The following is a 98,331-nucleotide window of genomic DNA, read 5'->3' as shown; positions in this document are numbered from 1 at the left end:
CACATCCCCCGAACGGCTCCCCCGCCGTCCGCAACCCCGGACAGCCATCCGCGCAGCTCCCACAGCCACGCGCACAGCCCCGCGACCGCTCGGACGGCTCCCCCACAAGCCACCCACGCAGTCCCCATCACCGGACGAACGCCCCCATCGTCGTTCGCACCGCGCTCCGCCCAGACGTTCCGCAGCCTCACGGAGTCGCTGTGCATCGCCCTACTCACCGTCTCGTCCCTTCTCCCTGCTCCGGATCGTCCTCTGCCACCCTCACTCAGAAGAAGGCAGCACCGTAGGGCCATTCGTCCCTCGACCTCCCGCCGGGAGGGCTTTGGTCCGCGCACGCCACCGCGCCGGCACTCGAAGGCCGGGGCAGGGCCATCAGCTCGTCAGCCTTCGTCGTGCATCCGCGAGAGTTCGAAGACCGCCGCCTGCGTCCGGTGCGTGAAGCCCAGCTTCCCGAGCATCGAGGTGACGTAGTTCTTGATCGTCTTTTCGGCGAGGCCGAGGCGGTCCGCGATCTGCCGGTTCGTCAGGGCGTCGGCGATGAGAGCGAGGATCTGCCGTTCGCGCATGCTCAAGGACGCGAACCGCGGATCAGCGGAATCCGTGGATCCCGAGGCGACCTGACCCGTCGCCCGACGCACCGTGGCGGGATCGAGCAGCCGACGGCCCGCAGCGACGGCGCGCACGGCTTCCGGAAGGTCCGCAGCGCGCACCGTCTTGAGCAGGTGCCCGTCCGCCCCCGCCATCACGGCCGCGATCACCGCGTCGTCGTCGTCGTAGGCCGTGAGGATCAGGCACCGAATGCCCGGGTGCCGCTGCCGGATGGCCCGGCACAGGTCGATCCCGCTGCCGTCCGGCAGGTGTACATCGAGGACCACGACATCGGGAAGCGTGGCCGCGATCCGCCTCGTCGCCTCCCGACAGCCCCCCGCCTCGCCGACGACCTCGAGATCCGGAGTGGCCTGGATCACACCCGCAACGCCCCGGCGCACCATCTCATGATCGTCGACCAGGAACACTGCGATCATGCCCGACACTCTCCTGTACCCGCTCGCGCATCCGGTCTGCCGGTGCACGTCTCTGGCACCGTAACGGGCGTTTCGCGGCCACGACTAGGACCATGGTCCCGGCTCGATCGGGTGTGCGGGCCTCCGGTATCGGGATCCCCGCCGGCGACGCGCCTGCCATATACCGGCTGAGCGTTGCAGACCGGTCGGTCTCCGGGGAAGGTGGAGGGATGCAGGACAGATGCCGACAGACGCATATTACGCCCGGCCCCCAGCAGGATGGCGGGGACGACGCTCCCGCGACACGCGCACCTCGACTTCTCGCCACCCGCCGTCAGCTCCGCGGTCTGGTCGACTTCTCGCCGGACACGGCGGGCCAGCTCGACGCCGACCGGGTTCTCACCCGCATCGTCCGGGCCGCCGCCGACCTCATCGAAGCCCGCTACGGCGCCCTGATCGTGATCGATGCGGCCGGCACCGTCGAGCGTTTCATCCACGTGGGCATCGATCAGCGGACTGCGGTCGCGATCGCCGATCCGCCGGAACCTGGGACGCTGTTCCGCGCGGTGGTCGACAGCGGCCGCACGATCCGTCTGAACCAGATGAGCGATGACCCTCGATCCGCAGGGTTCCCTCCGCATCACCCTGTCATGGAGGGGTTCCTCGGGGTTCCGGTCCGAAGCCACGGCGAGGTGTGTGGCGTCCTCGTGCTGTCGAACCGCCGCACCGGTGTCTTCACGATCGAGGATGAGGAGCTCATCGAGTCGATGGCCGTGACCGCGGGAATCACCGTCCACAACGCGCGCGAGGCCGAGGAGGCTCGTCGCCAGCAGCGCCTGAATCGAGCGCTCTCGGATGTGAGCGCCGTGCTCCTGACCCCTCAGCGCGAGGACATCCTCGACGTCATGGCGGAACGCGTCACCCACGTGGTCGCCTGCGACCTCGTGACGATCGTCGTCCACGTGGACGCCGACCACCTTCGCATCGACGCTGCTCGAGGTCCGCTGTCCGCCGCGTACGAACACGGCGTCCTCCCGGCGGCGAGCTCGGTCGCCGCGCACGCCATCGCCAGTGGAGGCGTGGTGAGCGGGAGCCTCACCGACGAGGCCACCCACACCAGCCTGGCAGGAGACCAGGATGCCGCGGGACCCACGGTGGCCGTCCCCCTGGTGGCCGCCGGGCATGCGATCGGAGCCCTGTGCGTCACGCGAGCGGCATCCGGCAGCGACTTCTCTCCGAACGAGATCGACGCGATCTCCGATTTCGTCGCCCAGGCGGGTCTCGCGACCTCGCTCGCCTGGGCTCGAGAGGATCGGCAGCACCTCGACATCATCGAAGAGCGCAACCGCATCGCCCGCGACCTGCATGACAACGTCATCCAGCGGCTGTTCGCGACGGGGATGAGCCTGCAGGCGTTCGCCGCCACCGACCCCGCTCACGCCGAAGAACTCGAGCAGCACGTCGCGGAGATCGATGCAGCCATCACCGACATCCGTTCGGGGATATTCTCGCTCCGGACGCGCCGGGTGAAGAGCAAGGATCGTCCCGTCCGCCGGCGGGCGCTCGATGTGATCACCGAGCTCACTCCGGCGCTGCCGTCCGCGCCGACGGTCACCTTCGTGGGTCCGGTCGATCCGGTCGTCACCGGGAAGCTCGCCGATGATGTGGTCGCCGTCATCCGCGAGGCGCTCGCCAACGTCGCCCACCATGCGCAGGCCAGCAACTGCGCCGTCAGCGTCGCCGTCTCGGAGAAGGAGGTGGTCGTCTCGGTGCAGGACGACGGTGACGGGATCGCCGAGTCCCTCGGTAATCCCGGCGGGACCGAGAACCTCGCGGAGCGTGCCGCGCTGCATGGCGGCACGTTCACGCTGGATCAGCGGACGGACCGCGGGACCACGGCACGCTGGAGCGTCCCCCGACCCGTATGCCCCGACAAGGCGGCGCCGCCACCGGGGCGTCGCCGCAGCGAGGACGGCGCCCGACACGAACTGCCCCGCGGTCGCTCGACGGAGTGAGCGTCCGCTGCGGTCGGAGCCGACTGGTCACACGGTGCACGAGGGCCGGCAGTGCGACATCACATAGGCCATGAAGTCCGTCATGAATCCGGAGATGCCCTGGTCTCTCACGGCCGGGTCGGTGCTCCTGATCGCGGGCGCCCTGGTCGCAGAGAATGCGGGGGACGCGGCGAGGAACTGCGCGGCGATGGCGGCCATCCCGTCTGCCTCGGTCTGCGTGGACACGGTGATGCCGAGCTCGGCGATCAGTTCGGGGTGCGCATCGGCGAGGACTCCGCGCCCCGTCATGATGAGCAGCAGCAGCTCCAGGTCGGTCGACGACGCGAGGCGAGGATCGAGAGCGGCCTCGTCCCCCGCAGCCTGCACGCCGACGCTCGCCGCGGCCGCGACATCGGATGTGGCGTAGCCGGTGGCGCCGTACGCCGAGGACACCCCTGTCAGCGACAGGGTGAGGGCCACGACAGTGGATGTGAGGAGAGCGGTCTTCTTGCGGGCGAGCATGGATGTTCCTCCGGATCGTCGGTGATGCGGAGAAAGTACCACAGCAGTGAAATGTAAAACAGTACTCGATCTGCGGCGACCGTCGCTCTCAGGCAACCCCAGCCGGTCCACGACCGGCCAGGAGCCGTCGACAGCGGCGGACATCGTCCGCGCTCTGCGAGACCAGCGCATCGACCCCCTCGAAGTGCAGCGTGGGCCGCAGGCGGGCGACGAGCGTCACCGCCAGCGTCCGGCCGTACAGATCGAGGTTCACATCATGCAGATACACCTCGACCCGCCTCTCCCGGTCGCCGGCGAAGGTCGGATTCGTCCCGACGCTGACGCTCGCGGGCCAGGCCTCCGGTTCGTCGTCGATACGCGTCCACGCCGCGTAGATCCCATCGGCGGGCAGGTCACTGCCGTCCAGCGCCAGGTTCGCCGTCGGGAAGCCGAGCTCGCGCCCCCGCCCGTCACCGGGCACGACCACGCCGACGACGATCGTGGACGGCGAAGTGCTCACGCGCTCTCGGACCCGGCGATCGACCGATAGCGGCTCTGATGGAAGACCAGCGGCTCCACATCGTCGAACAGCGTGACGTCGGCAATCTCATACAGGGCGATCTCGTGGTCCCCGCCGTCGAAGGTGCTGTGCAGGCGGCAGGTGAGCCAGAGCGCGGCATCCGAGATCAGCACGGCGCCACCCTCGGTGCGCTGCCAGTCATGCCCGCCGAAGCGATCGCCCTCACGCGCCGAGAGCGAGCGACTGAGCGGCTCGTGATGCGCGGCCAGCACGCTCATGCCGAGCTCGGGCACCTCGCGGAGCAGCGGCCAGGTCTTCGAGGTCCGCGCTGCGCTGATGGCGACGAGGGCGGGCTCGAGCGAGATCGACGTGAAGGAGTTGACCGCCATCCCGACGGCACGGTCGTCGAGGTGCGCGGCGAGGGCGACGACACCGGTCGGGTACACCGAGAACGCCCGGCGGAGGGCCAGGTCGCGGGGCAGGGCGTCGGTCACGGCAGACGTCATTTCGGCTTCCTTTCGTTAGTCAACTTTGACTAGTTTTGATTGTAGGCAACTTTGATCATGCAAACAACCGAAATCTGAGATCGCAGCCGTTAGCATGAGGGGCATGTCGACCACCCGCCTCGTCGTCCTCGGCGCCGTGAAGCAGTTCCAGCCCGTGCACGGGTACTTCCTCCGCCGCGAGCTCATGACATGGCACGTCGATGAATGGGCGCACATCCAGCCCGGATCCATCTACAACGCGCTGCGCGCCCTGGAGGTCGACGGCTACATCGCCGAGAGCGGCACCGAGGCGGAAGGCAAGCGCCCGGCACGCACGACCTACCGGATCACGCCGTCCGGCGAGGTCGAGTTGCAGCGGATGCTGCGCGAGAACCTCTGGAACGTGGCGGCCTTCGACACCCAGGCGATCATGACGGTGGCCTCGTTCATGTTCGTGCTGAGTCGGCAGGAGGTCATCGCCGGTCTCGAGCACCGCCTCATCAAGAGCGACGCCATCATCACGCAGAACGGCTTCGACGTGCAGGACACGCTGCGCTCCGAGACCACCCCGAAGTACGTGCGGGAGATCTTCGACCTGTCCACGGCGCGGCTCACGGCCGAGAAGCAGTGGCTGCTCGACCTTCTGGAGCGTCTGCGCGGCGGGGAGTACACGTTCGCCGGCGAGACGGAAGAGGCCGCACCCGCCGCGGCCCCCACGCAGTAGCGACTCAGCGCGACGCGACGAGTGTCGCGATCGATCCGGGCGTCAGCGCCGGCGTGGTCGCTCCGCGGTGCTGAGCCACGACGGCTCCGGCGGCGCAGGCGCGGACCAGAGCATCCTCGATCCCCTCTCCCTGGGAGAGCGCAGCGGCGAGCGCACCGCAGAAGGCATCGCCTGCCCCCGTCGTGTCCACCGGGTCGATCCGGAAGGCGGCGACGTGCACGTGACCTGTTCCCGAGCGGTGAAGCGTCACTCCCCCGGCACCCTGTGTGAGGACGACCGTCTGCGCGCCGGCCTCGTGAAGTCGGTCGATGCCGCCGAGCTCGACGCACTCGGTCTCGTTCACGACCAGGACATCGACATCGCCGAGCATCCTGATCGTCGCGGCATGCGCGGGGGCGGCGTTGAGGATCGTCAGTGCGCCGGCAGCTCGAGCCGCGCGCAGTGCGGCAGCGACGCTCCCTACGGGCACCTCGAGCTGCGCCAGCACGACCGCAGCTCCCGCGATCCCGGTGACCGCGTCTTCCGGTGTGAGGTCGCCGTTGGCGCCGGCCGCGACGATGATGCTGTTGTCCCCGCCATCGAGGGCGAGCACGTGGGCCACCCCGGTCGGAGCGGTATCGCTGCGGCGGAGAGCGGCCACCACTCCGGCCTCCGTCAGCGTCTGCTGCAGCAGGTCGGCTGCCTCATCCGCTCCCACCACGGCGCAGAACCGCGTGGGCGCCCCGCTACGGGCGGATGCCACGGCCTGATTCAGGCCCTTGCCGCCGGAGAAGCGTCCGCCGGCTCGCCCGAGGAGGGTCTCGCCGACGCGTGGGGGGCGCGGAACCTCGACGACGAGGTCGAGGTTCGCGCTCCCCACGACGGCGACACCGGTGAGGGTGTCAGACACGCGACATCGTCCGCCGGTACTGCGATCCGGTGTGCGAACCGGCGAGTGCCGGGGTCGGCGTGCCGATCAGACGCTCGCGCAGCGACTGCGGCTCCGACGAGGGTTCGACGATCGCGCCGCGCTCCTTGAGGATCGGCAGCACATGCTCGATGAAGTCGACGGTCGATGCCGGCGGGATGACGGGGGCGAAGAGGAACCCGTCGAGGTCGGCCCCGTCGGCGAGCTCGATCATCCGGTCAGCCACCTGCTCGGGGGTGCCCACGATAGGGCGGGCGCCGACACCGTGCGCGTGCCAGTCGCCGAGCACGTCGCCGACGGTCTTGTCGGCGAAGCGGGCGACCTGCGTCTGCGAGAGCTCGGTGCTCAGCTCGGACATCGGCGTGTTCGGCGCGTACGCCGACAGGTCGAGGCCGGTGAACCAGGCGTACGAGGCGACCGTGACATCCGGGTTCTGCGCGTCGGCGACCTCGGCGTACTTGCGCTGCGCCTCTTCCTCCGTGCTGCCGACGATCGCGGCGAACGCCGACATGATCTTGACCTCGTCGGCTCCGCGTCCGTTCTTCACGGCCTCCTCGCGGATCGCCGAGGAGTGTGCGCGGAGCTGCTCGACGGAGCCGCTGCCGACGAAGATCGCCTCGCCGTGCTTGCCGCCGAACTCACGGCCGGCGGGCGACGCCCCTGCCTGGAACAGCACCGGGGTGCCCTGCGGCGAGCGCGACGTGTTGCCGTAACCGTGCGAACGGAAGTAGGGGCCGTCGTGCGCGATCCGGTGCACCTTGGACGGGTCGGCGAAGCGGCCGGACTTGTCGCGCTCCAGCGCTCCCTCCTCCCACGCCTGCTCCCACAGCTTGTAGACGACCTGCATGAAGTCGTCGGCCATCAGGTAGCGCTCGTCATGACCGACCATCGGCACGCCGAAGCCCTGCACCGCGGTGTCGGCCGTGCCGGTGGTGACGACGTTCCAGCCGATGCGGCCGCCGGAGAGGATGTCGAGCGTCGCCATCCGGCGCGCGAACGAGTAGGGCGGCTCGAGGAGGGTCGAGCCGGTGGCCACGAGGCCCAGACGCGTGGTCTCGGGAATGAGGGCGGCGAGGATGATCGCCGGGTCGAGCCGCGGCAGGTCGAGCCCTTCGGTCGAGCAGATGTCGGGACGCTCGCCCGCGACGTCGGCCCAGCCCCAGGCATCCGCGAGGAACAGGAAGTCGAACCCGGCGTCTTCGACCATGCGTGCGGTGTCGCGCCAGTACTCGAGCTTGTCGAACAGGTAGCGCCCGTTGTCGGGGTGACGCCAGGTGGCGGTGCCGGAGTCGTTCGCCTGGGCGTTCTCGAAGAGGCCGAGGCGCAGCTGCTTGACGGTGTTCTGATCGGTCATGTGCGGGTGCCTTCCTTGTGGGTGGTTCTGGTCGTTCTCGAGTGGTTCCGGGCACGCCGGAGGAACCCCGGGGCGGGTGGAGCGCCCGCCCCGGGATCCGGATGCCGCGTCAGCCCTTGGCCGTGACCTCGCCGTCGCTCCACCAGAGCACGCGCTTGCGCACCAGGGCGAGGACGATGATCAGGAGCACACCGAGCAGACAGAGCAGGGCGATGCTCGCCCAGGTGACGGGCAGGTTCGCCTGTGCAGCGGAGGTGGTGACGAGCGAACCGAGACCGGCCTGCTGTCCCGCCGCGACGAACTCGGCGACTGCGGCGCCGACCACCGCGAGCGGCAGGGCGATGCGGAGCCCTGCGAACACATAGGGCATGCTGCCGGGGAATCGCAGTTCCCGGAAGATCTCCCACCGCGAGGCGTGCAGCGTCTTGAAGACATCCATCGCCTTCTGATCGACATCGCGGAGACCGGCCAGCGAGTTCACGAGCATCGGGAAGAAGACCACGAGCCCCGTCACGATGAACTTCGGCACCATGCCGAACCCGAAGGCCACGACCAGCGCCGGGGCGATCGCCACGATCGGGGTCACCATCACGATGATCACGAGCGGCATCACGGCCCGCTCGATGATCTGGAACTCGGCCATGACCACGGCCAGCAGGAAACCGGCGAGGATGCCGGCGGAGGCGCCGACCACCACTTCGAGCAGCGTGACGAGGAAGTTCGACCAGTACATGCCGGCGTCGTCGACGAGGCTGCCCCCGATCGCCTCCAGCGTCGGGAGCACATACGGGTTGGTCCAGGCCACGACCTGCCAGAGCAGCGCGGCGATCACGAACGTGATCAGAGTCGGACCCCACGATCCCCAGCGCAGCCAGGCGGGGATGCCCCGATGCGGCTGGGCTTTCAAGCGGGCGGTCGCGAGGGTCGCGGTCGTGTCTCTCATCGTCAGCTCAGACATGGGCCTTCTCCGTCTGCGCGCGCAGCGCATCGCGCACGACTGCTTCCATCTCGCGGAATTCCTCCGTGGCATACGACTGCTCGTCGCGTGGTCGCGGCAGGTTCACGTCGATCACCTGGGCGATGCGCCCCGGGTGTGCAGCCATCACCACGATGCGGTCGGAGAGCATGATCGCCTCCGGCACCGAGTGCGTGACGAACATGACGGCCTTGCGGTTGGACTGCCAGAACTCCAGCAGGGCGATGCGCTGCAGGTCGCGGTTCATCTCGTCGAGCGCCGAGAACGGCTCGTCCATCAGCATGATGGCCGGGTCGAACACGAACGCCCTGGCGATCGCGGCGCGCTGCTGCATGCCGCCCGAGAGCTGACCGGGATACTTCTTCATCGCCTGTCCGAGCCCGAACGTCGACAGCAGCTCCTCGGGGTCGCGCAGCGCTCGCCCGGAGTTCGCCTTGGCGTTGATGCGCACCGGCAGCTCGACGTTCTCGCGCACCGTCTTCCACGGCAACAGCGCGGGCGACTGCGGCACGAGGCCGATCTTCTTGTCGCGCGAGGCCGCCGTGACGCTCTCGCCGTCGATCGTGACGGTGCCGGAGTCGGCGTCGAGGAGTCCGGCGACCACCTTGAGCAGCGTGGATTTGCCGCAGCCGCTCGGACCGATCACCGACACGAACTCGCCCATGCCGATCGTCAGGCTCACATCGTCGAGCACCGTGACCTGAGCGCCGTCGACTCCGAAGGACTTGGTGACGTTTCTGACCTCGACGCCTGCTCCCTGCGTGACCGACATCACTTCGCCGGCCAAGTCAGGGTGTCGCCGTCGTAGAGGTCGGCGACCAGGTCGGCGTCCATCATGTCGGCGATCGCGGGCAGGTCCTTGACGTCGCCGTACTTCTCGACGAGCGCGTACTCCGGCTCCCACATCGACTCGTTCTGCACGCCCGGGTTTCCGCCGGCGCTCTCACGCACCCACGCGGACTCGACCTCCCACGTGCGGGCCAGCTGGTCGCGCGGGAACGCGGCGCCCTGGTTGTTGTCCTCGGCAAGCTTCGCGAGCTTGTCGATGCAGGCGTCCGACTCGTCGAGGCAGTACTGGAGCGCCTTGAGGCTCGCCCGCATGAAGTCGGCGGCGACCTCACGGTGCTCGTCGAGGAAGCGGGAGTTGACCTCCATCACGTTGTACGTGCCCTCGACGCCGAGGTCGGAGGGGAGGAACTCGCTGAACGGCAGGTCCTGCGCCTTGAGGGACTGCGGCTGGTTGGAGGCGTAGCCGACGATCGCGTCGACCTGCTCGCGCACCACGACGGTCGGGTCGTAGTTGGTCATCTTGACCATCTCGACCTTCGAGACGTCGACACCGGCCTCGTCGAGCATGGCCGAGGCGATCGGGGTCAGGTTGATGAAGTACCCGAGCGATCCGCCCTCGAGATCCTTGAGACTGTCGAGCTTCTCGTTGCCGAAGATGGAGAACGGCGGGGTGGTGCCGTAGGTGGCGACGGCCGTGAGGTTCTTGCTGTTCGCCGCGGCCAGCATCACATCGGATGCGGAGCCGAGAGCGGTGAACTGCGCCTGACCGGATGCGACGAGCTGCTGCCCGTTCGCGCCGGAGGCGTTGATCTCGACATCGAGGCAGAGGTCGTCGAAGTAGCCCAGCTCCTCGGCGAGGAACACGTCGAGCTGACCGGCGCTGGCGGAGTAGCCGTAGCCGGAGATGTAGGTGATGGTGCCGGCATCCTGATTGCGCTTGCAGGCGTCGGTGTCGCTCGCACTCGTGGGGGCGGAATCGCCGCCTGGCGTCTGCGCGGAGCATGCTCCGAGCGTCAGCGTGGCGGCGAGAACGCACGTCAGGGTGGCAGTGATGCGGAATCGGGTTTCCGCAGAGGAAGTAGCCATGAGGGTCCCTTCTCGGCCGTTCGTCATTGATGGCTCGTTGAAAGTAACATAGTCAAGATTGACTAAGCAAGATCAAACTAGTTTTTGACGAACGCCGGAGCACGCACCCGGCAGCAGGAAGGTCGCCCGCGGTCAGCGCGGGGCGTGCGCCTCGAGGAACTCGTAGACGTCGGTGGTGTCGACCCCGGGGAACGCCCCGGTCGGCAGCGTCGCGAGCAGGGTGCGCGGCGTCTTCACGTTCGGCCAGGAGTTCTCCCGCCAGCGGTCCTCCAGTTCGGCGGGAGCCCGACGGCAGCACACTTCCACCGAGTGCTTCGAGACGCCCCGGTGCGAGGTGTCCCTCCCCACGAACCACTTGGTGTCGTCGAAGCGCACGCCCACGCTCACCGAGTGCAGCCCCTCGCTCGACGACTCGACCCTGGCAGTGCACCAGTAGGTGCCGTTGCCGGTGTCGGTGTACTGGTAATAGGGATTGAAGCGGTCGTCCTCATCGAACACGACGCGCGAGGTCCACCGGCGGCAACACATCTGTCCCTCGATAGCCCCGAGGCGGTCGGTCGGGAAGTTCACGTCGTCGTTCTCGTACGCCTTGGTGATCGTGCCCGACTCGTGCACCTTCAGGAAGTGCACCGGAATGTCGAGGTGCCGCGTGGCGAGGTTCGTGAAGCGGTGCGCCGCGGTCTCGTACGACACCGAGTACGCGTCGCGCAGGTCTTCGATCGAGATCGCCCGTCGCTGCTTCGCATCCTTCAGCGCAGGGACGACATGCGACTCGGGGATGAGAAGCGCGCCCGTCAGGTAGTTGGTCTCGACGCGCTGCCGCAGGAACTCGGCATAGCTGCGTGGCTCGGAGTGCCCGAGGATGCGGCTCGACAGCGCCTGCAGCACCGCGGTGCGGGCATCGCCCTTCGCGGGCACGCTGCTCGACAGGTAGAGCCGCCCGTTCGCGAGGTCGGCGACGCTGCGGGTGGTCTGCGGAAGGTCGGGCGCGTAGTGCAGGGTGAAGCCGAGGTAGGCAGCGATCTCGGATGCGGTGCGCTGCGTCAGAGGGCCACCAGGGTGGCCGACCGCGGCGAGGATCTCTGCGGCCTTGGCCTCGAGGTCGGCGAAGTGATTGTCCTGCCGGCGCATCAGGTGCCGCAGCTCGACGTTCGCCCGCCTGGCCTCCTCCGGCGTCGCGGCCCGCTCGTCCCTGAGCCGGTCGATCTCCCCGTGCAGCGCGAGCAGGGCCTTCAGCGCATCGGTCGGCAGACTCTTCGCGATGCGGAACGGCTCGATGCCCAGGGCCTGGAACGTCTGCCCCTTCATCGCGCGCTCCAGGGCGATCTCGACGGCACTGCGCTCGTCGAGCGGCTCGCCCTCCAGCAGGGCGTCGATCGTCACACCCAGGGCGCGGGCGATCGCCTGCAGTTGCGTGAGCTTGGGTTCGCGCTTGCCGGTCTCGATCATCGACATCTGACTCGGCGCCCGATCGACGGCGGAGGCGAGGTCGTCGAGCGTCATGCCCTTCGCCGTGCGGAGCCGGCGGATGCGGCGACCGATCGTGAGGGCGTCGGTCTCTTCTGCAGCGTCGATGGTGCTCATGCGGCAGATTCTGTCACAGAAACAGAATTTCGATCGATCTTCTCTTCGAAACAGGCGGTTCGATGTCCCGATCTTCACGCACAGTGGAACCACGCCACACCGGCACAGCCGCCGGATCCACCGAGGAGACACCATGACGAACACCGCCCACACCCCGACGCCCCGCCCCGCCGGTCTGCGAGCCGGCGACCAGGTTCAGACGGCCGCCGAGCTCCAGGAGATCTGGGATACCGATCCCCGCTGGGACGGCGTCGAGCGCACCTACTCGGCAGAAGACGTCATCCGCATCCGTGGCTCGGTCCGCGAAGAGTCGACCCTCGCCCACCGCGGCGCCGAGAACCTCTGGAACCTCCTGCACACCGAGGACTACGTCCGGGCGCTCGGCGCCTACACCGGAGGTCAGGCCGTGCAGCAGGTGCGGGCAGGACTGAAAGCCATCTACCTCTCGGGGTGGCAGGTCGCTGCCGACGGCAACCTCGCCGGCCAGACCTACCCCGACCAGTCGCTGTACCCCGCGAACTCGGTGCCGGCGGTGGTTCGCCGCATCAACAACGCCCTCATCCGCCAGGACCAGCTCGAGCATGCCGAAGGCGAGATCACGCAGGACTGGCTCGCACCGATCGTCGCCGACGCCGAGGCCGGCTTCGGCGGACCGCTGAACGCGTACGAGCTCGCACAGTCGCTCATCCAGTCCGGCGCCGCCGGCATCCACTGGGAGGACCAGCTGGCCAGCGAGAAGAAGTGCGGCCACCTCGGAGGCAAGGTGCTCGTGCCGACCCAGCAGCACATCCGCACCCTGAACGCGGCCAGGCTCGCGGCGGACGTCGCGGGCGTGCCGACCGTCATCATCGCCCGCACGGATGCCCTCGCCGCCGACCTGCTCACCAGCGACGTCGACGAACGCGACCAGCAGTTCACCACCGGCGAGCGCACGACGGAGGGTTTCTACCGGATCGAGCCGGGACTCGAATCGGTCATCAGCCGTGGTCTGGCGTTCGCCCCCTACGCCGACCTGCTGTGGGTGGAGACGGGCGAGCCGGACATCGAGCTCGCGCGCAACTTCGGAGCCGCGATCCACGCGCAGTTCCCCGGTAAGCTCCTGGCCTACAACTGCTCTCCGAGTTTCAACTGGAAGAAGCACCTGTCCGACGCCGAGATCGCGACGTTCCAGCAGGAGTTGGCTGACCTGGGCTACAAGTTCCAGTTCATCACGCTCGCCGGCTTCCACGCCCTGAACCACTCGATGTTCGACCTCGCCCGCGGCTACGCCGATCGCGCCATGAGCGCCTATGTCGAGCTGCAGGAAGCCGAGTTCGCCGCCGAAGCCGACGGTTACACCGCCACCAAGCACCAGCGCGAGGCGGGCACCGGATACTTCGACGTCATCTCCACCGCGCTCAACCCCGACAGCGCGACGCTCGCCCTCGCCGGCTCCACCGAAGCCGCGCAGTTCCACTGATCCCCGCCGCCTTCTTCGCATCGCGACGCAACGCAACGCAAAGGACACACGATCATGACCACTCCCACCGCTCCCCCGATCACGGCTCCGATCCAGACGACCCAGCAGGGTCCGGCGATCGAGGTCACCGGCCCCATCCGCGACCGCTACGAGGAGATCCTCACCCCCGAGGCGATCGCCTTCCTCACCGAGCTGCACCACCGGTTCGCCTCCCGCCGTCACGACCGGCTCGCCGACCGGATGCGCCGCCGTTTCGAGATCGGCAACGGGCACGACCCCCGCTTCCGCGACGACACCGCGCACATCCGTGAGGACCGCGACTGGCGGGTCGCCGGCGCCGGTCCCGGGCTCGAGGACCGTCGCGTCGAGATCACCGGCCCGACCGACCCGAAGATGACGATCAACGCTCTGAACTCCGGCGCGCGAGTGTGGCTCGCCGACCAGGAGGATGCCACGAGCCCAACCTGGAAGAACGTCATCGAAGGGCAGCTGTCCCTTCGGGACGCGATCCGCGGCGAGCTGTCGTTCACCTCGCCGGAAGGCAAGGAGTACCGCGTCACGGCGGAGCGCACGCCCACGATCGTGATGCGTCCGCGCGGGTGGCACCTGCCGGAGAAGCACATCGCGTTCATCGATCGCGCCGGTCGTCGCACCTCGGCATCCGGCTCCCTCGTCGACTTCGGCCTCTACTTCCTGCACAACGCACAGGCGCTGATCGACGGCGGTCGCGGACCGTACTTCTACATCGCCAAGATCGAGTCGAGCGAGGAGGCGAAGCTCTGGGATGACGTGTTCTCGTTCAGCGAGGAGTACATCGGCATCCCGCACGGCACGATCCGCGCGACGGTGCTGATCGAGACCCTCCCGGCCGCGTTCGAGATGGACGAGATCCTCTACGAGCTGCGCGACCACTGCGCCGGACTGAACGCCGGGCGGTGGGACTACATCTTCTCGATCATCAAGAACTACCGCGGCCGCGGTGCACGCTTCGTGCTCCCCGACCGCAGCGAGGTCACGATGACCGTGCCGTTCATGCGGGCGTACACCGACCTGCTCGTGCAGACCTGCCACAAGCGGGGAGCCTTCGCGATCGGCGGCATGAGCGCGTTCATCCCGAACCGCCGCGACCCCGAGGTGACGGCACGGGCGATCGAGAAGGTCACCGCCGACAAGAAGCGCGAGGCCGGTGACGGCTTCGACGGCACCTGGGTCGCCCATCCCGACCTGATCCCCACTGCGCAGGCGGAGTTCGACGCCGTGCTGGGCGACCGCCCGAACCAGGTCGACCGCCAGCGCGACGACGTGCACGTCGAGGCCCGCGACCTGCTCGACCTGCACATCGGTCGGCCGATCACGGCGCAGGGCGTGAGGGACAACGTCTCGGTCGCCATCCGCTACCTGGAGGCCTGGCTGCGCGGACTCGGCGCCGTGGCGATCGACAACCTGATGGAGGATGCCGCGACCGCGGAGATCAGCCGCTCGCAGGTGTGGCAGTGGATCCACCAGGACCGCACCACGCAGGACGGCACCCCGATCACCGCGGAGTACATCGAGGGTCTGATCACCCAGGTGCTCGCACAGGCGACCCGCAGCCACGGCGACCGCTACGACGACGCGGCGGAGATCTTCCGCGAGGTCGCCCTGCAGGAGGAGTTCCCGACCTTCCTCACCCTCGGCGCCTACAGCCGGTTCCTGATCGACGAGGACTGAACGCGCGGAAGAGCCCCGGGCTGCGGCTGATACCGCGGCCCGGGGGCTCTTCTGTTTCCGGGGCCGGCGCAACGAGCGAGGCGTAGCCTGGAGGCATGACCGACATCTGGGCGGACATCGCCACCGAGTTCCTGCACTTCTACCCTCGCGGCCGTCGGCTGCTCGCGGTCGCCGGGGCGGATGCCGAGCGCTCGCGACGGGCGGCCGACGACCTCGCAGCGGCGCTGACGAAGGCAGGGCAGCAGGTCGTCCGCGAGCACTCGGCCGAGGGCGATGAATCCGGTGTGCGTGCGGTGGTCACCACGTTCCGCGAAGACCCCACCAACGACGGAATCCTGCTCGTCTCGGGGCCGGCCGGTCTGCTCGGCGAGCGCACGAGGGGCATGTGGAACTACGCGGTGTGGCAGTTGGCCGGCGACGAGCCGCCGCACACGGTCGCCGGGTCGATCGTCGACGTGAGCGACCCCGCGCAGCCGGTGCGACGGTTCGCCGACTACTGCTCGCTCCCCGCCTCGTACGGAGCCTGAAGCCCGAGCGGACTCAGCGGAAAGACGCCGCCACCGAGTTGCGGTGATAATCGAACACGATGCTCGTGCGAGTGGAGGCGACGCTGCTCTGTGCCGAGAGATGCTCGAGCACGAACTCGCGCATCTCGGACGAGTCGGCGACCGCGATGTGCAGCAGGAAGTCATCGTCGCCGCCGAGGAAGAAGACCTGGATCACCTGCGGCAGCACCCGCACACGGTCCGCGAACTCCACGATGCTCTCGCGCCGTCCGCTCGGGCGCAGCGTGACGCCGATCACGGCCTGGAGCCCCGCACCCAGCATCCGCTCGTCCACACTCGCGTGGAACCCCGTGATCACGCCGCGGTCGACGAGTGCCCGCAGCCGGGTGTGCGCGGTCGAGGGGGCGACGCCGAGTCGACCGGCGAGCTCGGCGTTCGTCATGCGCCCGTCGGCGGTCATCAACTGCACGATCCGCGCGTCGATCGCATCGAGGGCGGGTGCCCGAACGCTGTTCGGCTCCGAGGCTCCTGAAGTCGTCTCCATACGAAGCATTATTCACGATGGCGCGTCTTCACGAATCATCTTCAGTGATTCTGTTGTTCCATCGATGTTTCTGCGATCCTGGTGCCGCACCGCATCAACCCAGGAGGATCAATGAAGATCGGCGTCCCCACCGAGGTCAAGAATAACGAGAACCGAGTGTCCCTCACGCCCGCCGGCGCCGACCGGCTGGTGCACGAGGGCCATCGGGTGCTCGTGCAGTCCGGCGCGGGCCTCGGCTCGCGCATCACGGACGATGACTACCGCGCAGCCGGCGCCGAGATCGTGGCGACCGCCGCCGACGCCTGGGGCGACGCCGACCTCGTCATCAAGGTCAAGGAACCGATCGCGCAGGAGTACGGGTTCCTGCGAGAGGACCTCACCCTCTTCACCTACCTGCACCTCGCCGCCGACCGCGCGCTGACCACGGCGCTCGTGGATGCCGGAACCACCGCCGTCGCCTACGAGACCGTGCAGCTGCCCGACCGCAGCCTGCCGCTGCTCGTGCCGATGAGCGAGATCGCCGGGCGGCTCTCGGTCGTCATGGGCTCGTACTCGCTGCTGCGCTCCCAGGGCGGACGCGGCATGCTGCTCGGCGGCATCGCCGGCACTCCGCGCGCCAAGACCGTCGTGATCGGAGGCGGCGTCGCCGGAGAGCACGCCGCCGCGAACGCGCTCGGCCTCGGATCGAAGGTGACGGTGGTCGACGTCTCGCTGCCGCGTCTGCGCGAACTCGAGCACCGCTACGGCGGAGCGCTGGAGACCCGCGCCTCGAGTCGCTACGACATCGCCGAAGAGCTCAAGACAGCCGACCTCGTGATCGGCTCCGTGTTGATCCCGGGAGCCGCGGCCCCCAAGCTGGTGACCGACGACATGGTCGCCGCCATGAAGCCCGGCTCCGTGCTCGTCGACATCGCGATCGACCAGGGCGGATGCTTCGAGGGCTCGCGGCCGACCACGCACGACGACCCCACGTTCGCGGTGCACGACTCGATCTACTACTGCGTCGCGAACATGCCGGGGGCTGTTCCCGAGACCGCGACCCGCGCACTGACGAACGCGACCCTCCCTTACGTCTCGGCGATCGCCGGCAAAGGCGGGGAGCGCGCGGCCTCCGAAGACGCGGCGCTGGCTGCGGGCCTGAACGTGCAGGGCGGACGCATCACGCTCCCGGCCGTCGCGCAGGCGCACGGACTCGTCGCCGGCTGACCTGCCGAACCCGAAAGAACCTCGGATCTTGGCGATATCCCACACCTCTCCGGCCGCATGGAGCCGAGTACGCTCGTAATCGTGACCGAACGCGCTCCTCTCTCCCGCAAGCTGTCCGCCATCGCCGAGTCCGCGACTCTCAAGGTCGACGCCAAGGCCAAGGCCCTCAAGGCCGAAGGCAAGGACGTCATCTCGTACGCCGCCGGCGAGCCCGACTTCGCGACGCCGCAGTTCATCGTGGATGCCGCAGCCGTTGCTCTGGCCGACCCGGCGAGCTACCGGTACACGCCGGCTCCGGGCCTTCCGGCGCTGCGCGAGGCGATCGCCGCGAAGACGCTGCGCGACTCGGGCCTCGAGGTCTCCCCCAGCCAGGTCATCGTCACCAACGGCGGCAAGCAGTCCGTCTACCAGGCCTTCCAGGCCGTGGTGAACCCGGGCGATGAGGTCCTGCTGCCCGCGCCGTACTGGACCACCTACCCCGAGGCCATCCGCCTCGCCGACGGCACGCCCGTCGAGGTGTTCGCCGGCGCCGACCAGGAGTACAAGGTCACGGTCGAGCAGCTCGAGGCCGCTCGCACCGCACGCACCACCGCGCTCGTGTTCGTGTCGCCGTCAAACCCCACCGGCTCGGTCTACACCGCCGACGAGACCCGCGCCATCGGCGAGTGGGCACTCGAGCACGGCATCTGGATCATCAGCGACGAGATCTACCAGAACCTCACCTACGAGGGCGTCAAGGCCACCTCGATCGTCGAGGCCGTCCCCGAGGTCGCCGGGCAGACGATCCTCGTCAACGGCGTCGCCAAGACCTACGCCATGACCGGCTGGCGCGTGGGCTGGATGGTCGGCCCGGCCGACGCCATCAAGGTCGCCGGCAACCTGCAGTCGCACCTGTCGAGCAACGTGAACAACGTCGCACAGAAGGCCGCCATCGCCGCCCTCAACGGACCGCAGGACGAGGCCGAGCAGTTCCGTCAGGCCTTCGATCGCCGCCGCCAGCTCATCGTCTCGGAGCTGTCGAAGATCGACGGCCTCGTCGTGCCGAACCCGCTCGGCGCGTTCTACGTGTACCCCGACGTGCAGGGTCTGCTCGGTCGCACGTGGGGCGGCGTGACGCCGACCACCTCCCTCGAGCTCGCCGACCTCATCCTCGACCAGGCCGAGGTCGCGGTCGTCCCCGGCGAGGCCTTCGGCCCTTCGGGCTACATCCGCATGTCGTACGCCCTGGGCGACGACCAGCTGCTCGAGGGCGTGCAGCGCCTGCAGCGACTGTTCGCCTGACCCGCTGAACCGACGAAGATCCCTCCCCTCTGCAGACGGGAGGGATCTTCGTCATCTACACGAGGGAGCTCTGGCTCACGCCGATTGGCTGTCGCTGCCCTGAGGCGAGCGGCAGCGATACTGGAGGTATGACGAACGGCGAGCAGCGTGATGGCCGGATGCCGGTGACTCTGCGGGTGGCTTTCGCCATCCTGATCACGGTGACCGTGCTGGTCTTCTTCCTCTCCCTCGTGGTCGCTCCCTTCCTCTGGTACTGGGGAGGAGAGTGGCGACAGTTACTCAGTGTGCTCCCCTTCGTCCCGGTGGTCGTCTACGCGACCATCACGGTGCTCGTCACAAGACGAAAGTCGTGGGCCCGATACGCGACCCTGCTGTTCCCGCTCCCGCTCGCGCTCTACGTTCCGGCGGCAACGGCCACGACCTGGGAGTTCCCGGTCGGCCTCGCGGCCCTCGCCCTCACCACCGCGGCGGTCGTGTTGATCTTCCTGCCGTCGTCTCGTCCCTACTTCGGCAGCGGGACACCTCAGTCCTCGGGGTGGAAGCCGATCAGCCAGCGGATGCCGTAGCGGTCGACGAGCGTGCCGTCGAAGTCTCCCCACGGGCGCTTCTGCAGCGGATCGATCACGCGGCCGTCGGCGGCGAGCTTGTCGTACCACGCGGTGAGGGTCAGCGCATCCGCCGTGCCGAGGAGCGAGAGGAACATGCCGCTCATCTGCACGGCGTCGTCGTCGGCTCCGGCATCGGCCCCGGCGAGCTCGACCGGTCCGCTCAGCTGGCCGTGCGCGACGGCATCGCCGGGTCCGTCGCGCCGGCCCGCCGTGGCGTAGTCGAGCAGCTGCAGTTCACCGCCGAACACGGACCGGTAGTGACGCAGCGCCTCTGCGGCATTGCCGGGGAACAGCAGGTACGGGATGAGTCCGGTCATGCCGCGAGTGTAGCCGCGACCGCCGACCCCTAGAGGTCGATCGCCCTACAGGTCGACGCCGACCAGCACCGGCTCCGGCTGCAGCACGAGACCGAACTCGGCATGCACCCGGCTCTGGATGAACCGGGCGAGCTCGGCGACCTCGCCCGCGGTCGCGCCGCCGCGGTTGGTGAGCGCCAGCGCATGCTTGGTCGAGACGGCGGCGCGCGAGCGCGGCAGCTTGAACCCCTTGCGGATGCCGGCCTGCTCGATCAGCCAGGCCGCACTGACCTTGACGTCGGAGACGGTCGTCGGCTTCGACAGCGGCACCTGCCCGTCGTAGGACGCGAGCGGGATCACGGTCACGGCATCCAGGTCGGGGGCCACCGGCCAACGCGGGCACTCCGGCGGCAGCGCACCGGCCACCGCGGCCGTCACGATCGCGTTCTGGAAGAACGAGCCGACGCCGTGGGTGTCGGGGTCGGCATCGTCGAGCAGCATGCCCTTCGACGCGCGGGTCGAGAGGATGCGCTCGCGCACCCAGCTCAGCGGAACCGGCGTGTCGTCGGTCAGCCCGAGTGCGCGACGCAACTGCTCGCCGCGAACCACACGCTCTCCGGCGATCGCCAGGTCGACGGTGACCGAGAGGATCACGGCGCGCCGCAGCGGCACACTGCCATGGTGGTGCTTGAGGACCGAGGTGCGGAAACCCAGTCCGAGCTCGGCCGCGGGAACGGTCGAGATCTCGCCGGTCGACTCGTCGATCAGCTCGACCTCGACCAGTGTCTCCTGGATCTCCTGGCCGTACGCGCCGATGTTCTGCACGGGGGACGCGCCGACCGTGCCGGGGATCCCACTCATGGCCTCGAGACCCGCGTAGCCATGGGCGACGGCGTAGGCGACCAGGTCGTCCCAGGAGTGCCCAGCCTGCGCGCGCAGCCGGATGCGACCGGGGTGCGGCGAAGGAATCTCTTCGATCCCCTCGGTGCGCACGCGGATGACGGTGCCTTCGAAGGGCTCGTCGCCGACGAAGAGGTTGGAACCGCCACCGAGGACGAACCACTCGTCACCGCGGGCCCAGGTGTCGCGCAATGCCTCGATCAGACCGGCGGTCGTCGTCGCCTCCTGCATCCGCTCGGGCGCGGCGCCCGTGCGCAGCGTGGTCAGCTCGGCCAGGCGGACCGGCTCGATCTCCCGCATCAGAGCGCCCGCATCAGACGGCGACGCGCAACTGCGCCTTGACGAGCACCGTGGTCTCGCCGAACGTGACCTTGAGGTCGATGCGCGCCACCTCTTCATCGACCGCGCCGACCGTGGCGACGACGGTGATGTCGGCACCGTCGACCGGGTCGACGACGACCGGCTTGGTGAAGCGCACCCCGTAGTCGAGGATCTTCGTGGCCGGGTCGAGGGCGGCGACGACCACCGACGAGGCGATGCCCATCGTCAGCATGCCGTGCGCGAGCACGCCGGGAAGCCCGACGGATGCGGCGACATCGTCACGGTAGTGGATGGGGTTGAAGTCTCCGGATGCTCCCGCATAGCGCACGAGCGACTCGCGGGTGAGATGCACGGTGCGCTCGGCGACCACGTCTCCGACGGTGTAGCCCATCAGGCGGCCTTCCCTTCGTCCGTGCTCTCGGCGCCCACCAGCAGCACACTCGTCGCCGTGACGACATGGTCGCCCGCGGCGTCGGTGATCGCGGCCTCGCTGGTGATCATGGCGTTGCCGCCCATCATCCGGATGCCGGTGACGCGCAGCTGCGCGGTGAGCTCGTCGCCCGCCACGATCGGGCGCGTGTAGGTGAAGCGCTGCTCGGCGTGGATCGTGCGGGCGAGCACGATGCCGGAGTCCTCCTGCGCCAGCAGCTGCTGGAGCGTGAGGTCCTGGATGACCATCGCGAAAGTCGGCGGCGCCACGACGTCGGAGAAGCCGGCCGCGCGGGCCGCCTCGACGTCGGTGTGCTGCGGAGCATCGGCGAAGACGGCGCGCGCGAACTCGCGCACCTTCTCGCGGCCGACGAGATAGGGGGCCGTCGGCGGGAACTCCCGGCCGACCAGTTCTTGGTTCACTGCCACCCCTCGATCCTACCGAGGCCCGGCCGTCGTTCAGCCGCGCTTGCGCCCTCGGACCGCCTTGATCGCCATCTGCACCGCGATCACGACGAGGTATGCCGCGAACAGCATGTTGCCCAGCGTCGGGTCGACGATCGTCGCCAACCACGCACCGAGCGCGGTCGTCGTACAGGCGGCGACTCCGATGAGAGCCGCCGCGAGCAGATCGACGTTGCGGTTGCGGAGGTTGCCGATCGTGCCGGAGATCGCCGTCGGGATCATCATCAGCAGCGAGGTGCCCTTGGCGACCAGGTCGCTCGTGCCGAAGGCCAGCATCAGCACCGGGACGACGATCACGCCGCCGCCGACACCGATCAGCCCGGCGAGGATGCCCGTGCCGACGCCCACCCCGACGAGCGCGATGCCCGTCAGCCAGGAGAGTTCGAAGGCGGCGTCCCGCGAGGGGATCACGAGGAACAGGCTGACGATCACCACGACGAGGAAGCCGACGAAGCCCCACCGCAGCGCGGTCTGCGAGATGCGCGGCAGCAGGCGGGTGCCGATCTGCGCACCCACCACGGCGCCCGCCGCCAGGATGATGGCGGGGATCCAGGCCACCGAACCGGTCGCGGCGTAAGAGATGACGCCGACGCTCGCGGTCGGCACGATCGCCGCGAGCGATGTGCCCGCCGCGAGGCGCTGGTCGAAGTGCAGCAGGAGCACCAGCAGCGGGACGATCACCGTGCCGCCGCCGACGCCGAAGAGTCCGGAGAGGAGACCGGCGAGAAGGCCGATCCCGATGAATGCTGCGTAGGCGCGAGGCCCTCGCGCGGGGGCCTGTACGTCACTCACCGGATCAGCCTACTCGCGGCCTCCTCCCCTCTCGAACCCACCGCCTCGGACTCAGACCTCCGAGTCGGCCTTGATGGGCACCGCGATCGACTCCGTCAGCGCCTGCTCGTACCGACGCTGCCGTCGACGCAGCCACAGCCCGCCGACGATCAGGAGCGCGAGCACCCCGTAGGCGATCGCCGCGAACGGCTGCATGACCAGCGTGCTCAGATCGCCCTGGCTCAGCTGCAGCGCCTTGCGCAGCTGCTCCTCGGCCATCGGCCCCAGGATCATCCCGACCACCAGCGGCGCCACGGGGTAGCCGTATCGCCGCATGAAGTAGCCGAGGATGCCGACGATCAACAGGATCACGATGTCGGTCGGCGAGCTGTGCAGCGCATACGCCCCGAAGACCGCGAACAGCAGGATGCCCGCGTACAGGTACGGCCGCGGGATCTGCAGCAGCTTCACCCACATGCCCACGAGCGGCAGGTTGAGCACGATCAGGATGACGTTGCCGATGTACAGGCTCGCGATGAGCGCCCACACCAGATTCGACTGGCTCTCGAACAGCAGCGGCCCCGGCTGGATGCCGTACGACTGGAACGCCGTGAGGATGATCGCCGCGGTGGCCGTCGTCGGCAGGCCCAGCGTGAGCAGCGGCACCAGCACACCGGCGGCGGCCGCGTTGTTCGCCGACTCGGGACCTGCGACGCCCTCGATCGCACCGCGTCCGAACTCGTCGCGGTGCTTCGACAGCTTGCGCTCGGTCGCGTACGACAGGAACGTGGCGACATCCGCGCCGCCGGCCGGGATGGTGCCGATCGGGAAGCCGATCGCGGTCCCCCGAAGCCACGGCTTCCACGAACGGCGCCAGTCGGCCTTCGTCATCCACGACCGCCATCCGCGGGTCACGGGGATCACATCGACGCCACCGTGCCGCAACCGCGCGGCGATGTAGAACGTCTCCCCGACCGCGAACAGGCCGACCGCGACCAGGACGATGTCCACGCCGTCGGACAGCGCCGGGAGCCCGAGCGTGTACCGCTGCTGCCCGGAGAGCCAGTCGGTTCCCACGAGTCCGAGGAACAGGCCGACGCCGAGCGAGAGCATGCCGCGCGAGATCGAGCTGCCGATCAGCGCGCCGACCGTGATGAACGCGATCACGATGAGCGCGACGTAGTCGGCGGGCCCGAGGTTCACCGCGAACTGCGCGAGCAGCGGCGCCAGCAACGTCAGCCCGAGCGTCGCCAGTGTTCCCGCGATGAACGATCCGATGGCCGCGGTGGCGAGCGCCGCTGCGCCGCGCCCCATCCTGGCCATCTTGTTGCCCTCGATCGCCGTGACGATCGACGCCGACTCCCCTGGGGTGTTGAGGAGGATGCTCGTCGTCGAGCCGCCGTACATGCCGCCGTAGTAGATGCCGGCGAAGGTGATGAGCGCCGCGGCGGGATCGAGCGTGTAGGTGAGGGGAAGCAGCAGCGCCACCGTCATCGCGGGGCCGATGCCCGGGAGCACTCCGACCGCGGTGCCGACGAAGACGCCGAGGAAGGCGAACGCGAGGTACTGCGGCTGCAGCGCGGTCGCGAATCCCTCCAGGAGCAGGGTCCAGCTGTCCATCAGAACATCCTTCCGAGCCAGCCGAGAGCAGGACCCCACGGCAGCGACAGACCGAGCAGACCGCCGAAGACGATCTGGATCACGAGTGCTACGACGATGCCGATGAGGAACGCCATCCACCACCGTTTGGCGGCGAGCGACCATGCGACTCCGCCGAACAGCAGGGCGGCCGCGGGCGCCCATCCCAGCGGCTCGATCAGGAGCAGGTGCGCGACGACGAGTCCCGCCAGTTTGGCGAGGGTGACCCAGTCGGTCGGGAGGCTCTGATCGACGTCTTCCGCGTCCTCCGCCCCGCCGCGTTCCCCCCGCAGCACGCCGATCAGGACGGCGACCGCGGAGGCGAGCAGGATCACCGAGACGAAGATCGGGAAGACCGTCGGCCCGGCCTTCATGCCGACCGGGACATGGATCAGGAAGATGCCGACCACAGCGAAGACGCCGAGGGCGACCATTATGCCGGCGAACACGAGCTCGCCGATGGGGACGGAGGGAGCACGGCGTGCGAGCCGGCCGTCATAGCCGTCTCGCACGCCCCGCTCCTCGGTCCCCGACGATGCGGGGACCGTCATGTCACTGCACCAGACCGATGTTCTTCAGCGTCGCGGTGACCTCTTCGATGTCCCCGGTGAGGAACTCATCGAACTCCGCGCCGACCAGGAATGCATCCGTCCAGCCCTTGGTCTCCAGCTGCTCGGTCCAGGCCTCCGAGTCGTGCAGCTCGGTGATCACGCGCACCAGCTCGTCTTTCTCGCCGTCGGAGATGCCCCCGGGCGCGATCACCCCGCGCCAGTTGGTGAGCACCACGTCGTAGCCCTCTTCGGTGATGGTCGGCACGTCCGGGAGCTGGGAAACCGGCTCCTCGCTCGAGACCGCCAGCGCACGAAGGTCGCCGCTCTCGATGTGCTGCGCGAACTCGCCGACGCCGGAGATGCCCGCCGCGACCTTGCCGCCGATGAGCAGCGGGACCGCCTCGCCGCCGCCGGAGTTCGGGGTGTAGTTCAGCTTCTCCGCGATCTCCGCGCCGTCGAGGCCCGCCTCCTCGAGCATCAGCCCGGCGAGGATGTGATCGGCCCCTCCCGCCGAGCCTCCCGTGATCGTGACCGACTGCCCGTTGTCGACCACGTCTTCCACCAGATCCTCGAGGGTGTCGTACTTCGAATCCGCCGGGACGACCACGACGAGCGGCTCGTCCGTGAGGCGGGCGATCGGCGTGGTGTCTTCGATCCGCACCGCCGAGGCGTTCGTCTCGACGGCGCCGACCATCACGAGCCCCATCACCATGAGGGTGTTCGGGTCCTTCTCGTTGGCGAGCTGGGCCAGGCCGACCGTTCCGCCGGCGCCGCCGACGTTGGTCACGGGAGCCGAGCTGACGATGTCTTCCTCGGTGAGCACCTGCGACACGGCACGGCCGGTCTGGTCCCAGCCTCCGCCGGGGTCTGCGGGGACGACGATCGAGACGTCGGTGACGGCGGCGGCCTCGGCCTCACCGCCGCCGTCGTTCGCTGCGCTGCCTCCGGCGCACGAGGTCAGTGTGAATGCCGCCACCGCCGCGAGTGCGGTCAGGGTGGCGATGCGTGCGTTCTTCATATGCGCTCCTCCTTGAGCGTTCGTGCTGCTGTGGGGTCAACAGTGGAAGCTCGCGTGCCGCCGCTCAAGCTTCGGAAACCATTGGTCGGAGTTTCGGAACTATTGGTCGGAGACGGTGTCCTCCCCCGCTCGCGGGGTCCTCGCGCAGGCGCGACAATGATCAGGTGGCCTCGAAGATGACGCTCCGCGTGCAGCTGCTCCTGCTCCAGGCGCTGATCGTGTTCCTGGTGACCCTCGCGACCGGGATCGTGGCCGGAGCGTTCCAGGAGCAGGCTCTTCGCGAGGCCTACAAGGACCGGATGCAGGCAGTGGCCCAGTCTGTGGCGGCGCTGCCGACCGTCCTCGATGCATTCGACGATCCAGAACCGTCGACCACCATCCAGCCGATCGCCGAGGTCATCCGCGAGGCGTCCGATCTCGCGTATGTCGTCGTGGCCGACGAAGACGGCATCCGCTACTCGCACCCGAATCCGGACCGCATCGGGGAGAAGGTCTCCACCGACCCCTCGATCCCTCTTTCGGGTGAGGTCTACGTGGGCACGCAGACCGGCACGCTCGGCACGTCCTGGCGGGTCAAGGTCCCGATCCGCGACGACGATGGCACCGTCATCGGCACCGCGTCGGTCGGGATCCTCGAGTCGGAGCTCAATGAGGAGTTCACCGCGAACCTCGCCTGGCTGATCTCGGCGATGCTCGCCGCCGCCGTGTTCGGGGTGTTCGGCTCGGCGTGGGTGACCTCGATCATCCGTCGTCGGATCTACGGGCTCGAGCCCCATCAGATCGCCGCGCTCGTGAAGAACCAGGAGACCACGCTGCACGGCCTCAGCGAAGGCGTGGTCACGGTCGACGGAACAGGACGGATCACGCTGGTCAACGACGCCGCTGCCCGCTTCCTCGGCCGGGATGCCGCAGACCTCGACGGGGCGCCGGCCGCGGAGGTGCTGGGCGAGGAGTTGACGACCGTGCTCCGCGAGGGCGAGGCGGCCGGGCGGCCCGTGATCGTCGGCTCGCATGTGCTCGTCGCCCGGAGCACCGGCAGCGACGCCGACGGCGGCGGCGGCATCGGGGCGACTCTGCTGCTGCGGGATCACACCGAGCTGCACGACGTCGTCCGCCGCGTCGAGGCCGCCGACGCGATCATCGCCTTCCGTCAGCGGTTCGGCGTTCCGAAGGGGCTCAGTGCGGAGACGCTCGATCGCGTGGTCGCGGCACTCGCGGCACGCCCGGATGCCTCGGCGACCGAGATCGGCGAGGACCTCGACATCTCCCGGGTCAGCGCGCGACGCTACCTCGAGCACCTCGCGAGCGCCGGTCGAGCGATCCGCACGCTCGACTACACGACGAAGGGTCGACCGAGCACGCGGTACCGGCTGAACGGCGCCGTCTGACCTCTCCCGAACCCTGGGACCCGGTGCCGTTGTGTGCGACACTGGATCGCATTCGACGACGACGTCGACACCCCCGGATCGAAGGAGATCTCATGGTTCGCAGCGCCTATCCCGATGTGGAGATCCCCGAGGTCTCCATCCACGAGTTCCTCTTCGGCGGGCTCGACGAGACCGAGCTCGACTCGATCGCACTGATCGACGGGGGGAGCGGAGCGACCACCAGCTACCGGCAGCTCGTCGGGCAGATCGACCTCTTCGCGGGAGCCCTCGCCGCCCGCGGGGTGGGTGTGGGGACCACCGTCGGCGTGCTGTGCCCGAACATCCCCGCGTTCGCGACGGTGTTCCACGGCATCCTCCGCGCGGGGGCGACCGCGACGACCATCAACTCCCTCTACACCGCAGATGAGATCGCGAATCAGCTCACCGATGCGGGGGCGACGTGGCTCGTGACCGTCTCACCGCTGCTCCCCGGGGCTCTGGCGGCTGCGGAGAAGCTCGGCTTCGCGGCCGATCACGTGATCGTCCTCGACGGAGTGGAGGGCCATCCGTCGCTGCCGGCGCTGCTGGGTGAGGGGCATCCCGCACCCGAGGTGTCGTTCGATCCCACGACGCACCTGGCCGTCCTGCCCTACTCCTCCGGCACGACCGGACGACCGAAGGGCGTGATGCTCACGCATCGGAACCTCGTGGCCAACGTGTCGCAGTGCCGACCCGTTCTCGGCGTCGGCGCGAGCGACCGCCTCCTCGCGGTGCTTCCCTTCTTCCACATCTACGGGATGACCGTGCTGCTGAACTTCGCGCTCCGCCAGCGCGCGGGACTCGTCACGATGCCGAAGTTCGATCTGCCCGAGTTCCTCCGCATCATCGCCGAGCATCGGACGACCTGGGTGTTCGTCGCGCCCCCGATCGCGGTCGCACTGGCGAAGCATCCGATCGTCGACCAGTACGACCTCTCGGCGGTGAAGGTCATCTTCTCCGGAGCCGCTCCCCTCGACGGTGCGCTGGCGTCTGCGGTGGCGAGCCGGCTCGACTGCATCGTCACCCAGGGGTACGGCATGACCGAGACCAGCCCGGCCGTGAACCTCACCTCCGAGACCCGCGACGACATCGACCGCTCGGCCATCGGCCCGCTCGTGCCGAACACCGAGGCACGACTGGTCGACCCGGAATCGGGCGAAGACGTGGCCGTGCCCGCCGAGGGTGCCAGCGAGCCGGGCGAGCTGTGGGTGCGCGGGCCGCAGGTCATGGTCGGGTATCTCAACCGTCCGGATGCCACAGCCGAGATGCTCGACGCCGACGGCTGGCTGCACACCGGCGATGTCGCAACCGTCACCCACGACGGCATCTATCGCATCGTCGACCGGCTCAAGGAGCTCATCAAGTACAAGGGGTACCAGGTCGCCCCCGCCGTACTGGAGGCGGTGCTGCTCGAACACCCTGCCATCGCCGACGCCGCCGTTATCGGCGCCCTCGACGACGACGGCCAGGAGGTGCCGAAGGCGTTCGTGGTGCGGCAGCCGGACGCCGACCTCGACGCGGATGCCGTCATGGCGCACGTCGCCGCCCATGTCGCCCCGCACGAGAAGGTGCGACAGGTCGAGTTCATCGACGTGATCCCGAAGTCGAGCTCCGGGAAGATCCTCCGCAAGGATCTGCGGATCCGCTGACGCCGGTCGGCGCCCACCCGGGCGCCGACCTCGGTCAGTCCGCGTCGAAGAGGTCGGCGTACGCCTGCAGGGACACCGGCTTGACGGGCAGCTGGGCGGCGAAGCGACCGGCGTCGGAGACCGCCCCGCCGCGCGCGGCGGCGACCGCACCGGCCACAGTCGTCTCGCAGTAGCGCCCCTGGCAGGGGCCCATACCCGTGCGGCAGCTCAGCTTGACCGCATCCACGGTGTCGGCATGCCGGTTCGCCTCGAGGAACCCGTCGACGTCGGACCGCGGAATCGCCTCGCATCGGCAGACCGTCGTCGCCGGCGTCGCGAGTGCCGTGAGGCCGGGGCGCTCGGGCGCGAACATCCGCTGCACGACCGCGGCGAACCGTCGGGAGCGGCGCAGGTCCCGTTCGATCGCCCGAGCGCGCACGGCGTCCACGGGCCTGCCGAGACCGGCGGCGATCGCTGCCGCCGCCGCGGCCCCCTCCGCCCGTGACTGCTCGGCCCCGGAGACACCGGTGGGCTCACCCGCGACGAAGACCCCGGGAACGCCCGTCTCGAAGGTGCCGTCGACATCCACGAGCCACCCGCCGGCGGCCGAGTCCCAACGCACCGGGCATCCGAGCTGACGCGCGAGCTCGGTGGAGGCCTGGAACCCGTATCCGAGGACGACGGTCCGCGCCGGAACCTCGCGCTCGGGGCCGCGCACGCGCCACGCCCGGTCGGCCTTCGCCAGTCGGATGCCGGTCACCCCGCCGTCGCCGATGATCGCGATGGGGACCGCCGACGTCGTGATCCGGACGCCGTGTCGCACGAGGGTGAGCACGCAGCCGGCGAGCTCGGCCAGCAGACGCATATGCCCTGGCACGGCCGGAGCGGCGAGGAACAGCTCGCGCAGGGAGGGCAGTCCGCGGGCGAAGACCACCTCGGCCACGTCGGCCCCCGAACGGACCAGCTGGGCGGCCACGATCAGCATCAGCGGATGCGAGCCTGCCAGCACGACCGGACCCGCTGCCCGCACATGCTGCGCCTTCAGGAGTCCCTGTGCCGCGCCGGCCATCAGCACGCCCGGCATCGTCCATCCGGGGATCGCCACCGGCATGTCGTAGGCGCCGGTGGCGACGAGCAGCCTTCGGGCGTGCGCGCGCCGCGAACCCTGAGGGCCCGTGACGAGCACCTCGAAGTCGTCGCGGCCGGTCGAGCGCGCGTCGAGCACACCGAACACCGTCGACTCGAACCACCAGTCGACGCCGGTGGCCCCGGCCGCATCCGCGAGCAGATCCGCCGCCCAGGGGTATCCGACCGGAGACCGCACCGGCTCGTCGAACTCGGTCGGCGGCTGACGGAAGATCTGTCCCCCCGCCGCGCGCTGCTCGTCGATCACGAGCGTCCGAAGGCCCTGTGCGTGCGCCTCGAGCGCTGCGGCCAGACCGGCCGGTCCTGCCCCGACGATCGCGAGGTCGTAGAGGTCGGCGCTCATGCGTCGGTCCGCACGTTCATGCCGTCGCGGACGGTGGTCAGGCAGGTGCGGGTCATCGGCACGCCGTCGACTGTGATCGCGCACTCGAAGCAGGTGCCCATGTTGCACAGCGGCGCGCGCTGCTCGCCGCCCCGCCGGGCGAAGCACCGCTCGCCCTCGGCCAGCATCGCCGCCGCCACGGTCTCCCCCGCCGCAGCGCGCACGGAGCGTCCGTCCACGACGAAGGACACGTCCAGCCGCCGCGGCACCGCGCGATCGGCGAGGGGCTGGTCTTTCATGCCATGACTCCGAATCTGTCCGGGGCGTAGGGCCGCAGGTCGATGTGAGGTGTGCGACCGGCAGCCAGGTCGCAGAGGGAACGGGCGAAGCTCGGCCCGAGCGTGAAGGCCGATCCCCCGGTGGCCACGAACATCCCCGGGCATCCGGGCACCTCTCCCACGAGGGGCAGCTGATCCGGGGTGATCGTCGTGGTCCCCGCCCAGGAACGCACGATGGGCAGTCGAGCTGTGCCCGGCACCACTCCGATCGCCGCGCGGGCATTGCCCACGATGGATTCCGGGAGCAGGCGAGGACGCGTCTCCAGATCCGGCGAGCCCGCGCTGCGGCTGAGTGCCGCGGGCCAGCCCCCGCCGATCAGCACCGTGCCGTTCTGCGTCTGCTTGAGCGAGAGCTTGGCGCCGGCGTGCTGGATCAGGTGTCCGATGAACGGTTCGACCGGCGCGCTCACGCTCATCATGAGGGCGAGCGGGATGGTCGGCAGGTCGGCCCCGGCGAGCGCGCCCAACTCGGTGGTCCACACCCCCGCTGCGATCATCACCGTGTCGGCGTGGATGCTCAGCGTCGAGTCCGGACCGGCGGCGGTCACCTTCCAGCCGTGCGCGTCGCGCTCGAGCCCGGTCACGCGGGTGTGTGTGCGGACTTCTGCGCCGAGCTTCACGGCACCCCGCACGAGCGCGGGCCCCGCGGTGCGAGTCTCGGCCTTGCCCTCGATCGGGCAGAAGGCGGCGGCGAGCACGGAATCCGACAGGTACGGCGCGATGCGCCGCGCCTCATCGCCGTCGAGGAGGGTGACATCCAGCCCCCACTCCTGTTCGAGACCGACCTTGCGCTCGAGCACCGCGACCTGCTCGGCCGTCTCGGCGAGCATGAAGCCGCCGCGCTGCACGACGCCGACCGATTCGCCCAGCTCATCTCCCAGCCGCGTCCAGGCCTCGGCGGCATCCAGATGCAGGGGCATGGCTGCGGCGGCGGTGCGCGCCGACTCCCACCCGTTCTCGACCATCCGATACTCGAGCTGGAAGTGCAGGCTGCCGGCGTTCTGGCCGGAGGCGTGCTGGTTCAACTGGTCTTTCTCCAGCAGCAGTACGGAGGCGCCCTCGCGTGCCAGCATCCAGGTCAGTGCCCCGCCGAGCAGGCCACCGCCGATGACGACCGCGTCGTACCGCATGGTCACGACAACGGCACGGTCGCGATGCCGAGCCCCTCCAGCGTGGTGCGGACACGCTCGACCTGCTCGGTCGAGAGTTCGAGCAGGGGGCGGCGGACGAAACCGGCCGGAACGCCCTGCAGGCGCAGAGCAGTCTTCATGATCGCCTGCTGGTTTCCGAACTGCGCACCGTAGTCCGGCCCGAACCAGCTGGTCATGACCACGCGATCGCGAGCGCCGAGTTCGATCGCCCGCGCCCGATCCCCCGCGGCGAGCGCATCCCAGAAGCCGGGGTGGTCGTTGCCGAGCGGGGCTCCGGAGCCCATGAGACCGTCACCGTGGCCGAGGGTTGCGAGGTCGGCTCCCAGCGCGTTGGTCGGAACACCGAAGTAGCGCACGCGATCCTCCACGAGATACATGGCGTCGAGGAATGCCCGGAAGTCGCCGGTCGAGTTCTTGATCGCCACGACGTTCTCGATGTCCGCCAGTTCGCTCAGGAGGTCCGGGCTCAGGTCGACGATGCAGCCGCGCGGCCAGTTGTACACGGTGACGGGGAGCGACGTGCCGTCGGAGACCTCCTGGTAGAACGCCAGGATCTCCTCGCGGGTCGGCACCATGTAGGGCGGGGGCGTCACGAGGATGCCGTCGAGCCCGGCCTCCTCCGCCGCGTGCGCATGCCGGATCGCCTCAGCCGCCGTGAACGCGTTGCATCCGCCGATCACGCGCATGTCCGCGCGGAATCGACCGCCGAGGGTGAAGAGCTCAGCGCGTTCGGCCTCGGTCATGCTGAACCACTCGCCGGAGGTGCCGGCGAGGATGACGCCGTGCATCCCCTGCGCGGCCAGCCACTGCATCTGTCCCTCGAACGCGACGGGATCCAGCTCCCCCTCGCGCGTGAACGGGGTGGTGATCGCGGGAATGTACCCGTGCCAGTCGACGGTGTTGCGGTCCATCTGTCTCTCCTTGCTCCGACTCGTCCGACTCACTCGACCGGCATGTCCTGGGCGTGGTGGTGCACGATGCGCCATCCGTCCGCGTCTCGGCGCACCACATCCGTGACGCGCACCACTTCGACCAGCGGCTCGCCCACCGCAGGGCGCACCTCGAGCACGTACCGGATCACCCCGGTGCCACCGAAGTCGCTCGTGACGATGCCGGTCGGCACGACGCTCGGCAGCGTCCGCCGGCGCTCGTCGGGGTCGGCAGCAGGACCCCGCAGCTCGTCGAGTTCGGCGATGCCGTGCATGAGCGTCGGCCAGGGGGTCTCCCACACCGTCACGTCATCGGCGAGGCGCGCGTCGAACGCGGCGCGGTCAGCGAGATCCTCGTACAGCGCGACGATGAAGCTCTCGAGCTCAGCGGTGGTGGTCATGCGTGTTCCTTCGTCAGATCCTGCAGCAGACGCTCGCGCAGCGGCGCGAGCCCCATCGGTCCGAGCGCGAGGGCCCGGGTGTGGAAGTCGAGTGTGGATGCGGTGCTCACCGTGCGCGCCTCGGCCCAGAGCTTCGCGCCGACCTTGAACGCCAGTGCCTGCCCCGGCCAGCCGAGGTAGCGGTCCACCTCGAACCGTGCGGTCACGGGATCGACGAGGCCGTAGTGCACCAGGAAGTCGCGGGCGATCGCCGGCGTCCATTCCGTCTGGTCGGTGACCTCGTTGCGCCGCAACGGCCGACCGGTGTGCAACCCGATGTCGGCGACGATGCGCACCGTGCGCCACAGCTGTCCGAGCAGCATCCCCAGCCGTTCCGGGGCATCGCGCAGCAGACCCAGCTCGTCCGACAGCGCCTCCGAGTAATGCGCCCAGCCCTCGGCATACCCGTGGATCTCGCACAGGTAGCGCTGCCAGGGGTGCAGGGACGCATTGGCCCGGTTCACCGCATGCTCGAGGTGGTGCCCGGGGACGCCCTCATGGTGGAGACTCGTGAGCTCCTGCCAGGTCGGCACCGACGTCGCGCCGGCGGGGATCGTCCAGACGATCTTGCTGCGCACCGAGCCGTCGGGCGCTCCGGGCGTGTAGTAGACGACGCCCTTCGCGGCCCGCGGAACGACGATGTCGACATCGCGCACGTCCGCGGGCAGCGCGAAGGCCGTGCCGTCGACCCGATCCAGGGTCCAGTCCAGGCGATCGCGCAGCCAGCCGACGACGTCGTCCGCATCGACGCGGTGCCCCGGGTCCTGCGCGAGCGTGCGTGCAGCGACCGAGACGTCTGCCGGCGCGCCGGTGCCGAGGATCTCTCCCGCGACACCGCGCGCCTGCCGCCACAGTCGATCGAGTTCGTGCCAGCCGTAGTCGTACACCTCGTCGAGGTCGAGTTCGGTGCCGAGGAAGCTCTGGGCGGTGGCGCGGTAGACGCCCTCGCCGACGGCATCCTGCTGCGGCGCGTGCGGAAGCAGTTCGTCGCGCAGCATCCGCTCGAAGCCCGCCATCGCGTCGGTCGCCGCGAGTGCCGCACGATCCAGGGCGATGCGGCGGGAGGCGGACAGATCTGTCGCGCGGAGGGAGCGGAAGTAGTCGACTCCGTCGGGGTCGATCCAGCCCGCGATCTGATTCGCGACTTCACGCACCTGCCGTTCCGCGGCGATGCCGGTGCCGATGAATTCGCCGCGCTCCCCCGCCGCGCGCGCCCACTTCAGGCGGTCGTCGAGCTGGGTCAGCGCCCGGGGCACCCCCGACAGGCGGGTGATGATCTCGTCTCCGGCGGCGTCATCCGTGACGGTGACGTCGTCGAATGCCTCGCGCACCAGATGAACCGGTGTCGCCAGCGGTGCGAGCAGCCGTGCGGTGAAGCCGGTGTCGAACAGGGCGATGTCGCTGTCCATGCGTTCCCGAAGAGCGGCGTGCAGCGCTGCATCCTCCGGCGTCGGCTCGACGGTTGCCAGGGCGTCGCGCGTGCGCACGGCGAGCGCGCGACGTTCGACCGCCCACTCGGCGCTGAGATCGGGCAGTCGATCCTGCGCGGTGACGCCCAGCGCCTGCGCAGCGGCCGGCTCGTGGTCGGCGAGTGTCGCGACGTACTCGTCGGCGATGCGCACGGTCGGGGTGCCCGAGGTCGGGGTGCCTGCGGTCGAGCTGCCCGAGGTCGGGGTGCCCGCGGTCGAGGTGCCCGAGGTCGGGGTGTTCACCGCCCGGCCCGGTCGTCCCGCAGCACGGCGCCGCCCTGCATGACCCAGTCGATTCCGCGCAGCGCGGCCACATCCGCTGTCGGGTCCGCGTCCGTGGCGATGAAGTCCGCGCGGGCACCGACTTCGACGACACCGAGATCGTCGACGCCGAGCAGTTCCGCCGCGGACGAGGTGGCCGAGCGCATGACGTCCAGCGAGGTCATGCCCGCGTCGACCATGAACTCCATCTCGCGCACCGTCGCCGTCGTGCCGTCGAAGTCCGCGGCGGGAGGCATGTCGGTGCCCATGGCGATGCGCACCCCGCTCGCGATCGCGTTCTCGAGGCTCTCCCAGTGACGCGGGCCCGCACCGAGCGCGCGCTCCTTCATCCAGGAGGGCACACCCTGCGCATCGAAGAACTCCTCGCAGCGGCTGACCGTGATGGTCGGCACGTACCAGACGCCGCGCTCGCTCATCAGGTCGGTGACCTCACGGGTCAGCTCGTAGCCGTGCTCGACGCAGTCCAGGCCGAGCTCGATGGCACGCCGCAGCGTCTCGGACGGTCCGACGTGCGCCGTGACCTTGCGGCCCCAGTCATGCGCGGTCTGGATGACGGCGGCCATCTCGTCGTCGGTCAGCTGCGGGGTGTCGATCTGCTCGTGCTCTCCCGCGATCCCGCCGGAGATGCAGACCTTGATCAGGTCGGCGCCGTGACGGATCTGCAGGCGCGTCAGTCGGCGCAGGTCGTCGGCGCCGTCGCCCTCCAGTGCGTCGGACTCCCACCCGTGCCCACCGGTGCAGCACAGCGCGTGTCCGGCGGTGTACAGCCGTGGGCCCGCGACGATCCCGGCGTCGATCCCGCGGCGCAGGGCGAAGTCGAGGTACCGGCTCTCGCCGACCAGCCGCGCGGTCGTGACACCCGCATGCAGGGTTCGTCGGGCGCTGTCGGCCATCACCAGCAGCAGGTCGGGGTCGCCCTTGGAGGCGATCTCCGCCCCGGCCGTCCCGGGAAGCGCGAGCCCCAGGTGCACGTGCATGTTGATCAGCCCGGGGCTGAGGACCCGCCCTGCCAGGTCGATCACGCGTGCGTCGCCGGCATCGAGGGTGCCGGTCGCGCCGAGCCCCGCGATCACTCCGTCGGCGTCGACGAGGATGTCGAGCCCGTCCCGCAGGTGCTCGGAGCGCCCGTCGAAGATGCAGGCTCCGGTGAGGAGGACGCGGCGGTCCTCGGCGATGGTGATCATGCTTCTCCTCCCGTGGCGGGGGCCGCGACGGCCTCCGCGAGGTCTTCTTCTCTGCCCGGCAGCCGCTTCGTCGGGCCGATCTCCGGGATGGCATCGATGAGGCGCTGCGTGTAGGGGTGCTGCGCGTGCTGCCACAGCTGTTCGCTGGGCCCGCGCTCGATGATCTCACCCGCGTACATCACCGCGGTCTCGTCGGCGATGGCCCGCACCAACGACAGGTCGTGCGAGATGAACAGCATCGCCATGCCGAGCTCGCGGACGAGGCCCTGCAGCAACTCGACGATCTGCGCCGACGAGAAGGCATCGAGGGCGGTGACCGGCTCATCGGCGACGACCACGCTGGGCTGGGCGGCGAGCGCACGGGCGATCGCGAGCCGTTGCCGTTGCCCACCGGAGAACTGGGTGGGGTAGCGAGAGGCGGCCGACTCGTCGAGCCCGACCAGTCGCAGCAGTCGCGAGACCTCGGCGGCACGGGCGGATCGCTCCAGCGCATCGGGGGCACCGTCCAGCAGCTGCGCTCCGATCGAGCGACGGGGACTCAGCGAGGCGTACGGGTTCTGGAACACCATCTGCAGCCCGCGGTCGCGACTCGGGCGGCGGCGCATCGTGAGCGGATGCAGCGGCTCTCCGTCGAAGCGCACCGTGCCCGAGGTCGGACGGTCGATGCCGACGGCGACCCGGGCCAGCGACGACTTGCCGCATCCCGACTCCCCCACGAGTCCGACGATCTGGCCGCGCTCGACGGTCAGCGAGACGCCCTTCACCGCGTGCACGGGCGGGGCTCCGCGCCGGCGGTGCGTGACGACGACGTCGTCGATCTCCAACGCGCTCATCGTGCGCCTCCTCGGTGGGTGCGCTGCGCGGCCAGTGACTGCGCCCTGGATGCGATCAGCGCGCGGGTGTAGTCGTGCGACGGCGTGTTGAGGATCTCGGTGGTCGGACCGTGCTCGACGACGGTGCCGTCCTTGAAGATGTAGGTCCGGTCGGCGATCGCGCTCATCACCCCGAGGTCGTGCGTGATGAACAGCATCGACACCCCCGTCTCGCGCGCCAGACGGTCGAACAGGCGGAGGATGCCGGCCTGCACCGTGACGTCGAGCGCGGTGGTGGGCTCGTCGGCGATCAGCAGGCGTGGCTCGCACGCGAGCGCGATCGCGATGGCCGCACGCTGGCGCATGCCTCCGGAGAACTGGTGCGGATACGCCGTGATCGCCTGGTGCGGGTCGCGGATGCGCACGAGATCGAGCAGCTCGATCGCTCGCGCCTGCGCCTGCTTCTGGCTCACCCCGGTGTGGTGGATGAGGTGCTCGGTGATCTGCGTGCCGATCCGCAGCAGCGGGTGCAGTGCCGCGGTCGGATCCTGGAACACGATGGAGATGCGATTGCCGCGCACCTCGTTGAGCTCCCGGGTGCTGAGGGTCAGCAGGTCCCGCCCCTCGAACAGGACCCGGCCGGAGGCGGTCGCGCCCTCGGGAAGGATGCCCATGACCGCTGAGGCCGTCATGCTCTTTCCCGAGCCGCTCTCGCCGGCGAGGCCGACGACCTCACCCTGTCCGATCCGGATGCTCGTGTCGTGCACGAGTTCGATCTCGCCCTCCGGCGTCGGCATGACGACGGAGAGGTCCTCGATCGAGAGCAGCGTCGCGTCGCTCATCGCTTCCTCGCATTCCGTGAGCGGGGATCCAGGTAGTCCTGGACGGCGTCTCCCAGCAGGTTGAAGGCCATCACGATCGTGAGGATCGCGAGGCCGGGGAACAGGCTGATCCACCAGTTCCCGAGGTTCTGCGACCCGAGGGCGATCATCGCGCCCCATTCCGCAGCCGGGGGCCGGGGGCCGAGGCCCAGGAACGACAGCGCGGCGAGCATGAGGATGGCGTTGCCGAGCTCGATCGTCGCCATCACGAGCGCCGGGCCGGCGCTGTTGGGGATCACGTCCTTGACGATGGACTTCAGGGTCGTCGACCCGAGCAGCCGTCCCGAGAAGACGTACTCCTGCTCGCGCACACTGAGCACCGAGCTGCGGATGATGCGCGCGTACAGCGGCCAGGAGACGATCACGAGGGCGAGCACGGCGTTTCCGACGCTCGGTCCGAAGGCCGCGGCCACCGCCATGGCGAGGATGATCTGCGGGAACGCCAGCACGAGGTCGGCCACGCGCATCAGCACGTTGTCCGCCGCCTTGCCGAAGTACCCGGCCGCGAGGCCGACGGTCCCGCCGACCAGGAGCGAGAACACGACGATCGCGAGGGCGAGCGGCAGCGAGAGCTGGGCGCCGTAGATGACACGGCTCAGCACGTCGCGACCGAGGTCGTCCGTCCCCATCCAGTGCGCGGCCGACGGCGCGTCCAGGAACGGTCCGCTCGTCTCGAGCGGGTCATACGGCGCGATGACCGGGGCGAGGAGCGCCGCGAGGATCCATGCCGCGATCACGCCGAAGGAGATCACCGTCACGGGCGTCCAGAACGAGGTGCGCGGGGTGAACCGGCGGCTGCGACGGAATCCGCGACGACGCGGCTCCTTCGCGACGGCGAGCCGGTCGGAGGACAGGATGGTCATTTCGCTCCGATCCGGGGGTCCACGATCGTGTAGAGCACGTCGACCAGGAGGTTGATCAGGGTGTAGACGACGGCGATGAACAGCGTCACGCCGAGGATCGCCTGCAGATCGAGCGACAGCGCGCTCTTGTAGGCGTACTGCCCGAGCCCCGGCCACGAGAGCACCTGCTCGACCAGCACGGCGCCACCGAGCAGGGACGCGAACATCAGCCCGGTCACGGTGAGCACGGGAAGCAGACCTGCTTTGAAGACGTGCCGCCAGGTGATAGTCCGCGCCGGCAGGCCCTTCGCGGTGGCGGCGCGGATGTACTCGGCATCCAGCACCTCGATCATGGCGGAGCGCACGAAGCGCAGCAGGCCCGAGACGGTGAGCGCGGTGAGGATGCCGACGGGGAGGATGAGGTGCCAGACGGCGTCGGCGAACACGTCCCACTGCCCGGCGAACACGGCGTCCAGCGAGTACATGCCGGTGACGGTGGGCGGCGGGTCGTACTCGTTGCTCAGTCGCCCGCCGTTGGGGACGAGTCCGAGCGCGTAGAAGAAGACGTACAGAGCGACCAGGGCGAGCCAGAACGGCGGGGTCGAGAGCCCGACGAGGGACACGCCGCGGATGCCGCCGTCGATGGCCGAGCCCTTGCGGGTGGCGGCGATCATGCCGAGTGCCACGGCGATGATGATCGCGAGGATCATGGCGGGGAGCGCCACCTCGAGCGTCGCGGGGATGTACTGCGCGAGGTCCTGGGTGATCGGGCGGTGGGTCTGCTGCGAGATACCGAGATCACCCTGGAAGAGGTTCGCGATGTAGCGGCCGTACTGCACCCAGATGGGCTGGTCCAACCCCCACTTCTGCTCGAACGCGGCGCGCAGCTCGGGGTCGTCGTAGGCCTGCTGCGACAGGTTCGCGGCGGCCGGGTCCCCGGGGACGATGGTCATGAGCGCGAACGTCACGAGGGTGACCCCCCAGAGGAGGATGATCGCGCTGATCAGCCGGCGGCCGATCATCTGCAGGAGGGCTGGCATTGCTCGTTCGCCTTCGGTGAGGTGGTGAGAACCGGAGGTCGGCCGCCCGACAGGAGGGACAGGCGGCCGACCGCGGCGGACTACTTCGCGGAGATGGCCGCGAGGTCGACCGTCCAGCCTGCCGGCGTGTATGACGCACCGACCAGGTTCGAGGTGGCGACGACGATGCCGGCGTTGTTCGCGAGAACCACGAAGGGCGAAGTCTCGTTCATGACCTTCTGCCAGGCGATCATGGCCTCGGCACGCCCTTCCGGCGTCACCTCGGCGTTCACGGCGTCGCTGGCTTCGACGGCTCGCGGGTCGGCGCGCTCCACGGTCCATCCCGCACGCGTCGAGGTCGACGCACCGGGCGCCATGTTGTTCACGAGCGAGTCCGCAGCCGGGTAGTTCAGGCTGTTCGGCGAGAAGTTGATCTCGTTCTTGCCCTCGGACTGCGACTGCAGGAAGACGTTGATCGGCTCGGGCTGCAGCTCGATCTCGATGCCGGCCTTCTTCGCGTCCTGCTGCACCTTCGTGACGATGGTGCCGAGGTCGACGCCGCGGTACGTGATCGCCGGGTAGACGAGGTTCACCTTCGGCGAGGAGATGCCCGCCTCCTCGAGAAGCGCCTTCGCCTTCTCGATGTCCTGCGGCTGTACCTCGGACTCGTCGAGCGCGCCACCGAATGCGGGCGGGACGAGACCAGCCGCGGCCGTCGCACCCTCACCGAAGATCTCGGCGATGCCCGCGCCGTCGACGCTGGCACGCAGCGCCGCGAGGAACGCCGGGTTGGAGGTGATCTCCGAGACGGCGGGGTCCTGGTTCACGCTGAGGAAGTACGATGTGTCGGCAACCCCGGAGACCTGGAGGTCGTCGGAGAGCTCGGCGGCCTGCGGGCCCGAGAGGTCGAGGGCGATCTCATCGGCCTTGGCGCGGGAGATCGTGAGCTTCTGGTTCTGCACGTCGACGTTCTGCACGACCACGCGCGAGTACGCCGGGGCGTCGCCCCAGTAGTCCTCGTTCACCTCGAGCACGACCTTCGAGCTCGAGTCGTAGCTCTTGATCTTGTACGGACCCGAACCGAGGCTGGCCTCGTCGAGCTGCGTGCCGACCGTGTCCGCGGAGGCTGCATCGGCCGCGTCGGTCGCTCCGAGCTTCTCCGCCTCCTCGGCGTTCAGGATGCTCGCTGCCGGCATCGCGAGGACGACCGGGACGTTCGGGTTCGGGGTCGGGCTGGTCACGACGACGGTGTCGTCGCCGTCCGCCGCGAAGGTCAGTCCCTCGACGGTCTGGGAAGAGGATCCCTTGAGGTTCTGCAGGCGGGTGAGGCTGAACACGACATCGTCCGCGGTCACCGCGGAGCCGTCGGCGAACGTCGCGTCCGGGTTCAACGTGAAGGTCCAGGTCGTGCCGTCGTCGGACTGCACCCACTCACTGGCGAGTTCGGGCACGACGGTGGTGACGTCGGAGCCTTCGTACGTCACGAGGGTGTCGTACAGCGCGTGCACGATGATGTTGCCGGTCTGCTCGTAGACGAGTCCCGGGTCGAGGGTCTTCAGCACGAACGAGGTGTCGACCGTGAGGGTCTCACCGCCGCCCGAGGCTGCGTTGTTCGATGAAGCTGAACAACCGGCGAGCAGGAGTGCGGCCACGGCGAGAGATGAGGCCAGGGCGAAGGGTTTCGCGAAGGATGAAGTCATCGTCGATCTTCCTGTGATCATGAGGCAGGACGCAGTAGAGTTCTGGGAAGTTGATCCGGTTGCTCGCGCGTTCGGGGAACGGATTTCAATCTGATCGAGATTTTCAATCCGATTAAAAGATACAATCACATTGAAATCGAACATGCAACAGTCATCCGTTCGATCGAAAGGATCGATGAATCTCGTGCTCGGCGAACGCCTCAAGTCCCTCAGGGCCGCGAAGGGTCTCACCCTGCGGCAGCTCTCCGACCTGTCCGGTCTCTCGGTCAGCATGCTCAGCCAGATCGAGAGCGGCTCAGCCGATCCGAGTCTCGGCTCGCTGCGGAAGCTCGCCCAGGTGTTCGAAGCCTCGATCGCCACGCTGTTCAGTGATCCCGATGCGCCGAACGTCTCCGTCAGTCGCCCGGGAGCCCGGCATCGGCTCAGCGGGTCCGACGCCGGCTTCGTCTACGAGCGCCTCACCCCGGGGCGCGGCGACCTCGAGGTCCTCACCGCCGACATCCCTCCGGGAGCCGCGAGCTCCACGCACCCCTGGGGGCACCCGTCGACCGAGTGCGTCTTCGTGATCAGCGGCGAACTCACCGTCGAGATCGCCGGGCAGACGTATGTGATCGTGGGCAGCGAGTCGATCACCTTCGATTCCCGCCAGCCGCACCGCTACTTCAACGACAGCGACGCGATGACCTCGATCGTCGTCTCGGTCACTCCCCCGTCCCCCTGACATGCCCCGGTGCGACCACGGCATCCGGGAAACGAAGAAGCCCGCCACCCCGAAACGGGGCGGCGGGCTTCTTCGTGAGCGAAGTGCTTACTCGGACTTCTTCTCGACAGCGTCCTCGGCGGCAGCCTCGGCTGCTTCGCCCTCGGCCTGCGACTCGGCGCCGGCGTCGGCAGCGTCCTCGGCGGGAGCCTCCTCAGCAGGAGCCTCCTCGACGACCTCGGCGGGCTTCTCCGCCTTCTCGGCCTTGGGCGCAGCAGCAGCCTTCTTGGTCGACTTCGCCTTCGGGGTGACGGGCTCGAGAACGAGCTCGATCACGGCCATCGGAGCGTTGTCGCCCTTGCGGTTGCCGACCTTCGTGATGCGGGTGTAGCCACCCTCGCGCTCGGCGACGAGCGGTGCGATCTCGGAGAACAGGATGTGCACGACTTCCTTGTCACCGATGACCGACAGCACGCGACGACGCGCGTGCAGGTCGCCACGCTTGGCGAAGGTGATCAGACGCTCGGCGAGCGGACGAAGGCGCTTGGCCTTGGTCTCGGTCGTCTTGATCGACTTGTGGGTGTAGAGCGCCGCCGCGAGGTTGGCAAGCATGAGACGCTCGTGTGCGGGGCCGCCTCCGAGGCGGGGACCCTTAGTGGGCTTGGGCATAATCGTCTAACTCCTGGTCAGAAAGGTCGGGTTTCAGAAGGACTCGTCTTCGCTGCCGCCGTAGAAGTGGGCGCCGTCGAAACCGGGCACCGAATCCTTGAGCGACAGACCGAGCGAGATGAGCTTGTCGCGCACCTCGTCGACCGACTTCTGGCCGAAATTGCGGATGTTCATGAGCTGCGTCTCCGACAGGGCGACGAGCTCCGAAACAGTGTTGATGCCCTCACGCTTCAGGCAGTTGTACGAGCGGACCGACAGGTCGAGGTCTTCGATCGGCATCGACAGCTCGCTGGAGTTCACAGCCTCCACCGGCGCCGGGCCGATCTCGATGCCCTCGGCCTCGACGTTCAGCTCGCGGGCGAGACCGAACAGCTCGGTGAGCGTCTTGGCAGCCGAAGCGACGGCGTCGCGGGGGCTGATCGCCGACTTGGTCTCGACGTCGAGGACGAGCTTGTCGAAGTCGGTGCGCTCTCCGGCACGAGTCGCCTCGACGCGGTAGCTGACCTTGAGGACCGGCGAGTAGATCGAGTCGATCGGGATCTGACCGGCCTCGGCGTACTCGTTACGGTTCTGCGTCGCCGAGACGTAGCCACGGCCACGCTCGATGGTGAGCTCGAGCTCGAACTTCGCGGTCTCGTTCAGCGTCGCGATGACGAGCTCGGGGTTCTGCACCTCGACACCGGCCGGAGCCGAGATGTCGGCGGCGGTGACCTCGCCCGAACCGGTCTTGCGCAGGTACGCCGTGATGGGCTCGTCGCGCTCCGAGGAGACGACCAGCTGCTTGATGTTGAGGATGATCTCGGTGACATCCTCCTTCACGCCGGGGATGGTGCTGAACTCGTGCAGCACGCCGTCGATGCGAACGCTGGTGACAGCAGCACCGGGGATCGACGACAGCAGGCTGCGGCGCAGCGCGTTGCCGATCGTGTAACCGAAGCCGGGCTCCAGAGGCTCGATGATGAACCGGCTACGGTTCTCGACGATCTTTTCCTCGGTCAGTGTGGGACGCTGTGCAATAAGCACTCTGTGTTCCTTTCGATCACATGCCCGCTATATGACATGTGGTGGGGTGAGGTTTTGAGTTGTGGAAGTCGATGCCCGTACGCGGGCGTCGAGCCGCTCGGACCACGAATGGGCCGAGCGGCTCGAGGCGCGTATCAGACGCGGCGGCGCTTCGGCGGACGGCAGCCGTTGTGCGCCTGGGGCGTGACGTCCTGAATCGAACCCACCTCGAGGCCTGCGGCCTGCAGCGAGCGGATCGCGGTCTCGCGGCCGGAGCCCGGACCCTTCACGAGGACGTCGACCTTCTTGACGCCGTGCTCCGCGGCCTGGCGGGCAGCGGACTCGGCAGCAAGACCTGCGGCGTACGGGGTCGACTTGCGGGAGCCCTTGAAGCCCACGCCACCCGACGATGCCCACGCGATGACAGCGCCGGACGGGTCGGTGATCGAGACGATCGTGTTGTTGAACGTCGACTTGATGTGGGCCTGGCCCAGCGCGATGTTCTTCTTTTCCTTGCGGCGCGGCTTGCGCGCGGCGGCCTTGGGTGCAGCCATGAAAGTGTTCTCCTAGTCCCTGGGGCCGCGCTTAGCGGGCCTTCTTCTTGCCTGCGACGGTGCGCTTCGGGCCCTTGCGGGTACGGGCGTTGGTCTTGGTGCGCTGACCACGGACCGGGAGACCACGACGGTGGCGGATGCCCTCGTAGGAGCCGATCTCGACCTTGCGGCGGATGTCTGCTGCAACCTCGCGGCGCAGGTCACCCTCCACCTTGTAGTTGCCTTCGATGTGGTCGCGGAGGAGGATCAGCTGGTCGTCGCTGAGGTCCTTCACGCGGATGCTCTCGTCGATATCCGTCGCCTTGAGGATCTCGACCGAGCGGGTACGGCCGACGCCGTAGATGTAGGTAAGGGCGATCACCACGCGCTTGTCGCGCGGGATGTCAACGCCGGCAAGACGTGCCATGCGGTTCTCCTGGGTGTTGTGGAGGTGTGGAACAGGATCGGTGCCCGGGCCTCCGCCCCGAGGTGTCCCCCGCTCGCGCGGGTTCTGATCCTGCCGTTGTGTGTTCAGTTATGAGATGTGCGTGAGCGATGCCGCGCAGCTCGGGCCCGTCGATCGGATCGGCGGTCCCGCCGGGGACTCAGCCCTGGCGCTGCTTGTGACGCGGGTTGCTCTTGCAGATCACCATGACGCGGCCGTGACGGCGGATCACCTTGCAGTGATCGCAGATGGGCTTGACGCTGGGGTTGACCTTCATGATTTTTCCTGTTCGCTGTCTTCGTACCGCCCCGAACCGGGGCAGGCCGTTACTTCTCGACCGATCAGCGGTAGCGGTAGACGATACGGCCGCGGGTCAGGTCGTAGGGGCTGAGCTCCACGACCACACGGTCCTCGGGGATGATACGGATGTAGTTCTGCCGCATCTTGCCGGAGATCGTTGCAAGGACCTTGTGTCCGTTGCTGAGCTCAACGCGGAACATCGCGTTGGGCAGAGCCTCGGAGATCACGCCCTCGATCTCGATGACACCGTCTTTCTTAGCCATAGCCTCGCTGACGCTTCTGCAGATCGGTCGATCTGCGGTGGGTGATTGGATTGTGGTGCTGCGCCGACGGACACGCCGAATCAAGGCACAAAGCACCAAAGATCTATGTTAGACGCTCCGGCGGCATCCGGCAACTTGACCGCCCATGGGCGGGGAGCTGTCGGATCAACCGAGCAGCTTCTCCATCTCGGTGATCTCGCCGGCCTGCAGGTCGAGGCGCTTGCCGTTGACCTCGATGGTCGGCGTTCCTGCGATCTCGTGCGCCTGGGTCTGGTCCCCGACGAAGTCCATGTACGTGCCATCTGCGATGCAGTCGGCCGCGGCTCCCCCGCCGGCCTGCTCAGCGAGTGCCGCGAGCTCGTCGTCGGTGAGGCCGGCGCTGTTCTCCTCCGGCTGGTTCGCGAAGAGCAGGTTGAAGTAGTCCAGGGCCGCTTCCGGCGCCTTTTCGGCCACGCAGTAGACCGCTGCGGCCGCACGCGTCGAGAACTTGGTGTTCTGCGAGTAGCGGTCGAGGATCGAGATCGGGTGCAGGTTCAGCGTGATCTTGCCATCGGCGGCCGCGGCCTGCAGCTGCTCGCCGTACTGCTTCTCGAAGTCGCCGCAGATCGGGCACATGAAGTCGACGAACGTGTCGACCTCGTCCTTGCCATCTCCGAAGGAGATCGCGCCGGTCTCCTCGTTGATGATGTCGCTCTTGGGCGCCGCACCGGGAGCGGTGGCCTGGTTGTTGAGGAACACCACGAGTCCACCGATCGCCACCAGCACCACGACCACGGCGATGGAGACGCCGATCGCGAACCAGTTGGTGTTGCTCTTCGCCGCTGCCATTACTTTCCGATCTCTCGAGGCTCGACTCCGAATGGAGCGAGTCCGGCTCTTCCGCCATCGGGCGCAGTCAGCACCCAGATACCCCCATCATGCAGGGCGACGCTATGTTCCCAATGGGAGCCGTCTGTGCCGTCGACCGTCGTGACGGTCCAGTCATCGTCCTCGATGAACGTCGAATCCCCGCCCGCCGTGACCATCGGCTCGATCGCGAGAACGAGGCCGGGCTTGACCTCTTCGCCGCGGTCGGGCGTGCGGTAGTTGAAGACGCTGGGAGCCTCGTGCATCTTGCGGCCGATGCCGTGCCCGACGTACTCGCGGAGGATGCCGTACGACTCCCCCGACACCGCTGAGGGCCCCTGCGCCTCGATGTAGTCCTGGATGGCCGCGCCGATCTCATCGATCGATGAGACGGATGCCATCGCGGCGATCCCCGCCCACAGGGATCCCTCGGTCACGCGGGAGAGCTCTTCGCGCTGCGCGACCAGTTCGGGCCGCTCCGGGTCGGGGACGACGACCGTGATCGCGCTATCGCCGTTCCAGCCCTTGAACTGCGCGCCGCAGTCGACCGAGACGATGTCGCCCGGCTGCAACACCCGCTCGCCGGGGATCCCGTGCACGACCTGCTCGTTCACCGAGATGCAGGTCGTGTGGTGGTAGCCGCGCACCAGCTGGAAGTTCGACTCCGCGCCGCGGGCGAGGATCGTACTGTTCGCCACCGCGTCCAGCTCGAGCGTCGTGACGCCGGCCTTGATCAACGGGCGGACGGCCTCCAGCGCTGCGGCCGTGATGAGACCCGGCTCGACCATGGCTCGCAGCTGAGCCGGGGTCTTGTAGATCGACCGGCGGAACATCTCAGGAAGCGGAGGCCGCGAGGCGAAGACCGCGGGCGGCCAGGGCCGCCGTGATCCGCTCGGTGACGTCGTCGAGAGCGCCGGTGCCGTCGATGCGGTCCACGATGCCCTTGGGGCCGTAGACCTCGATGATCGGAGCGGTCTCGCGCTCGTAGATGTCGAGGCGGTGGCCGATGGCCTCCGGGGTGTCGTCGGAGCGGCCCTGCTCGGTGGCGCGGAGCGTCAGACGCTCCAGGCTCTCCTCGCGCGGCACGTCGAGGAGGATAACCGCGTCGAGCGACTCCCCCCGCTCCGCGAGGAACGACTCCAGGTGGGCGACCTGCGCGGTGTTGCGCGGAAACCCGTCGAGCAGGAATCCGTGCGCCGCGTCTTCCTGGGACAGCCGATCGCGCACGATCTCGCTCGTCAACTCATCCGGAACGAGGTCACCCTTGTCGAGGATCGCCGTGACCTGCTGGCCCAGCGGCGTCCCCTCCTTGATGTTCGCGCGGAAGATGTCACCGGTCGACACGACCGGGATGCCGTAGGACTCGGCGATGCGCACGCCCTGCGTGCCTTTGCCGGAACCCTGCGGGCCGACGATGAGAAGACGGGCGGATGCTGTCATCGGAGGAGCCCTTCATAGTGTCGCTGCTGCAGCTGCGCGTCGATCTGCTTGACCGTCTCGAGACCCACACCGACGATGATGAGGATCGAGGCGCCGCCGAACGGGAAGTTCTGGTTCGCGCCGACCGTGGCCAGTGCGATCAGCGGGATGAGCGCGATCAGGCCGAGGTACAGCGAGCCCGGGAGCGTGATGCGGGTGAGCACGTAGTCGAGGTACTCGGCCGTCGGGCGGCCCGCACGGATGCCGGGGATGAACCCGCCGTACTTCTTCATGTTGTCCGCGACCTCGACCGGATTGAACGTGATCGCCACGTAGAAGTAGGTGAAACCGATGATCAGCAGGAAGTACGCGGCCATGTACACCGGGCTGTTGCCCGTGGTGAAGTTCGCGGTGATCCAGCTGACCCACTCGGGCGGCGTCGATCCGTCCTGCGGAGTGTTGAACTGCGCGATGAGTGCCGGGATGTAGAGCAGCGACGACGCGAAGATCACGGGGATCACACCCGCCATGTTCACCTTGATCGGGATGTACGTGTTGGTGCCGCCGTACGTGCGGCGACCGACCATGCGCTTCGCGTACTGGACGGGGATCCGTCGTTGCGATTGCTCGACGAAGACGACGAGCCCCATGACGATGATTCCGACCAGCAGCACCAGCAGGAAGACCTCGAAGCCCTTGGTCTGCCAGATGAGGCCCATGGCGCCGGGGAACGTCGCGGCGATCGAGGTGAAGATGAGGAGCGACATGCCGTTGCCGATGCCACGCTCGGTGACGAGCTCGGCGAACCACATGATGAGACCGGTACCGGCCGTCATAGTCATAATGATGAGCAGCTGCGCCCACCACACGTCGTTCGTCAGGAGCTGCTGGCAGGCCGCGAGATCGGTCGAGCCGAAGAGCTGGCCGCTGCGCGCCACCGTGACGAGAGTCGTCGACTGCAGCAGCGCGAGAGCGATGGTGAGGTACCGCGTGTACTGGGTCAGACGGGCCTGACCGGCCTGTCCTTCCTTGTGCAGTGCCTCGAAGTGCGGGATGACCACGCGGAGCAGCTGCGTGATGATCGTCGCCGTGATGTACGGCATGACGCCGAGGGCGAAGATCGACAGCTGCAGCAGTGCACCGCCGGAGAAGAGGTTGACCAGTCCGAGCAGGCCGTCGGTGCCCGCGTTCGCCGCAAGGCACTCCTCGACGTTCGGGAAGTTCACGAACGGCGCAGGGACGTTGGAGCCGAGCCGGTAGATCGCGATGATGGCGAGGGTGAAACCGATCTTCCGACGCAGGTCCGGGGTGCGGAAGATCCGCGCGATGGCGCTAAACAAGGACGTTCCTCCTGAAAAGTTGCCGATTCCCGAAGGACGGCTGAAAGACCAGGGTAACGCAATCCGGGGTTCCCGGAATTCGTCACCGATACCAGGCCCGCCGGATGCGGCCCCAGAGCGAGGTCTCGGAGTGTGAAACGACGAGAGGGGCCGGAGAATCTCCGGCCCCTCTCATCTTGCGGTTACTTGACGGATCCGCCCGCCGCGACGATCTTCTGCTCGGCAGAACCCGAGACCTTGTCGACCGAAACGGTGAGCTTCACGGCGATGTCGCCGTTTCCGAGAACCTTGACCTTCTCGTTCTTGCGAACGGCACCCTTGGCGACCAGGTCGCCGATGGTGACATCGCCACCCTTGGGGTACAGCTCCGCGAGCTTCTCCAGGTTCACGACCTGGTACTCGACGCGGAACGGGTTCTTGAACCCGCGCAGCTTCGGGGTGCGCATGTGCAGCGGCATCTGCCCACCCTCGAAGCCGACGCGAACGGTGTTGCGCGCCTTGGTGCCCTTGGTACCACGACCAGCGGTCTTACCCTTGGAACCCTCACCACGGCCGACGCGAGTCTTGGCGGTGTTGGATCCGGGGACCGGACGCAGGTGGTGCACCTTCAGCACGCCGGGGCGGGATGCCGGAGCATCCTTCGCCGGCGCAGCCTTCTTGGCGGCCGGCTTCTTGGCCGGAGCGTCAGCCTTGGCGGCGGACGCAGCGGTCTTGGCCGGAGCCTTCTTCGCAGCGGGCTTCTTTGCAGCAGCAGCCTTGGGAGCTGCAGCCTTCTTCGGGGCCTTCTCGGCCTCGACGGCCTCGTTCTTCTCAGCCATTAGTCGATCTCCTCAACCTTGACGAGGTGTGCGACGGTCTTGACGTAACCGCGCGTCTGCGCGTCGTCGGGGCGGACGGTGGTGTCACCGATCCGCTTGAGACCGAGGCTGCGCAGCGTGTCACGCTGGTTCTGCTTCTCGCTCACCTTGGACTTGATCTGCGTGACCTTCAGTCGCGCGGCCATCAGGCACCTACCTTCTGTGCGGCGATGGCCTCGGCCTCTGCACGCACGAGGCGGGCAGGGGCGACCTGGTCGAACTCGAGACCGCGACGCGCGGCGACCGCACGAGGCTCCTCGAGCTGCTTCAGGGCGGTGACCGTCGCGTGCACGATGTTGATCGTGTTCGACGAACCGAGCGACTTCGACAGCACGTCGTGGATACCGGCGCACTCGAGCACGGCGCGGACCGGACCACCGGCGATGACACCGGTACCGGCAGCGGCCGGACGGAGCAGGACCACACCAGCGGCGGCCTCACCCTGCACCGGGTGCGGGATGGTGCTGCCGACGCGCGGAACGCGGAAGAAGTTGCGCTTGGCCTCTTCGACACCCTTCGAGATCGCCAGGGGGACCTCTCGGGCCTTGCCATAGCCGACGCCGACCAGACCGTTGCCGTCACCGACGACCACGAGGGCGGTGAAGCTGAAGCGACGACCACCCTTCACGACCTTCGAGACGCGGTTGATGGTGACGACGCGCTCCAGGAACTGGTTGTCGCCACGGTCGCGCGAGTTGCGGTCGCGGCCGCCACCCTGGTTGCGATCGCGACCGCCGCCACGGCGGCCTTCGCGAGCAGGCTCAGCCTGGGTCGTGCCGGCGGCCGTCTCAGAGACGACAGCGGCCGCCTCGGGAGCGGCAGCAGCCGTTTCGGTCACTTCGTTCTCCTTGTTGTCACTCACAGTGCCAGACCCCCTTCGCGGGCGCCGTCGGCGATGGCGGCGACACGACCGGCGTAGCGGTTACCGCCACGGTCGAACACTGCCTCGGAAACGCCGGCAGCCTTCGCACGCTCGGCGAGGAGCTCGCCGACCTTGCGGGCCTTGGCGGTCTTGTCACCCTCGAGCGAGCGCAGGTCGGTCTCGAGCGTCGATGCCGACGCCACGGTGTGACCCTTGCTGTCGTCGACCAGCTGCACGAAGACGTGGCGGGCCGAGCGGTTGACGACGAGGCGCGGACGCACCTCGGTGCCGACGACCTTCTTGCGAAGGCGGGCGTGACGACGCGCGCGGGCGTCAGACTTTGACTTGAGAGCCATGGTTACTTACCACTCTTTCCGGCCTTGCGACGCACGTTCTCGCCGGCGTAGCGCACACCCTTGCCCTTGTACGGCTCGGGCTTGCGGATCTTGCGGATGTTGGCAGCTGCCTCGCCGACAGCCTGCTTGTCGATCCCGCTGACGGTGAGCTTGGTGGTGCCCTCGACCGTGAGCGTGATGCCGGCGGGCGGGTCGATCAGGACCGGGTGCGAGAAGCCGAGGGCGAACTCGACCGAGCTCCCCTTCTGCTGCACGCGGTAACCGGTGCCGACGACCTCGAGACCCTTGGTGTAGCCCTGGGTCACGCCGATGATGTTGTTGTTGATGAGCGTGCGGGTCAGGCCGTGAAGCGACCGCGACTCGCGCTCGTCGTCGGGACGGGAGACCAGAACCTGGTTCTCCTCGACCGCGACCTCGATGGGGTTGGCCACCGTCAGGGTGAGCTCACCCTTGGGGCCCTTCACCGAGACCACACGGCCTGCGACCGAAACGGTCACGTCCGCGGGAACGTCGATGGGAAGTCGTCCAATACGGGACATTTCGAATTACCACACGTAGGCGAGAACTTCTCCGCCCACGCCCTTCTGCTCAGCCTGACGGTCGGTGAGAAGACCGGAGGAGGTGGACAGGATGGCCACGCCGAGACCGCCGAGGACCGTGGGGAGCTCGGTGGACTTCGCGTAGACGCGGAGGCCGGGCTTCGAGACGCGCTTGATACCAGCGATCGAGCGCTCACGGTTGGGGCCGTACTTCAGCGTCAGCGTGAGGTTCTGTCCGACGCGAGCGTCAGAGGTCTCCCAGCCGGCGATGTAGCCCTCCTGCTGGAGGATCTGAGCGATGTTCGTCTTGAGCTTGCTCGACGGCAGGGTCACGGAATCGTGGTGCGCCGAGTTCGCGTTACGCAGACGGGTCAGCAGATCTGCGACCGGGTCTGTCATTGTCATTGTTGTTTTCCTTTGTTCATGAGGTTCCGGCTGCCGTTACACGACAGACGGCCTGCGATGACACGCAATCTTCAATTGTAGGTGCATGTCGGCGAGTGCTTCGACAGGCTCAGCAACCCGAGGGTCCCTGAGCCTGTCGAAGGGTCACGCCTGTGCGTCTTCCGAGCGGAACGGGAAGCCGAGGTGACGGAGCAGTGCCCGACCCTCGTCATCCGTCTTCGCGGTGGTGACGACGGTGATGTCGAAACCGCGAACCCGGTCGATCTTGTCCTGATCGATCTCGTGGAACACGCTCTGCTCCTGGAGACCGAAGGTGTAGTTGCCGTTGCCGTCGAACTGCTTGCCCGAGAGACCGCGGAAGTCGCGGATACGGGGCAGTGCCAGCGACACGAGACGGTCAACGAACTCCCACGCGCGGTCACCGCGGAGGGTGACGTGCGCGCCGATGGCCTGGCCCTCACGCAGCTTGAACTGCGCGATGGACTTGCGGGCCTTCGTGACGATCGGCTTCTGGCCGGTGATCTTGGTGAGGTCGTCGACCGCACCATCGATCACCTTGCTGTCGCGAGCTGCCTCGCCGACACCGGTGTTCACGACGACCTTGACCAGTCCGGGGATCTGCATGACGTTCGCGTAGCCGAACTCTTCCTGCAGAGCCTTCTTGATCTCGCTGTTGTACTTCTGCTTCAGGCGCGGCTGGATCTTGCCAGCCGGCGCGGCAGTGTCGGTGCTCATCAGAGGTCCTTACCGCTCTTCTTCGCGTACCGCACGCGGACGGTGCGCTTGACGCCGTCCTTGGTCTGCTCCTCGACCCGGTGGCCGACCTTGGTCGGCTTCTTGGTCGAGGGGTCGACGAGTGCGACGTTCGAGATGTGGATGGAGGCTTCGACGGTCTCGATGCCTCCGGTCTTGGTGCCACGCTGCGTCTGTCCGACGCGGGTGTGCTTGGTGACGTAGTTCACGCCTTCGACGATCACGCGGTTCTTGTCGCCGAGCACGTCGAGGACCTTGCCCTGCTTGCCACGGTCGCCGCCACGCTCCTGCGTGGCACCGGTGATGACCTGAACCAGGTCACCCTTCTTGATCTTCGCCATGATTAGATGACCTCCGGCGCCAGCGAGACGATCTTCATGAACTTCTTGTCGCGAAGCTCACGACCGACCGGCCCGAAGATACGGGTGCCGCGGGGCTCCCCGTCGTTCTTCAGGATCACTGCGGCGTTCTCGTCGAACTTGATGTAGGAGCCGTCCGGACGACGGACCTCCTTCTTGGTGCGGACGATGACCGCCTTGACGACGTCGCCCTTCTTCACGTTGCCACCGGGGATCGCGTCCTTGACGGTCGCGACGATGGTGTCGCCGAGACCGGCGTAACGACGCTTCGAGCCACCGAGGACGCGAATCGTGAGGAGCTCCTTGGCGCCGGTGTTGTCGGCGACCTTGAGTCGGGATTCCTGCTGAATCACTTGGCCTTCTCCAGAATCTCCACCAGGCGCCAGCGCTTCGTGGCGCTCAGCGGGCGGGTCTCGTTGATCAGGACCAGGTCGCCGATGCCGGCGGAGTTCGCCTCATCGTGCGCCTTGACCTTCGAGGTGCGGCGGATGACCTTGCCGTAAAGCGGGTGCTTCACGCGGTCCTCGACCTCGACCACGATGGTCTTGTCCATCTTGTCGCTGACGACGTAGCCGCGACGCGCCTTGCGGTAACCGCGGGCAGCGGAGTCGCGGACGTCGTGCTCAGACGACTCGTGTCCTGCGGCCTGCGTCTCCACAGTCGCTTCCTTCTTGGTGGCCATCACTCAGCCTCTTCCTTCACGGCGTCGTCGGCGGAGTCCGCCTTCTTCGCCTTCGACTTGGTCGCCTTCTTCGCGGGGACCTCGACCGGAGCGGGCGTCGCACGGATGCCCAGCTCACGTTCGCGGATCACCGTGTAGAGACGCGCGATGTCGCGCTTGACGGCGCGGATGCGGCCGTGGCTCTCCAGCTGGCCGGTGGCCGACTGGAAACGGAGGTTGAACAGCTCCTCCTTGGCCTTGCGCAGCTCCTCGACGAGGCGCTGGTCTTCGAATGTATCGAGCTCTGCCGGGGCGAGCTCCTTGGTGCCGATCGCCATTACGCGTCGCCCTCCTCGCGCTTGATGATGCGTGCCTTGAGAGGCAGCTTGTGAATTGCACGGGTCAGAGCTTCGCGTGCGAGCTCCTCGTCGACACCCGCGACCTCGAAGAGGACACGGCCCGGCTTGACGTTGGCGACCCACCACTCGGGGGAACCCTTACCGGAACCCATGCGGGTCTCAGCAGGCTTCTTCGTGAGCGGACGGTCGGGGTAGATGTTGATCCACACCTTTCCACCACGCTTGATGTGACGGGTCATCGCGATACGAGCGGACTCGATCTGACGGTTCGTCACGTAAGCGGGGGTCAGAGCCTGGATACCGTACTCGCCGAAGGAGACCTTCGTGCCGCCGGTTGCCTGGCCCGAGCGACCCGGGTGGTGCTGCTTGCGGAACTTGACCTTACGGGGGATGAGCATTATGCCGACGCTCCTTCTGCGACAGGTGCCTCGTTGCGCGGGGCACGGCGGCGGTCGCCACCACGGTCGTCGCGACGAGCCTTGGGTGCGTTTGCCTGCTCGCGAGCGAGCTCCTTGGCGGTCAGGTCGCCCTTGTAGATCCAGACCTTCACACCGATACGGCCGAAGGTGGTCTTCGCCTCGTAGAAGCCGTAGTCGATGTTCGCGCGAAGCGTGTGCAGCGGCACACGACCCTCGCGGTAGAACTCCGAACGGCTCATCTCGGCGCCGCCGAGGCGGCCGGAGACCTGGATGCGGATGCCCTTGGCGCCGGCGCGCTGAGCGCCCTGCAGACCCTTGCGCATCGCACGACGGAACGCCACACGAGCAGAGAGCTGCTCGGCGATGCCCTGTGCGACGAGCTGAGCGTCAGCCTCGGGGTTCTTGACCTCGAGGATGTTCAGCTGGATCTGCTTGCCCGAGAGCTTCTCGAGGTCGCCGCGGATGCGCTCGGCCTCGGCGCCACGACGACCGATCACGATGCCCGGACGGGCGGTGTGGATGTCGACGCGGACGCGGTCACGGGTGCGCTCGATCTCGATGTTCGAGACACCGGCGCGGTCGAGCTGCGTCTTGAGCAGGTTGCGGATCTTGATGTCCTCGGCGACGTAGTCGGCGTAACGCTGACCCGGCTTCGTCGAGTCAGAGAACCAACGCGAGACGTGGTCCGTCGTGATGCCGAGACGGAAGCCGTACGGGTTTACCTTCTGTCCCATTACTTGCTCGCCTTCTTGTTGCTGTCGCCCGTGGCGGCCGGAGCTGCCTCAGGCGTCGAGAGCACGACCGTGATGTGGCTCGTGCGCTTCTTGATCTGGAAAGCGCGACCCTGTGCACGGGGCTGGAAACGCTTGAGCGTGGTGCCCTCGTCGACGTACGCGTTGGCCACGTACAGGTCCTTCTCGTCGAGGAACTCGCCGTCGCGATCTGCCTTGACCTGCGCGTTGGCCATGGCCGACGCGACAAGCTTGTAGATCGGCTCACTGGCGCTCTGCTGCGCGAACTTCAGGATCGCCAGAGCCTCCTGGGCCTGCTTGCCCTTGATGAGCGCGACGACACGACGAGCCTTCTGAGGGGTCACGCGGATGTGTCGCACGCGTGCGATCGATTCGACCATTAGCGGCGCCGCCCCTTCTTGTCGTCCTTCTCGTGGCCGCGGAAGGTGCGGGTGGGCGCGAACTCGCCCAGCTTGTGACCGACCATGGTCTCGGACACGAACACAGGGATGTGCTTGCGTCCGTCGTGGACCGCGATCGTGTGACCCAGCATGGCCGGGATGATCATGGACCGACGGGACCAGGTCTTGATGACGTTCTTGGTGCCGGCTTCGTTCTGCACGACCACCTTGCGAAGCAGGTGATCGTCGACGAAGGGGCCCTTCTTAAGACTGCGAGGCATCTTCTCTTACTCCTACTTACGCTTCTTGCCGGCGTTACGACGACGCACGATGTACTTGTCGCTTTCCTTGTTGGCGTGACGGGTACGACCCTCAGCCTGGCCCCACGGGGAGACGGGGTGACGACCACCAGAGGTCTTACCCTCACCACCACCGTGCGGGTGATCCACCGGGTTCATCGCGACACCACGCACGGTCGGGCGGACGCCCTTCCAGCGCATGCGGCCGGCCTTACCCCAGTTGATGTTCGACTGCTCGGCGTTGCCGACCTCGCCGATGGTCGCGCGGCAGCGCGCATCGACGTTGCGGATCTCGCCCGAGGGGAGACGCAGCTGGGCGAAGTTGCCGTCCTTGGCGACGAGGCGGACGGATGCACCGGCCGAACGTGCCATCTTCGCGCCGCCGCCGGGGCGGAGCTCGATCGCGTGGATGACGGTACCCGTGGGGATGTTCTTCAGCGGGAGGTTGTTGCCCGGCTTGATGTCAGCCCCGGCACCCGACTCGACGACGTCGCCCTGCTTCAGCTTCGCCGGAGCGAGGATGTAGCGCTTCTCACCGTCGAAGTAGTGCAGCAGCGCGATGCGCGCGGTGCGGTTGGGGTCGTACTCGATGTGAGCGACCTTGGCGTTGACGCCGTCCTTGTCGTTACGACGGAAGTCGATGACGCGGTACTGGCGCTTGTGGCCACCACCGATGTGACGGGTCGTGATGCGGCCCTGGTTGTTGCGACCACCGGTCTTCGAGAGCGGGCGCAGCAGCGACTTCTCCGGCGTCGATCGAGTGATCTCGGCGAAGTCAGCCACCGACGAGCCTCGACGGCCCGGGGTCGTGGGCTTGTACTTGCGAATAGCCATTATTGTCCTTATCCCCCGGATCAGCCGATTGCCGTGAAGATGTCGATGGTGCCCGACTTCAGGGTGACGATGGCGCGCTTGGTGTCCTTGCGCTTGCCGGTGCCGAAGCGGGTGCGGCGAGCCTTGCCGACGCGGTTGAGGGTGTTGACCCCTGCGACCTTGACGCCGAAGATCTTCTCGATGGCGAGCTTGATCTCGGTCTTCGAAGCGCGCGGGTCGACGAGGAAGGTGTACTTTCCTTCATCGATGAGCCCGTAGCTCTTCTCGGACACGACCGGCTTCAGGATGATGTCGCGCGGGTCCTTGTTCAGGGCCGTCTGGAGAACAGATGCCTGCTCGCTCATGCGGAGACCTCCTGGTTGGCGCCGGACTTGGAGGCGATGAAGCCCTCGAGCGCGGCCTGGGTGAAGACGATGTCGTCGGAGACGAGCACGTCGTATGCGTTGAGCTGGTCGAACGTCAGCACGTGCAGGTTCGACAGGTTGCGGATGCTCTTCAGCGTCACGTCGTCGTTGCGCTCGATCACGACGAGCACGTTCTTCGACGAGACGACGTTGGTGAGGAAGTTCACCGCGGTCTTCGTCGAGGGCGTGCCGTCGATCCCGAAGGACTCGATGGCGTGGATGCGGTCACCGCGGAAGCGGTCGCTGAGCGCGCCCAGCAGGGCGGCGGCGATCATCTTCTTGGGGGTGCGCTGCGAGTAGTCACGCGGCTTCGGGCCGTGGACGATGCCACCACCGGTCATGTGCGGCGCGCGGATGGAACCCTGACGGGCGTTACCCGTGCCCTTCTGCTTGAAGGGCTTGCGGCCGGCACCGGAGACCTCGCCACGACGCTTGGTCGAGTGCGTGCCCTGGCGAGCCGCCGCGAGCTGCGCGACGACGACCTGGTGGATGAGCGGGATGTTCGTCTTGGCGTCGAACAGCGCGGCGGGAAGCTCGATGGAGCTTGCTTTCTTGCCGTCTGCCTTGAGGACGTCGAGCGCGAGAGTGGAGTCAGCCATGTTCAGGCACCCTTCACTGCGTTGCGGACATAGACGATGCGGCCACGAGCACCGGGGACGGCGCCCTTGACGAGCAGCAGACCCTTCTCGATGTCGACGGCGTGCACCGTGAGGTTGAGGACGGTCACACGCTCGCCACCCATACGGCCGGCCATGCGCATGCCCTTGAAGACGCGGCTCGGGGTCGACGATGCGCCGATCGAGCCGGGCTTGCGGTGGTTGCGGTGCGAACCGTGCGAAGCCGAGACGCCCTTGAAGTTGTGACGCTTCATGACACCGGCGAAGCCCTTGCCCTTGCTCGTGCCGACGACGTCGACGAGCTGGCCGGCTTCGAAGGTGCCGTCGACCGTGAGCTCCTGGCCCAGGCTGTAGTCGCCGGCGTCCGCGGTGCGGATCTCGGTGACGTGACGACGCGGCGTGACGCCGGCTGCCTCGAAGTGAGCCGTGAGGGGCTTGTTCACCTTGCGGGGGTCGATCTGGCCGTACGCGATCTGCACGGCGTTGTAGCCGTCCTTCTCGGGGGTACGGATCTGCGTGACCACGTTCGAGGCGAGCTCGATGACGGTGACGGGAACGAGCTTGCCGCTCTCGTTCCAGACCTGGGTCATACCGAGCTTCGTGCCCAGCATGCCCTTGGAAATCTTGGAGTTGATGTCAACCATGTCCGACCTCAGAGCTTGATCTCGATGTTGACATCGGCAGGCAGGTCGAGACGCATCAGCGAGTCGACGGCCTTGGGCGTCGGGTCGACGATGTCGATCAGACGCTTGTGGGTGCGCATCTCGAAGTGCTCGCGGCTGTCCTTGTACTTGTGCGGCGACCGGATGACGCACACGACGTTCTTCTCGGTCGGAAGGGGCACGGGTCCGACGACGGTCGCACCCGCACGGGTCACGGTGTCGACGATCTTGCGTGCGGACGTGTCGATGACCTCGTGGTCATACGACTTCAGGCGAATGCGGATCTTCTGTCCCGCCATTGTCTGCTCTCTCTCTTTAGGCGTCATACCGTCCGGGACCGGGTGGCCCTGGGGCATTGGACGCACGTCGGCGCTGTTCGCGCCTCGGCACGAGAACGGCTCTCTCGAGTCGATCTGCTGCACCACTGTTCTTCTGTCAGCCGGACGCCGCGAGGCGACCGGATGCCCGACCTCCGCCGCGCACGGCGAACCCCTCGGTGAGAAGGGTGTCGGGGTGTGTGTTCTGCTACCCGCGGCCTAGAACCCTGCAGCCCCCATGAGGAACCGCCGTCTATGCACTGCCCTGGCAGTGATCCGGCGCACGCACAGCGGCGACGGAATATCGAACCTGTCTATTCTGCCACGGCTGATTTCACTTCTGCAAACCCGGGCGTGTCGCGCCCCTCGGGGAGCCGGTGACGGACGTCGAATTCCGGGTCAGAAGGAGGGAGATAGCGGGGCGAGGCATCCCCATGCCTCGCCCCGCTTGGGGAGGGCGTTCAGTGCGAGGGGGCACACCGAACGCGAGTAGCCCGGCGTGAAGGGACGCCGAACTCCTCGTTCGAGGGCGCGGCGGAAGACCCGCCGCGCAGGCAGGGTGACGCTCAGGCGCACAGAGTGCGCGCGTCGCACGATGATCCCCAAGATCGCTTATCCCCAGTTTCAACGCGGAAAGCCCGCGTGCTTCGGGAAACCGAACCCCTTCGGCTTCCCCGACCGCAAGATCCCCAGGCGGTCGAGACGATCCTACTCGATACATCTGCGAATCCGCCACATTTGACGACCACCAGATCGAACGGGGCGTGCCTCTGTATACGAAAGCGGCGATCCACCGGGTGGTGGACCGCCGCTCGAAGAGTGCGGGGCTGTTACTCGTTGCCGACGGACTTGTCCGCGCTGTCCCGGATCTCGTCGATCTTGTCGGCGGCACCCGGAGCGATCTTCTTCGCGAAGTCCGCGACGCCATCGAGGACCTTGTCGCTGATGTCCTCGGCCTGGTCGCTCTTGACGGCCTCGGCGATCTTGTCCTTGTTCTGCTCGTAGAGGTCTTTGCCCTTGTTCACCGCGTCATCGATACCCATGTGAATCCCCTTCTCAGGTGTGCGTCGACGAAGAGGCCGACGAGATCATTGTGCACGTCTTGGCGCGCGGAGGAAACTCCCGACACGATACAAAACACAGAGGGGCCGGACCCGAAGGTCCGACCCCTCTGTGAGGAAGCAGGTACTTACTTGACGATCTTCGTGACCGTACCGGCGCCGACGGTGCGTCCACCCTCACGGATGGCGAAGCCGAGGCCCTCCTCCATGGCGATCGGCTGGATCAGCTCGACCGTCATGTCGGTGGTGTCGCCGGGCATGACCATCTCGGTGCCCTCGGGCAGCGAGATGACGCCGGTGACGTCGGTGGTGCGGAAGTAGAACTGCGGGCGGTAGTTCGTGTAGAAGGGGTTGTGACGCCCACCCTCGTCCTTGGACAGGATGTACGCGGTGCCCTCGAAGTCGGTGTGCGGCGTGACCGAACCCGGCTTGACGATGACCTGACCGCGCTCGACGTCCTCACGCTTCGTGCCACGGAGCAGGAGACCACAGTTCTCGCCGGCCCAGGCCTCGTCGAGCTGCTTGTGGAACATCTCGATACCCGTGACCGTGGTCTTGACGGTCGGACGGAGTCCGACGATCTCGACCTCGGAGTTGATGGCCAGCGTGCCACGCTCGGCGCGACCCGTGACGACGGTTCCACGACCGGTGATCGTGAAGACGTCCTCGACGGGCATCAGGAACGGCTTGTCACGGTCACGCTCCGGGTCCGGAACGCTGTCGTCGACAGCCTGCATGAGGTCCAGGATCGCCTGGGTCCACTTCTCGTCGCCCTCGAGAGCCTTGAGAGCCGAGACGCGGACGACAGGAGCGTCCTCGTCGAAGCCCTGGGCTGCGAGCAGCTCGCGGACCTCGAGCTCGACGAGCTCCAGGATCTCCTCGTCGTCGACCATGTCCGACTTGTTCAGCGCGACCAGCAGGTACGGCACGCCGACCTGCTTGGCGAGCAGCACGTGCTCACGCGTCTGAGCCATCGGGCCGTCGGTGGCGGCGACCACGAGGATCGCGCCGTCCATCTGAGCAGCACCGGTGATCATGTTCTTGACGTAGTCGGCGTGGCCGGGGGCGTCGACGTGAGCGTAGTGGCGCTTGGGGGTCTCGTACTCGATGTGCGAGATGTTGATGGTGATTCCACGCTGGCGCTCTTCCGGCGCCGAGTCGATGGAAGCGAAGTCACGCTGCACGTTGGTGTCGGACGGGAACTTGTCAGCAAGCACCTTCGAGATCGCTGCGGAGAGCGTGGTCTTGCCGTGGTCAACGTGACCGATGGTTCCGATGTTGACGTGCGGCTTGGTCCGCTCGAACTTGGCCTTAGCCACTGGGTCCTCCTCAGGACGTCGTTGTAAAGGTGACCGGGCACTGGTTTGCGACCGGTTCTCTACGGGTTTAGGTTCTCAGTTTAGTAGAGAGGGAATGTGAAGTTGTAGGGGACCTGGGAACCCCGCAGCGCTTCGCCGTGCTCGGCGCCGCGGGGTACCCAGAAGGGCGATTACTCGCCCTTGGTCTTCTGGACGATCTCGTCGGCCACAGCGCGGGGAACCTCAGCGTAGCTGTGGAACTCCATGGAGTAGACGGCACGACCCGAGGTCTTCGAGCGCAGGTCGCCGATGTAGCCGAACATCTCGGACAGCGGAACCTGAGCACGGACGACCTTGACGCCGGCGGCGTCTTCCATCGACTGGATCTGGCCACGACGCGAGTTCAAGTCGCCGATGACGTCGCCCATGTACTCCTCAGGAGTACGGACCTCGACGGCCATCAGCGGCTCGAGCAGCACGGCGTTGGCACGGCGTGCGGCCTCCTTGAAGCCCATGGAACCCGCGATCTTGAACGCCATCTCCGAGGAGTCGACGTCGTGAGCCGCACCATCGGTGATGGTTGCCTTGACGCCCACCATCGGGTAGCCCGCGAGGACTCCGACGTTCATCGCGTCCTGGAAACCGGCATCGATCGAGCCGATGTACTCACGAGGGATGCGACCACCGGTGACCGCGTTCACGAACTCGTAGGTCTTCTCGGAGTCCAGGTCCATCGGCTCGATGGTGAACTGGATCTTCGCGAACTGGCCGGAGCCACCGGTCTGCTTCTTGTGCGTGTAGTCGTGCTTCTCGACGATCTTCTTGATCGTCTCGCGGTACGCCACCTGGGGCTTGCCGACGTTGGCCTCGACGTTGAACTCGCGCTTCATGCGGTCGACGAGGATGTCGAGGTGAAGCTCGCCCATGCCCTTGATGGTCGTCTGACCGGTCTCGGGGTTGAGCTCCGTGCGGAAGGTCGGGTCCTCTTCAGCGAGCTTCTGGATGGCGACACCCAGCTTCTCCTGGTCGGCCTTGGTCTTCGGCTCGATCGCGACCTCGATGACGGGCTCGGGGAACGTCATCGACTCGAGGACGACCGGAGACGCCGGGTCGGTGAGGGTGTCACCCGTGGTGGTGTCCTTCAGACCGATGACCGCGTAGATGTTGCCGGCGGTGACCGAGGGAACCGGGATCTCCTTGTTGGCGTGCATCTGGAAGATCTTCCCGATGCGCTCCTTCTTGTTCTTGGTCGAGTTGATGACCGGAGAACCGGAGTCGAGGTGACCCGAGTAGACGCGGACGTAGGTGAGGCGACCGAAGAACGGGTGCACGGCGACCTTGAACGCGAGAGCTGCGAACGGGTCATTCGCGTCGGGGTGACGCTCGATGATCGTGTCGTAGTCCTTGGGGTCGTGCGCCTCGATCGAGCCCACGTCGAGCGGGTTAGGGAGGTAGTCGACGACCGCGTCGAGCATCGGCTGGACACCGCGGTTCTTGAACGCGGAACCACACAGCACCGGGTAGATCTCCGAGGCGACGGTCAGCTTGCGGATCGCGCCCTTGATCTCGGCGACCGTGAGCTCTTCGCCACCGAAGAACTTCTCGAGCAGCGCGTCGTCGGTCTCGGCGACGGTCTCGAGGAGCTGCTGCCGGTAATCGGCCGCCTTCTCCTTGAGGTCTTCCGGGATCTCCTGGATCTCGTAGGAGGCGCCCATGGTGACGTCACCCTTGGAGTCTCCGGCCCACACCAGCGCGCGCATCTCGACCAGGTCGATGACGCCGACGAAGTCGTTCTCCGCGCCGATGGGCAGCTGGATGACGAGGGGCTTCGCGCCCAGACGGTTGATGATGGTGTCGACGGTGAAGTAGAAGTCCGCGCCGAGCTTGTCCATCTTGTTGACGAAGCAGATGCGGGGAACGTTGTACTTGTCGGCCTGACGCCACACGGTCTCGGACTGGGGCTCGACGCCCTCCTTGCCGTCGAAGACGGCGACGGCACCGTCGAGGACGCGGAGCGAACGCTCCACCTCGACCGTGAAGTCCACGTGACCGGGGGTGTCGATGATGTTGATCTGGTTCTTGTTCCAGAAGCAGGTCACGGCGGCAGACGTGATCGTGATGCCGCGCTCCTTCTCCTGCTCCATCCAGTCGGTGGTCGAGGCGCCATCGTGCGTCTCGCCGAGCTTGTGGTTGACGCCCGTGTAGAACAGGATGCGCTCGGTCGTCGTGGTCTTGCCGGCATCGATGTGCGCCATGATGCCGATGTTGCGGACCTTGCTCAGGTCCGTGAGCACGTCTTGTGCCACAGGAGTGTCCTTATCTTTTGGAGCAGTCGTACTGCGAAGAGGGGGTGCCCGCCCCTCGGCGAGTGGCCGAGGGGCGGGCGAAGCTGTTTACCAGCGGTAGTGAGCGAACGCGCGGTTCGACTCGGCCATCTTGTGAGTGTCCTCGCGGCGCTTGACCGCGGCACCCAGGCCGTTCGACGCGTCGAGGATCTCGTTCTGGAGACGCTCGGTCATCGTCTTCTCACGACGGCCCTTGGCGTAGCTGACGAGCCAGCGCAGCGCGAGAGTGTTCGCACGGTGCGGCTTGACCTCGATCGGCACCTGGTAGGTCGAGCCACCGACGCGGCGGCTGCGGACCTCGAGGGTGGGGCGCACGTTGTCGAGCGCCTTCTTGAGGGTGGCGACAGCATCCTGGCCGCCGTTCTTCGCCTCGACGCCGCGGAGGGCGCCGTAGACGATCGACTCGGCCAGCGACTTCTTGCCGTCGACGAGGATCTTGTTCACCAGCGAGGTGACGATCGGAGCGCCGTATACCGGGTCGTTGACGACGGGGCGCTTAGGGGCGGGACCCTTACGAGGCATCTAACTCAACCCTTCTTCGCGCCGTAGCGGGAACGAGCCTGCTTACGGTTCTTGACTGCCTGGGTGTCCAGGGCGCCACGGACGATCTTGTAACGCACACCGGGGAGGTCCTTCACACGACCGCCGCGCACGAGCACCAGCGAGTGCTCCTGCAGGTTGTGGCCCTCACCGGGGATGTACGCGGTGACCTCGGTGCCGTTGCGAAGCTTCACACGGGCGACCTTGCGCATCGCCGAGTTCGGCTTCTTCGGGGTGGTGGTGTAGACGCGGGTGCAGACCCCGGCCTGCTGCGGGTTCGACTTCAGGGCTGGCGTCTTGGTCTTGGTGACCTTCGGCGAGCGACCCTTGCGAACCAACTGCTGAATGGTTGGCACGTTCTCTCCTCATAGTGCTGCACGGTGACAGCGTGATGGGTTTCACATCATGCCCCACCGGCACGCCGGAATCGACGAGCTTTTGGTGTGGTGGGTATGCCGTGGGGGCGGACCGGCATGGTGCCGACGCCCAGTGCGCACGTCGAGACGTGCACACACCTGATCAAGTGTAATGCCGCGTAACGTGGCGGTCAAATGAGCGCAGGCGCCGGGCGCCGGTGGGGCCAGCGCCCGGGGTCACGGCACGTCGGGGTCGAACGGCGAGTCCAGAGACTCCGTCAACTCGGCGAGCAGTGCCTCGATCTGCGGTTCGACGTGCTGGGAGATGGCGGCCTGGATGTGGATCCGATGGCGCAGCAGGATGCCGCAGATCTCTCGCCCGACCATGTTGGCGTACTCGTCGGCGAGGGCGACCTCCTGCCGGAGGGCGATCTTGGCTTCCTCGGTGAGAGGCGGCAGCGCCGGGAGCTCTGCGGCCGAGTCGTCGGCGAGCCCGGCGATGGTGAACAGGAACGGCGCGCCGGGAACCGGCTCGGGGTCGAGCGGGAGGCCGTCGAACTCCGGATCGAGGTCTTCGGCAGGGCGGTAGCTGCGGGCACGATTGCGGGCCGCCTGCTGATCGAGCTCGCGCTGCAGCATGGGGAGATTCCGGGCCGTGTAGTCCGCGACGGCGTGATCGACGATGGTCTTGATGCGTGTCGAGAGTCCGTGCTGCACGCCGTGCGGGGTGTTCGCGCCGATTCCCGCCGCCGAGAGGATCGGTGATCCCAGACAGCGGCGGCATGGCGCGACGCGACCGCGGTGGGTCGCCGGCTCCCAGCGCGGCACCCAGCGCAACCAGGTCTCGACGGCCTGGTCGACCTGCGTCTCCAATGAGCGCTCCACCCCACCAGCGTACGGCGCGTCGCACGCCGTCGCCGCGATTTCGCTCGTCGCGGCGGGGCGACCGCGTCACTCGCCGTCGTCGTCGCGCTCCCAGGGCCAGCGCGGATGTTCCGCCCGGGTGCGCCGAAGGGCGATACCGCCCCACGCGGCGATCAGCCCCGCGACCACCAGCACCGCACTCACACCGCCGCGGACGAGGTCACCCGCGACGGCAGTGGCTATCACGAGGTCGGACGAACCGATCAGCACCGTGATCCACACCGCCGCGAGATGCGTGATCCCGGCGAGGAGGGCGATCGCGACGGTCGCCACGTAGGACGGGTTACCCCGTCGGAGCGTCGACCACAGCATGAGCGCGAAGACGATGACCGCCGACAGCATCCCGATCGCACCGGGTGCCTGCCCCAACCCCGGAACCGCGATGATGTCGGTGTCGGTGGCCACGCTGAGCGCCCCGAGCCCGAACACCGCGAGCGCGAAGAAGCCGATCGTCGCGAGAACCACCGCCAGGACAGCCGAAACCCCCGCGGACTCGGGCCCGCGGGGGTTCGGCGTGGTGGAGTGCGTGATTACCTCGACAGTGTCGGACCGGCTTCGAGGGTGCGCTCGTACTCGCGCTGCGCCTCGGCGTTCAGTTCGGTCTTGCGCGCGCCGCTGCGGGAGACCCACGCGCCGAACCAGATGGTCAGCTCACGGGCGAACACGAACGCGGCGATCGCGAGCGGGGCGAGCAGCTGCTCGCCGACCAAGTCGAGGCCCTGAGACGACGTGAGCTTCCAGAACGGCGCCTCGAACAGCTGTCCGAGGATGTGGCCCGCATAGGCGATGACACCGACGATGATGCCGAAGACGACCCAGAGCCCCCAGCGACCGCGGTTGATGATCGCGCCGAGCAGCCAGAAGCCGAGGAAGAAGACGACGACCGGCGTCCAGTATCCCCAGGTCATCAGCGGCGCGAGCGCGGCTTCGCCGATGTTCTCGCCGTTCACATCGCCGGCGATCGCGCCGAGGCCCAGGGCCGTGCCGAGGTAGAGCACGGCGAAGACGAGGGTCGCGAGCAGGCCGATGAGGCCGCCGGTGCCGCGGTTGCCGCGGTCGCGGGGCGGCTCGGGCGCCTGCACGAAGATGGGCTGGGGCTGCGCCGCGCCGGTCGCACCGATCAGCGGCTCCGACGGGACGATCCGCGTCTCGGCCTCGTCGCCGTACTGCGCGTAGGCGGCACCGGCCAGACCGGACTGTTCGTGGCCGAACGGCACGGGCTCGCCCACGACCGGCTCGGGGAAGAACGACGCGGTCTCCGCGTCGGCCTCGGCTCTGACGTCGCGCACGCTCTCACGCGATTCGACGGCCGGGGACGACACGACGGCCGGGGGCGGGGATGCGAACGTCCCCGGGTGGTCACGCTCGGCGGCTTCGAATGCGGCGAGGTCGGGGTCGCCGGCCTTCTCGTCGATCGGTTCGGCCGGCCGGTTCTCCGGCGCATCGGCGGAACCGGGAACATCCGCACCCGCGGCGGCGGCGGCGTCGAGGCCGGCGTTCGCGCTGCCGACGACGTCGTCGACGTCAGTCGGCTTCTCGGGCTGGGGAGCGTCGGGGTCACTCATGGGGTGCGCCTCTCATCGGATACGTGCATTGTGAGGGTACCGCCGGGCGAACGGCCCCCGACGCAGGCGTGCCGACGTGTCGGGATACGCGCGTCGATGCCTCGTGGCGGACCATCATGGAAGGGCGTTGCGAAGCGCGGTCCCCGCGAACTCAGCGAGAGCGGGAAGGATCGGGAGGGACAGCCAGATCAGCGCCCCGATGACTCCGGCGCACACGATGCCGGCGAACCAGCTCATCGCCAGATTGCGCCCCGCCACCCGTGCCATGCCTCCACGCTATGGCCCGACCGGGATACTGGCCGGGCGCAACGCCGAGCATGCTCGCGCATGGGTTGGTGCGGCTCAGCGAGCGGTTCGCCCCCGGAGCCGCCAGAGCAGCCAGAGACCCGACGCCGGGATCAGGAGGAACCCGAGGAGGAGGAGCGCATGCCAGGCGCTGAAGCTCGGCAGCAGCGGGTTGTTCACGACCTCCTCGGGTGGGGTGCCGGTGCCGGAGGAACTTCCGGTCGAACTGAACTCGACGAAGCTCATGAACTGCACCAGGAACAACGAGAGCGCTCCGAAGACGAACGGCACGATGATCGCCACGACCTTCTCCCACGTCTTCCAGAGGGTGCTGATGCTGACGAGCACCGCGCCGACGAACCATCCGAGCACCGGAAGCAGGAAACCGCCGAAGCTCAGCGTCAATGCGGCGGCGATCGCGAAGCCGCGCGTCGATGTCGTCGACGGTCGGGGCGCGGGCGGGGCCGCCACCGGCGCGGCGACCATGATGGTGGGGCTCGCCGGCACCTCATCCTGCGCTTCCCTCGCGATGGCCACCGGATCACCGAGTCGAGCGATCCGCGCGGCGGTCTCCGCGGCGTCGAGGCCCTGCAGCTCTTCGACGATTCCGCCGCGGATGTCCGACGCGACGCCGTGCGGGAGCCCGCGCATCGCCTCGTCGAGCCGGGCGAGGTACTCCTCGCGCAGGGTGTCTGCTGTCGTCTCTGTCATGGTCGTCCCTCTCCGACGATGCCCGTCACCACACGGGCGAACGGGGTCCACTGCACTCGGAAGCGCTCGAGCTGCTCGGTACCCGACTCGGTGAGCCGGTAGTACTTGCGCACGGGTCCGCTCTCCGACGGCAGGTCGAACGTGCTGACCCAGCCGTTGTCCCGCAGCCGTCCCAGCAGCGGGTAGAGCGTGCCGATGCTGGCGATCAGCCCGGCGCCGGTGAGCGCATCGGCCAGCTGCCAGCCGTACATCGGCTCACGCGCGAGGAGTCCGAGCACGCAGTACTCGACCACCCCTTTGCGCATCTGCGATCCGACATCAGCTGTCATGCATGACAAGCTACCATGCGATGCACGTTACCTCCGACACGGATCCGTGCCGAGTGCGCCGCGGGGGCGTTCAGCCCTTCGTCGCGCCCGCGGTGAGACCGCCGACGATGTACTTCTGCAGGAAGAGGAACAGGATCATCACCGGGATGGCCGCCATCACGGCGCCCGCGGAGAACGCCGACCAGTCCGCATAGCGCGGGTTCGCGACGAGCTTGGTGAGCCCGACGACCAGCGTCTGCTGCTCCACGTCGACGAGCATGACGCTCGCGATCACATACTCGTTGACCGTGCCGATGAAGGAGAGCAGTCCGACCACCGCGAGGATGGGCGCGACCAGGCGCAGGATGATGGTGAAGAAGATGCGTGCGTGACCGGCGCCGTCGATGCGAGCGGCCTCGTCGATCTCCTTCGGGATCGTGTTGAAGAACCCGTACATCAGGTAGGTGTTCACACCGAGCGCGCCGCCGAGGTAGACCAGGATCAGGCCGGTGTGGGTGTTCAGGCCGATGGCGGGGAACCAGTCCCCCAGCGTCGACATGAGCAGGAAGATCGCGACGACCGCGAGCAGCTGCGGGAACATCTGCACGACCACGATCGTGACGAGCCCGACGCGGCGCCCGGCGAACCGCATACGCGAGAAGGCATACGCCGCGCAGGCGCCGATGAAGACCGTGACCGCCCCGGTCACGACGGCGATCAGCAGGGTGTTGAGGAACCACATGCCGTACGGGTTCTGCGGGTCGCTCAGGATGCGCACGTAACTGTCGATCCCGATCGCGGAGAACAGCTGGTTCGATCCGGTCAGCGTCCCCTTCGGGTTCAGCGACGCCGAGACGACGTACAGAAGCGGGAACAAGGCGAAGGCGCTGACCACGATCGCGACGAGATGCCGCCATCCGGTATCGGCGAACCAGGCACCGAAGCTGCGGCGACGCGGGGCGAGACTCGGCCCATCGGTGGCAGCGTGAGCGGTGGTGGAGCGAGTGGTGCTCATGTCAGTTCAGCTCCTCGAGGGCCTTGGTCTTGCGGAAGCTGATGATCGAGATGGTCGCGACCACGATGAAGATCAGGATGGTGAACGCCGAAGCCAGGCCGTAGTCACGGGTCTGCCCGGTGAAGGCCACCTTGTAGACCATCGAGATCAGGATGTCGGTGTGCCCGACCGGGATGGACACGTCGCTGAAGCGCGGCCCGCCGTTGGTGAGCATGTAGATCAGGTTGAAGTTGTTGAAGTTGAACGCGAACGACGAGATCAGCAGCGGCGCGACCGTGACGAGCAGCAGCGGCAGCTTGATCCGCCGGAAGACCTGCCACGGATTCGCGCCGTCCATCACGGCGGCCTCGTTCACGTCCTCCGGGATGCCCTGCAGTGCGCCCATGCAGACGAGGAACATGTAGGGGAAGCCCAGCCACAGGTTCACCAGGAGCACCGACACCTTGGCCAGCGTCGGATCGGTGAGCCAGGGGATGTCCGCTCCCCCGAAGATGACCTGGTTGATGAAGCCGAAGCTCTCGTTCATCATGCCGGCCCAGACGAGTGCGGACAGGAACGCGGGGAACGCGTAAGGAAGGATCAGGATGATCCGGTACCCGTTGCGGAACCGCATCCGGGTGTTGTTGAACACCAGCGCGAGCAGGAGCCCGAGGAAGAATGTCGTCGCGACCGAGATCAGCGCGAACGCGAAGGTCCACACCGTCACCGAGATGAGCGGTCCGCGGATCGAGGAGTCGGTGACCGCGCGCACGAAGTTGTCGAAGCCGACCGTGGTCTGCCATCCCGGCAGCAGCTGCTCGCCGTCGTCGGCGGTGAAGGCTCCGTCGCCCGTGTCGGCGTACACCGTGCCCGTGGTGGTGTCGGTGATGGTGTCGGCGGCCTCGTCGTACTCGAGCGTCGAGACGTAGAGGTACCCCTTCTGTCCGTCCGGCGCGCGCAGGCTGCCGTCGTTCGGGTCGTCGCTGAAGGGGACCGACAGCTTCTCGAGTTCTTCCGAGAGGGTGAACACGGTAGCCAGCGGGAGCGTCGTCCAGCCGTCGACCGCGACGGCCTGTCCGCCCTCGAACTGCGCGTCGACCTCTTCGAGCGGCTGCTCGGCCGTGCCGAGAAGCGCGTCGCCGGAGTCCGGGTCGGTGACGAGAAGACCGTAGGTGCCGAACTGCTCGACGACCGTCACCGGATAGGTGGGCGAGTCCTCGACCCGCTCCTGCGCCGACGCGAGGAGAGAGGAGATGGCCTGGTCTTTCGTGCCGTTGTGCCCGGTGCCGTAGTTCGTGAACCCGATGTAGCCGGTGTAGAGCAGCGTGAACACCTGGAACAGGATCAGGAAGATGATGCCGGGTGTCAGGTACTTCGCCGCGATGCGCTTGCGGGAGAAGTAGATGTAGTTGACGAGGACGGCGACCGCGACGACGATGCCGAGGATCAGCCACTCCTGGTGGGCGAAGAGCACGAACGCCGCATACAGGGCGATCGCGTCGACGACGGCCAGCAGGAGGATCTTCAGCAGCATCCAGCCGATCGGGCCGGATGCCGCCTCGGCGATCTTCGCGGCCTGGCGCTGGCGTCTGGTCGGAGGAGCGGTGCGCTCGTCGATGTCAGTCATGTCGTCCTCGTCATGATCCTGCCGGGGCGGACGGAGGAGTCCACCCCGGCAGGGTCAGTGTGATGGCTGTTACTTGATCGCGGCGGTCACGTCGTCGACGAGCTTCTGCCACGTCGTCTTCGGGTCCGCGCCGTTGATGATCGCGGCCTCGGCCACGCCCCAGAATTCCCACACCGCGCCCATCGCCGGGATAGCCGGCATCGGCACGGCGTCTTCGCCGACGGCCTGGAAGCCGGCGATGATCGGGTCGGACGCCGCGGTGTCGGCGGCAGCGGTGAGCGCCGGCAGGACGTTGCCGGCCTTGAACAGCTCGAGCTGCACGTCTTCGGTGCCGATGTAGTTGACGAGGAAGTCGTTCGCGGCGACCTTGTTCTTCGACTCGGAGCTGACGAAGAAGCCCTTGACGCCGGCGAACGGCGAAGCGGTCTCACCGGTCGGGCTGGGGATCGGGTCGATCGCGACGTTGATGCCGGCGTCGGTTGCGGCCCCCACGTTCCACGGGCCGGTCAGCCAGAAGGCGGCCGTGCCGTCGAGGAACTGCTGCTTGGCGATCTCGCCGTCGACGTCGGTGTTCAGCACGCCCGCAGCGCCCTGCACACCCAGCCAGTCGGCGAAGGCGAAGCCGCCCTCACTGCCGAGCTGCAGGTCGGTGGGGTCGTAGCTGCCCGAGTCATCGGTGCCGAAGACCGGGGCACCGAACGCGGTCTGGAACGGGTACAGGTGGTACGGGTTGCCCTCGGCGCCCTGCTCGACGACGAAGGTGCCCTTCGAGACCATGTCGTCGAAGCTGGTCGCGGCGGCCGGGACGAGGTCGGCGTTGCGCAGCACGGCGATGTTCTCGACCGCGTACGGAAGCATGTACACGGTGCCCTCGTAGGTTGCGGCCTGCAGCGCGACCGGAAGGTAGTCCTCGGAGCTGTCGCCGAGCTCGATCGGCGCGACGACGCCGTTGGTGGAGAGCTCGCCCAGCCAGTCGTGCGCACCCATGACCACGTCAGGGCCTTTGCCGGTCGGGACCTGCTGGATGAAGTCGTCCTTCATGTCGTCGACCGACTTGCCGACGAGCTCGACCTTGACGCCGGTCTTGTCCTCGTAGGAGTCCGCCGCGGTCTGCAGCGCGTCCACGCGCTCGGCGTCGACCCAGACGACCAGCTTGCCGCTGCCTTTGGAGTCGGAGGTGTCGTCGCCGCTGGTCCCTGCGGAGCAGCCGGCAAGCGTCAGAGTCGAAACGATGGCGATCGCGCCTGCGGCGGCGATGCCCCTCTTGTTCACCTTCATTGGTGTGTGCCTCTCTCGGTGCTGGTGGCCTGCACAGACTGCAAGCGCTTACAGTATGCATCGGATACGACTCCTTTTGCAACGAAGAAGAGCGTCGATACCAACCCGTGACCGGGCAGATCGGAAGCGCCGGGTGTGAAAACGCTTCCACAGGACTCGACAGGGAGCGCTCGTAGACTGTGGGGATGACGGATCGTTCCCTTCGTGTCGCGCGAACAGCGGCGGGTCTCCTCCTGACGCTGTCGGCGATCGCCCTGAGCGGCTGCACGGCGTTCGCCACGAACTACGCCGTGCTGGATCGAGACGCGGAGGCTGCGGACACCGTGCCGGACGGGGTGGTCGAGCAGGACTCCGGCGACGTCGCCGACCTCTCGTCGGCGCGCTTGGTCGGCGAGCACTCCGGCAGCTCGATCTGGCTGCTGCGGGGCGTCGAGCCGTCGACGGTCTGCGTACTCGCCTACCGCGACGAGGACGAGTGGGGCATGGGCTGCGGCGGGGAGCGCGGTCCTGTGGAGATGAGCGGACCGGCGGGTCACTTCACGACGGTGCCGGACGACTACCCCACTCCGGACGGAGCAACCAGGATCTCCGACAATGTGTACGCACTGAGCCCCTGAGTAGGATGAAACCATGGCTGACAGTTCTTTTGACATCGTCTCGAAGGTGGATCATCAGGAGGCCGAGAACGCCCTGAACCAGGCCCGCAAGGAGATCGAGCAGCGCTACGACTTCAAGGGCACGGGTGCGTCGATCGCCTGGAGCGGCGAGAGCATCCTGATCATCGCGAACACCGAGGAGCGGGCGAAGGCCGTGCTCGACGTGTTCCAGTCCAAGCTCATCAAGCGCGGCATCTCGCTGAAGAGCCTCGAGTCGGGCGACCCGTTCGCCAGCGGCAAGGAGTTCCGCATCGTCTCGACGCTCAAGGACGGCATCTCCTCGGAGAACGCGAAGAAGATCGGCAAGATCATCCGCGACGAGGGCCCCAAGGGCGTCAAGAGCCAGATCCAGGGCGACGAACTGCGCGTGCAGTCCAAGAGCCGCGACGACCTGCAGTCGGTCATCGCGCTGCTGAAGGGCGCCGACCTCGATCTCGACCTGCAGTTCATCAACTACCGCTAGCGCGAACCTCCCGCTTGCACGACGAAAGGCCCCACTCGGCGAAAGGCCGAGTGGGGCCTTTCGTCTGCCCACGGCCGCGACTTCGGTCTTCCGGAGCCGAGCAGTAGGATCGCATACCGGAATATCGGCGTGAGTGGCCAAGACTGGAAAAGTCGCCGACAGCCGTGTGCCCCCACACGCGACGACAGGCGTAGATCGTGTTGGAGACCGACGCGACCTCATGATGCGGTGGCCCACCCGGGGCTGATCATGAGGATGCTCGGGAAATGAAGGGCAACTGGGGGCAGGTCCATGAGCATTATCGGATCGACGAGTGTCGGCGAGAGCAAGCAGCTTCTGGCCGAAGAGGTGTTCCACCACCTCGGCAGACAGATCATCGAGGGCACGCTCGCGGCCGGCGAACGCATCCGCGACGTCGACGTGGCCGAAGAGCTGCACGTGTCGCGAACACCCGTTCGCGAAGCGCTTCAGCGGCTGGAGCGGCTGGGGATGGTGACGATGTATCCGAGCCGGTACACCGAGGTGACCGAGGTGACCTCGGAGACGATCACGCAGTCGCTCGAGTTCGCCGGGTACCAGGCGGCGATCGCCGCACGGCTGGCCGTTCCGCGCATCAGCGACGGCCAGCGCGATCACGTCGTCCGACTCGTGGCCGCGATGCACGCGTCCCTCGAGGACACGGCGACGACCTCGGACGCACGATGGGCGGTGTTCTCGTATCTCGGAGATCGGAGCGGGAACGCGCAGCATCGCACGCTGATGGAAGACGCGAGCATGGTGCTGTTCCGCAACCTCCGCGACTGGGTGGTCCCCGCGAAGGACCGCGCTCGGATGCGGGATGTGTACATCGCCTTCGCCGGAGCCGTCCGAAACGGTGACGGCGATGAGGCGGAGCGCCTGGTCCGGGCGATGTACTACCTGTGACGCGCGATCAGAGGGTCGCTCGCCAACCCGTGACCCAACGCTCGAGGCGTCGGTAGGCGTCCTCGCGCGCGTCGTGGCGCGAGAGGAAGACGTCGTGGAGCGCGCCGTCGATGCGTTCCACCGTCACGCTCGCCCCGAGCCGCAGCGCCGCGCGCGCGATGTCGTCGACGACGAGCACGGAGTCGGCGCTGGTGAGCTCTTCCGACCACCGCGTCGGGGGCGCGAACCGCGCCGAGAGCAGCACGCACACCGGAGCCGTGATCGACAGCCCCGCGGCCACGGTCTTGTGCCCGGAGAGGATCGCGTGCAACCAGCCCGCGTACACGGCCATGGTCTGCGCCGGGCGCCACAGCGCGTTCACCTCCATCGGATCATCCGGGTCGGCGACCTCCTGCTGAGCGCGGGTGTAGAAGCCGAGGTCGACCTGCGGCGCCGCCTCCATCGGCCGAATCCGCGCCTGCAGCTCGACCATCGGCGCGATCGCCGCCCGCGCCGGCGCGAACTGGAACTCCAGCCAGGGGCTGTTCAGGATCACCGCATCCGCCGCACCCGGATGACGTGACGCCCAGAGACTCAGCGTGAGCCCGCCCGTCGAATGACCGAGCAGAACCAGACGCCGGGAGGACTCGGTGCCGCCGCTCCCCCGCCCCATGGCCTCCAACGCCGCCCCGATGTCCTCGTCGTAGGTGGCGAGGTCGGCGACGTAGCCCGGCGTCTGCCCGTCGCGGAGGCTGCGTCCGTACTTGCGGAGGTCGAGGGCGAAGAAGCGGGCGCCCCGCGACGTCCAGAAACGCGCGAGTCGCTTCTGGAAGAAGTAGTCTGACCAGCCGTGCACGTAGAGCACGTCGACGCCGTCGAGCAGCGGCCAGCGCCCACGGATGCGATGCCAGAGATCCGGCTCGGCCGGGAGCGCGCGCACCAGGGTCGCCACCACCGGACCCTGCTCATCGGTGCCGAGGTCGAGAGTCAGCTGCTGGAACTCATCGCCGAGCACATCCCGGATCCATTCGGTCATGCATTCCTCCCCCGTCGTCGCCAGGCTAGCCGACGAGCACGGGGGCGATGGAGGCGAACCTCCTACTCGCCGCGGGAGACGCGCACCATCTCGTCGCGCGGGACGACCTTGACGCGGGCGCGCTCGTCGGGAGCACCGAGGGCGATCTCGTGCTCGTCGAGACGGTGCCAGCCCTCGAGATCGGTCCAGCGCACGCCGCGCTCCCGCAGCAGCTCGACGACGGCCTCCTCGGACGGATCCTCCGGGTGCCACCAGGAGCCCTGGTCGTTGATGATGTGCCGCACGGTCTCCATCGCGTCGGACTTGGTGTGCCCGATCAGCCCCACCGGGCCGCGCTTGATCCAGCCGGTCGCGTAGATGCCGGAGACCCGCTCGTTGGAATCCTTCGCGAGCACCTGACCCTCGCGGTTCGGGATGACACCGTGCTTCTTGTCGAAGGGCACGCCGGGAAGGGGCGAGCCGAAGTAGCCGATGGCGCGGTACAGCGCCTGGAGCGGCACCTCACGCATCTCACCGGTTCCCACCGCGCCGCCCTGACCGTCGGGCTGTGTGCGCTCGTAGACGAGTGCCGCGACGCGACCGTTCTCGTCCTTGCGCACCTCGACCGGGCGCGCCCAGAAATGCAGGTGCAGTCGGCGCGATGCCGTGCCCCCAGCGTTGTTCACCGAGTCGCGCTTGCGCCAGGACTGCAGGATGCGGTCGATGACCATGACCTGCTTGTTGCTGGCGACAGCATCCTTCGAGGCCTCGTCGTAGTCGAAGTCCTCGTCGTAGACGACCATGTCGACATCGCGCAGCTCGCCGAGCTCGCGGAGCTCCAGCGGAGTGAACTTCACCTGCGCCGGTCCGCGGCGTCCGAAGACGTGCACGTCGGTGATCTCGCTGGCCTTGAGACCCTCGTAGACGTTGGCCGGCACCTCGGTGACCAGCAGATCCTCGGCGTGCTTCGCGAGCATGCGCGCGACGTCGAGCGCCACGTTGCCGTTGCCGAGCACTCCGACGGATGCGGCATCCAGCGGCCACTCGCGCGGCACGTCGGGATGTCCGTCGAACCAGCTGACGTAGTCGGCGGCACCGTAGGACGCGACAGCATCGATCCCGGGGATCTCCATGGACGTGTCGCGGATCGCTCCGGTCGCGAAGACGACGGCGTTGTAGTGCTTCTTCAGGTCGTCGAGGGTGATGTCCTCACCGAAGCGCACGTTGCCGAACAGGCGGATGTCTCCGCGGTCGAGCACATCGCGCAGCGCGTTGACGATGCCCTTGATGCGGGGGTGATCGGGGGCGACGCCGTAGCGGACCAGTCCGTACGGAGCGGGGAGCTGCTCGAAGAGATCGATCGAGACGTCGAACTTGCGCTCGGCCTTCAGCAGGATGTCCGCGGCGTAGATGCCGGCGGGGCCCGCACCGACGATGGCCAGTCTGAGCTTGGTCATGGAGGTCCTTTCGTATGCCGACGCAACCGGCGTGCGACCCGAAGGTCGCGAGCAGTCAGCTGGAGCGTTCGGCGAGGGTCTCTGCGAATCGGGTCAGCGCCTCGCGCACGGTGCCGCGCGGCAGCGGTGCGAGCGCATCGACGGCATCCCTCGTCCACGCATGCGCGAGTTCGAGGGTCTTCTGCGTCACCAGGTGATCGCGCAGCTCGTCGAGCGGGCCGTCGAGGATCGAGGGGTCTGCCCCATCGGCGATGAGGGCCACACCGTCGTCGATGCGCGCGGCGAGGTCGACGGCGGCGTCATCGGGCTCGGCCTTCAACAGCAGGTACGGCATGGTCGGGACGCCGGCGCGGAGATCGGTGCCCGGCACCTTGCCGGTCTCTTCGGGCTTGGCCGACAGGTCGATCACATCGTCGAGCAGCTGGAACGCGACGCCGATCTTCTCGCCGTACACCCGCAGCGGCTCCTCGTACTCGCTCGGCGCGTTGGAGAAGATCACACCGCCCTGCGTGGCGGCGGCGATGAGCGAACCGGTCTTGTCGGCGAGCACCTGGATGTAGAACGCGATCGGGTCGTCATTCTGCTGCGGCCCGAGGGTCTCGTGCATCTGGCCGAGGACCAGGCGCTCGAACGTGTCGGCCTGGAGCCGGATGGCGCGTTCGCCGAGCCGGGACATCAGCTGGCTGGCGCGGGAGAAGAGGATGTCGCCCGTGAGGATGGCGATGTTGTTGCCCCACACGGCATGCGCCGCCGGCACGCCACGACGGCGGTCGGCGCCGTCCATGACGTCGTCGTGATAGAGCGAGCCCAGGTGGGTGATCTCGAGCGCCTTGGCGACATCGATCACCTCGGAGGTGTTGCCGTCGCCGAGCTGGGCGGCGAGGAGCGTGAGCACGGGACGGATGCGCTTGCCGCCCGCCTCGTACAGGTAGCGGCTGGCAGCGTCGGCCAGTGGGTCGGCGACACGGACGTCTTGCGCGAGGCCGGTCTCGACGAGCTCGAGGCCGTCTTCGATCGCGCGGGCGACCTTGCGTGCGGCAGGGCCGATGAAGACGCGGTCGCTGAACCCCAGACGGCTCGCCAGCCGCGAACCCGGGGCGATGGGGCTCGAAGTCACGGTCCCAGCCTACCTGCGCCGGGATGCCGCAGTTGCGTGCGCGGCGCTCACGCGGGCTTGCGCGCTCGGTGCAGGGCGACGATGCCGAACGTGAGGTTGCGGTAGGCCACGTCGCTCCAGCCCGCCTCGCGGATCCAGGCCGACAACTTCTGCTGGTCGGGCCACTCGCGGATCGACTCGTTGAGGTAGTCGTACGCGTCGCCGTTGGTGCCCGCCACCCGGGCGACGCGGGGCAGCACCTGCGCGTTGTAGAAGCGGTACGCACCGCGGAACAGCGCGCCCGGAGGCGTGGAGAATTCGTTGATCACGAGCCGGCCGCCCGGCTTGGTCACCCGGTACAGCTCACTCAGCGCCTTCTTCGGGTCGTTGACGTTGCGCAGTGCATACGACATCGTGACCGCGTCGAACTCGGCATCGGCGAACGGCAGCGCCGTGGCATCCGCCTGCACGAACGAGAGGTTGCGCATCGCACCGTGGCGACGTTCACCCTCGGCCAGCATCCCGGGTGAGAAGTCGGCCGCGACGACGTCAGCACCGCTGCGGGCGAGCGACGCCGACGACGAGGCGGTACCTGCCCCGAGGTCGAGGATCCGCTCCCCCGGCTTCGGGGCGACCGCACGGGTGGTCGCCGCGCGCCACAGCACGTCGTTGCCGAAGGTCATGGCCGTGTTGGTGCGGTCGTACCCGGCGGCGACCTGGTCGAACATGCCGCTGACGCGGGCGGGGTCCTTGCCGAGATCGGCGCGGTTCTTCTCGTTCGAAGTCACGCGTTCAGTCTAGGCGCGAGGCCCAGGGCCTCGAGGCGGTCGAGCCACGGATCGGCGGTGGCATCGTCGAACGGTGCGACCTGCGCGCGCACCCGCTCCTCGAGGTCGAGGGCGAGCGCCTCGAGGTGCGCCATGACGTCGGCGGGATACCCGTAGCGGGCGCTGTGCTCAGCCCACTCGTCGCGGTCGTCGACCCAGGTGCCCCGAGCCCCGGCCACGCGAACGACATCGAGGTCCATGTCGATGCCGGTCGCGAGGAGCGGGTCGTCGGACCAGTGGATGTCCCAGCCCAGGTCGATGTAGATGCGCATGCCGCGGCGGTGGCGCCGGTTCACCGTCACAGCGTGGTCACCGCTCGCCGGGACGAGAGTGACGTTGGGACCGCCCGCGTGGAACTCGGCCCCGGGCCGGAAGCTGTGCCAGCCCACCGGCTGCCCGATCCAGTCGCCCCACTCGTCGGCGCCGAGATACACGCACTCGTGCCGCCAGTGCGGCGACCCGTCCCACTTGCGCCACTGGAAGACCATCTCGGTGCCGGGTGCGGGGCGTGCATCGCTCATCCGTTCACCCTACGACGGCGCGAATCCGTGGCTCCTGTGCGGCATAGGCTGGATGCGTGCACACCACCCACCTGGTCGTGGAGACCCGAGAGATCGACCCGGTCGAAGACCTCCTCGCCTACGCGGATCCCGCTCGCCCGCTCGCCTGGCTGCGGCGCGGAGACGGCATCGTCGCGGTCGGAGAGCCGCTCGCCGAGCTCCGCCCTCCGGCATCCACCGGCGAATCACGCACCGCCGTCGTCGCGGCCCTGTGGCGCGACATGACCGCTCAGGCCGAGATCTCCGACCCCGTGGGGCTGCCCGGCAGCGGGCTGGTGGCGTTCGGCGCGTTCGCATTCGACGAGGAATCCGCGGCCGACAGTGTGCTCGTCGTCCCGAGTCAGGTGCTCGGGCGTCACGGCGATCGCTTCTGGGAGACCCGCATCCGGATCGCCGCGTCGCCCGCCGCCGACGAGGTCTTCGCCACGCAGCCGTACGGTCCGCACTGGGCCGGCACGGTCGGACCGGGAGCCCAGAGTCCGCAGGGCTACCAGGACTCGGTGCGCCGGGCTCTGACCCGCATCGCCGACGGCGAGCTGAGCAAGGTCGTGCTGGCGCGCGACCTCACCGGCACCATCCCTGCGGGGTCGGACCTGCGCCGCCTCGTGCGCGCCCTGTCGACCGGCTACCCCGACACGTGGGCCTTCGCCGTGGACGGGCTGATCGGCGCGAGCCCGGAGACCCTGGTCACGGTGCACGACGGCACGGTCACCGCTCGTGTGCTCGCCGGCACCATCGGCCGAGGCGCGGATGCGGATGCCGACACCGCAGCATCCTCCCACCTCGCCTCGAGCACCAAGGATCTCGACGAGCACCAGTACGCCGTGCAGAGCGTCCTCGCCTCGCTGCGGACGCACACGAGGGCACTGGCCGCGAGCGAGCAGCCGTTCCTGCTGAAGCTCCCGAACCTCTTCCATCTCGCGACAGACGTCGAGGGCGAACTCGCCGACGGCGAATCGGCTCTCGACCTGGTGCAGGTGCTGCATCCGACCGCCGCCGTCGCCGGCACGCCGACCCCCGCAGCCATCGCCGCCATCCGCGATCTCGAGCCCTTCGACCGCGGACGCTACGCCGGGCCGGTCGGCTGGGTGGACGCCGCGGGCAACGGCGAGTGGGCGATCGCGCTGCGCTGCGCGCAGTTCACGGCCGGCTCGGGCGAGATCGGGGTCACCGCATACGCCGGCGCCGGGATCGTCGCGGGTTCCGATCCCGAGAGCGAACTGCTCGAGACACGCGTGAAGTTCCGGCCGCTGGTCGACGCGCTGGCCTGAGCGCGCTCAGCTCGCGGCGAGACGCTTCTTCTCGGCCTCGACGTCGAAGTCGGCGACCGGCCACTGCGGGTCGATGTCCTCGAGAGCCGCGAGCAGCAGCTCCTGCACCGCGAGACGGGCATACCACTTGGCGTTCGCCGGGATCACGTGCCACGGGGCCGCCTCGGTGGAGGTGCGGTCGAACACGGTCTGGTACGCCTGCATGTACTGCGGCCACAGCATCCGCTCGTCCACATCGCCGGGGTTGTACTTCCAGTACTTGTCGGGGCGTTCGAGCCGCTCCATGAGCCGCTCCTTCTGCTCGTCCGGCGAGATGTGCAGCATGACCTTGATGATGCGGGTGCCGGATGCCGCGACACGGGCCTCGAACTCGTTGATGGCGTCGTAACGGCGCTCGATCTCCGGTGCGTCCGCCAGCTCACGCACCTTGCCGATCAGGACGTCTTCATAGTGGGAGCGGTCGAAGACCCCGATGAAGCCCGGCTCCGGCAGGCGCTTCTCGATGCGCCACAGGAAGTCGTGACTGCGCTCCTCAGGCGTCGGCGCCTTGAACGCGGCGAGCGCGACGCCCTGCGGATCGACACCGCCGACCACGTGCCGCACGATCCCGCCTTTGCCGGCCGAGTCCATCGCCTGCAGCACCAGCAGCACGGCATCCTTCGCCACCCCGACCCTGCTCTCGGCGAACAGCCGCTCCTGCAGATCGTTCAGCTTCTCGAGCCCTGCCGCGAGATCGCGGGCGCCGTGCGACTTGCCGCCGACGTATCCGGGCTTGGAGTCGGGGTCGAGATCGGCGAGGCGGAATCCCTCGTCCACTCGCAGTGTCTGCGTCCAGCTGTGCGCGTCCATACGCACATCCTGCCAGTCAACGCGGCAGCGGCACCTCGATGATCTGACGGCCGCCACGCGGGGAGGTCAGTGCCTGATCGAGCGCCGTGCGGGTCGTGACCCGCTGGTACTCCCAGCCGTAGGCCAGCGCGAGGTGCTCCAGGCGCACGGTGTGCGGAGTGTAGAAAGCGCGATCGAGGTCGGCAGAACGTGCAGACCCTGCCACCTCCAGGGAGTCGAAGATGGTGCCGCCGCCGTCGTTGCCGACGATCACCTGGAGCCGCGGTTCGGTCTCGTCCGGGGGCAGCAGCAGCGCGCCGACGTCGTGCAGGAAGGCGAGGTCGCCCAGCAGCACCCTCGTCACACCGGGGGCTCCGGCCGCCTGGCTGGCGAGTGCGATGCCGGTCGCGGTCGCGATGGTGCCGTCGATCCCGGCGAGTCCGCGGTTGGCGTGCACGGGCACCTTCTTGCCTCCGAGCACCTGATCGGCGACGCGCACCAGCCGCGAAGAGCCGAACACCAGCCGGTCGTGCGGCCAGGTGGCCCGCCACACGGCATCGACCAGGAGTGCACGGTCGAGCGGGCGGCGGACGGCGTCGAGCTCGGCCTTGACGGCTTCTCTGCGGGCGGCGAAGTCCGTGGAGGCCAGCCCGTCGGGGTCGGGGGCGTCCTCGCTCAGGTCGACGACCTCGGCGGCCGAGGCCTGGAGCCAGTCGCCGAGCCAGGCGCGATCGGCGGGGCCGGGGGCGACGGATACGGCGCCGACGGCACGGGTGCGGTGGTTGAGGTTCAGCTCCTCCCCACCCCGGCGCACCGCGACCACCTCGACATCCGCGCGCGAAAGGACAGCTGCCGCTTCACGGCTGAGCGTCGGGTGGCCGAGGACGACGACGCGTTCGATCCGGCCGCCGAGCTCTTCGCGCGCCAGCAGTCGGCGGTACCCGTGCACGAGCTGTCGCCCGAACCGGGCGCCGCTGACGATCTCCGCGATCAGCGGCCAGCCGCCCGCGTAGGCGACCTCCTCGGCATCCGCTCCCGCATCGGCCCCGGCGATCACGACGGTGCGCGGGCCGCGGTCGAGCTCGAACGGTTCTTGTGCGAGCGGACGAGGTGCTTCGCCGGGGACCACCGAGAGCGCGGAGAGTGCCCCCGAGAGCGGCTCCCTCGCGGGAAGGTTGAGGTGCACGGGTCCTGCCACGCCGGGCAGCGCACCATCGACCTCGCGCGCGCCCATCGCGGTCGCGACGGCGCGCTCGGCGAGCCCGGCCCAGTCGCCGTCTCCCGGCACCGGCGCATCGACCTGGTCGCGCACCCACGGGTGGAAGAGACCTTCTTGGAGCGTCGCCTGGTTGGCGCCGACGCCGCGGAGTTCCGGCGGACGATCGGCGGTGAGCAGCAGCAGCGGCACACCGGAGTGGAACGCCTCGAGCACCGCGGGGAGCAGGTTGGCGACGGCCGTGCCCGAGGTGCAGATCACGGCCGCGGGCACACCCGTCTCGCGGGCGATCCCGAGCGCGGTGAACCCGGCGACGCGTTCGTCGATGCGTACGTGCACCCGCACGTGCCCATCATCGGCGAAGCGCACCGCGGCGAGCGCGAGCGCCTGCGAGCGCGAGCCCGGCGACAGCACGATGTCACGCACGCCGTTCGAGACGAGGTCGGCGATCAGGGAGGACGCCGCCTCCATCGCCGGCGACGACGTCACGGGCGCGGGTCCGAGGCGGGAGGCTCGTCGGTCTCCTCGTCCAGACGGGCGAGCTCCTCTTCGAGGCGGCGGATGCGCGCATCCTGCTCGGTCTTGCTGATGCTGCGCAGGAACGCAGGATCGTCGTCCGGCGCGATGACGGGGCGAGTACCGGAATCGTTCGCACGGCGCCGGCCGATCACGAACCACAGGATTCCACCGATCACGGGCAGGAGCACCACGATCGCGATCCAGGCGGCTTTGGACACACCCCGGTGACGCGTCGCCGGCTGCACTGCGCAATCGACGATGCTGTACACCCAGAACACGGCGGCGAGGAAGCCGCCGACGATCAGTAGTCTCGCCACCCCTCCAGTGTAGGCGTGTCAGCGCCGGCCCGGCCCCGGAGAGACAGAGGCGCGGTTGCTAGACTGCGCGGGAAATGCTGCCCTCATCGCCGGATCGGATGCTGCGAGTGCGGGCTGATCGGACGCTGATCGCCCGCGCGGTCACGGCCGTCGGCCTCGCGCTCCTGCTCGTGATCGGCGCCTGGTCCAGCTCCCACGGCCCGGCCGATGTGCACGCCACCCTCTGCCTGGCGTCCGGCGTCTCGTCGCCGGTTGACACCGTGGCCCCCGACCGAGGCACCGACAGCGCGACGGCGGTCGATGTGCTCTCCTCCGACATCGGCGTCTGCGTGCTCGCCGTGCTGTGCGGCATCGCCCTGGTGCTGCTGTTCCTCCGGCTTCGCGGTCGGGGCGCGCGACCTCTCGGCGCCCGCATTCCCCGCCTGACGTCGCCGAGCCGTGCCGGCCCGCGCCTCGTCGTCCCCGCGCTCTCCCTCACCCAGCTCTCGATCTCCCGCACCTGAACTCCGACGCGTGCATCGAGCCGCCTCGCGCGGCATCCTTCCCCGTCGTACCCGTGTGTCTGGAGACCCCATGAAGAACTCTGTCAAAGCGACCCTGATCGCCATCGCCGTCGCCATCGTGCTGCTGATCGTCGGCCTCGTGATCGCCCTCAACCAGAAAGCGGCGAGCGCGCCGCCCGAAGGCGAACAGCGGCAGACCGTCCGCACCGACTCCCATGTGCTCGGCGACGGCGGCGACGGGGCCGTGACCGTGGTCGAGTTCCTCGACTTCGAGTGCGAGGCGTGCGGGGCGTTCTACCCGATCGTCGAAGAGCTCCGCGAGAAGTACGACGGCGAGATCACCTACGTCGTCCGCTACTTCCCCCTGCCGGGGCACATCAACTCCACCCAGGCCGCCCTCGCCGCCGAGGCCGCGGCGCAGCAGGACCGGTTCGAGGACATGTACCACCGGCTGTTCGACACCCAGGCGCAGTGGGGCGGGCAGGCGGAGGAGACCCCCGAGGTGTTCCGCGCGTTCGCCGAAGACCTCGGCCTCGACCTGGCCGCGTACGACGCCGCGATCGCCGATCCCGCCACCGCGGAACGCGTGCAGGCCGACAAGAGCGACGGCGAGAAGCTCGAAGTGAGCAGCACCCCGACGTTCTTCGTCGACGGGGAACAGCTCGAGCTGCAGAAGTGGGACGACCTCGAGCAGGCGATCGAGAAGGCCGTCAACGGCTGAGTCTCGGTGACGGGATCGTCCGCCCCACAGCATCCGGCGCGGACGGTCCCGTCGTCCTGCGGTCCCGATACGCTGAGATCAAGATCAGGGAGAGGGCCCGGACGACCATGGAACTGACGTCGATTCTGCAGGGGACGCACAACGCTCGAGAGCTCACCGGGCTCCCGCTCACCGGCGGCGGAACGCTCGCCTCCGGTCTCCTCTTCCGCTCCGACGCCCTCGCAGGGCTCACCGACGAGGGGCTGCAGGAACTCGTCGACCTCCGCATCGGGACCGTGATCGACCTGCGCACCGACGGCGAGCGGTCCCGCGCGGCGGACCGGCTTCCCGAGGACGGCAGCGTGACCCTGCTGCCCCTGCCGATGCAGGGCGGCGCCATGGACGAGATGGTGAAGCGGCTGCTTCCCGCAGCGGGTGGCGCGAGCCTGTCGGTCACGCAGGTCGCCGACGTGCTCAAGCAGGTGCCGACGCTGGAGGGGCTGTACGTGGCCATCCTGGAGGCGAGCGCCGCGCAGTTCGCGACCGTCGCGCGCACCGTGCTCGCCGCGTCGCGCACCGACCGCCCCGGAGTGCTGTTCCACTGCACCGCAGGCAAGGATCGCACAGGGCTCGCCGCGGCCGTCCTGCTGTCGGTCGCCGGGGTGCCGCGCGAGGCGATCGTCGAGGACTACACGCAGACGGAGAAGAACCTCGCGCTCGGTTTCGCCGAGGCGCTCACCGCGCTCATCACCTCCCTCGGTGTGCCTCTCACGCCGAGCCTGAAGACGCTCGCGACAGAGTCTCCCGCCTCGGCGATCGAGGCGGCCCTGGAGTGGATCGACGCGAACCACGGCGACGTCTCGGGCTATCTGCGCAGCGGCGGCATGACCGACGAGGAGATCGCGGACCTGCGCCGAGTGCTGCGCGGCGAGTAGCCGGCGCACTCCCGGTAGGTGAGCGCCATCGCTACGCTGAGCGCATGACTGAGGAGCGCTCTCCCACGCCCCACCCGGCCATCGCCGTCGTCCGCCGCATCCCGGCGACGCTGATCATGGTGCTGCTGATCCTCATCGTCGGGCTCGTCTGGAATGGGCTCTGGGCGCCGTTCGAGGACACGAAGCTGTTCCAGACCGTGGCCTACGGCCTGCCGAATCTCGTCGACGGCAAGTGGTGGACCCCTGTGACCGGCACGTTCTTCGTGAACCAGCCGTGGGTCTACGTGTTCACGATCGCCGGGTTCTGGGGCATGGCGTACCTGGAGTTCCGCCGCGGATCGCGGGTCGCACTCGCGTACTACTGGATCGGTCAGCTGTTCGCGATCTTCGCCACCGCGCTGCTGCTCCTCCTGCTCTCGCAGTTCCCCTGGGAGTGGGCCACGACCCAGGCGCAGGCGCTCGACGTCGGAGCATCCGGGGGAACCATGGCCTGCATCGCCGCAGCCGTCGGCCTCTTCCGCCCGCCGTGGCGGGTGCGCGGCTGGCTCATCCTGCTCGGGTTCGTGTTCATCGCGATGCTGTTCTGGGGCAAGATCGCCGATCTCGAGCACCTGCTCGCCGTGCTGCTGATCCTCGCGGTCGACCGTTCACTGCGCGTGCGGCACACGACCGTCCGTGAGCAGCGACTGATCGCGGTGATCGCCATCCTGGTGCTCGGCGCGGTCGAGATCATCACCACCCTCCTGCCCACCGACGGCCCGTTCGGTCCCACCGAGCCCGCATCCGGCGGCTTCATCGACCTCGCGATCGACGTCGTCGTGATCCTGGTGCTCGTGAACGGTCTGCGCCGCGGCCGCCGCTGGACCTGGGTGCTCGCACTGCTGCTCGGCCTCTTCAACGTCCTGGTCGCGGCGCTCGTGCTCACGCTCATCACCGTCTTCAGCCAGGCCCAGGTCGACTTCCGCTGGGACGGCGAGACCGAGCTCTCCCTGGCGAACGGATTCCTCTGGCTGGTCATGCTCGTCTACCTCATCTGGGTGCGCCGGGCGTTCGGGGCGAAGCGCAAGTCGAAGCTCGGCATCCAGCCCTCCCCCACGGCGGATGACATGAAGAAGGAACTGCGCACGCATGGCGGAGGCACCCTGTCGTGGATGACGACCTGGGACGGCAACAGCTACGCCCGCGTGACCGGCGGCATCGTCGCGTACCAGCGCCGCAACGGCGTGGCTCTGGCGCTCGCCGACCCGATCGGGCCGGCGGACGCTCGCGGCGAGGCCGTGACGGGGTTCATCCGCACTGCTGAGCAGGCGGGTCTGGTGCCGTGCTTCTTCAGCGCCGATGAGGCCACCCGCGCCGCGGTGCCCTCGACCTGGCGCAGCATCGTCGTGGCCGACGACACGATCGTCGACCTGCCGGGGCTGGAGTTCACGGGCAAGCGGTGGAACTCGGTGCGCACCTCGCTCAACAGGGCCGGCCGGGACGACATGACCTTCCGGATGACGCACCTGAAGGCCGAGTCCTGGGGTGTGCAGCAGCAGCTGCGGGCGATCTCCGAAGCCTGGGTCGGCGACAAGGATCTGCCGGAGATGCGCTTCACCCTCGGCACGCTCGATGAGGCGGAGGACCCGGAGGTGCGACTCGCGCTGGCCGTCGCACCCAACGGCGACATCGACGGCTTCCTCTCGTGGCTCCCCGTGTACGGCGGCGACGGCGCGGTGCGCGGGTGGACGCTCGATCTGATGCGCCGCCGCGACGGCGGGTTCGGCCCGGTGATGGAGTACCTCATCGGGTCTTCCGCGAAGCAGTTCTCGGAAGAGGGCGCGCAGGTCATGTCGCTCTCCGGCGCACCGCTCGCCCACGACTATCCGCCGGATGCGGGAGTGATCGCCGCACTCAGCGACCGGCTGGCGGACGCTCTGGAACCGGTCTACGGCTTCGGGTCGCTGCACCGCTTCAAGCAGAAGTTCCATCCGCGCTACGAGACCATGTATCTCCTGTTCCGCGACGAGAGCGACCTCACCCGCATCGGCGGCGCGCTCACGCGGGCATTCCTCCCCGACGCCACGTTGCGGCAGTTCGCCGGGGCCGGACTCGAACTCGTGCGCGGCGGTGGCAAAGACTGACTATTACGTTTTCCGGATAACACAACGCTATGCGGATTTCCGGATAACACCCGCCCCGCACCCGGCGGCCGCGGCGTGAGTACGATCGGTGTCGTGCTCGATGAAGACCGCCTCCGCTCCATGGCCGACGAACTCACCACCGTGCACGGCGTGCGGGCGGTCGCACTCGGAGGCAGCCGGGCTCGGGGCACGCACCGCCCGGACTCCGACATCGATCTGGGTCTCTACGTCGACGCGGACGTCGACCGCGCGGGCCTGGGGCGTGTGGCGAGCAGCTGGACGGGTGCGCCTGTCGAGATCGCCGAACGGGGCGGCTGGGGACCATGGGTCGACGGCGGCGCCTGGCTCATCGTCGACGGAGTGCCGGTAGACCTCATCCTCCGCGACGTGGACCGGGTGGCCGCGCAGTGCGCTCGCGCCGCGAGAGGCGAGTTCGCCTTCCACACCCAGCCGGGGCATCCGCTCGGCTTCCTCGACGTCGCCTATGCCGGCGAAGTCGCGACGAGTGTGCCGCTGCGGGATCCGGACGGGATCCTGGTCGGGCTGGCTCGCAGCGTGACCCCCTACCCGGAGGCTCTGCGGGACGCGTTCCTCGCGAACCTCTGGCAGGTCGACTTCCTGCTGAACGCCGCCCTGAAGGGGGCGAAGTCCGGTGACGTCGCCTACGTGTCGCTGTGCGGAACCACGACGACGATGCTCACCGCGCATGCGTGGCACGCCTCGGCCGGCAACTGGGTCACGAACGAGAAGGGCCTCGTGACGAACGTCGCGCGCCTGCGGATCGACACCCGCGGGTTCAGTGCGGCGGCCGCCGAGGCGCTCGGGAGCCTCGGCACCTCCCCTGGGGAGCTGCTCGCATCGATCGCGCGACTGCGCGGGCTCCCCCGCCCCGGCACCCCGGAGAACGCACCGGAGTCCGACTGACGAGGGTCGCGCGCAAGTCGAACTCGTCGGCGAGGTTGCTCCCCTCAACCCACCGCATCCGCCAGCTCGACCGGTGCCTCACCTGAGGCATCGCCGACCGGGCGCTTGGCGGTGTTCGCGATGTGCGCGCGGCTGACGACGATCACCGCGACGATCATGATCGCGACACCCAGCCAGTACGGCGCGGCGGGGCTGACCAGGGCGTAGAGCGCGCCCGCGATGAGCGGCGCGGCCGTGCCCATGGCCGCGTTCAGCGACTGCGTCGCTCCGCCGAGCCAGCCCTGCTCATCGTCACCGACGGCGTTCGACATGGCACCGTCCATCGCGGCCTGCGAGGCACCCTGGCCGGCGGCGAGCATGAGCGCGCCGACGATGAACACCCACGGCTGAGCGAAGATCGAGGCCACGATGGCGAGGGCCGCGAGGCCGATCATCTGCGCGATGATGCCGCTCACGATCACACCGCGCTCCCCGATGCGCGGGAGCAGGATGCCGAGCAGCACACCCTGGATGAGGATGTCGATGATGCCGACCGCGGCGGTCAGGAGTCCGATCTGCGTCGGTCCCCACTGAATCGAGTCGAGTGCCAGCACGCTGAAGTTGTTCACGAAGAAGCCGAACGGCAGGGCGAGCAGGCCGAAGCCGATCATGAGCCCGCGCAGCTCCTTTCGTCCGAACGCCTCTTTGAACACCGCGAAGGGCTGCACGTCACGGAGCTTGATCGTGGCGATGCGGTTGCCGGGCTTCAGGCTCTCGGGGAGCAGGAAGATACTGAGGATCGCGATCGTGAGGGCGACCGCGGCAGTGAGGAAGACCGGGAGTTGGAGGCTCACGGCGGCGAGCAGACCGCCGATCCCCGGGCCGATCATGGTCCCGATGCCGGACAGCGCACCGAGCAGGCCGAAGCGCTTGGCACGCTGCTCGGGTGGGGTGATGTCGGCGAGGTACGCGAAGAGGGCAGGGAGGTCGCCGGCTGTCAGGCCCTGGATGACCCGGGCCAGGACGAGGACCCAGATCGCTCCGCCGATGCCGAACAGCGCCATCGAGAACGCGGCCCCGAACGCGGCGACGACGATGACGGGTCGGCGGCCGAACCGGTCGGAGAGGCGACCGAGGAACGGCGCGGCCAGGAAGGCGCAGAGCCCGTTGACCGCCTCGAGCACGCCCACCCAGATGGCGAGGTCGCTCTCGTGGGAGACGTACTGGAGCACGACGAAGGGAAGGACGGGGAGGACGACCGTCATCCCGATGACGGTGAGCATCGTCAGCACGATGAGCATGATCCAGGCGCGGTTCTGTTCCCGGCGCGTGAGGGTGTTGGGTGAAGTCATACCGAAAGTGTAGCGATACCAGTTTTGGTGTCAAGCCAGTTTTGTGGTCGGTTCACGATAGGGTGAGGACCATGACGACCCCAGAGCCCCTCGGGCGCCGCGAACGGAAGAAGGCCGCGACCCGCAAGGCGATCTCCGACGTCGCGACGATGATGTTCCTCGAGCGCGGCTTCGACAACGTGAGCATCCGCGAGGTCGCCGACGCCGCCGACGTCTCCCCGACCACCGTCTTCGCGCACTTCCCCCAGAAGGAGGCCCTCGTCTTCGACGAGGACGACGAGCAGCGCGACCGCCTCGTCTCCACCGTCCGAGACCGGCAGACGGGGACCACGATCAACCGCGCGATCCACGAGTTCTATACGGCCGAACTCCGCGCGAACGTCGACGAGCACGGCAACGACGTCACCCGCGTGTTCCTGCGCTTCCTCAACGAGACACCGGCACTGCGCGACTACGCGGCGAAGATGTGGCTCCGGCACGAAGACGCCCTGGCCGACGCCATCGCCGAGGAACTCGGTCTCGCCGAGCCGATCGCCGAGATCCGCGTCTACGCCCGGTTCGTGCTGCAGATGCAGCTGCTCGTCAACGACAGTGACGACCCTCTCGGCACCCTGGACGCGGGATTCCGGCTGCTCGACAGCGGCTGGGCACCGATCGAAGCCACGATCGCCGAATCCCGAGCTTGATCGCCCTCAGATGCGACGAGGTTGATCAAGGCATCGCAGCGACCGAGGTCGAGGCGTAGTCCGGGAGCTCGATCGCTTCGGACTTGTCGAGCATTCGCGCGACGATCTGACGCATCGGCCAGTGATGCATGAGTCGCGCGGAGAGCACCCGCATCCGGAGCATGAATCGACTGCGCGGAAGGAAGCCGTCGACGCCACCGGGCGCCAGTGTGTGGGCCGTCGCGACGTAGGGCCGCATGATCTCCTCGTAGCGGGCGAACGCCGCGGCATGATCTCCCGCGGCACGTCCGAGCTCGCCCGCCAGGACATACGCGCCGACGAGAGCGAGACTCGTGCCCATCCCCGTGAGGGGCGACCCGCAATAGCCGGCATCCCCGAGCAGGGCGACGCGCCCTCGGGTCCAGCTGTCCATGTGCACCTGGCTGACGGTGTCGAGATGGAAGTCGGCATCGGCATCCGCCGCCGCGAGCAGTTCTCCGGCCCGCCAGCCCATCCCATCGAAGACCTCGCGCAGGAGCCGCTTCTGGCTGGCGACGTCGCGCCGATCCACGTCCGCGCCGGTGGCGGCGAACGCCAGCATCACCTTCGCCGAACCGCCGCGCTCGGGCCGCAGCGCAAGCATCCGCCCCGGCTCGCTGTACATGTCGAACCAGTCATCGAGCGGACCGGCGTCCGGCACGGTGCAGTAGCCGAGGTACGCGCCGAGGTGCACGACGTAGTCGACCTCCGGACCGAAGGCGAGCGCCCGCACACCGGAGTGGATGCCGTCGGCACCGACGACGACGTCGAAGGTGCGGACCAGACCGCTGCGGAAAGTGACCTCGACGCCACCCGGGCCCTCCACCATCGACTCGATCCGGTCGCCGTAGATGACCTCGGTGTGGTCGTCGATGAGATCGAGGAGGATCTCCGTCAGGTCGCCCTTCATGATCTCGATCTCAGTCACGGGACTGCCGTCGCCGACGAAGAGATCGGCAGGCATCGTGGCGAGCTCGCGGCCCGCGCTGTCGATGTAGCGCAGCCCCTTCTCGTGCACGATGCGCTCGCGCACGCGGGGCATGATGCCCATCCGCTCGGCGACGACCTCGCCGAGTCCGCGGAGATCGACGGCCTGCCCTCCGAGGCGGACGTCGGGCGTCTGCTCGACGATCGTGGAGCGGATGCCCTGCCTGTGGAGCCAGTGGGCGAGGGCGGGTCCTGCGATGCCGGCGCCGGAGATGAGTACGCTGTATTCGTTCATGAGAAGCACGATAATACAGCGAATATACGCTGTACAAGTGTTCTAGTTAGAAGAGTGGTGTACTAGTACGGTGCGAGCAACTTCACAGACCATCGCGGCGGAGATCGCCGACCGGATCACCTCCGGAGAACTGCACCCCGGCGACCGGGTGCCGTCGGCGCGCGGGATCACCCGCGACTGGGGCGTCGCGATCGCCACCGCCACCAAGGCCCTTGCGCACCTGCAGCAGCAGGGCCTGATCGTCTCGACACCGGGCATCGGCAGCGTCGTCGCCTCCCCCACGACGACGCCCACCCCCTCGCTGACGACCGCGACCGTTGTCGCGACCGCGATCGCGATGGCGGACGCCGAAGGCATCGAGGCGATCTCGATGCGGCGGATAGCCGCCGAGCTCGGCACCGCCACCATGTCCCTCTACCGGCACGTCGAGAGCAAAGACGGACTGATCCTGCTCATGATCGACGCGGTGCTCGGGGAGGAGTCATTCCCCGAGCCGTCAGCGGACTGGCGCGCCGATCTGGAGGTGTCGGCGCGACTGCAGTGGGCGAGCTTCCAACGGCATCCCTGGCTCGCGGGGGTGATGTCGATCTCGCGGCCGCAGCTCGTCCCCAACGGTTTCCGCTACACCGAGTGGTGCCTGCGGGCTCTGGCTCCACTCCGGCTGAGCATGGAGACGCTGATGTACATCAGCGTCATCGTCTTCAGCCACGTCAAGTCCCTGGCGACCGACATCGCCTTCGAGGCCGAGCAGCGTCAGGACACGGGCCTCACGGCAGACGAGTACATGACCACCCGATCCAGCGACATCGCCGAGATGGTGTCGCCGACGGACCTGCCGCTACTCGCCTCCCTGGTGCGATCGGACGACTTCGATCTCGACCTGGATGCGCTGTTCGAGTTCGGGCTGCAGCGGCTGCTCGACGGCATCGAGAGCTGGCTCCCGCGCTGACTCAGTCGTCGCGAGGTCGGCGGCGCAGGCTCTTGACGTCGGTGCGTCGCTGCTTGGCCTTGAGGCGACGCTCCTTCGACCCGCGACTCGGCTTGGTCGCACGACGCGGGGGTGCCGGCGGCCTCAGCGCCTCGGCGACCAGCGCGACGAGTCGATCACGCGCGGCATCACGGTTGCGCAGCTGCGCGCGATGCTCGGAGGCCGCGATCGTGAGCACCCCGTCGACCAGACGGCCGCTCAGCCGATCGAGGAGCCGCTCGCGCTGATACGGCGTGAGTGCCGCGGAGTTCGCCGCATCCCAGACGAGTTCCGCGCGCGAGTCGGCGGTGTTCACGCCCTGCCCTCCCGGGCCCGACGACCGCGAGAAGCGCCACGACAGCTCGGCCTCGGGGATCGTGAGACCCGACGAGACCCGCAGACCGGGGCGATGGGCGGAAGGCATGTCTCCATCATCGGGCCTCCCGAAGCCGGCCGCTGCAGTCCGGCTAGCATTGCGGGGTACGACGAGCCGCGCAGCATCCACTCCACGGCAGCGCACGCGGCCCTCACGCGGAGCACGATGAACTCATTCCGGCAGGACGACTGGGCGGCGAGCCCCTCGTTCCCGTCGACGGTGGCCGAGCCGTACTTGATGGGCACGGGTGTCGTCACGGGGGAGGACACCGGCGCTCGTCCGCTCTCCCCTCCGCACAGCCACGCCGATCCGATGCTCGCCTGGTGCTACCGCGGCACGGTCTGGGTGCACCTGCAGGACGCACGGTGGCGCCTGACCCCGGGGCAGGGCGTGTGGATCCCGGCGAACACCCCGCACACCGCCCACCACGAGCCCGACTCGATCGGCTGCTACACCTACATCCCGGATACGGCCCTGCTCGCTCCGGTCGACCAGATCACCCGGGTCCTGGTGCCGCGGGCGGTGCAGGAGATGCTGCTCCACCTCGGCATCAACGACATGCCCACCGACCTGCGCGTGCGCGTCCAGTCGGTGCTGATCGAGATGCTGCAGCAGCCGCTGCCCGAGGCCGCGAGCGAGTGGGGCGAGGTGCCGATGCCCACCGACGAACGGGTCGCCCCGCTGGTGCAGGCGGTACTCGCCGACCCCGGCGATCCACGAGGGGCCGTCGAGCTGTTCCTCGCGCACGGACTCCACGAGCGCACGGTCCTGCGCATCTTCCAGAACGACGTCGGCATGAGCTTCGGCCGCTGGCGCACGGGAGTGCGGATGACTCTGGGGGCACGCCTGATCGTGGACGGCACACCCATCGGCGCCGCCGCACACCGCTGCGGCTACGCGACGACGAGCGCATTCTCCGCCGCCTTCAAGGAGCGGTTCGGGATCACTCCCCGCCAGCACGTCGCGCGCGTGCAGGCCGACACCGCCCATCAGCTGTACTGGCGCTGACCGCTCACGGTTGTTCCGACCGCCATTGTCGGTTCCGCGACACAAGTCGTCGCTCCCGCGACACTGAGCGAGCCATCCGCGTTCTAACATCGTTCTGTTAGGGCATGCTTACCTAACTTCTCGCCGCATCGACGCGGCACACCCCTCCCCCCTTCCCGAAGGAGAACCATGTCGCACGCTTCTGCGCGCCCGAAGATCCGCCGAGGCTCGGCCCTCGTCGCCGCGGCCATCGCCGCCGCGCTCACCCTGGCAGGGTGCACGGCATCCGGTGAAACCGCCGGATCCGCACCCACGTCGGCCGCCGTCGACGGGGTGGTCATCGAGCACGGCCACGGGAAGACCGTGATCCCCGAGAAGCCGCAGCGCGTGGTCGCCCTCGGCTGGATGACGCCCGACATCGTCGCGGCCCTCGGCACCAACCCGGTCGGCATCGAAGAAGTCTGGGGCGCCGACGAGAGCGGCTACCAGCCCTGGTTCGAGGACTACGTCACCGAGGAATACGGCGAGACCCCTGAGATCATCCCCTTCGTCGAGGACGGCCCGAACTACGAGGCCATCAAGGAGCTCAAGCCCGACCTGATCCTGAGCCTCTACTCGGGCGTCACCGACATCGAGTACGAGCGCCTGAGCGAGATCGCTCCGACGGTGCCGTACATCGAGGGGCCGTGGAACCCGGGCACCTGGGAGGGCATGACCCGCACGGTCGGCAAGGCCCTGTCGGAGGACGCGAAGGCCGAGGAGCTGATCGCCGAGACCGAGGAGCAGATCACCTCCCTCTCCGGCGAGCATCCCGAGTTCCAGGACAAGACCTTCGTCTGGGGTCTGACCCTGAACGAGGGCGGCACCGACCTCGGCGTCTACCTCGAGTACGACCCGCGCGTGCGCATCACCGAGGCGCTGGGCTTCACCTCCACCTCGGCGATGGACAGCTTCCTCGCGAGCGCCGAGGGCGACAACTGGTACACCGGCGTCAGCCTCGAGAACCTCTACGACGTGCAGGCCGACCTGTTCGCAGCCTGGGGCGGCAGCGCGGATGAGGGGAAGTACACGGTCGAGAACAAGGTCGTCTCCCGCTGGGAGCCGATCGCCGACGGGTCGTACGTGATCTACGCGAACGACGCCGAGGCCTCCGCGATCAGCGCACCGACCGTGCTGTCGCTGAAGTACATCCTCCCGAAGTACGTCGACGACCTCGCAGCCGCGCTGCAGGGCGAGCCGACCATCGACGGGAAGTGACCCGCGAGATGTCCCTGGCGACGCAAGACGACACGGACGTCTCGAACACAGGTGCGGGGAGTCGCAGCGACGACTCCCCGCACCGCAACGGGACGCTGGTGGTGGGACTCATCGTCTCCACCGTGGTGCTGGTGGTCGCCGTCATCGCCTCGCTCGCGATCGGCAGCCGCGCGATCGACCCCCTCACCGTGCTGCAGTCCCTCTTCTCCTATGACGATGAGAACCCGCTGCACCTGATGGTCATGGAGCTGCGGGTGCCGCGCACGCTGCTCGGCATCGTCGTCGGTGCCGCCCTCGCCGTGTGCGGCGGACTCATCCAGGCCTTCACCCGCAACCCGCTGGCCGACCCCGGCATCCTCGGAGTCAACGCCGGCGCCTCCTTCGCCGTCACCTTCGCGGTCGGCGTGCTCGGCCTGACGGCACCCGGCGCCTACGTGCCTTTCGCCCTCGCCGGGGCCTTCGTCCTGACCGTGCTCGTCTACGTGCTCGGCTCGTTCGGGGCGTCGGGTGCGACCCCCATGAAGCTCACCCTCGCCGGAGTCGCCCTGGGTGCGGCATACACCGGATTCACCACCGCGATCGTGCTGCGCGACCTCGGCACCCTCCAGGTCATGCGGTTCTGGGGTGTGGGCTCGATCGGCGGACGCACCCTCGACCAGCTCGCGTGGGCAGCCCCGCTCATCGCGATCGGACTGCTGATCGGACTGCTGTGCGCACGCTCGCTGAACGCCCTCGCCCTGGGCGATGACCTCGCGCAGGCGCTCGGCGCACGCGTGCGCGTGACGCGGATCCTCGTCATCATCGCCGTCACCCTGCTGGCAGGAACCAGCGTCGCCGCTGCCGGCCCCATCGCCTTCGTCGGGCTCATGATCCCGCACATCGTCCGCTGGTTTACCGGACCCGATCAGCGCTGGGTGCTGACCTACTCGATGGTCATCGGCCCGGCGTTCCTGCTGTTCGCCGACATCCTCGGCCGCATCGTGCTCCCGAACGGAGAGATGCGCGTCGGCATCGTCACCGCTCTCCTCGGAGCCCCGATCCTGATCATCCTCGTGCGCCGGAAGCGGGTGAGCGGACTGTGAGCATCGACCAGAAGCCCGTCACCCTGCCCGCCATCGACTCTTCGCACGCCGAGTTCGCCCCGGTCGATCACGGGCGTCGCCTGATCCGGATCGAGACCCGGCGCATCGCCGCCCTCATCCCCGTGCGCTCCGTCATCGTGAGCGTCGTGCTCGTGGTCGTCATCGTCGGAACGGGCCTCGCCTCGATGACCATCGGTGCCTACGAGGTCGATTTCCCCGCGGTCCTGCGCGCCATCGTCGATCCGGCATCCGACCCCGACATCCGCCAGGTGGTCTTCGAGTGGCGCCTGCCGCGCGTACTGTTCGCGGTGCTGTGCGGAGCGGCGCTGGCCCTCGCCGGCGGGATCTTCCAATCCCTCACCCGCAATCCGCTCGGCTCCCCCGACATCATCGGATTTGGCATCGGGGCCCAGTTCGGCGTCACGCTCGTGATGATCGTGCTCGAGCTGAACACCTATATGTTCAAGGCGGCCGGAGCCCTCGTCGGTGGATTGCTCACCGCGCTGCTCGTCTACGTGCTGGCCAACAAGAACACGATGTCGTCGTTCCGCCTGATTATCGTCGGCATCGGCGTCTCGGCCGGACTCGGGTCGCTCACCTCGTGGATCCTCATCTCGGTCAGCGTCGAGAAGGCGATGATGGCCGCGACCTGGGGCGCGGGCTCGCTCGCCTCGCTCGGCTTCGACCAGCTGATCCCCGCGACGATCGTGTTCGCGATCGTCACCGTGCTCTCCCTCCCGCTCGCCCGCACGCTGCCGGTGCTGGAGATGGGCGACGACGCAGCCACCGCGCTCGGCATCAGCCCCGGGCGCACCCGCCTCGCGGCCATGGTCTTCGGCGTGGCCCTGGTCGCCCTCGTCACCGCCGCCGCCGGCCCCATCTCGTTCATCGCCCTCGCGGCCCCCCAGATCTCGCAGCGACTCACCCGCTCGAACACCCCGATGGGCACGGTGCCCGTGATGCTGACCGGCGCCGCGCTCGTCGTGGTGTCGGATGCCGTCGCCCAGCTCGTCGCCGTACCGGTCGGCGTCGTGACGGTCTCGGTCGGCGGCATCTACCTCGCCTGGCTGCTGGCCGCCCAGTACGCGCGCCGCACCTGAAAGGAACACCCATGACCGCTTCGCTGCTGGCCCGCGACATCACGCTGGGCTACGGAGAGACCCCCATCATCTCCGACCTGTCGCTCGAGGTCCCCGACGGCTCGTTCACGATCATCATCGGACCGAACGCGTGCGGAAAGTCGACCCTGCTGCGCGGGTTCGCCCGCCTGCTGCGCCCGACCACCGGAGCGGTGCTCCTCGACGGCGATGAGCTGCGCTCACTCAAGCCGAAGGAGGCCGCCCGCAAGCTGGGGCTGCTGCCGCAGTCGTCCATCGCCCCCGACGGCATCACGGTCGCCGACCTCGTGGGCCGCGGGCGATTCCCCCACCAGAGCGCCATGCGCACGTGGAGCAGCGCCGACGAGCGCGCGGTGTCCGAGGCCATGGCGGCGACCGGAGTCACCGACCTGTCGCGGCGCCTGGTCGACGAGCTCTCGGGCGGGCAGCGTCAGCGGGTCTGGGTGGCGATGGCCCTCGCCCAGCAGACCCCGCACCTGCTGCTCGACGAGCCGACGACGTTCCTCGACATCGCGCACCAGATCGACCTGATGGAACTCTTCGCCGACCTGCACCGCGACGGCACCACACTCGTCGCCGTGCTGCACGACCTCAACCACGCCGCCCGCTACGCGACGCACCTCGTGGCGATGCGCGACGGGGCGATCGTGGCACAGGGCGACCCGCGGGAGATCATCACCGCCGAGCTCGTCCAGGCCGTGTACGACCTGCCCTGCAAGGTCATCACGGACCCGGTGTCGGGAACGCCGCTGGTGCTGCCGCTCGGACGGCGGACACCGTGACGTCCACCCCGCGGAGGCTGTTCGGGATCGCACTGAAGTCCGAGGGACGCGGCATCGCCCTCGCCGGGGCGACTGCGCTGCTCATCGTGCACTCCCTCGCCGAAGCCACGATCCCCGTCCTCATCGGAGCGACGATCGACCGCGCCGTGCTGCCCGCCGCCCCCGCAGCCCTCGCGCTCTGGCTCGGCGTGCTGGTCGGCACGTTCCTCGTGCTGACCGCGAGCTATCAGGCGGCCTCTCGGCTCATGGTCTCGATCTACGGTTACGGCGAGCAGGCGCTGCGCCACCTCACACTCTCCCGCATGCTGCGCCCCCGGCTCTCCCGCCGCGCTGTCACTCCGGGCGAAGCGCTCACGTTCGTCACCTCCGACA

At 68.2% G+C, this 98,331-nt stretch carries 114 protein-coding genes (1 of these 114 only partly in view); 28 read left to right on the top strand and 86 right to left on the bottom strand.

All coding sequences use genetic code 11. The features are described from left to right. Positions 1–380: 380 nt before the first annotated feature. Positions 381–1,025: a response regulator gene (locus BQ2383_RS03730; RefSeq protein ID WP_091029691.1), complete on the bottom strand. Its 645-nt coding sequence runs from the start codon at positions 1,023–1,025 to the stop codon at positions 381–383. Between the two features lie 209 nt (positions 1,026–1,234). On the opposite strand from BQ2383_RS03730, the gene BQ2383_RS03725 reads away from it, so the two are divergent. Then, positions 1,235–3,019 (top strand): sensor histidine kinase, encoded by a 1,785-nt coding sequence (locus BQ2383_RS03725; protein ID WP_167381526.1) that lies wholly within the window; start codon positions 1,235–1,237, stop codon positions 3,017–3,019. 27 nt (positions 3,020–3,046) lie between these two features. Here BQ2383_RS03725 and BQ2383_RS03720 read toward each other — a convergent pair whose 3' ends face one another. From BQ2383_RS03720 to BQ2383_RS03710, 3 genes are all read right to left on the bottom strand, one after another. Then, on the bottom strand, positions 3,047–3,520 hold the full coding sequence (locus BQ2383_RS03720; protein ID WP_091029685.1) for a hypothetical protein: 474 nt from the start codon (positions 3,518–3,520) through the stop codon (positions 3,047–3,049). Positions 3,521–3,608: 88 nt separating this feature from the next. Further along, positions 3,609–4,019: a riboflavin kinase gene (locus BQ2383_RS03715; protein WP_091029681.1), complete on the bottom strand. Its 411-nt coding sequence runs from the start codon at positions 4,017–4,019 to the stop codon at positions 3,609–3,611. Continuing rightward, entirely contained in the window at positions 4,016–4,525 is a 510-nt protein-coding gene (locus tag BQ2383_RS03710) for a flavin reductase family protein (protein ID WP_091029677.1), read from the bottom strand. Before BQ2383_RS03710 ends, BQ2383_RS03715 begins: the two co-directional genes overlap by 4 nt. A gap of 103 nt (positions 4,526–4,628) precedes the next feature. On the opposite strand from BQ2383_RS03710, the gene BQ2383_RS03705 reads away from it, so the two are divergent. After that, positions 4,629–5,228, top strand: coding sequence for a PadR family transcriptional regulator (locus BQ2383_RS03705; protein WP_091029674.1), 600 nt, complete (start codon positions 4,629–4,631; stop codon positions 5,226–5,228). Positions 5,229–5,232: 4 nt separating this feature from the next. Here BQ2383_RS03705 and BQ2383_RS03700 read toward each other — a convergent pair whose 3' ends face one another. The 6 genes from BQ2383_RS03700 to BQ2383_RS03675 all read right to left on the bottom strand — a co-directional run bounded on the left by BQ2383_RS03700 (position 5,233) and on the right by BQ2383_RS03675 (position 11,924). Next, the gene (locus tag BQ2383_RS03700) at positions 5,233–6,117 is read right to left on the bottom strand and encodes a ribokinase (protein ID WP_091029671.1); all 885 of its coding nucleotides are present in this window, start codon (positions 6,115–6,117) and stop codon (positions 5,233–5,235) included. After that, positions 6,110–7,489 (bottom strand): NtaA/DmoA family FMN-dependent monooxygenase, encoded by a 1,380-nt coding sequence (locus BQ2383_RS03695; protein WP_091029668.1) that lies wholly within the window; start codon positions 7,487–7,489, stop codon positions 6,110–6,112. Before BQ2383_RS03695 ends, BQ2383_RS03700 begins: the two co-directional genes overlap by 8 nt. A 109-nt stretch (positions 7,490–7,598) precedes the next feature. After that, positions 7,599–8,447 carry an ABC transporter permease gene (locus BQ2383_RS03690; protein WP_029260973.1) on the bottom strand — a complete coding sequence of 283 codons (849 nt, stop codon included), beginning with the start codon at positions 8,445–8,447 and terminating at the stop codon, positions 7,599–7,601. Then, on the bottom strand, positions 8,440–9,237 hold the full coding sequence (locus tag BQ2383_RS03685) for an ABC transporter ATP-binding protein (RefSeq protein WP_091029664.1): 798 nt from the start codon (positions 9,235–9,237) through the stop codon (positions 8,440–8,442). The genes BQ2383_RS03690 and BQ2383_RS03685 overlap by 8 nt, the downstream gene beginning before the upstream one ends. Next, entirely contained in the window at positions 9,237–10,340 is a 1,104-nt protein-coding gene (locus BQ2383_RS03680) for an ABC transporter substrate-binding protein (RefSeq protein WP_244175876.1), read from the bottom strand. Before BQ2383_RS03680 ends, BQ2383_RS03685 begins: the two co-directional genes overlap by 1 nt. 132 nt (positions 10,341–10,472) lie before the next feature. Then, positions 10,473–11,924 carry a helix-turn-helix domain-containing protein gene (locus tag BQ2383_RS03675; protein ID WP_091029647.1) on the bottom strand — a complete coding sequence of 484 codons (1,452 nt, stop codon included), beginning with the start codon at positions 11,922–11,924 and terminating at the stop codon, positions 10,473–10,475. Between the two features lie 133 nt (positions 11,925–12,057). On the opposite strand from BQ2383_RS03675, the gene aceA reads away from it, so the two are divergent. The 3 genes from aceA to BQ2383_RS03660 all read left to right on the top strand — a co-directional run bounded on the left by aceA (position 12,058) and on the right by BQ2383_RS03660 (position 15,620). Then, entirely contained in the window at positions 12,058–13,383 is a 1,326-nt protein-coding gene (aceA, locus tag BQ2383_RS03670) for an isocitrate lyase (RefSeq protein ID WP_091029645.1), read from the top strand. Positions 13,384–13,437: 54 nt separating this feature from the next. Continuing rightward, positions 13,438–15,093 (top strand): malate synthase A, encoded by a 1,656-nt coding sequence (gene aceB / locus BQ2383_RS03665; protein ID WP_091029643.1) that lies wholly within the window; start codon positions 13,438–13,440, stop codon positions 15,091–15,093. A 95-nt stretch (positions 15,094–15,188) separates the two neighbouring features. After that, on the top strand, positions 15,189–15,620 hold the full coding sequence (locus BQ2383_RS03660) for a hypothetical protein (protein WP_091029640.1): 432 nt from the start codon (positions 15,189–15,191) through the stop codon (positions 15,618–15,620). Between the two features lie 13 nt (positions 15,621–15,633). On the opposite strand, the gene BQ2383_RS03655 is transcribed toward BQ2383_RS03660, so the two are convergent. Then, the gene (locus BQ2383_RS03655; RefSeq protein ID WP_029260964.1) at positions 15,634–16,152 is read right to left on the bottom strand and encodes an Lrp/AsnC family transcriptional regulator; all 519 of its coding nucleotides are present in this window, start codon (positions 16,150–16,152) and stop codon (positions 15,634–15,636) included. Positions 16,153–16,254: 102 nt separating this feature from the next. Here BQ2383_RS03655 and ald point away from each other — a divergent pair, with 102 nt between their 5' ends. The 3 genes from ald to BQ2383_RS03640 all read left to right on the top strand — a co-directional run bounded on the left by ald (position 16,255) and on the right by BQ2383_RS03640 (position 19,196). Beyond that, positions 16,255–17,349: an alanine dehydrogenase gene (ald, locus tag BQ2383_RS03650; protein WP_091029637.1), complete on the top strand. Its 1,095-nt coding sequence runs from the start codon at positions 16,255–16,257 to the stop codon at positions 17,347–17,349. An 81-nt stretch (positions 17,350–17,430) separates the two neighbouring features. Then, entirely contained in the window at positions 17,431–18,630 is a 1,200-nt protein-coding gene (locus BQ2383_RS03645) for a pyridoxal phosphate-dependent aminotransferase (RefSeq protein WP_208617613.1), read from the top strand. A 128-nt stretch (positions 18,631–18,758) separates the two neighbouring features. Beyond that, entirely contained in the window at positions 18,759–19,196 is a 438-nt protein-coding gene (locus BQ2383_RS03640) for a hypothetical protein (RefSeq protein ID WP_091029631.1), read from the top strand. Here BQ2383_RS03640 and BQ2383_RS03635 read toward each other — a convergent pair. From BQ2383_RS03635 to BQ2383_RS03600, 8 genes are read right to left on the bottom strand one after another with little or no spacing between them, the layout of a single operon-like run. Then, complete coding sequence (locus BQ2383_RS03635; protein WP_091029628.1) at positions 19,154–19,555, bottom strand: VOC family protein; 402 nt, start codon at positions 19,553–19,555, stop codon at positions 19,154–19,156. The two genes, BQ2383_RS03640 and BQ2383_RS03635, sit on opposite strands and share 43 nt — an antisense overlap. 45 nt (positions 19,556–19,600) lie before the next feature. After that, a complete protein-coding gene (locus BQ2383_RS03630) occupies positions 19,601–20,734 on the bottom strand; it encodes a UDP-N-acetylmuramate dehydrogenase (RefSeq protein WP_091029625.1) in 1,134 nt (377 codons plus the stop codon). A 13-nt stretch (positions 20,735–20,747) separates the two neighbouring features. After that, on the bottom strand, positions 20,748–21,146 hold the full coding sequence (locus tag BQ2383_RS03625; protein WP_091029622.1) for a MaoC/PaaZ C-terminal domain-containing protein: 399 nt from the start codon (positions 21,144–21,146) through the stop codon (positions 20,748–20,750). Then, entirely contained in the window at positions 21,146–21,613 is a 468-nt protein-coding gene (locus BQ2383_RS03620) for an FAS1-like dehydratase domain-containing protein (protein WP_029260958.1), read from the bottom strand. The genes BQ2383_RS03625 and BQ2383_RS03620 overlap by 1 nt, the downstream gene beginning before the upstream one ends. A 30-nt stretch (positions 21,614–21,643) precedes the next feature. Further along, entirely contained in the window at positions 21,644–22,441 is a 798-nt protein-coding gene (locus tag BQ2383_RS03615; RefSeq protein ID WP_091029619.1) for a sulfite exporter TauE/SafE family protein, read from the bottom strand. A 51-nt stretch (positions 22,442–22,492) separates the two neighbouring features. Next, a complete protein-coding gene (locus BQ2383_RS03610; protein ID WP_091029616.1) occupies positions 22,493–24,040 on the bottom strand; it encodes a tripartite tricarboxylate transporter permease in 1,548 nt (515 codons plus the stop codon). Next, positions 24,040–24,609: a tripartite tricarboxylate transporter TctB family protein gene (locus BQ2383_RS03605; RefSeq protein WP_244175875.1), complete on the bottom strand. Its 570-nt coding sequence runs from the start codon at positions 24,607–24,609 to the stop codon at positions 24,040–24,042. The genes BQ2383_RS03610 and BQ2383_RS03605 overlap by 1 nt, the downstream gene beginning before the upstream one ends. 1 nt (position 24,610) lies before the next feature. Continuing rightward, complete coding sequence (locus tag BQ2383_RS03600) at positions 24,611–25,627, bottom strand: Bug family tripartite tricarboxylate transporter substrate binding protein (RefSeq protein ID WP_091029613.1); 1,017 nt, start codon at positions 25,625–25,627, stop codon at positions 24,611–24,613. A 164-nt stretch (positions 25,628–25,791) separates the two neighbouring features. On the opposite strand from BQ2383_RS03600, the gene BQ2383_RS03595 reads away from it, so the two are divergent. Further along, entirely contained in the window at positions 25,792–27,015 is a 1,224-nt protein-coding gene (locus tag BQ2383_RS03595; protein ID WP_091029609.1) for a PAS domain-containing protein, read from the top strand. 92 nt (positions 27,016–27,107) lie between these two features. Beyond that, positions 27,108–28,682, top strand: coding sequence for an AMP-binding protein (locus BQ2383_RS03590; RefSeq protein WP_091029607.1), 1,575 nt, complete (start codon positions 27,108–27,110; stop codon positions 28,680–28,682). A 34-nt stretch (positions 28,683–28,716) separates the two neighbouring features. On the opposite strand, the gene BQ2383_RS03585 is transcribed toward BQ2383_RS03590, so the two are convergent. From BQ2383_RS03585 to BQ2383_RS03530, 12 genes are all read right to left on the bottom strand, one after another. Continuing rightward, positions 28,717–30,150 carry an FAD-dependent oxidoreductase gene (locus BQ2383_RS03585; RefSeq protein ID WP_091029604.1) on the bottom strand — a complete coding sequence of 478 codons (1,434 nt, stop codon included), beginning with the start codon at positions 30,148–30,150 and terminating at the stop codon, positions 28,717–28,719. Continuing rightward, positions 30,147–30,428 carry a 2Fe-2S iron-sulfur cluster-binding protein gene (locus BQ2383_RS03580; RefSeq protein ID WP_091029600.1) on the bottom strand — a complete coding sequence of 94 codons (282 nt, stop codon included), beginning with the start codon at positions 30,426–30,428 and terminating at the stop codon, positions 30,147–30,149. Before BQ2383_RS03580 ends, BQ2383_RS03585 begins: the two co-directional genes overlap by 4 nt. After that, on the bottom strand, positions 30,425–31,597 hold the full coding sequence (locus BQ2383_RS03575; RefSeq protein WP_167381527.1) for an NAD(P)/FAD-dependent oxidoreductase: 1,173 nt from the start codon (positions 31,595–31,597) through the stop codon (positions 30,425–30,427). The genes BQ2383_RS03580 and BQ2383_RS03575 overlap by 4 nt, the downstream gene beginning before the upstream one ends. Positions 31,598–31,599: 2 nt before the next feature. Continuing rightward, positions 31,600–32,529: a dihydrodipicolinate synthase family protein gene (locus tag BQ2383_RS03570; protein WP_091029593.1), complete on the bottom strand. Its 930-nt coding sequence runs from the start codon at positions 32,527–32,529 to the stop codon at positions 31,600–31,602. Between the two features lie 29 nt (positions 32,530–32,558). Then, the gene (locus BQ2383_RS03565) at positions 32,559–32,948 is read right to left on the bottom strand and encodes a nuclear transport factor 2 family protein (protein ID WP_091029590.1); all 390 of its coding nucleotides are present in this window, start codon (positions 32,946–32,948) and stop codon (positions 32,559–32,561) included. Continuing rightward, positions 32,945–34,699 carry a DUF885 domain-containing protein gene (locus tag BQ2383_RS03560; protein WP_167381525.1) on the bottom strand — a complete coding sequence of 585 codons (1,755 nt, stop codon included), beginning with the start codon at positions 34,697–34,699 and terminating at the stop codon, positions 32,945–32,947. Before BQ2383_RS03560 ends, BQ2383_RS03565 begins: the two co-directional genes overlap by 4 nt. After that, on the bottom strand, positions 34,696–35,922 hold the full coding sequence (locus tag BQ2383_RS03555; protein ID WP_091029584.1) for an amidohydrolase family protein: 1,227 nt from the start codon (positions 35,920–35,922) through the stop codon (positions 34,696–34,698). Before BQ2383_RS03555 ends, BQ2383_RS03560 begins: the two co-directional genes overlap by 4 nt. Beyond that, positions 35,919–36,755 carry an ABC transporter ATP-binding protein gene (locus BQ2383_RS03550; protein ID WP_091029581.1) on the bottom strand — a complete coding sequence of 279 codons (837 nt, stop codon included), beginning with the start codon at positions 36,753–36,755 and terminating at the stop codon, positions 35,919–35,921. The genes BQ2383_RS03555 and BQ2383_RS03550 overlap by 4 nt, the downstream gene beginning before the upstream one ends. Then, on the bottom strand, positions 36,752–37,576 hold the full coding sequence (locus BQ2383_RS03545) for an ABC transporter ATP-binding protein (RefSeq protein ID WP_205829023.1): 825 nt from the start codon (positions 37,574–37,576) through the stop codon (positions 36,752–36,754). The genes BQ2383_RS03550 and BQ2383_RS03545 overlap by 4 nt, the downstream gene beginning before the upstream one ends. After that, positions 37,573–38,478, bottom strand: a complete 906-nt coding sequence (locus tag BQ2383_RS03540) for an ABC transporter permease (RefSeq protein ID WP_091029577.1) — start codon at positions 38,476–38,478, stop codon at positions 37,573–37,575. Before BQ2383_RS03540 ends, BQ2383_RS03545 begins: the two co-directional genes overlap by 4 nt. Beyond that, a complete protein-coding gene (locus BQ2383_RS03535; protein WP_091029574.1) occupies positions 38,475–39,497 on the bottom strand; it encodes an ABC transporter permease in 1,023 nt (340 codons plus the stop codon). Before BQ2383_RS03535 ends, BQ2383_RS03540 begins: the two co-directional genes overlap by 4 nt. A gap of 80 nt (positions 39,498–39,577) precedes the next feature. Continuing rightward, positions 39,578–41,176, bottom strand: a complete 1,599-nt coding sequence (locus tag BQ2383_RS03530; protein WP_091029570.1) for an ABC transporter substrate-binding protein — start codon at positions 41,174–41,176, stop codon at positions 39,578–39,580. A 175-nt stretch (positions 41,177–41,351) separates the two neighbouring features. Here BQ2383_RS03530 and BQ2383_RS03525 point away from each other — a divergent pair, with 175 nt between their 5' ends. Next, a complete protein-coding gene (locus BQ2383_RS03525; protein WP_208617611.1) occupies positions 41,352–41,897 on the top strand; it encodes a helix-turn-helix domain-containing protein in 546 nt (181 codons plus the stop codon). 87 nt (positions 41,898–41,984) lie between these two features. Here BQ2383_RS03525 and rplQ read toward each other — a convergent pair whose 3' ends face one another. The 44 genes from rplQ to BQ2383_RS03310 all read right to left on the bottom strand — a co-directional run bounded on the left by rplQ (position 41,985) and on the right by BQ2383_RS03310 (position 71,820). Beyond that, positions 41,985–42,545: a 50S ribosomal protein L17 gene (rplQ, locus tag BQ2383_RS03520; protein WP_091029567.1), complete on the bottom strand. Its 561-nt coding sequence runs from the start codon at positions 42,543–42,545 to the stop codon at positions 41,985–41,987. Between the two features lie 33 nt (positions 42,546–42,578). Then, the gene (locus BQ2383_RS03515; RefSeq protein ID WP_029260932.1) at positions 42,579–43,568 is read right to left on the bottom strand and encodes a DNA-directed RNA polymerase subunit alpha; all 990 of its coding nucleotides are present in this window, start codon (positions 43,566–43,568) and stop codon (positions 42,579–42,581) included. A 134-nt stretch (positions 43,569–43,702) separates the two neighbouring features. Next, the gene (gene rpsK, locus BQ2383_RS03510; RefSeq protein ID WP_091029563.1) at positions 43,703–44,101 is read right to left on the bottom strand and encodes a 30S ribosomal protein S11; all 399 of its coding nucleotides are present in this window, start codon (positions 44,099–44,101) and stop codon (positions 43,703–43,705) included. 31 nt (positions 44,102–44,132) lie between these two features. Next, entirely contained in the window at positions 44,133–44,507 is a 375-nt protein-coding gene (rpsM, locus tag BQ2383_RS03505) for a 30S ribosomal protein S13 (protein ID WP_091029560.1), read from the bottom strand. Positions 44,508–44,685: 178 nt separating this feature from the next. Continuing rightward, positions 44,686–44,802, bottom strand: a complete 117-nt coding sequence (rpmJ, locus tag BQ2383_RS03500) for a 50S ribosomal protein L36 (protein ID WP_005050492.1) — start codon at positions 44,800–44,802, stop codon at positions 44,686–44,688. 64 nt (positions 44,803–44,866) lie between these two features. Next, the gene (infA, locus tag BQ2383_RS03495; RefSeq protein ID WP_017201569.1) at positions 44,867–45,088 is read right to left on the bottom strand and encodes a translation initiation factor IF-1; all 222 of its coding nucleotides are present in this window, start codon (positions 45,086–45,088) and stop codon (positions 44,867–44,869) included. A 165-nt stretch (positions 45,089–45,253) separates the two neighbouring features. Beyond that, the gene (locus BQ2383_RS03490) at positions 45,254–45,916 is read right to left on the bottom strand and encodes a DsbA family protein (protein ID WP_091029557.1); all 663 of its coding nucleotides are present in this window, start codon (positions 45,914–45,916) and stop codon (positions 45,254–45,256) included. After that, complete coding sequence (gene map, locus BQ2383_RS03485; protein ID WP_091029553.1) at positions 45,916–46,767, bottom strand: type I methionyl aminopeptidase; 852 nt, start codon at positions 46,765–46,767, stop codon at positions 45,916–45,918. Before map ends, BQ2383_RS03490 begins: the two co-directional genes overlap by 1 nt. Before the next feature lies 1 nt (position 46,768). After that, positions 46,769–47,374 (bottom strand): adenylate kinase, encoded by a 606-nt coding sequence (locus BQ2383_RS03480; RefSeq protein ID WP_091029549.1) that lies wholly within the window; start codon positions 47,372–47,374, stop codon positions 46,769–46,771. Then, on the bottom strand, positions 47,371–48,693 hold the full coding sequence (gene secY, locus BQ2383_RS03475) for a preprotein translocase subunit SecY (RefSeq protein ID WP_029260928.1): 1,323 nt from the start codon (positions 48,691–48,693) through the stop codon (positions 47,371–47,373). Before secY ends, BQ2383_RS03480 begins: the two co-directional genes overlap by 4 nt. A gap of 182 nt (positions 48,694–48,875) precedes the next feature. After that, positions 48,876–49,511: a 50S ribosomal protein L15 gene (rplO, locus tag BQ2383_RS03470; RefSeq protein ID WP_091029546.1), complete on the bottom strand. Its 636-nt coding sequence runs from the start codon at positions 49,509–49,511 to the stop codon at positions 48,876–48,878. Further along, positions 49,511–49,696 carry a 50S ribosomal protein L30 gene (gene rpmD, locus BQ2383_RS03465; RefSeq protein WP_017201575.1) on the bottom strand — a complete coding sequence of 62 codons (186 nt, stop codon included), beginning with the start codon at positions 49,694–49,696 and terminating at the stop codon, positions 49,511–49,513. The genes rplO and rpmD overlap by 1 nt, the downstream gene beginning before the upstream one ends. After that, positions 49,696–50,388 (bottom strand): 30S ribosomal protein S5, encoded by a 693-nt coding sequence (rpsE, locus tag BQ2383_RS03460; RefSeq protein WP_374225474.1) that lies wholly within the window; start codon positions 50,386–50,388, stop codon positions 49,696–49,698. Before rpsE ends, rpmD begins: the two co-directional genes overlap by 1 nt. Before the next feature lie 20 nt (positions 50,389–50,408). Further along, positions 50,409–50,768, bottom strand: a complete 360-nt coding sequence (rplR, locus tag BQ2383_RS03455; protein ID WP_029260926.1) for a 50S ribosomal protein L18 — start codon at positions 50,766–50,768, stop codon at positions 50,409–50,411. 2 nt (positions 50,769–50,770) lie between these two features. Then, a complete protein-coding gene (gene rplF, locus BQ2383_RS03450) occupies positions 50,771–51,307 on the bottom strand; it encodes a 50S ribosomal protein L6 (RefSeq protein ID WP_091029539.1) in 537 nt (178 codons plus the stop codon). Positions 51,308–51,313: 6 nt separating this feature from the next. Then, on the bottom strand, positions 51,314–51,712 hold the full coding sequence (gene rpsH / locus BQ2383_RS03445; RefSeq protein WP_029260924.1) for a 30S ribosomal protein S8: 399 nt from the start codon (positions 51,710–51,712) through the stop codon (positions 51,314–51,316). Positions 51,713–51,856: 144 nt separating this feature from the next. Beyond that, on the bottom strand, positions 51,857–52,447 hold the full coding sequence (gene rplE / locus BQ2383_RS03440; RefSeq protein WP_091029536.1) for a 50S ribosomal protein L5: 591 nt from the start codon (positions 52,445–52,447) through the stop codon (positions 51,857–51,859). Further along, positions 52,447–52,806: a 50S ribosomal protein L24 gene (rplX, locus tag BQ2383_RS03435; protein ID WP_029260922.1), complete on the bottom strand. Its 360-nt coding sequence runs from the start codon at positions 52,804–52,806 to the stop codon at positions 52,447–52,449. Before rplX ends, rplE begins: the two co-directional genes overlap by 1 nt. A gap of 2 nt (positions 52,807–52,808) precedes the next feature. Continuing rightward, positions 52,809–53,177 (bottom strand): 50S ribosomal protein L14, encoded by a 369-nt coding sequence (rplN, locus tag BQ2383_RS03430; protein WP_017201583.1) that lies wholly within the window; start codon positions 53,175–53,177, stop codon positions 52,809–52,811. Further along, entirely contained in the window at positions 53,174–53,506 is a 333-nt protein-coding gene (gene rpsQ / locus BQ2383_RS19575) for a 30S ribosomal protein S17 (RefSeq protein WP_021201120.1), read from the bottom strand. Before rpsQ ends, rplN begins: the two co-directional genes overlap by 4 nt. Beyond that, positions 53,506–53,823 carry a 50S ribosomal protein L29 gene (rpmC, locus tag BQ2383_RS19570; RefSeq protein WP_045278747.1) on the bottom strand — a complete coding sequence of 106 codons (318 nt, stop codon included), beginning with the start codon at positions 53,821–53,823 and terminating at the stop codon, positions 53,506–53,508. Before rpmC ends, rpsQ begins: the two co-directional genes overlap by 1 nt. Next, positions 53,823–54,242 carry a 50S ribosomal protein L16 gene (gene rplP, locus BQ2383_RS03415; protein WP_017829203.1) on the bottom strand — a complete coding sequence of 140 codons (420 nt, stop codon included), beginning with the start codon at positions 54,240–54,242 and terminating at the stop codon, positions 53,823–53,825. The genes rpmC and rplP overlap by 1 nt, the downstream gene beginning before the upstream one ends. Beyond that, positions 54,242–54,997 (bottom strand): 30S ribosomal protein S3, encoded by a 756-nt coding sequence (gene rpsC / locus BQ2383_RS03410; protein WP_017201587.1) that lies wholly within the window; start codon positions 54,995–54,997, stop codon positions 54,242–54,244. Before rpsC ends, rplP begins: the two co-directional genes overlap by 1 nt. Next, positions 54,997–55,395, bottom strand: coding sequence for a 50S ribosomal protein L22 (gene rplV, locus BQ2383_RS03405; protein ID WP_091029532.1), 399 nt, complete (start codon positions 55,393–55,395; stop codon positions 54,997–54,999). The genes rpsC and rplV overlap by 1 nt, the downstream gene beginning before the upstream one ends. Then, complete coding sequence (gene rpsS, locus BQ2383_RS03400; protein WP_017829205.1) at positions 55,395–55,676, bottom strand: 30S ribosomal protein S19; 282 nt, start codon at positions 55,674–55,676, stop codon at positions 55,395–55,397. The genes rplV and rpsS overlap by 1 nt, the downstream gene beginning before the upstream one ends. A 12-nt stretch (positions 55,677–55,688) precedes the next feature. Next, positions 55,689–56,528, bottom strand: a complete 840-nt coding sequence (rplB, locus tag BQ2383_RS03395; RefSeq protein WP_091029529.1) for a 50S ribosomal protein L2 — start codon at positions 56,526–56,528, stop codon at positions 55,689–55,691. A 20-nt stretch (positions 56,529–56,548) separates the two neighbouring features. Continuing rightward, positions 56,549–56,872 carry a 50S ribosomal protein L23 gene (gene rplW / locus BQ2383_RS03390; RefSeq protein WP_017829206.1) on the bottom strand — a complete coding sequence of 108 codons (324 nt, stop codon included), beginning with the start codon at positions 56,870–56,872 and terminating at the stop codon, positions 56,549–56,551. Next, entirely contained in the window at positions 56,869–57,531 is a 663-nt protein-coding gene (gene rplD / locus BQ2383_RS03385; RefSeq protein ID WP_091029526.1) for a 50S ribosomal protein L4, read from the bottom strand. Before rplD ends, rplW begins: the two co-directional genes overlap by 4 nt. 2 nt (positions 57,532–57,533) lie before the next feature. Next, on the bottom strand, positions 57,534–58,193 hold the full coding sequence (gene rplC, locus BQ2383_RS03380; RefSeq protein ID WP_056312872.1) for a 50S ribosomal protein L3: 660 nt from the start codon (positions 58,191–58,193) through the stop codon (positions 57,534–57,536). 8 nt (positions 58,194–58,201) lie between these two features. Next, positions 58,202–58,510, bottom strand: coding sequence for a 30S ribosomal protein S10 (gene rpsJ, locus BQ2383_RS03375; protein WP_017201594.1), 309 nt, complete (start codon positions 58,508–58,510; stop codon positions 58,202–58,204). Between the two features lie 848 nt (positions 58,511–59,358). Further along, positions 59,359–59,571 carry a hypothetical protein gene (locus BQ2383_RS03370; RefSeq protein WP_091029523.1) on the bottom strand — a complete coding sequence of 71 codons (213 nt, stop codon included), beginning with the start codon at positions 59,569–59,571 and terminating at the stop codon, positions 59,359–59,361. 146 nt (positions 59,572–59,717) lie between these two features. Beyond that, positions 59,718–60,908: an elongation factor Tu gene (gene tuf / locus BQ2383_RS03365; RefSeq protein ID WP_028502475.1), complete on the bottom strand. Its 1,191-nt coding sequence runs from the start codon at positions 60,906–60,908 to the stop codon at positions 59,718–59,720. Between the two features lie 170 nt (positions 60,909–61,078). Next, a complete protein-coding gene (gene fusA / locus BQ2383_RS03360) occupies positions 61,079–63,193 on the bottom strand; it encodes an elongation factor G (protein ID WP_091029519.1) in 2,115 nt (704 codons plus the stop codon). 87 nt (positions 63,194–63,280) lie between these two features. Continuing rightward, positions 63,281–63,754, bottom strand: coding sequence for a 30S ribosomal protein S7 (rpsG, locus tag BQ2383_RS03355; protein ID WP_028502477.1), 474 nt, complete (start codon positions 63,752–63,754; stop codon positions 63,281–63,283). A gap of 5 nt (positions 63,755–63,759) precedes the next feature. Beyond that, complete coding sequence (gene rpsL / locus BQ2383_RS03350; protein WP_028502478.1) at positions 63,760–64,128, bottom strand: 30S ribosomal protein S12; 369 nt, start codon at positions 64,126–64,128, stop codon at positions 63,760–63,762. Positions 64,129–64,365: 237 nt separating this feature from the next. After that, on the bottom strand, positions 64,366–65,013 hold the full coding sequence (locus tag BQ2383_RS03345; protein ID WP_208617610.1) for a spermidine/putrescine ABC transporter substrate-binding protein: 648 nt from the start codon (positions 65,011–65,013) through the stop codon (positions 64,366–64,368). Between the two features lie 66 nt (positions 65,014–65,079). After that, on the bottom strand, positions 65,080–65,517 hold the full coding sequence (locus BQ2383_RS03340) for a hypothetical protein (RefSeq protein ID WP_091029512.1): 438 nt from the start codon (positions 65,515–65,517) through the stop codon (positions 65,080–65,082). Positions 65,518–65,582: 65 nt separating this feature from the next. Further along, the gene (locus tag BQ2383_RS03335; protein WP_091029509.1) at positions 65,583–66,617 is read right to left on the bottom strand and encodes an ABC transporter; all 1,035 of its coding nucleotides are present in this window, start codon (positions 66,615–66,617) and stop codon (positions 65,583–65,585) included. Positions 66,618–66,731: 114 nt separating this feature from the next. Continuing rightward, the gene (locus BQ2383_RS19285; RefSeq protein WP_167381524.1) at positions 66,732–66,884 is read right to left on the bottom strand and encodes a hypothetical protein; all 153 of its coding nucleotides are present in this window, start codon (positions 66,882–66,884) and stop codon (positions 66,732–66,734) included. A 75-nt stretch (positions 66,885–66,959) separates the two neighbouring features. Next, on the bottom strand, positions 66,960–67,613 hold the full coding sequence (locus BQ2383_RS03330) for an HAAS signaling domain-containing protein (protein ID WP_091029505.1): 654 nt from the start codon (positions 67,611–67,613) through the stop codon (positions 66,960–66,962). Continuing rightward, the gene (locus BQ2383_RS03325) at positions 67,610–67,942 is read right to left on the bottom strand and encodes a PadR family transcriptional regulator (RefSeq protein WP_029260913.1); all 333 of its coding nucleotides are present in this window, start codon (positions 67,940–67,942) and stop codon (positions 67,610–67,612) included. Before BQ2383_RS03325 ends, BQ2383_RS03330 begins: the two co-directional genes overlap by 4 nt. Positions 67,943–68,012: 70 nt before the next feature. Continuing rightward, positions 68,013–68,936, bottom strand: a complete 924-nt coding sequence (locus BQ2383_RS03320) for a sugar ABC transporter permease (RefSeq protein ID WP_091029502.1) — start codon at positions 68,934–68,936, stop codon at positions 68,013–68,015. 1 nt (position 68,937) lies between these two features. Continuing rightward, positions 68,938–70,542: an ABC transporter permease subunit gene (locus BQ2383_RS03315; RefSeq protein ID WP_091029498.1), complete on the bottom strand. Its 1,605-nt coding sequence runs from the start codon at positions 70,540–70,542 to the stop codon at positions 68,938–68,940. Positions 70,543–70,611: 69 nt separating this feature from the next. Continuing rightward, positions 70,612–71,820: a sugar ABC transporter substrate-binding protein gene (locus tag BQ2383_RS03310; RefSeq protein WP_091029495.1), complete on the bottom strand. Its 1,209-nt coding sequence runs from the start codon at positions 71,818–71,820 to the stop codon at positions 70,612–70,614. Between the two features lie 185 nt (positions 71,821–72,005). On the opposite strand from BQ2383_RS03310, the gene BQ2383_RS03305 reads away from it, so the two are divergent. The 3 genes from BQ2383_RS03305 (at position 72,006) to BQ2383_RS03295 (ending at position 73,863) form a co-directional block, all read left to right on the top strand. Next, a complete protein-coding gene (locus tag BQ2383_RS03305) occupies positions 72,006–72,437 on the top strand; it encodes a hypothetical protein (RefSeq protein ID WP_091029490.1) in 432 nt (143 codons plus the stop codon). 13 nt (positions 72,438–72,450) lie between these two features. After that, on the top strand, positions 72,451–72,939 hold the full coding sequence (locus BQ2383_RS03300; RefSeq protein WP_091029487.1) for a YajQ family cyclic di-GMP-binding protein: 489 nt from the start codon (positions 72,451–72,453) through the stop codon (positions 72,937–72,939). 291 nt (positions 72,940–73,230) lie between these two features. Further along, positions 73,231–73,863, top strand: coding sequence for a GntR family transcriptional regulator (locus BQ2383_RS03295; protein WP_091029484.1), 633 nt, complete (start codon positions 73,231–73,233; stop codon positions 73,861–73,863). A gap of 7 nt (positions 73,864–73,870) precedes the next feature. Here the strand turns inward: BQ2383_RS03295 and BQ2383_RS03290 are convergent, their stop codons facing one another. The 5 genes from BQ2383_RS03290 to BQ2383_RS03270 all read right to left on the bottom strand — a co-directional run bounded on the left by BQ2383_RS03290 (position 73,871) and on the right by BQ2383_RS03270 (position 78,758). Further along, positions 73,871–74,878, bottom strand: coding sequence for an alpha/beta hydrolase (locus BQ2383_RS03290; RefSeq protein WP_091029482.1), 1,008 nt, complete (start codon positions 74,876–74,878; stop codon positions 73,871–73,873). Between the two features lie 62 nt (positions 74,879–74,940). Then, positions 74,941–76,314, bottom strand: coding sequence for an FAD-dependent oxidoreductase (locus BQ2383_RS03285; RefSeq protein WP_091029479.1), 1,374 nt, complete (start codon positions 76,312–76,314; stop codon positions 74,941–74,943). Between the two features lie 55 nt (positions 76,315–76,369). Further along, positions 76,370–77,431: a polyprenyl synthetase family protein gene (locus BQ2383_RS03280; protein ID WP_091029476.1), complete on the bottom strand. Its 1,062-nt coding sequence runs from the start codon at positions 77,429–77,431 to the stop codon at positions 76,370–76,372. A 47-nt stretch (positions 77,432–77,478) separates the two neighbouring features. Then, positions 77,479–78,198: a class I SAM-dependent methyltransferase gene (locus tag BQ2383_RS03275; RefSeq protein ID WP_091029473.1), complete on the bottom strand. Its 720-nt coding sequence runs from the start codon at positions 78,196–78,198 to the stop codon at positions 77,479–77,481. Continuing rightward, positions 78,195–78,758 (bottom strand): hypothetical protein, encoded by a 564-nt coding sequence (locus tag BQ2383_RS03270; protein WP_091029469.1) that lies wholly within the window; start codon positions 78,756–78,758, stop codon positions 78,195–78,197. The genes BQ2383_RS03275 and BQ2383_RS03270 overlap by 4 nt, the downstream gene beginning before the upstream one ends. A 56-nt stretch (positions 78,759–78,814) precedes the next feature. On the opposite strand from BQ2383_RS03270, the gene BQ2383_RS03265 reads away from it, so the two are divergent. Further along, complete coding sequence (locus BQ2383_RS03265) at positions 78,815–80,068, top strand: isochorismate synthase (RefSeq protein WP_091029465.1); 1,254 nt, start codon at positions 78,815–78,817, stop codon at positions 80,066–80,068. 6 nt (positions 80,069–80,074) lie between these two features. Here the strand turns inward: BQ2383_RS03265 and BQ2383_RS03260 are convergent, their stop codons facing one another. From BQ2383_RS03260 to BQ2383_RS03250, 3 genes are read right to left on the bottom strand one after another with little or no spacing between them, the layout of a single operon-like run. Next, positions 80,075–80,917 (bottom strand): polyphosphate kinase 2 family protein, encoded by an 843-nt coding sequence (locus BQ2383_RS03260; RefSeq protein ID WP_091029461.1) that lies wholly within the window; start codon positions 80,915–80,917, stop codon positions 80,075–80,077. 16 nt (positions 80,918–80,933) lie between these two features. Then, positions 80,934–82,583 (bottom strand): 2-succinyl-5-enolpyruvyl-6-hydroxy-3-cyclohexene-1-carboxylic-acid synthase, encoded by a 1,650-nt coding sequence (menD, locus tag BQ2383_RS03255; RefSeq protein ID WP_091029709.1) that lies wholly within the window; start codon positions 82,581–82,583, stop codon positions 80,934–80,936. Between the two features lie 14 nt (positions 82,584–82,597). Continuing rightward, complete coding sequence (locus BQ2383_RS03250; RefSeq protein WP_029260899.1) at positions 82,598–82,948, bottom strand: PLD nuclease N-terminal domain-containing protein; 351 nt, start codon at positions 82,946–82,948, stop codon at positions 82,598–82,600. Positions 82,949–83,022: 74 nt separating this feature from the next. Between BQ2383_RS03250 and BQ2383_RS03245 the strand changes: the two genes are divergently transcribed. The 5 genes from BQ2383_RS03245 (at position 83,023) to BQ2383_RS03225 (ending at position 88,133) form a co-directional block, all read left to right on the top strand. Then, positions 83,023–83,451 (top strand): hypothetical protein, encoded by a 429-nt coding sequence (locus tag BQ2383_RS03245; protein ID WP_244175874.1) that lies wholly within the window; start codon positions 83,023–83,025, stop codon positions 83,449–83,451. A 70-nt stretch (positions 83,452–83,521) separates the two neighbouring features. After that, positions 83,522–84,172, top strand: a complete 651-nt coding sequence (locus BQ2383_RS03240) for a DsbA family protein (RefSeq protein WP_091029458.1) — start codon at positions 83,522–83,524, stop codon at positions 84,170–84,172. A gap of 107 nt (positions 84,173–84,279) precedes the next feature. Then, the gene (locus tag BQ2383_RS03235) at positions 84,280–85,086 is read left to right on the top strand and encodes a tyrosine-protein phosphatase (protein WP_091029455.1); all 807 of its coding nucleotides are present in this window, start codon (positions 84,280–84,282) and stop codon (positions 85,084–85,086) included. A 44-nt stretch (positions 85,087–85,130) separates the two neighbouring features. Next, complete coding sequence (locus BQ2383_RS03230) at positions 85,131–87,209, top strand: bifunctional lysylphosphatidylglycerol flippase/synthetase MprF (protein ID WP_091029452.1); 2,079 nt, start codon at positions 85,131–85,133, stop codon at positions 87,207–87,209. Positions 87,210–87,302: 93 nt separating this feature from the next. Then, positions 87,303–88,133 (top strand): nucleotidyltransferase domain-containing protein, encoded by an 831-nt coding sequence (locus BQ2383_RS03225; RefSeq protein WP_244175873.1) that lies wholly within the window; start codon positions 87,303–87,305, stop codon positions 88,131–88,133. Between the two features lie 44 nt (positions 88,134–88,177). On the opposite strand, the gene tet(42) is transcribed toward BQ2383_RS03225, so the two are convergent. Next, the gene (gene tet(42), locus BQ2383_RS03220) at positions 88,178–89,464 is read right to left on the bottom strand and encodes a tetracycline efflux MFS transporter Tet(42) (protein ID WP_244175872.1); all 1,287 of its coding nucleotides are present in this window, start codon (positions 89,462–89,464) and stop codon (positions 88,178–88,180) included. A gap of 71 nt (positions 89,465–89,535) precedes the next feature. Here tet(42) and BQ2383_RS03215 point away from each other — a divergent pair, with 71 nt between their 5' ends. Beyond that, positions 89,536–90,150 (top strand): TetR/AcrR family transcriptional regulator, encoded by a 615-nt coding sequence (locus BQ2383_RS03215; protein WP_091029447.1) that lies wholly within the window; start codon positions 89,536–89,538, stop codon positions 90,148–90,150. Between the two features lie 25 nt (positions 90,151–90,175). On the opposite strand, the gene BQ2383_RS03210 is transcribed toward BQ2383_RS03215, so the two are convergent. Next, entirely contained in the window at positions 90,176–91,390 is a 1,215-nt protein-coding gene (locus tag BQ2383_RS03210) for an FAD-dependent monooxygenase (protein WP_091029700.1), read from the bottom strand. Between the two features lie 70 nt (positions 91,391–91,460). Here BQ2383_RS03210 and BQ2383_RS03205 point away from each other — a divergent pair, with 70 nt between their 5' ends. Further along, complete coding sequence (locus BQ2383_RS03205) at positions 91,461–92,339, top strand: TetR/AcrR family transcriptional regulator C-terminal domain-containing protein (protein WP_091029442.1); 879 nt, start codon at positions 91,461–91,463, stop codon at positions 92,337–92,339. A gap of 1 nt (position 92,340) precedes the next feature. On the opposite strand, the gene arfB is transcribed toward BQ2383_RS03205, so the two are convergent. Continuing rightward, positions 92,341–92,781 carry an alternative ribosome rescue aminoacyl-tRNA hydrolase ArfB gene (gene arfB, locus BQ2383_RS03200; RefSeq protein WP_091029438.1) on the bottom strand — a complete coding sequence of 147 codons (441 nt, stop codon included), beginning with the start codon at positions 92,779–92,781 and terminating at the stop codon, positions 92,341–92,343. Positions 92,782–92,898: 117 nt separating this feature from the next. Between arfB and BQ2383_RS03195 the strand changes: the two genes are divergently transcribed. From BQ2383_RS03195 to BQ2383_RS03170, 6 genes are all read left to right on the top strand, one after another. Next, the gene (locus BQ2383_RS03195) at positions 92,899–93,741 is read left to right on the top strand and encodes a helix-turn-helix transcriptional regulator (RefSeq protein ID WP_091029435.1); all 843 of its coding nucleotides are present in this window, start codon (positions 92,899–92,901) and stop codon (positions 93,739–93,741) included. Between the two features lie 168 nt (positions 93,742–93,909). Next, positions 93,910–94,977, top strand: coding sequence for an ABC transporter substrate-binding protein (locus BQ2383_RS03190; RefSeq protein ID WP_091029432.1), 1,068 nt, complete (start codon positions 93,910–93,912; stop codon positions 94,975–94,977). Then, positions 94,974–96,059 carry a FecCD family ABC transporter permease gene (locus BQ2383_RS03185; protein ID WP_091029429.1) on the top strand — a complete coding sequence of 362 codons (1,086 nt, stop codon included), beginning with the start codon at positions 94,974–94,976 and terminating at the stop codon, positions 96,057–96,059. Before BQ2383_RS03190 ends, BQ2383_RS03185 begins: the two co-directional genes overlap by 4 nt. Further along, a complete protein-coding gene (locus BQ2383_RS03180; RefSeq protein ID WP_091029425.1) occupies positions 96,056–97,159 on the top strand; it encodes a FecCD family ABC transporter permease in 1,104 nt (367 codons plus the stop codon). The genes BQ2383_RS03185 and BQ2383_RS03180 overlap by 4 nt, the downstream gene beginning before the upstream one ends. Positions 97,160–97,170: 11 nt before the next feature. Then, positions 97,171–97,959 carry an ABC transporter ATP-binding protein gene (locus tag BQ2383_RS03175; protein WP_091029421.1) on the top strand — a complete coding sequence of 263 codons (789 nt, stop codon included), beginning with the start codon at positions 97,171–97,173 and terminating at the stop codon, positions 97,957–97,959. Further along, on the top strand, positions 97,956–98,331 hold the start of the coding sequence (locus BQ2383_RS03170) for an ABC transporter transmembrane domain-containing protein (protein WP_167381523.1). 1,259 nt of this gene lie beyond the right edge of the window; only the first 376 of its 1,635 coding nucleotides appear in the window; its start codon is at positions 97,956–97,958; the stop codon falls past the right edge of the window. Before BQ2383_RS03175 ends, BQ2383_RS03170 begins: the two co-directional genes overlap by 4 nt.

This window comes from Microbacterium oxydans, assembly GCF_900095745.1.
Lineage (GTDB): Bacteria > Actinomycetota > Actinomycetes > Actinomycetales > Microbacteriaceae > Microbacterium > Microbacterium oxydans_B.
This window is presented reverse-complemented; position numbering and strand designations above follow the sequence as displayed.

Bases quoted from the DNA above. Each gene is read 5' to 3' on its own strand.
- BQ2383_RS03730 (WP_091029691.1), bottom strand. From the start codon at position 1,025: ATGATCGCAGTGTTCCTGGTCGACGATCATGAGATGGTGCGCCGGGGC.
- BQ2383_RS03725 (WP_167381526.1), top strand. From the start codon at position 1,235: ATGCAGGACAGATGCCGACAGACGCATATTACGCCCGGCCCCCAGCAG.
- BQ2383_RS03720 (WP_091029685.1), bottom strand. From the start codon at position 3,520: ATGCTCGCCCGCAAGAAGACCGCTCTCCTCACATCCACTGTCGTGGCC.
- BQ2383_RS03710 (WP_091029677.1), bottom strand. From the start codon at position 4,525: ATGACGTCTGCCGTGACCGACGCCCTGCCCCGCGACCTGGCCCTCCGC.
- BQ2383_RS03705 (WP_091029674.1), top strand. From the start codon at position 4,629: ATGTCGACCACCCGCCTCGTCGTCCTCGGCGCCGTGAAGCAGTTCCAG.
- BQ2383_RS03695 (WP_091029668.1), bottom strand. From the start codon at position 7,489: ATGACCGATCAGAACACCGTCAAGCAGCTGCGCCTCGGCCTCTTCGAG.
- BQ2383_RS03690 (WP_029260973.1), bottom strand. From the start codon at position 8,447: ATGTCTGAGCTGACGATGAGAGACACGACCGCGACCCTCGCGACCGCC.
- BQ2383_RS03685 (WP_091029664.1), bottom strand. From the start codon at position 9,237: ATGTCGGTCACGCAGGGAGCAGGCGTCGAGGTCAGAAACGTCACCAAG.
- BQ2383_RS03680 (WP_244175876.1), bottom strand. From the start codon at position 10,340: ATGGCTACTTCCTCTGCGGAAACCCGATTCCGCATCACTGCCACCCTG.
- BQ2383_RS03675 (WP_091029647.1), bottom strand. From the start codon at position 11,924: ATGAGCACCATCGACGCTGCAGAAGAGACCGACGCCCTCACGATCGGT.
- aceA (WP_091029645.1), top strand. From the start codon at position 12,058: ATGACGAACACCGCCCACACCCCGACGCCCCGCCCCGCCGGTCTGCGA.
- aceB (WP_091029643.1), top strand. From the start codon at position 13,438: ATGACCACTCCCACCGCTCCCCCGATCACGGCTCCGATCCAGACGACC.
- BQ2383_RS03660 (WP_091029640.1), top strand. From the start codon at position 15,189: ATGACCGACATCTGGGCGGACATCGCCACCGAGTTCCTGCACTTCTAC.
- BQ2383_RS03655 (WP_029260964.1), bottom strand. From the start codon at position 16,152: ATGCTTCGTATGGAGACGACTTCAGGAGCCTCGGAGCCGAACAGCGTT.
- ald (WP_091029637.1), top strand. From the start codon at position 16,255: ATGAAGATCGGCGTCCCCACCGAGGTCAAGAATAACGAGAACCGAGTG.
- BQ2383_RS03640 (WP_091029631.1), top strand. From the start codon at position 18,759: ATGACGAACGGCGAGCAGCGTGATGGCCGGATGCCGGTGACTCTGCGG.
- BQ2383_RS03635 (WP_091029628.1), bottom strand. From the start codon at position 19,555: ATGACCGGACTCATCCCGTACCTGCTGTTCCCCGGCAATGCCGCAGAG.
- BQ2383_RS03630 (WP_091029625.1), bottom strand. From the start codon at position 20,734: ATGCGGGAGATCGAGCCGGTCCGCCTGGCCGAGCTGACCACGCTGCGC.
- BQ2383_RS03625 (WP_091029622.1), bottom strand. From the start codon at position 21,146: ATGGGCTACACCGTCGGAGACGTGGTCGCCGAGCGCACCGTGCATCTC.
- BQ2383_RS03610 (WP_091029616.1), bottom strand. From the start codon at position 24,040: ATGGACAGCTGGACCCTGCTCCTGGAGGGATTCGCGACCGCGCTGCAG.
- BQ2383_RS03605 (WP_244175875.1), bottom strand. From the start codon at position 24,609: ATGACGGTCCCCGCATCGTCGGGGACCGAGGAGCGGGGCGTGCGAGAC.
- BQ2383_RS03600 (WP_091029613.1), bottom strand. From the start codon at position 25,627: ATGAAGAACGCACGCATCGCCACCCTGACCGCACTCGCGGCGGTGGCG.
- BQ2383_RS03590 (WP_091029607.1), top strand. From the start codon at position 27,108: ATGGTTCGCAGCGCCTATCCCGATGTGGAGATCCCCGAGGTCTCCATC.
- BQ2383_RS03585 (WP_091029604.1), bottom strand. From the start codon at position 30,150: ATGAGCGCCGACCTCTACGACCTCGCGATCGTCGGGGCAGGACCGGCC.
- BQ2383_RS03580 (WP_091029600.1), bottom strand. From the start codon at position 30,428: ATGAAAGACCAGCCCCTCGCCGATCGCGCGGTGCCGCGGCGGCTGGAC.
- BQ2383_RS03575 (WP_167381527.1), bottom strand. From the start codon at position 31,597: ATGCGGTACGACGCGGTCGTCATCGGCGGTGGCCTGCTCGGCGGGGCA.
- BQ2383_RS03570 (WP_091029593.1), bottom strand. From the start codon at position 32,529: ATGGACCGCAACACCGTCGACTGGCACGGGTACATTCCCGCGATCACC.
- BQ2383_RS03565 (WP_091029590.1), bottom strand. From the start codon at position 32,948: ATGACCACCACCGCTGAGCTCGAGAGCTTCATCGTCGCGCTGTACGAG.
- BQ2383_RS03555 (WP_091029584.1), bottom strand. From the start codon at position 35,922: ATGATCACCATCGCCGAGGACCGCCGCGTCCTCCTCACCGGAGCCTGC.
- BQ2383_RS03550 (WP_091029581.1), bottom strand. From the start codon at position 36,755: ATGAGCGCGTTGGAGATCGACGACGTCGTCGTCACGCACCGCCGGCGC.
- BQ2383_RS03545 (WP_205829023.1), bottom strand. From the start codon at position 37,576: ATGAGCGACGCGACGCTGCTCTCGATCGAGGACCTCTCCGTCGTCATG.
- BQ2383_RS03540 (WP_091029577.1), bottom strand. From the start codon at position 38,478: ATGACCATCCTGTCCTCCGACCGGCTCGCCGTCGCGAAGGAGCCGCGT.
- BQ2383_RS03535 (WP_091029574.1), bottom strand. From the start codon at position 39,497: ATGCCAGCCCTCCTGCAGATGATCGGCCGCCGGCTGATCAGCGCGATC.
- BQ2383_RS03530 (WP_091029570.1), bottom strand. From the start codon at position 41,176: ATGACTTCATCCTTCGCGAAACCCTTCGCCCTGGCCTCATCTCTCGCC.
- BQ2383_RS03525 (WP_208617611.1), top strand. From the start codon at position 41,352: ATGAATCTCGTGCTCGGCGAACGCCTCAAGTCCCTCAGGGCCGCGAAG.
- rplQ (WP_091029567.1), bottom strand. From the start codon at position 42,545: ATGCCCAAGCCCACTAAGGGTCCCCGCCTCGGAGGCGGCCCCGCACAC.
- rpsK (WP_091029563.1), bottom strand. From the start codon at position 44,101: ATGGCTGCACCCAAGGCCGCCGCGCGCAAGCCGCGCCGCAAGGAAAAG.
- rpsM (WP_091029560.1), bottom strand. From the start codon at position 44,507: ATGGCACGTCTTGCCGGCGTTGACATCCCGCGCGACAAGCGCGTGGTG.
- rpmJ (WP_005050492.1), bottom strand. From the start codon at position 44,802: ATGAAGGTCAACCCCAGCGTCAAGCCCATCTGCGATCACTGCAAGGTG.
- infA (WP_017201569.1), bottom strand. From the start codon at position 45,088: ATGGCTAAGAAAGACGGTGTCATCGAGATCGAGGGCGTGATCTCCGAG.
- BQ2383_RS03490 (WP_091029557.1), bottom strand. From the start codon at position 45,916: ATGGCAGCGGCGAAGAGCAACACCAACTGGTTCGCGATCGGCGTCTCC.
- map (WP_091029553.1), bottom strand. From the start codon at position 46,767: ATGTTCCGCCGGTCGATCTACAAGACCCCGGCTCAGCTGCGAGCCATG.
- BQ2383_RS03480 (WP_091029549.1), bottom strand. From the start codon at position 47,374: ATGACAGCATCCGCCCGTCTTCTCATCGTCGGCCCGCAGGGTTCCGGC.
- rplO (WP_091029546.1), bottom strand. From the start codon at position 49,511: ATGGCTGAGAAGAACGAGGCCGTCGAGGCCGAGAAGGCCCCGAAGAAG.
- rpmD (WP_017201575.1), bottom strand. From the start codon at position 49,696: ATGGCCGCGCGACTGAAGGTCACGCAGATCAAGTCCAAGGTGAGCGAG.
- rplR (WP_029260926.1), bottom strand. From the start codon at position 50,768: ATGGCTCTCAAGTCAAAGTCTGACGCCCGCGCGCGTCGTCACGCCCGC.
- rplF (WP_091029539.1), bottom strand. From the start codon at position 51,307: ATGTCCCGTATTGGACGACTTCCCATCGACGTTCCCGCGGACGTGACC.
- rpsH (WP_029260924.1), bottom strand. From the start codon at position 51,712: ATGACAATGACAGACCCGGTCGCAGATCTGCTGACCCGTCTGCGTAAC.
- rplE (WP_091029536.1), bottom strand. From the start codon at position 52,447: ATGAGCACCGACACTGCCGCGCCGGCTGGCAAGATCCAGCCGCGCCTG.
- rplX (WP_029260922.1), bottom strand. From the start codon at position 52,806: ATGGCGAAGATCAAGAAGGGTGACCTGGTTCAGGTCATCACCGGTGCC.
- rpsQ (WP_021201120.1), bottom strand. From the start codon at position 53,506: ATGGCCACCAAGAAGGAAGCGACTGTGGAGACGCAGGCCGCAGGACAC.
- rpmC (WP_045278747.1), bottom strand. From the start codon at position 53,823: ATGGCGATCGGCACCAAGGAGCTCGCCCCGGCAGAGCTCGATACATTC.
- rplP (WP_017829203.1), bottom strand. From the start codon at position 54,242: ATGCTCATCCCCCGTAAGGTCAAGTTCCGCAAGCAGCACCACCCGGGT.
- rpsC (WP_017201587.1), bottom strand. From the start codon at position 54,997: ATGGGACAGAAGGTAAACCCGTACGGCTTCCGTCTCGGCATCACGACG.
- rplV (WP_091029532.1), bottom strand. From the start codon at position 55,395: ATGGTCGAATCGATCGCACGCGTGCGACACATCCGCGTGACCCCTCAG.
- rpsS (WP_017829205.1), bottom strand. From the start codon at position 55,676: ATGCCTCGCAGTCTTAAGAAGGGCCCCTTCGTCGACGATCACCTGCTT.
- rplB (WP_091029529.1), bottom strand. From the start codon at position 56,528: ATGGCTATTCGCAAGTACAAGCCCACGACCCCGGGCCGTCGAGGCTCG.
- rplW (WP_017829206.1), bottom strand. From the start codon at position 56,872: ATGAGCGAGCAGGCATCTGTTCTCCAGACGGCCCTGAACAAGGACCCG.
- rplD (WP_091029526.1), bottom strand. From the start codon at position 57,531: ATGGCTGACTCCACTCTCGCGCTCGACGTCCTCAAGGCAGACGGCAAG.
- rplC (WP_056312872.1), bottom strand. From the start codon at position 58,193: ATGGTTGACATCAACTCCAAGATTTCCAAGGGCATGCTGGGCACGAAG.
- rpsJ (WP_017201594.1), bottom strand. From the start codon at position 58,510: ATGGCGGGACAGAAGATCCGCATTCGCCTGAAGTCGTATGACCACGAG.
- BQ2383_RS03370 (WP_091029523.1), bottom strand. From the start codon at position 59,571: ATGGGTATCGATGACGCGGTGAACAAGGGCAAAGACCTCTACGAGCAG.
- rpsG (WP_028502477.1), bottom strand. From the start codon at position 63,754: ATGCCTCGTAAGGGTCCCGCCCCTAAGCGCCCCGTCGTCAACGACCCG.
- BQ2383_RS03335 (WP_091029509.1), bottom strand. From the start codon at position 66,617: ATGAGTGACCCCGACGCTCCCCAGCCCGAGAAGCCGACTGACGTCGAC.
- BQ2383_RS19285 (WP_167381524.1), bottom strand. From the start codon at position 66,884: ATGGCACGGGTGGCGGGGCGCAATCTGGCGATGAGCTGGTTCGCCGGC.
- BQ2383_RS03330 (WP_091029505.1), bottom strand. From the start codon at position 67,613: ATGACAGAGACGACAGCAGACACCCTGCGCGAGGAGTACCTCGCCCGG.
- BQ2383_RS03325 (WP_029260913.1), bottom strand. From the start codon at position 67,942: ATGACAGCTGATGTCGGATCGCAGATGCGCAAAGGGGTGGTCGAGTAC.
- BQ2383_RS03320 (WP_091029502.1), bottom strand. From the start codon at position 68,936: ATGAGCACCACTCGCTCCACCACCGCTCACGCTGCCACCGATGGGCCG.
- BQ2383_RS03315 (WP_091029498.1), bottom strand. From the start codon at position 70,542: ATGACTGACATCGACGAGCGCACCGCTCCTCCGACCAGACGCCAGCGC.
- BQ2383_RS03310 (WP_091029495.1), bottom strand. From the start codon at position 71,820: ATGAAGGTGAACAAGAGGGGCATCGCCGCCGCAGGCGCGATCGCCATC.
- BQ2383_RS03305 (WP_091029490.1), top strand. From the start codon at position 72,006: ATGACGGATCGTTCCCTTCGTGTCGCGCGAACAGCGGCGGGTCTCCTC.
- BQ2383_RS03300 (WP_091029487.1), top strand. From the start codon at position 72,451: ATGGCTGACAGTTCTTTTGACATCGTCTCGAAGGTGGATCATCAGGAG.
- BQ2383_RS03295 (WP_091029484.1), top strand. From the start codon at position 73,231: ATGAGCATTATCGGATCGACGAGTGTCGGCGAGAGCAAGCAGCTTCTG.
- BQ2383_RS03290 (WP_091029482.1), bottom strand. From the start codon at position 74,878: ATGACCGAATGGATCCGGGATGTGCTCGGCGATGAGTTCCAGCAGCTG.
- BQ2383_RS03285 (WP_091029479.1), bottom strand. From the start codon at position 76,314: ATGACCAAGCTCAGACTGGCCATCGTCGGTGCGGGCCCCGCCGGCATC.
- BQ2383_RS03270 (WP_091029469.1), bottom strand. From the start codon at position 78,758: ATGAGCGATGCACGCCCCGCACCCGGCACCGAGATGGTCTTCCAGTGG.
- BQ2383_RS03260 (WP_091029461.1), bottom strand. From the start codon at position 80,917: ATGGACGCGCACAGCTGGACGCAGACACTGCGAGTGGACGAGGGATTC.
- menD (WP_091029709.1), bottom strand. From the start codon at position 82,583: ATGGAGGCGGCGTCCTCCCTGATCGCCGACCTCGTCTCGAACGGCGTG.
- BQ2383_RS03245 (WP_244175874.1), top strand. From the start codon at position 83,023: ATGCTGCCCTCATCGCCGGATCGGATGCTGCGAGTGCGGGCTGATCGG.
- BQ2383_RS03240 (WP_091029458.1), top strand. From the start codon at position 83,522: ATGAAGAACTCTGTCAAAGCGACCCTGATCGCCATCGCCGTCGCCATC.
- BQ2383_RS03235 (WP_091029455.1), top strand. From the start codon at position 84,280: ATGGAACTGACGTCGATTCTGCAGGGGACGCACAACGCTCGAGAGCTC.
- BQ2383_RS03230 (WP_091029452.1), top strand. From the start codon at position 85,131: ATGACTGAGGAGCGCTCTCCCACGCCCCACCCGGCCATCGCCGTCGTC.
- BQ2383_RS03215 (WP_091029447.1), top strand. From the start codon at position 89,536: ATGACGACCCCAGAGCCCCTCGGGCGCCGCGAACGGAAGAAGGCCGCG.
- BQ2383_RS03210 (WP_091029700.1), bottom strand. From the start codon at position 91,390: ATGAACGAATACAGCGTACTCATCTCCGGCGCCGGCATCGCAGGACCC.
- arfB (WP_091029438.1), bottom strand. From the start codon at position 92,781: ATGCCTTCCGCCCATCGCCCCGGTCTGCGGGTCTCGTCGGGTCTCACG.
- BQ2383_RS03195 (WP_091029435.1), top strand. From the start codon at position 92,899: ATGAACTCATTCCGGCAGGACGACTGGGCGGCGAGCCCCTCGTTCCCG.
- BQ2383_RS03190 (WP_091029432.1), top strand. From the start codon at position 93,910: ATGTCGCACGCTTCTGCGCGCCCGAAGATCCGCCGAGGCTCGGCCCTC.
- BQ2383_RS03175 (WP_091029421.1), top strand. From the start codon at position 97,171: ATGACCGCTTCGCTGCTGGCCCGCGACATCACGCTGGGCTACGGAGAG.